At 71.0% G+C, this 115,343-nt stretch carries 97 protein-coding genes and 1 tRNA gene (1 of these 98 running past the window's edge); 41 read left to right on the top strand and 57 right to left on the bottom strand.

Annotated elements, in window-relative coordinates; translation table 11 throughout:
- Positions 1-196, bottom strand: the start of a protein-coding gene (locus VIS07_08285; GenBank protein HEY8515497.1) for a hypothetical protein. 425 nt of this gene lie to the left of the window's left edge; 196 of the gene's 621 nt are visible here — the first part of the coding sequence; its start codon is at positions 194-196; its stop codon lies off the left edge, out of view.
- A 207-nt stretch (positions 197-403) separates the two neighbouring features.
- Here VIS07_08285 and VIS07_08280 point away from each other — a divergent pair, with 207 nt between their 5' ends.
- Complete coding sequence (locus tag VIS07_08280; GenBank protein HEY8515496.1) at positions 404-1,738, top strand: DUF1254 domain-containing protein; 1,335 nt, start codon at positions 404-406, stop codon at positions 1,736-1,738.
- A 63-nt stretch (positions 1,739-1,801) separates the two neighbouring features.
- Here VIS07_08280 and VIS07_08275 read toward each other — a convergent pair whose 3' ends face one another.
- The 3 genes from VIS07_08275 to VIS07_08265 form a co-directional block, all read right to left on the bottom strand.
- Positions 1,802-2,677 (bottom strand): universal stress protein, encoded by an 876-nt coding sequence (locus VIS07_08275; GenBank protein HEY8515495.1) that lies wholly within the window; start codon positions 2,675-2,677, stop codon positions 1,802-1,804.
- 63 nt (positions 2,678-2,740) lie between these two features.
- Positions 2,741-3,061, bottom strand: a complete 321-nt coding sequence (sugE, locus tag VIS07_08270) for a quaternary ammonium compound efflux SMR transporter SugE (protein ID HEY8515494.1) — start codon at positions 3,059-3,061, stop codon at positions 2,741-2,743.
- Between the two features lie 164 nt (positions 3,062-3,225).
- Positions 3,226-3,669 (bottom strand): VOC family protein, encoded by a 444-nt coding sequence (locus VIS07_08265; protein HEY8515493.1) that lies wholly within the window; start codon positions 3,667-3,669, stop codon positions 3,226-3,228.
- 232 nt (positions 3,670-3,901) lie between these two features.
- On the opposite strand from VIS07_08265, the gene VIS07_08260 reads away from it, so the two are divergent.
- The gene (locus VIS07_08260; protein HEY8515492.1) at positions 3,902-5,512 is read left to right on the top strand and encodes a fumarate hydratase; all 1,611 of its coding nucleotides are present in this window, start codon (positions 3,902-3,904) and stop codon (positions 5,510-5,512) included.
- 66 nt (positions 5,513-5,578) lie between these two features.
- On the opposite strand, the gene mnhG is transcribed toward VIS07_08260, so the two are convergent.
- From mnhG to VIS07_08225, 7 genes are read right to left on the bottom strand one after another with little or no spacing between them, the layout of a single operon-like run.
- Positions 5,579-6,412: a monovalent cation/H(+) antiporter subunit G gene (mnhG, locus tag VIS07_08255; protein ID HEY8515491.1), complete on the bottom strand. Its 834-nt coding sequence runs from the start codon at positions 6,410-6,412 to the stop codon at positions 5,579-5,581.
- Complete coding sequence (locus VIS07_08250; GenBank protein HEY8515490.1) at positions 6,405-6,689, bottom strand: cation:proton antiporter; 285 nt, start codon at positions 6,687-6,689, stop codon at positions 6,405-6,407. The genes mnhG and VIS07_08250 overlap by 8 nt, the downstream gene beginning before the upstream one ends.
- Positions 6,686-7,153: a Na+/H+ antiporter subunit E gene (locus VIS07_08245; protein ID HEY8515489.1), complete on the bottom strand. Its 468-nt coding sequence runs from the start codon at positions 7,151-7,153 to the stop codon at positions 6,686-6,688. Before VIS07_08245 ends, VIS07_08250 begins: the two co-directional genes overlap by 4 nt.
- A gap of 3 nt (positions 7,154-7,156) precedes the next feature.
- Complete coding sequence (locus VIS07_08240) at positions 7,157-8,704, bottom strand: Na+/H+ antiporter subunit D (protein HEY8515488.1); 1,548 nt, start codon at positions 8,702-8,704, stop codon at positions 7,157-7,159.
- Positions 8,701-9,045 carry a Na+/H+ antiporter subunit C gene (locus tag VIS07_08235; protein HEY8515487.1) on the bottom strand — a complete coding sequence of 115 codons (345 nt, stop codon included), beginning with the start codon at positions 9,043-9,045 and terminating at the stop codon, positions 8,701-8,703. The genes VIS07_08240 and VIS07_08235 overlap by 4 nt, the downstream gene beginning before the upstream one ends.
- Before the next feature lie 11 nt (positions 9,046-9,056).
- Positions 9,057-9,470, bottom strand: coding sequence for a Na+/H+ antiporter subunit B (locus VIS07_08230; protein HEY8515486.1), 414 nt, complete (start codon positions 9,468-9,470; stop codon positions 9,057-9,059).
- Positions 9,467-11,713, bottom strand: coding sequence for a putative monovalent cation/H+ antiporter subunit A (locus VIS07_08225; protein ID HEY8515485.1), 2,247 nt, complete (start codon positions 11,711-11,713; stop codon positions 9,467-9,469). The genes VIS07_08230 and VIS07_08225 overlap by 4 nt, the downstream gene beginning before the upstream one ends.
- A gap of 511 nt (positions 11,714-12,224) precedes the next feature.
- Here VIS07_08225 and VIS07_08220 point away from each other — a divergent pair.
- Together VIS07_08220 and VIS07_08215 are read left to right on the top strand one after the other, a co-directional pair.
- On the top strand, positions 12,225-13,061 hold the full coding sequence (locus VIS07_08220) for a class I SAM-dependent methyltransferase (protein HEY8515484.1): 837 nt from the start codon (positions 12,225-12,227) through the stop codon (positions 13,059-13,061).
- A gap of 1 nt (position 13,062) precedes the next feature.
- Complete coding sequence (locus VIS07_08215) at positions 13,063-14,001, top strand: fatty acid desaturase (GenBank protein HEY8515483.1); 939 nt, start codon at positions 13,063-13,065, stop codon at positions 13,999-14,001.
- Positions 14,002-14,027: 26 nt separating this feature from the next.
- Here VIS07_08215 and VIS07_08210 read toward each other — a convergent pair whose 3' ends face one another.
- From VIS07_08210 to VIS07_08190, 5 genes are all read right to left on the bottom strand, one after another.
- On the bottom strand, positions 14,028-14,807 hold the full coding sequence (locus tag VIS07_08210) for a DapH/DapD/GlmU-related protein (protein HEY8515482.1): 780 nt from the start codon (positions 14,805-14,807) through the stop codon (positions 14,028-14,030).
- Entirely contained in the window at positions 14,804-15,727 is a 924-nt protein-coding gene (locus VIS07_08205) for a class I SAM-dependent methyltransferase (protein HEY8515481.1), read from the bottom strand. The genes VIS07_08210 and VIS07_08205 overlap by 4 nt, the downstream gene beginning before the upstream one ends.
- 57 nt (positions 15,728-15,784) lie before the next feature.
- Positions 15,785-17,752, bottom strand: a complete 1,968-nt coding sequence (locus tag VIS07_08200; protein HEY8515480.1) for a DEAD/DEAH box helicase — start codon at positions 17,750-17,752, stop codon at positions 15,785-15,787.
- Positions 17,753-17,861: 109 nt separating this feature from the next.
- A complete protein-coding gene (locus tag VIS07_08195) occupies positions 17,862-19,592 on the bottom strand; it encodes an amidohydrolase family protein (GenBank protein HEY8515479.1) in 1,731 nt (576 codons plus the stop codon).
- 171 nt (positions 19,593-19,763) lie between these two features.
- Positions 19,764-20,993, bottom strand: coding sequence for a site-2 protease family protein (locus tag VIS07_08190; GenBank protein ID HEY8515478.1), 1,230 nt, complete (start codon positions 20,991-20,993; stop codon positions 19,764-19,766).
- A gap of 248 nt (positions 20,994-21,241) precedes the next feature.
- Here VIS07_08190 and VIS07_08185 point away from each other — a divergent pair, with 248 nt between their 5' ends.
- Together VIS07_08185 and VIS07_08180 are read left to right on the top strand one after the other, a co-directional pair.
- The gene (locus VIS07_08185; protein ID HEY8515477.1) at positions 21,242-22,318 is read left to right on the top strand and encodes an AI-2E family transporter; all 1,077 of its coding nucleotides are present in this window, start codon (positions 21,242-21,244) and stop codon (positions 22,316-22,318) included.
- Between the two features lie 80 nt (positions 22,319-22,398).
- On the top strand, positions 22,399-23,544 hold the full coding sequence (locus VIS07_08180) for an amidohydrolase family protein (protein HEY8515476.1): 1,146 nt from the start codon (positions 22,399-22,401) through the stop codon (positions 23,542-23,544).
- A 100-nt stretch (positions 23,545-23,644) separates the two neighbouring features.
- Here the strand turns inward: VIS07_08180 and VIS07_08175 are convergent, their stop codons facing one another.
- Together VIS07_08175 and VIS07_08170 are read right to left on the bottom strand one after the other, a co-directional pair.
- Entirely contained in the window at positions 23,645-24,118 is a 474-nt protein-coding gene (locus tag VIS07_08175) for a hypothetical protein (protein ID HEY8515475.1), read from the bottom strand.
- A gap of 11 nt (positions 24,119-24,129) precedes the next feature.
- Positions 24,130-25,743 carry a GMC family oxidoreductase gene (locus VIS07_08170; GenBank protein ID HEY8515474.1) on the bottom strand — a complete coding sequence of 538 codons (1,614 nt, stop codon included), beginning with the start codon at positions 25,741-25,743 and terminating at the stop codon, positions 24,130-24,132.
- A gap of 192 nt (positions 25,744-25,935) precedes the next feature.
- On the opposite strand from VIS07_08170, the gene VIS07_08165 reads away from it, so the two are divergent.
- Entirely contained in the window at positions 25,936-27,306 is a 1,371-nt protein-coding gene (locus tag VIS07_08165; GenBank protein HEY8515473.1) for a PhoH family protein, read from the top strand.
- A 178-nt stretch (positions 27,307-27,484) separates the two neighbouring features.
- On the opposite strand, the gene VIS07_08160 is transcribed toward VIS07_08165, so the two are convergent.
- The 3 genes from VIS07_08160 to VIS07_08150 form a co-directional block, all read right to left on the bottom strand.
- Positions 27,485-28,033 (bottom strand): hypothetical protein, encoded by a 549-nt coding sequence (locus VIS07_08160; GenBank protein HEY8515472.1) that lies wholly within the window; start codon positions 28,031-28,033, stop codon positions 27,485-27,487.
- A gap of 24 nt (positions 28,034-28,057) precedes the next feature.
- Entirely contained in the window at positions 28,058-28,465 is a 408-nt protein-coding gene (locus tag VIS07_08155; GenBank protein HEY8515471.1) for a BON domain-containing protein, read from the bottom strand.
- A gap of 258 nt (positions 28,466-28,723) precedes the next feature.
- Positions 28,724-30,166 (bottom strand): NAD(P)/FAD-dependent oxidoreductase, encoded by a 1,443-nt coding sequence (locus VIS07_08150; GenBank protein ID HEY8515470.1) that lies wholly within the window; start codon positions 30,164-30,166, stop codon positions 28,724-28,726.
- A gap of 341 nt (positions 30,167-30,507) precedes the next feature.
- Between VIS07_08150 and VIS07_08145 the strand changes: the two genes are divergently transcribed.
- A complete protein-coding gene (locus tag VIS07_08145) occupies positions 30,508-30,969 on the top strand; it encodes a hypothetical protein (protein HEY8515469.1) in 462 nt (153 codons plus the stop codon).
- Between the two features lie 190 nt (positions 30,970-31,159).
- On the opposite strand, the gene VIS07_08140 is transcribed toward VIS07_08145, so the two are convergent.
- The 4 genes from VIS07_08140 to VIS07_08125 all read right to left on the bottom strand — a co-directional run bounded on the left by VIS07_08140 (position 31,160) and on the right by VIS07_08125 (position 36,870).
- The gene (locus VIS07_08140; protein HEY8515468.1) at positions 31,160-32,626 is read right to left on the bottom strand and encodes an aldehyde dehydrogenase family protein; all 1,467 of its coding nucleotides are present in this window, start codon (positions 32,624-32,626) and stop codon (positions 31,160-31,162) included.
- 169 nt (positions 32,627-32,795) lie between these two features.
- A complete protein-coding gene (locus tag VIS07_08135; GenBank protein HEY8515467.1) occupies positions 32,796-33,416 on the bottom strand; it encodes a hypothetical protein in 621 nt (206 codons plus the stop codon).
- 36 nt (positions 33,417-33,452) lie between these two features.
- Positions 33,453-34,979 carry a sigma-54 dependent transcriptional regulator gene (locus VIS07_08130; protein HEY8515466.1) on the bottom strand — a complete coding sequence of 509 codons (1,527 nt, stop codon included), beginning with the start codon at positions 34,977-34,979 and terminating at the stop codon, positions 33,453-33,455.
- Entirely contained in the window at positions 34,969-36,870 is a 1,902-nt protein-coding gene (locus VIS07_08125) for an ATP-binding protein (GenBank protein ID HEY8515465.1), read from the bottom strand. The genes VIS07_08130 and VIS07_08125 overlap by 11 nt, the downstream gene beginning before the upstream one ends.
- A gap of 284 nt (positions 36,871-37,154) precedes the next feature.
- On the opposite strand from VIS07_08125, the gene VIS07_08120 reads away from it, so the two are divergent.
- From VIS07_08120 to VIS07_08110, 3 genes are all read left to right on the top strand, one after another.
- Positions 37,155-37,688, top strand: coding sequence for a YetF domain-containing protein (locus VIS07_08120; protein HEY8515464.1), 534 nt, complete (start codon positions 37,155-37,157; stop codon positions 37,686-37,688).
- Positions 37,685-38,356: a cupin domain-containing protein gene (locus tag VIS07_08115; GenBank protein ID HEY8515463.1), complete on the top strand. Its 672-nt coding sequence runs from the start codon at positions 37,685-37,687 to the stop codon at positions 38,354-38,356. The genes VIS07_08120 and VIS07_08115 overlap by 4 nt, the downstream gene beginning before the upstream one ends.
- Before the next feature lie 61 nt (positions 38,357-38,417).
- A complete protein-coding gene (locus VIS07_08110; GenBank protein ID HEY8515462.1) occupies positions 38,418-39,518 on the top strand; it encodes a WYL domain-containing protein in 1,101 nt (366 codons plus the stop codon).
- Positions 39,519-39,593: 75 nt separating this feature from the next.
- Here VIS07_08110 and VIS07_08105 read toward each other — a convergent pair whose 3' ends face one another.
- Positions 39,594-40,127, bottom strand: coding sequence for a PRC-barrel domain-containing protein (locus VIS07_08105; protein HEY8515461.1), 534 nt, complete (start codon positions 40,125-40,127; stop codon positions 39,594-39,596).
- Between the two features lie 639 nt (positions 40,128-40,766).
- Between VIS07_08105 and VIS07_08100 the strand changes: the two genes are divergently transcribed.
- From VIS07_08100 to VIS07_08090, 3 genes are all read left to right on the top strand, one after another.
- On the top strand, positions 40,767-41,159 hold the full coding sequence (locus VIS07_08100) for an FKBP-type peptidyl-prolyl cis-trans isomerase N-terminal domain-containing protein (GenBank protein HEY8515460.1): 393 nt from the start codon (positions 40,767-40,769) through the stop codon (positions 41,157-41,159).
- Positions 41,160-41,206: 47 nt separating this feature from the next.
- Positions 41,207-41,983 carry an FKBP-type peptidyl-prolyl cis-trans isomerase N-terminal domain-containing protein gene (locus tag VIS07_08095; GenBank protein HEY8515459.1) on the top strand — a complete coding sequence of 259 codons (777 nt, stop codon included), beginning with the start codon at positions 41,207-41,209 and terminating at the stop codon, positions 41,981-41,983.
- A 71-nt stretch (positions 41,984-42,054) separates the two neighbouring features.
- Positions 42,055-44,289 (top strand): amidase family protein, encoded by a 2,235-nt coding sequence (locus tag VIS07_08090; protein ID HEY8515458.1) that lies wholly within the window; start codon positions 42,055-42,057, stop codon positions 44,287-44,289.
- Between the two features lie 402 nt (positions 44,290-44,691).
- Here the strand turns inward: VIS07_08090 and VIS07_08085 are convergent, their stop codons facing one another.
- The 4 genes from VIS07_08085 to VIS07_08070 all read right to left on the bottom strand — a co-directional run bounded on the left by VIS07_08085 (position 44,692) and on the right by VIS07_08070 (position 46,947).
- Positions 44,692-44,865: a hypothetical protein gene (locus VIS07_08085; protein HEY8515457.1), complete on the bottom strand. Its 174-nt coding sequence runs from the start codon at positions 44,863-44,865 to the stop codon at positions 44,692-44,694.
- 1 nt (position 44,866) lies between these two features.
- Complete coding sequence (locus VIS07_08080; protein ID HEY8515456.1) at positions 44,867-45,238, bottom strand: hypothetical protein; 372 nt, start codon at positions 45,236-45,238, stop codon at positions 44,867-44,869.
- A gap of 181 nt (positions 45,239-45,419) precedes the next feature.
- Positions 45,420-46,061, bottom strand: coding sequence for a flavodoxin family protein (locus VIS07_08075; protein ID HEY8515455.1), 642 nt, complete (start codon positions 46,059-46,061; stop codon positions 45,420-45,422).
- Positions 46,048-46,947 carry a sigma-70 family RNA polymerase sigma factor gene (locus VIS07_08070; protein HEY8515454.1) on the bottom strand — a complete coding sequence of 300 codons (900 nt, stop codon included), beginning with the start codon at positions 46,945-46,947 and terminating at the stop codon, positions 46,048-46,050. The genes VIS07_08075 and VIS07_08070 overlap by 14 nt, the downstream gene beginning before the upstream one ends.
- A 382-nt stretch (positions 46,948-47,329) precedes the next feature.
- Here VIS07_08070 and VIS07_08065 point away from each other — a divergent pair, with 382 nt between their 5' ends.
- From VIS07_08065 to VIS07_08040, 6 genes are all read left to right on the top strand, one after another.
- Complete coding sequence (locus VIS07_08065; protein HEY8515453.1) at positions 47,330-48,403, top strand: iron-containing redox enzyme family protein; 1,074 nt, start codon at positions 47,330-47,332, stop codon at positions 48,401-48,403.
- Entirely contained in the window at positions 48,400-49,392 is a 993-nt protein-coding gene (locus VIS07_08060) for a methyltransferase domain-containing protein (GenBank protein HEY8515452.1), read from the top strand. Before VIS07_08065 ends, VIS07_08060 begins: the two co-directional genes overlap by 4 nt.
- Before the next feature lie 52 nt (positions 49,393-49,444).
- Complete coding sequence (locus tag VIS07_08055; GenBank protein HEY8515451.1) at positions 49,445-50,104, top strand: MarR family winged helix-turn-helix transcriptional regulator; 660 nt, start codon at positions 49,445-49,447, stop codon at positions 50,102-50,104.
- Positions 50,105-50,128: 24 nt separating this feature from the next.
- Positions 50,129-50,716 carry a protoglobin domain-containing protein gene (locus tag VIS07_08050; GenBank protein ID HEY8515450.1) on the top strand — a complete coding sequence of 196 codons (588 nt, stop codon included), beginning with the start codon at positions 50,129-50,131 and terminating at the stop codon, positions 50,714-50,716.
- The gene (locus VIS07_08045) at positions 50,716-51,276 is read left to right on the top strand and encodes a TlpA family protein disulfide reductase (GenBank protein ID HEY8515449.1); all 561 of its coding nucleotides are present in this window, start codon (positions 50,716-50,718) and stop codon (positions 51,274-51,276) included. The genes VIS07_08050 and VIS07_08045 overlap by 1 nt, the downstream gene beginning before the upstream one ends.
- Before the next feature lie 84 nt (positions 51,277-51,360).
- Entirely contained in the window at positions 51,361-54,513 is a 3,153-nt protein-coding gene (locus VIS07_08040; protein ID HEY8515448.1) for a DUF3427 domain-containing protein, read from the top strand.
- A 69-nt stretch (positions 54,514-54,582) separates the two neighbouring features.
- On the opposite strand, the gene VIS07_08035 is transcribed toward VIS07_08040, so the two are convergent.
- On the bottom strand, positions 54,583-55,590 hold the full coding sequence (locus VIS07_08035) for a calcium-binding protein (protein HEY8515447.1): 1,008 nt from the start codon (positions 55,588-55,590) through the stop codon (positions 54,583-54,585).
- 199 nt (positions 55,591-55,789) lie between these two features.
- Here VIS07_08035 and VIS07_08030 point away from each other — a divergent pair, with 199 nt between their 5' ends.
- Both VIS07_08030 and VIS07_08025 read left to right on the top strand, forming a co-directional pair.
- Complete coding sequence (locus tag VIS07_08030) at positions 55,790-56,593, top strand: glutathione S-transferase (protein HEY8515446.1); 804 nt, start codon at positions 55,790-55,792, stop codon at positions 56,591-56,593.
- 99 nt (positions 56,594-56,692) lie between these two features.
- Positions 56,693-57,868 carry a glycosyltransferase gene (locus VIS07_08025; protein HEY8515445.1) on the top strand — a complete coding sequence of 392 codons (1,176 nt, stop codon included), beginning with the start codon at positions 56,693-56,695 and terminating at the stop codon, positions 57,866-57,868.
- Positions 57,869-57,901: 33 nt separating this feature from the next.
- Here VIS07_08025 and VIS07_08020 read toward each other — a convergent pair whose 3' ends face one another.
- Entirely contained in the window at positions 57,902-58,969 is a 1,068-nt protein-coding gene (locus tag VIS07_08020) for a class I SAM-dependent methyltransferase (protein ID HEY8515444.1), read from the bottom strand.
- A gap of 134 nt (positions 58,970-59,103) precedes the next feature.
- On the opposite strand from VIS07_08020, the gene VIS07_08015 reads away from it, so the two are divergent.
- Together VIS07_08015 and VIS07_08010 are read left to right on the top strand one after the other, a co-directional pair.
- A complete protein-coding gene (locus VIS07_08015) occupies positions 59,104-60,351 on the top strand; it encodes an iron-containing alcohol dehydrogenase (GenBank protein HEY8515443.1) in 1,248 nt (415 codons plus the stop codon).
- Positions 60,352-60,517: 166 nt separating this feature from the next.
- Positions 60,518-60,937, top strand: coding sequence for a universal stress protein (locus VIS07_08010; GenBank protein HEY8515442.1), 420 nt, complete (start codon positions 60,518-60,520; stop codon positions 60,935-60,937).
- Between the two features lie 45 nt (positions 60,938-60,982).
- Here VIS07_08010 and VIS07_08005 read toward each other — a convergent pair whose 3' ends face one another.
- A complete protein-coding gene (locus VIS07_08005; GenBank protein HEY8515441.1) occupies positions 60,983-61,957 on the bottom strand; it encodes an SDR family NAD(P)-dependent oxidoreductase in 975 nt (324 codons plus the stop codon).
- Positions 61,958-62,057: 100 nt separating this feature from the next.
- Positions 62,058-62,570 carry a CopD family protein gene (locus VIS07_08000; protein ID HEY8515440.1) on the bottom strand — a complete coding sequence of 171 codons (513 nt, stop codon included), beginning with the start codon at positions 62,568-62,570 and terminating at the stop codon, positions 62,058-62,060.
- Positions 62,571-62,602: 32 nt separating this feature from the next.
- Between VIS07_08000 and VIS07_07995 the strand changes: the two genes are divergently transcribed.
- Positions 62,603-64,117: an NAD(P)/FAD-dependent oxidoreductase gene (locus VIS07_07995; protein HEY8515439.1), complete on the top strand. Its 1,515-nt coding sequence runs from the start codon at positions 62,603-62,605 to the stop codon at positions 64,115-64,117.
- Positions 64,118-64,287: 170 nt separating this feature from the next.
- Positions 64,288-64,713, top strand: coding sequence for a hypothetical protein (locus VIS07_07990; protein ID HEY8515438.1), 426 nt, complete (start codon positions 64,288-64,290; stop codon positions 64,711-64,713).
- A gap of 33 nt (positions 64,714-64,746) precedes the next feature.
- Here the strand turns inward: VIS07_07990 and VIS07_07985 are convergent, their stop codons facing one another.
- From VIS07_07985 to VIS07_07960, 6 genes are all read right to left on the bottom strand, one after another.
- Positions 64,747-64,971, bottom strand: a complete 225-nt coding sequence (locus VIS07_07985; GenBank protein HEY8515437.1) for a hypothetical protein — start codon at positions 64,969-64,971, stop codon at positions 64,747-64,749.
- Positions 64,972-65,299: 328 nt separating this feature from the next.
- On the bottom strand, positions 65,300-65,737 hold the full coding sequence (locus VIS07_07980; GenBank protein HEY8515436.1) for a DMT family transporter: 438 nt from the start codon (positions 65,735-65,737) through the stop codon (positions 65,300-65,302).
- Between the two features lie 99 nt (positions 65,738-65,836).
- The gene (locus tag VIS07_07975) at positions 65,837-66,796 is read right to left on the bottom strand and encodes a hypothetical protein (GenBank protein HEY8515435.1); all 960 of its coding nucleotides are present in this window, start codon (positions 66,794-66,796) and stop codon (positions 65,837-65,839) included.
- Positions 66,797-67,135: 339 nt separating this feature from the next.
- Positions 67,136-68,569 carry a sigma-54 dependent transcriptional regulator gene (locus VIS07_07970; protein ID HEY8515434.1) on the bottom strand — a complete coding sequence of 478 codons (1,434 nt, stop codon included), beginning with the start codon at positions 68,567-68,569 and terminating at the stop codon, positions 67,136-67,138.
- A gap of 8 nt (positions 68,570-68,577) precedes the next feature.
- A complete protein-coding gene (locus VIS07_07965; GenBank protein HEY8515433.1) occupies positions 68,578-69,915 on the bottom strand; it encodes an ATP-binding protein in 1,338 nt (445 codons plus the stop codon).
- Positions 69,912-70,904, bottom strand: a complete 993-nt coding sequence (locus tag VIS07_07960) for a hypothetical protein (GenBank protein HEY8515432.1) — start codon at positions 70,902-70,904, stop codon at positions 69,912-69,914. Before VIS07_07960 ends, VIS07_07965 begins: the two co-directional genes overlap by 4 nt.
- Before the next feature lie 18 nt (positions 70,905-70,922).
- On the opposite strand from VIS07_07960, the gene lnt reads away from it, so the two are divergent.
- The gene (lnt, locus tag VIS07_07955; protein HEY8515431.1) at positions 70,923-72,470 is read left to right on the top strand and encodes an apolipoprotein N-acyltransferase; all 1,548 of its coding nucleotides are present in this window, start codon (positions 70,923-70,925) and stop codon (positions 72,468-72,470) included.
- Here the strand turns inward: lnt and VIS07_07950 are convergent.
- Both VIS07_07950 and VIS07_07945 read right to left on the bottom strand, forming a co-directional pair.
- Positions 72,402-73,451, bottom strand: coding sequence for a hypothetical protein (locus VIS07_07950; GenBank protein ID HEY8515430.1), 1,050 nt, complete (start codon positions 73,449-73,451; stop codon positions 72,402-72,404). The two genes, lnt and VIS07_07950, sit on opposite strands and share 69 nt — an antisense overlap.
- A 248-nt stretch (positions 73,452-73,699) precedes the next feature.
- Positions 73,700-74,779, bottom strand: a complete 1,080-nt coding sequence (locus VIS07_07945; GenBank protein HEY8515429.1) for a TIGR03857 family LLM class F420-dependent oxidoreductase — start codon at positions 74,777-74,779, stop codon at positions 73,700-73,702.
- Between the two features lie 178 nt (positions 74,780-74,957).
- Here VIS07_07945 and VIS07_07940 point away from each other — a divergent pair, with 178 nt between their 5' ends.
- Genes VIS07_07940 through VIS07_07925 form a run of 4 tightly spaced genes read left to right on the top strand, consistent with a single transcriptional unit; the run spans position 74,958 to position 78,534 of the window.
- Complete coding sequence (locus VIS07_07940) at positions 74,958-75,836, top strand: cyclopropane-fatty-acyl-phospholipid synthase family protein (protein HEY8515428.1); 879 nt, start codon at positions 74,958-74,960, stop codon at positions 75,834-75,836.
- Between the two features lie 23 nt (positions 75,837-75,859).
- The gene (locus VIS07_07935; GenBank protein HEY8515427.1) at positions 75,860-76,579 is read left to right on the top strand and encodes a Phenylacetic acid catabolic protein; all 720 of its coding nucleotides are present in this window, start codon (positions 75,860-75,862) and stop codon (positions 76,577-76,579) included.
- Positions 76,580-76,588: 9 nt separating this feature from the next.
- A complete protein-coding gene (locus VIS07_07930; protein HEY8515426.1) occupies positions 76,589-77,473 on the top strand; it encodes an alpha/beta fold hydrolase in 885 nt (294 codons plus the stop codon).
- Positions 77,470-78,534: an acyl-CoA desaturase gene (locus VIS07_07925; protein ID HEY8515425.1), complete on the top strand. Its 1,065-nt coding sequence runs from the start codon at positions 77,470-77,472 to the stop codon at positions 78,532-78,534. Before VIS07_07930 ends, VIS07_07925 begins: the two co-directional genes overlap by 4 nt.
- Before the next feature lie 18 nt (positions 78,535-78,552).
- Here the strand turns inward: VIS07_07925 and VIS07_07920 are convergent, their stop codons facing one another.
- Entirely contained in the window at positions 78,553-80,928 is a 2,376-nt protein-coding gene (locus tag VIS07_07920) for an MMPL family transporter (protein HEY8515424.1), read from the bottom strand.
- Between the two features lie 289 nt (positions 80,929-81,217).
- Complete coding sequence (locus VIS07_07915; protein HEY8515423.1) at positions 81,218-81,772, bottom strand: NAD(P)H-dependent oxidoreductase; 555 nt, start codon at positions 81,770-81,772, stop codon at positions 81,218-81,220.
- 144 nt (positions 81,773-81,916) lie between these two features.
- On the opposite strand from VIS07_07915, the gene VIS07_07910 reads away from it, so the two are divergent.
- Genes VIS07_07910 through VIS07_07900 form a run of 3 tightly spaced genes read left to right on the top strand, consistent with a single transcriptional unit; the run spans position 81,917 to position 84,319 of the window.
- Positions 81,917-82,954 carry a pyridoxamine 5'-phosphate oxidase family protein gene (locus VIS07_07910; protein HEY8515422.1) on the top strand — a complete coding sequence of 346 codons (1,038 nt, stop codon included), beginning with the start codon at positions 81,917-81,919 and terminating at the stop codon, positions 82,952-82,954.
- Positions 82,955-82,982: 28 nt separating this feature from the next.
- Positions 82,983-84,143, top strand: a complete 1,161-nt coding sequence (locus VIS07_07905) for a PepSY domain-containing protein (protein HEY8515421.1) — start codon at positions 82,983-82,985, stop codon at positions 84,141-84,143.
- Positions 84,140-84,319 carry a hypothetical protein gene (locus VIS07_07900; GenBank protein HEY8515420.1) on the top strand — a complete coding sequence of 60 codons (180 nt, stop codon included), beginning with the start codon at positions 84,140-84,142 and terminating at the stop codon, positions 84,317-84,319. The genes VIS07_07905 and VIS07_07900 overlap by 4 nt, the downstream gene beginning before the upstream one ends.
- Before the next feature lie 7 nt (positions 84,320-84,326).
- Here the strand turns inward: VIS07_07900 and VIS07_07895 are convergent, their stop codons facing one another.
- The 7 genes from VIS07_07895 to VIS07_07865 form a co-directional block, all read right to left on the bottom strand.
- Positions 84,327-86,426, bottom strand: a complete 2,100-nt coding sequence (locus VIS07_07895) for a TonB-dependent siderophore receptor (protein ID HEY8515419.1) — start codon at positions 86,424-86,426, stop codon at positions 84,327-84,329.
- A gap of 453 nt (positions 86,427-86,879) precedes the next feature.
- Entirely contained in the window at positions 86,880-87,371 is a 492-nt protein-coding gene (locus tag VIS07_07890; GenBank protein HEY8515418.1) for a hypothetical protein, read from the bottom strand.
- A 652-nt stretch (positions 87,372-88,023) separates the two neighbouring features.
- A complete protein-coding gene (locus VIS07_07885; protein HEY8515417.1) occupies positions 88,024-93,390 on the bottom strand; it encodes a DEAD/DEAH box helicase in 5,367 nt (1,788 codons plus the stop codon).
- The gene (locus VIS07_07880) at positions 93,359-97,297 is read right to left on the bottom strand and encodes a hypothetical protein (GenBank protein ID HEY8515416.1); all 3,939 of its coding nucleotides are present in this window, start codon (positions 97,295-97,297) and stop codon (positions 93,359-93,361) included. Before VIS07_07880 ends, VIS07_07885 begins: the two co-directional genes overlap by 32 nt.
- Before the next feature lie 417 nt (positions 97,298-97,714).
- A complete protein-coding gene (locus VIS07_07875; GenBank protein HEY8515415.1) occupies positions 97,715-98,608 on the bottom strand; it encodes a fatty acid desaturase in 894 nt (297 codons plus the stop codon).
- Positions 98,609-98,801: 193 nt separating this feature from the next.
- The gene (locus VIS07_07870) at positions 98,802-99,137 is read right to left on the bottom strand and encodes a DUF551 domain-containing protein (GenBank protein HEY8515414.1); all 336 of its coding nucleotides are present in this window, start codon (positions 99,135-99,137) and stop codon (positions 98,802-98,804) included.
- 196 nt (positions 99,138-99,333) lie between these two features.
- Positions 99,334-99,405: transfer RNA gene (locus tag VIS07_07865), tRNA-Gly, on the bottom strand.
- Between the two features lie 151 nt (positions 99,406-99,556).
- Here VIS07_07865 and VIS07_07860 point away from each other — a divergent pair.
- Positions 99,557-101,128 carry an alpha-L-fucosidase gene (locus VIS07_07860; GenBank protein HEY8515413.1) on the top strand — a complete coding sequence of 524 codons (1,572 nt, stop codon included), beginning with the start codon at positions 99,557-99,559 and terminating at the stop codon, positions 101,126-101,128.
- A gap of 149 nt (positions 101,129-101,277) precedes the next feature.
- On the opposite strand, the gene VIS07_07855 is transcribed toward VIS07_07860, so the two are convergent.
- Positions 101,278-102,768, bottom strand: a complete 1,491-nt coding sequence (locus VIS07_07855) for a sulfatase-like hydrolase/transferase (protein HEY8515412.1) — start codon at positions 102,766-102,768, stop codon at positions 101,278-101,280.
- A gap of 85 nt (positions 102,769-102,853) precedes the next feature.
- Here VIS07_07855 and VIS07_07850 point away from each other — a divergent pair, with 85 nt between their 5' ends.
- Positions 102,854-103,069, top strand: a complete 216-nt coding sequence (locus VIS07_07850; GenBank protein HEY8515411.1) for a hypothetical protein — start codon at positions 102,854-102,856, stop codon at positions 103,067-103,069.
- Positions 103,070-103,106: 37 nt separating this feature from the next.
- Here VIS07_07850 and VIS07_07845 read toward each other — a convergent pair whose 3' ends face one another.
- The 3 genes from VIS07_07845 to VIS07_07835 form a co-directional block, all read right to left on the bottom strand.
- A complete protein-coding gene (locus VIS07_07845; GenBank protein ID HEY8515410.1) occupies positions 103,107-103,949 on the bottom strand; it encodes an enoyl-CoA hydratase/isomerase family protein in 843 nt (280 codons plus the stop codon).
- An 82-nt stretch (positions 103,950-104,031) separates the two neighbouring features.
- On the bottom strand, positions 104,032-104,751 hold the full coding sequence (locus tag VIS07_07840; protein HEY8515409.1) for a hypothetical protein: 720 nt from the start codon (positions 104,749-104,751) through the stop codon (positions 104,032-104,034).
- Complete coding sequence (locus tag VIS07_07835; protein HEY8515408.1) at positions 104,748-105,674, bottom strand: hypothetical protein; 927 nt, start codon at positions 105,672-105,674, stop codon at positions 104,748-104,750. Before VIS07_07835 ends, VIS07_07840 begins: the two co-directional genes overlap by 4 nt.
- A 319-nt stretch (positions 105,675-105,993) precedes the next feature.
- Between VIS07_07835 and VIS07_07830 the strand changes: the two genes are divergently transcribed.
- From VIS07_07830 to VIS07_07810, 5 genes are all read left to right on the top strand, one after another.
- The gene (locus VIS07_07830; GenBank protein ID HEY8515407.1) at positions 105,994-106,593 is read left to right on the top strand and encodes a D-sedoheptulose 7-phosphate isomerase; all 600 of its coding nucleotides are present in this window, start codon (positions 105,994-105,996) and stop codon (positions 106,591-106,593) included.
- 257 nt (positions 106,594-106,850) lie between these two features.
- Positions 106,851-107,957 (top strand): hypothetical protein, encoded by a 1,107-nt coding sequence (locus VIS07_07825; GenBank protein HEY8515406.1) that lies wholly within the window; start codon positions 106,851-106,853, stop codon positions 107,955-107,957.
- Between the two features lie 74 nt (positions 107,958-108,031).
- A complete protein-coding gene (locus tag VIS07_07820; GenBank protein ID HEY8515405.1) occupies positions 108,032-109,135 on the top strand; it encodes a site-2 protease family protein in 1,104 nt (367 codons plus the stop codon).
- A gap of 32 nt (positions 109,136-109,167) precedes the next feature.
- On the top strand, positions 109,168-109,623 hold the full coding sequence (locus VIS07_07815; GenBank protein HEY8515404.1) for a dCMP deaminase family protein: 456 nt from the start codon (positions 109,168-109,170) through the stop codon (positions 109,621-109,623).
- Positions 109,624-109,734: 111 nt separating this feature from the next.
- Positions 109,735-111,129 carry a TIGR01777 family oxidoreductase gene (locus VIS07_07810; protein HEY8515403.1) on the top strand — a complete coding sequence of 465 codons (1,395 nt, stop codon included), beginning with the start codon at positions 109,735-109,737 and terminating at the stop codon, positions 111,127-111,129.
- Positions 111,130-111,283: 154 nt separating this feature from the next.
- On the opposite strand, the gene uvrA is transcribed toward VIS07_07810, so the two are convergent.
- Positions 111,284-114,379, bottom strand: coding sequence for an excinuclease ABC subunit UvrA (gene uvrA / locus VIS07_07805; GenBank protein HEY8515402.1), 3,096 nt, complete (start codon positions 114,377-114,379; stop codon positions 111,284-111,286).
- Positions 114,380-114,551: 172 nt separating this feature from the next.
- On the bottom strand, positions 114,552-115,292 hold the full coding sequence (locus VIS07_07800; GenBank protein HEY8515401.1) for a DUF2238 domain-containing protein: 741 nt from the start codon (positions 115,290-115,292) through the stop codon (positions 114,552-114,554).
- Positions 115,293-115,343 lie beyond the last annotated feature (51 nt).

Raw genomic sequence — 115,343 nt, 5'->3', positions numbered from 1 at the left:
CGAGCACGAGCGCCTTGCCGATGCCGCGGTCCGCGATCCGTCGGGTCACGCGGCGCATGGTCTGCTGGTCGAGCCGCTCGATGCGGTCGTCGGCCGGGATCAGGCCCATCGCGTCGGCGCGGGTCAGCGCCGAGAGCGCGCTCGCCGCGACCTCGGGCGTGTCGTACGGATGCTGTACGGATCGGATCTGGATCATCTGGATGATCCGATTTGTATCCGCATTTGCGAGCGTCGGCAAGCCGCCGCGCTCCTGGCGTCCCGCTCGCGCACGAGCCCGGCGCGGGCGACCACCGCACGGCGCTCGCGCACCGCGCGCGGCTCTCGCCATGGCGTCGTCGTCTTGACGATCCGCTCGGCGCTCGACGACAATCGGTGCTTTCTCTTTTCGGAGGGTGCCATCCGCATGTCGTCCCGCATCATCGTCGCGCTCGCCGCTGCAGCCCTGCTCGCGTCCGCGTGCAGCGATCGCGGCAGCGAGCAAACGCCCGAAGAGCTCGCGACCGAAGGCTTCCTCTTCGGCTACCCGCTGGTCGTCACCGAGCGCACGCTGCAGACCTTCGGCGGCCTGATCGGCGTCAACCAGCCGTTCACGCAGCAGGCGCGCAGCGACTCGTCGAGCCGCGTCGTGGTCGCGCCGAACACCGACACGCTGTACGCGATCGCCGTGCTCGACCTGCGGCCTGGGCCGCTGCTGCTCGAGCTGCCCGACATCCCGGACCGCTACCACACCTTCCAGTTCCTCGACGCCTACACCGAGTCGTTCGCCTACCTCGGCACGCGCACGACCGACGGACGGGGCGGCACCTGGCTGCTCACGCCGCCGGGCTGGCAGGGCGACGTGCCGGCGGGAGCGACGCGCATCGACATCCCGACGCCGCAGGCGTTCATGCTCGGCCGTGTGCTGGTCTACGACGACGCCGACGTGCCGAACGTCACGGCGCTCACCTCGCAGGTGAAGCTCACGCCGCTCGATCCTGCGGCGCCGCCTCCGCCGCCGCTCGGCACGCCGCCGGGCCCGCCCGCCGAGACCGGCACGAACGACCTCGGCTTCTGGGACGAGCTGTGCAGCGCGCTCGCGATCAACCCGCCGACCACCGACGCGCAGCGCGCGCTGGTCGAGCGGCTCGCCGCGCTCGGCGTCGGCCCCGGCCGCCGTCCGTCGACCGAGGTCACCGATCCGGCGATCCTCGCCGCGCTGCGCGCCGGCATCGCGCGCGGCTTCGCGCGCATCGAGAGCGCCGCGGCGGGAAACGACACGATCAACGGCTGGAGCATGCGCACCGACCTCGGCGTCTACGGCGACGATCTCGAGCGGCGCGCCACGGTCGCGCGCTACGGCTGGGGCGCGAACGTGCCGGAGGAGGCGATCTACCCGAACGCGTTCGAGGACTCAGCCGGCGCGCCGCTCGACGGCACGCACCGCTACCGCGTGCGCTTCGCGCCGGACGGCCTGCCGCCGGTGCACGCATTTTGGTCCTTGACGCTCTACGACGCGGACCGCTTCCTCTACGACAACCCGCAGCGGCGCTACGCGATCAGCGACCGGTCGCCGGACCTGGTCTACGGCGAGGACGGCTCGCTCGAGATCTACGTGCAGGCGGAGCCGCCGCCGGGGCTCGAGGCCAACTGGCTGCCGCCCCCGCCGGGTCCGTTCTCGCTGATGCTGCGCCTCTACCTGCCGGCGGACGAGGTCACGAGCGGCGCCTGGCAGCCGCCGACGATCGAGCGCCTCGACTGAGAGGTCTCGGCGAACGAGACGTCCCGGCGGAGTGAGCGCGTCGGCGCAGCGTGCGCCGCGCGCTCACGCGCGCGGACGCCGCACCAGCAGCACGTCGACCGGGACCTGCGTCGCCACACGCTCGGCGACGCTGCCGAGGAAGAGCTGCGCGACGCCGCGCCGCCCTTCCGTGCCGAGCACGACCAGGTCGATGTCGCGCGCCTGCGCCAGGTCGAAGAGCAGCGTCGCCGGATCGCCGTACTCGCACAGCGTGGCGATGGAGCGTCCCGACGCGGCGGGCGTCGCGGCGAGAAACGCGCGGCATTCCTCCTGCGCCTTGCGTGCGGCGTCCTCGCGCGCGGACATCTTGTCGTCGAGGAAGCCCTCGTAGATGACGCCGAACCCGTGCAGCAGCGTGATGCCGAGGTCGGGCCACAGCGCGAGCGCCGTCTCGAGCGCACGACGCGAGGCTTCCGAGAAGTCGGTCGCGACCACTGCGTCGCGGTACGGCCCGTGCGGGCGTGACTTGACGACGAGGATCGGCACGCCCGCGGCGCGCAGCAGCGTGTTCACCGTCGCGCCGAGCGACTCGCGGCCGAGCAGCTCGTCGCGGCCGACCCCGGTCAGGACGAGCCCGCAGCCGTTGCGCTCGACCACCTCGACGATGCGCTCCGCCGGGTTGCCGCGCTCGACGACGACGTCGACCTCGAGGTCGCTCGCCTGATCGAGGCGCAGGTCGCGGCGCACGCGCGCGCGCGCCGCCTCCTGCGGGTCCGACACCCGTCGCCACGACGGCAGCGAGGATTCCGCCTCCCGCTCCTCGAGCACGTGCAGCGCGACGAGCTTCGCGCGCCAGGCCGCGGCGAGCTGCACGGCCCGATCGAGCGCGCGGTCGCAGCGGCTGGTCAGATCGGTGGCGACGAGGATCGACTTCGGCGTCATGCCGGCGATGCTACCCACCCCGGGTCCGCGACACGAGCCCCGCCGCGGCCGGCCGCCCTCGGAACGGCGCGCTCATCGCGCTCAGGATGGCGTCGCGAGCTTGAGGCCGACGATCCCGGCGACGATCAGCGCGACGCTCAGCAGGCGGGCGACGCTCGCCGGCTCCCCGAGCAGCACGATGCCGAAGAACACCGTGCCGACGGCGCCGACCCCGACCCAGACGGCATAGGCCGTGCCGACCGGCAGCGTCCGCATCGCGATCCCGAGCAGCCCGAGGCTGATCGCCATCGCGACGACCGTCCACACCGTCGGCCAGAGCCGGGTGAATCCCTCCGTGTACTTGAGCCCGATGGCCCAGCCGACCTCGAAGAGGCCTGCGGTGACGAGAACGAGCCAAGCCATGCGGGACCTTCCGCGATGGGCGAGTGTCGCGCAACCGTGCACGCTTTGCCGCGATTTTGCGCAGTCCGATCACGGCTCCGAATCACGCCATCGCTCCGGCTTATTGGCGGCGTGAAGACGACCGCGCCCGAGCGCGCGTGCCTTCCGCCAGCCCGCAGCGCGCGTCAGCCCTCGGGCGGCTGGAACTGGACGTCGCCCGCGTAGCTCACCATCCACTGCACGCCGAAGCGGTCGACGCACTGGCCGTGCTTCTCCGCCCACTCGGTCCGCTGCAGGGGCATCTCGACCCGGCCGCCCTCGGCGAGCGCCGCGAAGATCCGCTCGGCCTCCCCGGCGCTCTCCGGGTGCAGCGCGATGTAGAAGCTGTTGCCGACCGTGTGCGGGTCGCCTGGCATGGCGACACTCGCCATCAGCATGTTGTTCGGACCGATCGGCAGCGCGACGTGGGCGATGCGGTCGAGCACCTCGCGGCTCGCGCCCGGCGGCCCGCCGCCCATGTCCCGGTAGCGGACCTTCACCGGAAACTCGCCGCCGAACACGGACTTGTAGAACGCGAACGCCTCGTCGGCGTTGCCGTCGAACATCAGATAGGGGTTCGCTGCCGTCACGGTCGATCCTCCTTGCGAGGCGGCCGCTCCTCGGCCGCTACGCCCCGTAGTCGATCGAGGGTGGGTGGAATCGACAGCCGAGGGAAGCGCCCTTGCCGACGACCCGAGCGCGCCCCGACGCGTCGGCCCGGGTCGTGCGCGGCGGCGCTCGCGCGGCCGGGGCTTGCGAGGAGGCCGCTCGTATGGTGCCCCGCGCTGGAGCGCGGCCAGCGCGCACGACGGAGGAGCCGAGATGCCCGAGTTCCGCTTCCAGGAGATGTTCCCGCACGGACCCGACACCACGCCCTACCGCCGCCTCGACGGCGACTGGGTCGGCGTGGACACGTTCCGCGGCGAGCGCATCCTCACCGTCGACCCCACCGGTCTGACCCGGCTCACCGCGGAGGCGATCCGCGACATCAGCCACCTCTTCCGCCCGGGGCACCTGCAGCAGCTGCGCAAGATCCTCGACGACCCCGAGGCGTCGGCGAACGACCGCTTCGTCGCCCTCAACATGCTGCGCAACGCCTGCGTCTCGGCCGGGATGATCCTGCCGTCGTGCCAGGACACCGGCACCGCGACCGTGATCGGCAAGAAGGGCCAGCGCGTGTGGACGTCGGGTAACGACGAGGAGGCGATCTCGCGCGGCGTCTACGAGACCTACACCCAGACCAACCTGCGCTACTCGCAGCTCTCGCCGCTGAACCTCTTCGACGAGGTCAACACCGGCACCAACCTGCCGGCGCAGATCGAGCTCTACGCGACCGACGGTGACGAGTACCACTTCCTGTTCATCACCAAGGGCGGCGGCTCGGCGAACAAATCGCTCCTCTTCCAGGAGACCAAGGCGCTGCTCAACCGCAAGTCGCTGCTCGAGTTCCTCGACCAGAAGATCCGCGCGCTGGGCACCGCGGCGTGCCCGCCCTACCACCTCGCGATCGTGATCGGCGGGACGTCGGCCGAGATGACGCTCAAGACCGTCAAGCTCGCGAGCACCCGCTACCTCGACGACCTGCCGACCCAGGGCGGCAACCTCGGGCACGCGATCCGCGATCCGGAGTTCGAGGAGGAGGTGCTGAAGCTCACGCAGCGCACGGGCATCGGCGCGCAGTTCGGCGGCAAGTACTTCTGCCACGACGTGCGCGTCATCCGCCTGCCGCGCCACGGCGCGAGCTGTCCGATCGGCATCGGCGTGTCGTGCTCGGCCGACCGTCAAGCAAAGGGCAAGATCACGCGCGACGGCATCTTCCTCGAGCAGCTCGAGACCAACCCGGCGCAGTACCTGCCGGACGTCGACCCGGCGAAGCTCTCGGGCGAGGTGGTGAAGATCGACCTCAACCGCCCGATGAGCGAGATCCGCGCCGAGCTCTCGAAGTACCCGATCAAGACCCGGCTCGCGCTCACCGGTCCGATGGTGGTCGCGCGCGACATCGCGCACGCCAAGCTGAAGGAGCGCATCGACCGCGGCGAGGGCCTGCCGCAGTACGTCAAGGACCATCCGATCTACTACGCCGGGCCGGCGAAGACGCCCGAGGGCTACGCGTCGGGCTCGTTCGGTCCGACCACCGCCGGCCGCATGGACTCCTACGTCGAGCTGTTCATGCAGCACGGCGGCAGCTACGTGACGCTCGCCAAGGGCAACCGCTCGCCGATCGTCGCCGAGGCCTGCAAGAAGTACGGCGGCTTCTACCTGGGCTCGATCGGCGGCCCGGCGGCGATCCTCGCGCGCGACAACATCCGCAAGGTCGAGCTGCTCGAGTACCCCGAGCTCGGCATGGAGGCGGTGTGGAAGATCGAGGTCGTCGACTTCCCGGCCTTCATCGTGGTCGACGACAAGGGCAACGACTTCTTCGGGCGGCTGTGAGCCGCGCGCGCGCCTAGGGCTCTCGCGCCCGAGCGTCGACGGGCACGCGGCGCGCCGCGCCCGCGCTCACTCCTTGCCGCGCCGCCGCTCGGCCTCGTAGCGCTCGAGCACGTGCTCGATCATCACCCGCGCGAGCTCGTGCTCGGCGAGGAAGACCTTGCCCTGGATGTCGGCCTCGAGCGCCGTCAGCTGCTCGTCGCGGTGCGTGCGCACCACGACCTCGATCTGCGGATTGACGGTGCGCGCGGTCTCGACCATCTGCCGCACGTCGACCGTGTCGGGCACGGCGATGACCAGCATCCTCGCGCGGTGCACGTGCGCCTGCAGCAGCACCGCCGGATCCGACGCGTCGCCGAACACGGCCGACACGTCGGCCTCGCGCAGGCTCTCGACGATGTCGCGATCGTCCTCGACCACGACGACCGAGATGCCCTGCGCCGCGAGCGCCGTCCCGATGCGGCGCCCGACGCGCCCGTAGCCGACGACCACGACGTGCCCGGCGAGCCGGTTCAGGTCGACCGTCATCGGCAGCACGGCGAACGGATCGTCGGGACGCGCGAGCCGGTGCGTGCGACGGTCGTAGTGGCCGCGCAGCTCGTCGATGATCGTCCCCTGCCACAGCGGCACGCCGACGAAGTACGACGCGCGGGCGATGACGTGCGCCGCGACCGGCGCCGTCAAGCATACGAAGATGATCGCCGCGAGCGCGCGCGACGCGATGCCGAGCTCGCCGAAGTGCAGCGCCACCGCGAGCAGGATGCAGCCGATGCCGAGCGTCGACGCTTTCGTCGCCGCCTGCATGCGCATGAAGAGGTCGGGCATGCGCAGCACGCCGATGCCCGCGAGCAGCGCGAACGACGCTCCGGTGAGGAGCAGCGCGGAGCCGATCGCCTCAGTCACCGCGCCCTCGCATCTCGACGTAGCGGGCGAACGCCACGGTGCCGAGGAACGCGATCAGCGCCAGCACGATCGCGACGTCGAGGAAGATCGCCTGATCGGTGCCGAACGCATAGATCGCGGTCGCGGCGGCGACCAGGATCGAGATCAGGTCGAGCGCCACGACGCGGTCCGGCAGGCTGGGTCCGAGGATCAGCCGCACGACCGCGAGCACCAGCCCCACGACCGTCATCGACAGCGCGACCTGCGCCGCGAGCGAGTCGAAGACCGGCGGCGTCATCGCAGCACCTCGAGCACCCGGCGCTCGACGGTACGCTTCACCGTGCGGCGGTAGTCCTCGACGTCGTCGATGTACATCGCGTGCAGGTAGAGGAAGCGGCGGTCGGTCGACACGTCGAGGCTGACGCTGCCGGGCGTGAGCGTCAGCAGGTTCGCGAGCATGGTGATCTCGGCGTCGGTCTTCGCGTCGAGCGGAATCGCGAGCACGCCGGGCCGGATGCGCGGCTTCGGGGTCAGCACGTCGTAGGCCACGCGCAGGTTCGAGAGGATCAGCTCGCGGATGTAGACGATCGCGAACGCGATCGCGCGGTGGATCCGCCGGAAGTAGTTCGTCGGGCCCATGATCGGCTGCGCGACGAACAGCGCGAGGTAGCCGAGGACCATCCCGACCAGCACGTTGCTCAAGGAGAAGCGGCCGGTGACGGCCGCCCACGCGAGCGCAAGCAGAAGATTCCAAAGAAACACGGCTCACGACCCCCTTTGCATCACGACCCGGATGTACTCGCCCGGATCCATCAGCTGCTCCGCGGCGCGCGCAGCGAGCACGTAGATCGGCTCGACCGCGAAGCCGATCGAGACCGTCACCAGCGCGAGCAGCACGATCGGCGCGAGCAGCAGGCGCGACGCCGGCCCGCCGGGCGCTGGCGCGTCGGGCGTCGGCGCGTCCGTCACGGCCGACGGTGACGCGTCCTCTGCCGCGTCCGTCGGCTCGGGCAGCGGCTTCCAGAACGCCTCCGCCCAGATCTTGGTCATCGACAGCAGCGTCAAGAGCCCGACCACGAGCGCCGTCGCGACGAGCACGTAGCGCTCCGCCTCGAGGCCCGCCTGCACGAGCGTCAGCTTGGCGAAGAAGCCCGACAGCGGCGGCAGCCCGGCGAGCGACAGCGCGGGCACGAGAAACGCGAGCGACAGCCCGGGGCTCTCCGCGTACAGCCCGCCGAGCCTCTTCAGCTCGTACGTGCCGCGACGGAAGTGGACGACGCCGCTCACCAGGAAGAGGTTCGTCTTCACCACGATGTGGTGGACGATGTAGAAGATCGACCCCGCGAGCCCCGCGGTCGTGAACAGACCGAGGCCGAGGATCATGTAGCCGATCTGGCTCACGATGTGGAAGGAGAGCACGCGGCGGAACTCGTTCTGCGCGACCGCGCCGAGCACCCCGGTCACCATCGTCAAACCAGAAAGAGCCAGAATGATCCCGTGCGTGTAGGCCGTGTCCTGCACGAAGACGAGCGTGAAGACGCGGATCAAGGCGTACACGCCGACCTTGGTCAAAAGCCCCGCGAAGATCGCCGACACCGCGACCGGCGGCGTGTGGTACGACGCCGGCAGCCAGAAGAAGAGCGGGAAGACCGCCGCCTTGATCCCGAAGGCGACCAGGAACAGCAGCGCGATCGTCGTCAGCAGCGGCGACTGCGGCGCGAGCCGCACGCGCTCCGCGAGATCCGCCATGTTCAGCGTGCCGACGACGCCGTAGAGCATGCCGACGGCGGCGAGAAAGAGCGCCGACGCGACCAGGTTGATCGTCACGTACTTGATGGCGCCCTCCATCTGCGCGCGCTCTCCGCCGAGAGCCATGAGCACGAAGGACGCCATCAGCATGACCTCGAACCAGACGTAGAGGTTGAACAGGTCGCCGGTGAGGAACGCGCCGCAGACGCCCATCAGCAGGACGTGCAGCAGCGGGTAGTAGCCGAAGCGCTCGCGCCCCGGGTCCATCGCGGCGAGCGAGTACACGGCGACCGCGAACCCCATGAGGCCGGCGAGCACGACCATGATCGCGCTGAACAGGTCGGCGACCAGCGTGATGCCGTACGGCGCCGGCCAGCCGCCCATCTGCGCGGCCTGGATGCCGTCGCGCCACACCGAGCGCAGCAGGAGCAGGCTCGCGAGCAGCAGCAGCCCCGTCGCCACGACCGCGAGCACGCGCTGCGGCCGACGCCACCTCCAGAGCAGCATCGACACCGCCGCCGCCGCGAGCGGGATCAGCACCGGCGCGATCAAGAGGAAATTCACGTGTCGGTCGCCTTCATCTCGTCGAGATCGTCGGTGCCGACGGTCTCGATCACGCGGTGGATGAGCACGACGGCGAACGCCTGCACGGCGAAGCCGATCACGATCGCGGTGAGGATCAGCGCCTGCGGCAGGGGATCCGCGACCGGCGCGAACACGTCGCCCGTCTCACCGACGATCGGCGGCCGCGCCCGGGTCAGCCCGGCGATCGTGAAGATCAGGAGGTTCGCCGCGTGTCCGAGCAGCCCGATGCCGATCACCAGCTTCACGGCGCTGCGGCGCAGCATCATGAAGAGCCCGGCCGAGTAGAGCGAGCCGATGACGAACGCGAGGACGGCTTCCATGCTCGGCTCCGCTACTCCTCCGCGAGCGTCAGGATCATCGTCAGCGTCACGCCGAGGACGACCAGGTAGACGCCGATGTCGAACAGCAGCGGCGTGCCGAGGAGCAGCGTCCCGACGCCCGGGATGTCGATCACCTCCCAGACGCCGGTGAGAAACGGCTCGCCGACGAGCAGCGGAACGACGCCGCTGCCGAGCGCGAGCAGCAGCCCGACCGGCACCAGCGTGCGCGGATCGACGCGCAGCGTGCGCCGCGTCGCCTCGACGCCGAAGCCGAACGCGTTCAAGGCGAACGCCGCGGCCGCGATCAGCCCGCCGATGAAGCCGCCGCCCGGCGCGTCGTGACCGCGGATCAGGATGAACACCGAGAACATCAGCAGCAGCGGCAGCAGGTAGCGCGCCGCAGCGGAGAGGATCAGCGAGGTCATCGCTTCTGCTCACCTCGCGGCCGCAGCTTCAGCAGCGCGTACACGCCGGCGCCCGCGACCGACAGCACGGTGATCTCGCCGAGCGTGTCGAAGGCGCGGAAGTCGACGAGCAGCGTGTTCACCACGTTGCGCCCGTGCGCGAGGTCCACGCTGTGCTCGACGAAGTAGCTCGAGATCTTGGGCGCGAGCTGGATCGCCGAGCCGACGAACACGATCACCGTGACCAGCACGCCGAACGCCGAGGCGACGACCGCGTCGCGCAGCAGCGCCGACCAGCTCGACAGCACCGCGAAGCGGCGCAGGTGGTAGAAGACCAGGACGAGCAGGATGACGGTCAGGGTCTCGACCATGAACTGCGTCATCGCGAGGTCGGGCGCGCCGAACAGGACGAAGATCAGGCCGACGCCGTAGCCGACGACGCCGAGCGCGGCGACGGCGGCGAGACGCGAGCGCGCCGTGATCGCGGCGACCGCGCCCGTCGGGATCAGTGCGGCAACGACCCACTCGTGAAAGGCGAGGTCGAACTTGGGGACCACGTCGGCGACGTCGCCGTCGAGCAGCAGGGCGCCGCCGGCGAGCAGCACGGTCGTCGCGACGATCACCATCAGGTAAGCGCGCAGGTAGCCGTTCTGCAGGAGCCGCGTCTGGAGCTCGGCGAGGCGCATCACGCCGGCGAAGATCCGCCCGTACCAGCGCTGCGGCCCCCACGCGGCGTCGATCCGCAGCCGCGTCGTCGCGCTGCGCACCCGGTCCCGCAGCGCGTAGAGCACGACGCCGCAGACGACCGACGCCGCGCTCAGCGCGAGCGCGAGATGCAGGCCGGGCCAGGAAGAGAGCCTCCCTGCGATCGGCTGTCGCACCACGGCGTGCGCCGCCGGCCGCACGAGCGCCTCGTCGACCAGCGCCGGCCACACGCCGAAGAGCACGCCGAGCGCCGCGAGCACGAGCGGCCCGAGCCACAGCGTCGGCGACGCCTCGTGCGCCTCGGCTGCTTCATCCGCGGGCGCGCGGCCGAAGAACGGCTGCAGCGCGACGATCCCCGCCGCAGCGACGAAGATCGTGCTCGCGAGCACGAGCGCCGCGCTGCGCAGCGTCGCGGCGCCGGGTCCGCCGAGCGAGACGTCGAGCAGCGCTTCCTTGCCGACGAAGCCGAGCGTCGGCGGCAGCGCCGCGAGCGAGGCTCCGGCGAGCAGCGCGATCGCGGTCGTGAGCGGCATCGCCGTGCGCAGCGCCCCGAGCCGCTCGACGTCGCGCGTCCCCGCCTCGTGATCGACGATGCCGACGACGAGGAAGAGCGCGCCCTTGTAGAGCGCGTGCGCGAGCAGGAAGACCAGCGCCGCGAGCAGCGCCGCGGGCGTCCCGAGGCCGACGAACAGGACGAGGATGCCGAGCGCGCTCACCGTGAGCTGCGCGAGCACGAGCTTCAGGTCGGTCTCGCGGAGCGACAGGACCGCACCCACCACCATGGTGACCGCTCCAACCGTGGTCAGGCTGACAAACCAAAGATCCGTGCCGCCGAGAATCGGCGTCAGGCGCGCCAGCAGGTAGACGCCGGCCTTCACCATGGTCGCCGAATGCAGGTAGGCGCTGACGGGAGTCGGCGCCGCCATGGCGCCCGGGAGCCAGAAGTGGAACGGCACCTGCGCCGACTTGGTGAAGGCGCCCGCGAGCACCAGCAGGACGATCGGCACGTAGAGCGCGTGCGCGCGCACCGCGTCGCCGTCCTGCAGCAGCGCGGAGAGCTCGAAGCTGCCGCCGACCTGACGGAGGAGCAGGAAGGCCGCGAGCAGCGCGAGCCCGCCCGCGCTCGTCACCAGCAGCGCCTGCAGCGCCGACGCGCGCGCCGACTCCCGATCGTGCTCGAAGCCGATCAGGAAGTACGAGCTGATGCTCGTCAGCTCCCAGCAGACGAACAGCGTGATCAGGTCGTCGGCGAGGACGAGCCCGAGCATCGAGGCCGCGAACAGCGCCAGTAGCGCGTGGAAGCGGAGCAGGTAGGGATGCCCGTCGAGGTAGCCGTTCGCGTACACGACGACGAGCGCGCCGACGCCGGTGATGAGCAGCGCGAACGGCAGGCTCAGCCCGTCGAGCGCGAACGACAGCGCGATCCCGAGCGTCGGCGCCCACGCGTACGAGCGGACGAGCGCACGCCCGTCCGCGACGTCGCCGACGAAGCCGAGCAGGTAGAGAAACGACGCGGCGAGGACGGCGGCGAGCAGCCACCCCGCCGCGCGCCCGCTCACGGCGCGAGCCCCGAGCCGCGCGACCGGCGACGACGGCGGCTCGAGGGCGGGCGGCGCGTGACGCGCGCGAGGACGACCAAGCACGACGAGACCAGCAGGCTCACCACACGCTCCAGGGGCCGTCTCCGTCCGACGTGCGTCTTCCGTGAGACGGGAAAAGTGACGCCCGGCGAGGACGCCGCAACCAACCTACCGGGTTGGCTCGGCGGTTCAACCGCCGACGCCCTCGCTCGGCGCGTGCGGCGTCGTCGCGCGCACGAGACGAGCGCGCGCCGCGGTGGCTTCGCCACCCCGGGCCGTCGCTGCGAGCGAGCCAGAGCGAGAGTGCGGCGCGCACGCGCGTGCTCGAGCGCGATCACGCACGAGCGCAAGCCCGGCTGGCGCACGACGGCTCCGAACGGCATCTTCCACGCCGATGGACCACGCGAGCTCGCAAGCGGCGCCCGCGCTCGAGGCAGCGCCCTGCCCCGCGTGCGGCGCAGCACCCGCGGGTGCGCTGCAGAGCGTCGCGGTGCCCGATCACGAGTACGGGCTCGCGCACCGCGCGACCTACGTCCGCTGCAGCGCGTGCGGCTCCGAGTACCAGCAGCCGATGCCGGGCCCGGACGAGCTCGCGAGCTTCTATCCGCCCAACTACCACAGCATGACCGGCGGCGGGCTGCTGCTGCGCATGCGTCACGACGTGCGCGCGCGACGCCTCGCGCGCCTGCTCACCGGCGACGGCGCGGTGCTCGACTACGGCTGCGGCGACGGCGGCTTCCTCGTGCACGCGGCGCGCAAGCTGCCCGGACGGCGCTGGTACGGCTACGAGATCGCGTCGCGGCCCGAGCGCATCGAGCTCGCGGCCGGCGCGGTCACCCTCGTGCGCGGCGACCTCGACGACCTGCTCGCGGTGCTACCGGAGTGCCGGCTGATCACGATGAACCACGTGATCGAGCACCTGCCGCAGCCGCTCGCGACCCTGACGCGGCTCTGCGAGCGCCTGCTCCCCGGCGGCGTCTTCGAGGGTCAGACGCCCGCCGCGGGCTCGCTCGAGCACCGGCTGTTCAAGACGCGCTGGAGCGGCTACCACGCGCCGCGCCACACGATCGTCTTCTCGCCCGACGGTCTGCGCCGCCTGCTCGAGCGCGCCGGGCTGCGCGACGTCGCCATCGAGGGAACCTTCAATCCAGCGGGCCTCGCGCTGAGCCTCGCGTCGGTGCGTCACGGCGACGCGCCGGGCGTGCTCGTGCGTCAGGGCTTCGGCTGGCTCGCGTGGCTCGGCGTGGCGGCGGCGCTGTCGCCGATCGACCTGCTGTCGGGCGCGCCGGCGGTGGTCGACTTCGCGGCGCGCAAGCCGGAGGCGTGAGGTGCAGCCCGCGCTGCGCAAGCACCTCGCGAAGCGCTCCGACGCCGTGTCGCTCGCGGTGGTGCTCGCCCACCTCGCGTTCGTCGCGACACCGCTCTACCTCGCCGCGATCGTCGGCCCGAGCTGGCTGCTCGTGCCGCTGTGGATCTGGTTCGGCGTCGGCATGCACGGGCTGCTGAACCTGATGCACGAGACCGCGCACAACCACGTCTTCCGCCGTCGCTGGGCGTGCGAGCTGCTCGGCGGCTGGCTGCTCGGGCCGCTGACGCTCGCCGACTTCGAGGTCTACCGGCAGCGGCACTGGCGTCACCACCGTCACCTCGGCGTCGAGGGCGACACCAAGGACGCGTACCTGATCGACGTCCGCGGCGCGGGGATGCTGCGCTTCCTCGGACGTTGCTTGACGCTGCGCGAGGCGGCGGCGAAGTTCCGCTCGACGCGCGGGACCGGCGATCAGGACGCAGCGCGCTCGCCGGCCGCCTGGCTGCCGCGCGTCGTCGTGGTGCAGGTCGCGCTCGCCGCGTCGCTGCTGCTCACCGCGCTCGTCGCGCGCGACGGCGAGCTTGGCGCGAGCGTGATCGCGGCGGCGTGCGCCTGGGCGATTTACGCCTACGGCATCGCGTCGCTCACGCTGTTCGTCGCCTCCCTGCGCACGATCGCCGAGCACCAGATCGGCGACGACGGCGCGACGGTCGTCGGGCGCGCGGCGCTGCGCAACTTCGCCTGCGGTCCGCTCGGGCGTCTCGTCTTCGGCTGCTACGGCTTCGCCGAGCACGCGACGCACCACCTCGAGCCGGCGATCCCGTCGTACCGCCTGCGCGCGGCGACCGAGGAGCTGATCGCGGAGGGTGACCGGTCGCTGGCGCCGCGCGCCGGGTACGTCGCGACGCTCGCGGCGCTGGCCGCGCGCACGCCGGAGCGTCGCGCGGCGCTCGGGTAGCGCCCGCGCGTCGTCAGCGATCGCCGTCAGCGCGCGGCGGGATCGCTAGCCGTCGCCGACGCGGGCGGCCGCTCGCGCCGTCCGATGACGCGCGCCGGCACCCCGGCGACGATGGTGTAGGGCTCGGTCGACTTCGTCACCACCGAGCCCGAGCCGACCACCGTGCCGGTCGCGATCGTCACCCCCGGCGTGACCACCGAGTTGGCGCCGATCCAGACGTCGTCGCCGATCACGATCGGCGCGCTGCGGTGGCCCTGCTGGATGATCGGCAGCGACGGATCCGACCAGTGGTGCTGCGAGCTGACGATCACCACGTTCGGCCCGATCAGCACGTTGTCGCCGATCGTGAGCCCGCCGCGTCCGTCGAACAGGCAGCCGGTGTTGATGTGGTAGTTGCGCCCGATCCGGATGCCGTACGAGTGAATGAAGTTGACGTTGCGGCAGATGAAGCCGAAGCCGCCCCAGTGCGCGAACAGCAGCCGGTAGAACCACGCGCGCAGCGCGAAGCCGAGCATGCTCGGGATGCCGCGCAGCAGCGAGCCGATCCACTCCTCGGCGTACAGCACGATTGCTTGACGCAGGGTGATGGTGCCGAGGAAGCGGCGGATCTGCGCGCCCGCGGTCGTCGTCGGCGCGGGCGGCAGCGCGACGTCGTGCTCCGCGGCGGGTGCGCCCGTCTGCGCGGCGTCGTGACCCGCAGCCGGCGCGCTCGCCTGCCCGGCGTCACGACCTGCGGCCTGCTTGCTTGACGTCGTGCTCTCCGGCGCCGCGTCGAGCCGCGGCGACGACGTGCCTTCCGCGCTCATCGCGCCTCCATCGCCTGGCTCGCGCGAGCATCGTCGCGCGCGGCGTGCGCGGCGGTGCGCCGTGCGACCACCTGGATCTCGCCGAGCGGCAGCGGCCACGCGCGCGCGCCGAGCCGCCCGGGCAGGATCCGCCCGACCGCGCGCGCGAGCGGCGCGAGCCCCGGGGTGAGCTGCGCGAGCTGCTCCGCCGCGTAGTCGATGGTCAGCGGCTTGTAGGCCGGCCGCAGGTCGACGGTCGTGAGGCCGCCCTGCGCCAGCAGGCGGCGCAGCGTCTCCGGCGTGAAGTAATGAATGTGGTCGGGCGGCGCGTAGTAGAACCAGTGCTTGCGCATCACGCGCGCGGCCATGCTGTGGTGGTTCGGCACCGCGGCGACCAGCACGCCGTCGGGCAGCAGCCAGTCGCCGAGCCGACGCACGAACTCCAGCGGGTCGCGCAGGTGCTCGAGGACGTCGAACGCCGTGATCACCGCGTAGCGGCGCTCGGGCGAGAAGCTCTCGACCGCGCCCTGGTGGACGCGCAGACCGCGCTGGCGCGCCTGCGCCACCGCGACGCTCGAGATCTCGAGACCCTCCGCGTCGATCCCGCTCTCGACGGCGGCGGCGACGAACGCTCCCGTCGAGCAGCCGACGTCGAGCCACGGACCCGGCGGTGCGGCCCTGCGCGCCCGCTCGAGACGGTCGCGCGCGATGCCGCGCCGGATCTCGTCGGCGGCAGCGAAGGTCGCGTAGCCGCCGTCGGTGTACGAGCGCTCGTGGTGGGCCGCGATCTCCTCGGGGCTCGGCAGCGGATCGAGCGAGACGAGCCCGCAGCTCGTGCAGCGGACGAACGCCCAGCCTCGCTTCTCGAAGAGGCGAGAGAACGCGCGCGCGCCGCAGAGCACGCAAGCGCCGTCGCCCGCCGTCGACCCGTTCCGCGTCACGTCGGGCAAACTGTAGGCAGCCCGCCCGCCCATCGGCAACCGCGCGCGTTGCGTGGCTCAGCGGCGCGGCCCGTCGCGGCGCGTCCGCTCGCGCGGCGCCCCCTCGACGCGCGTCCGCGCCCCGTACGACCGCTCACCGAGCGTCCGCTCGCCGTGCGCGCGCTCGCGGTACGGGCGCGACGCGCGACGATCGTCGCCACGCGCCGGCACGCGACCACGGGCCTGCACGTCGCCGCGTACCTGCTCCGCGCGGGCGCGCGCCTGCGCCCCGCCGCGCCCGTCGTCGTCGCGACGCTCGAGGCGCACGGGGATCTTGCGCCCCTTCACCGTGCCGCGACGCAGCGCCGCCACCACGTCGCGCGCGCGGTCCTCGGGCACCTCGGCGAGCGCGAAGCGGTCGGCGATCACGATGGCGCCGATCTCCTTGCCGGTGATCCCGGCCTCGCCGGTGATGGCGCCGACCACGTCCTGCGGCCGCAGCCCCATCGCGCGTCCGGCGCCGATGAAGATGCGCGTCATGCCGCTCGGCACGCGGTCGTCGCGCGCGCGATCTTCGTGCGCGCGCTCGGCGCGCGGCGCGCGCGCTCGCTCGCGCTCAGGACGCCGGTCACGCGGAGCATACGCTCGCTCGCGCTCGTGACGCGGCTCGCGCGGCGCGCGCCCGGCAAAGGCGGGGATGTCCTCCGCTGCGTGATCCGCTTCGCCTTCCTCGGCGAGCAGCTTGACGGCGGCCATCGCGACCTGCACCGGGTCGAACTCCTGCGCGAGCGCGTCGACCACGACGCGGTAGCGCTCGACGTCGTCCGCCGACAGCGCCTCGCGCAGCGCGCTCGTGACGCTTTCCAAGCGACGCGCGCGCAGATCGGCGACGGTCGGCACCGACGCGATCTCGATGCGCCGCTTGGTGAGCTGCTCGATGTTGCGCATCAAGCGGTGCTCGCGCGGCTCGGCGAGCGTGATCGCGACACCCTCGCGTCCCGCGCGACCGACGCGGCCGATGCGGTGCACGTAGGACTCGGGCGCCGACGGCACGTCGTAGTTGATGACGTGCGTGAGCTGCGGCACGTCGAGGCCGCGCGCCGCGACGTCGGTCGCGATCACGAGGTCCGCTTCCTCGGCGCGCAGGCGCCGCATCACGCGGTCGCGCTCGGCCTGCGACATGCCGCCGTGCAGCATCTCGGCGCGGTAGCCGTGGGCGCGCAGGCGCTCGCCGAGCTCCTCGACCTCGGTGCGCGTGCGGCAGAAGACCAGCGCCGCCGTCGGATCCTCGAGGTCGAGGATGCGCGCCAGCGCGGCGGGCTTGTGCGGCCGCGCGACGACGTACGCCGTCTGGCGCACGCGCGGCACGTCACCCGCCTTCGGACGCTCGCCGGCGATGCGGATCTGCACCGGGTCGCGCAGGTGGCGGCGCGCGATCGCGGCGATGCGCGGCGGCATGGTGGCGGAGAACAGCACCGTCTGACGCTCGGCGGGCGCGGCGCCGAGGATCGCGTCGAGGTCCTCGGCGAAGCCCATGTCGAGCATCTCGTCCGCCTCGTCGAGCACGACGATCTCGACCTCGGCGAGCGACAGCGTGCCGCGCTGCAGGTGGTCGACGGCGCGTCCCGGCGTCGCGACCACGACGTCGACGCCGCGGCGCAGCGCGCGCAGCTGCGGTGCGAACGCTTGCCCGCCGTACACCGGGACGACCTCGGCGCCGAGCGTGCGTCCGTAGCGGTGCACGGCTTCGGCGACCTGCATCGCGAGCTCGCGCGTCGGCACGAGCACCAGCGCGGCGGGGTTGCGCGAGCTGCGCCTGCGCGCGGCGATGCGCGCGAGCAGCGGCAGCGCGAACGCGGCCGTCTTGCCGGTTCCGGTCGCGGCCTGCCCGACGAGGTCTCGTCCGGCGAGCAGCGGCGGGATCGCCTCGCGCTGGATCGGCGTCGGCTCCTCGTAGCCGAGCTCCGCGACCGCCCGCACGAGACGCCGGTCGAGCCCGAGCGCGGCGAAGCCGCCGTCCTCGGCCTGGGAGCCGATCGCCGTCATGGGGCCATCGTAGAGGAATCGGGCGCCGCCGCCGAACGGGCGGGCCTTCGCGACGGCGGAAGACGACGCGGCGCTCGGACGTGCCGACTCGCGGTTCGCGACGCGACGCTCAGCCGCCGCCCGGCACCGTCACCGTCTCGGTGTCGCGTCCCGAGCGCAGCACCTTGCCCGGCAGCTCGCCGGTCTCCTTGCCGTCGACCACGATGTCGCGCCCGTTCACCAGCACGCGCGCGATGCCCTTGGCCTCGGCGAACATGCGCTCGTTGCCGCCCGGCAGATCCTTGCGCGTGTGGATCATGCCCGAGGCAACCGTCCGCGGATCGAGCAGCACGAGGTCGGCGTACGCGCCCGGCGCGATGCGGCCGCGGTCCTTCAAGCCGAACAGCGCCGCGGGCACGCCGGTCATCATGTGCACGGCCTCCTCGAGCGGCAGGAGCTGGCGCTCGCGCACCACGTCGCCGAGGAACGCCGTCGGGTAGCCCGAGCCCAGCATGCGGTCGAGGTGCGCACCCGCGTCCGAGCCGCCGATCATCGCGCGCTCGTCGCGCCACACCTCGACGCGCAGCTTCCACGAGTCGAGGTCGTCGTCGGTCGGCAGCGGCCAGAGCGCGGTGCGCAGCTCGTCGGCGACCACGATGTCGAGCAGCGTGTCGAACGGGTTCTTGCCGAGCTCGGCCGCGATGTCGGCGACCTTGCGTCCGGCGAACGCGCGGTTCTCGGGCGCGAACGTCTCGCCGATCATGAAGCGCTCGCCCTTCGCGAGCGCGCCGAACACGCCGGCCTCGGGACGGCGTCCGCCCTCGCGCATCAGCTCGCGCACCTTCGGATCTTTGAGCTTGGCGATGCGCTCGGGCACCGGCAGCGCGAGGATCGGTCCCCACTCGGGGATCGAGTTCAGCGCGCAGTGCTCGAGGAAGCTCATCTTGAGGCCGACCAGCGTCGGCATGGTGAGCGCGACGATCTTCGCGCCCGCGGCCTTCGCCTTGGTGCCCGCCGAGAGCTGGTGCTCGTGACGCGCGCGGTTCAGCGCGCTCACCTGCATGACGTTCCAGTTGAGCGGGCGGTTGGCGGCGAGCGACATCGCGATCATCAGCCCGATCTCGTGGTCCTGGAACTGGTTCAGGCAGCCGTCGATGATGAACTCGAGCGTCGTCCCGGGGTGCTCGCGCACGGCAGCGGCGAGCGCCAGCGTCTCCTCGCGCGTCGCGAAGCGCGACGGCACGGGTGCATTGTCGCCGTCGACGTGCGTGAACGCCTGCGACGACGAGAAGCCGAGCCCGCCCGCGGCGAGACACTCGTGCAGCAGCTTCACCATGTCGACGATCTGCTCGAGCGTCGCCGGACCGCCGACCGCGCCCTCGCCCATCACCCGGCGGCGCAGCGCGCAGTGCCCGACGAGAAATCCTGCATTGACGCCGATCCGGCCGTCGAGCCGGTCGAGGTACTCGGCGAAGGTCGACCAGTTCCACTCGATGCCGTTCTCGAGCGCGCCGAGCGGCATGCCCTCGACCTTGGCCATCATGCGGCGGATGTAGTCCGCGTCCTTCGCGCCGAGGGGAGCGAGCGTGAAGCCGCAGTTGCCGGCGATCACCGTGGTCACGCCGTGCAGGTTCGACGGGCTCGCGAACGGGTCCCAGAAGAGCTGCGCGTCGTAGTGCGTGTGCGGGTCGATGAAGCCGGGGGTCACGACGAGCCCGTCGGCGTCGATGGTGCGCGCCGCGCCCTCGGTGACGCGTCCGAGCGTCACGATCCGGCCGTCCTTGATCCCGATGTCGGCCCGCACGCCGGGTGCGCCGGTGCCGTCGACCACGGTGCCGTTGCGGATCAGCGTGTCGAGCATGCGCCACCCTTGGCAATGTGGGCGCGCGGGATCAAGCGTCGTTCGGGAATTCGAACGACGCGGGGCGGCGGCGTCCCGCGCGTCCGGCGACGGCCCGATGGACGACGCACGCGGCAGGCGCGGCAGGCAAGGCGGTGCGCGCGCGGCCGCCGGCGTGCACGTGCTCGCGCGTCACGCCGGCCGCGCGGCGTCGGCCGCGTGCGGCGGCACGTCGAGCTCCGAGCTCAGGCGCAGGTAGTGCATGACGCCGTTGCGCGTGATGAGGCCCGCGAGGCGGCCGTGCTCGAGGACCAGCAGCCGCCCGCTGTCGGCGGCGGCCATGCGCCGCATCGCGCCGACGACGCTCTCGTCGGGCGAGACCACGACCTCGGGTGTGGCGCGCCGCATGAGCTCCGCGACGCGGACGCGTGCACGCTCCTCGGCCGGACACGCACGCACCTGACGCAGCGACAGGATGCCCTGCACGTCGCCGTCGTCGCCGACCGGGAAGCCGCCGAAGCCGTAGCGCAGGAAGTAGTCCTCGATCGCCTGCGCGATGGTGAGGTCGGGCGGGATCTTGACGGGGTCCTTGACCATCACGTCGCGCACGCGGGTGTGCGCGAGCATCTGCTCCGTGACGAGCCCGTGATACCCCGCCTCGGCAGCGCCGCGCAGGAAGAGCCCGATCAGGATCAGCCAGAAGCCGCCGATCAGCGCGCCCTTGAAGATCTCGAGCGCGCCCAGGACCATCAGCCCGATCGCGATGCCGCTGCCCCAGGACGCGGCGCGCGCGGTCGCCTGACGCAGGTCGCCCGAGCGGTACCAGAAGAACGCGCGCAGCAGCCGTCCGCCGTCGAGCGGGAAGCCCGGCAGCAGGTTGAACACCGCGAGCGCCAGGTTGATCGTCCCGAGGTAGCCGAAGACACCGACCCACATCGGCTCCGCGCCGAGCGCGTCGAGGAGCCGCGCGCCGAGCCAGAACAGAGCGGCGAGCGCCATGCTGGTCAGCGGCCCGACGCCCGCGATCTTCATTTCGTTCGCCGGCGAGCGCGACTCCTCCGTCAAGTGCGCCATGCCGCCGAACACGAACAGCGTGATCGTGTCGACGCGGTTGCCGAGCGCGTTGGCGACGAACGCGTGCGACAGCTCGTGGATCAGGACCGACGCGAAGAAGAGCAGCGTCGCGATCAGCCCGACGACGAAGTAGGTGGCGAGCGCGTAGCCCGGGTAGGTCTGCGGGAAGTAGCCGGCGGCGAGGCTCGCCAGCACCAGCGTGAAGATCACGAGCCACGAGACGTCGATGCGCACCGCGACGCCGCCGACCGAGAACAGCGTGAGGCCGCGCAGCCCGGACGCCTGAGCGGCGCTGCGGGTCGCACTCGGCGCGGCGGGGCGGCGCGAGGGGTCGCTGTGCTGGTTCATCGCATCCTCCATGGCTTCCAGGCGCGCGCTTGCAAAGCCGTGGGCCGATCCGTGGGCTTCGCGGGCGCCGCAGGCGTCCGCAACGGCCGTGCCACCGAGCGGCTGCGCGCCCGCGGCCCCGTGCGGGGCGCGGCCCGCGCGGGCGTCGTCGCGTGCAACCGCCGCCCTGCGCCGCTGTACCGATTGCAGGGTCGCGACGTCCAGCACCGCGCGATTCGCATGGACGGGAACTTGCTCGGAGTTCGCGCATGGCCCTTCCAGCCTCGCCCGGGCGGCGCAACGACGATCCGCGCAACGATCCGCGCGCGATCGTGCTGTGGACGATCGGAATCCTGCTCCTGATCGCGCTCGTCGCCTGGGTGGTGGTGGTCGCGCGTCAGGCGGTGCTGGTCGTCTACGTGAGCTCGCTGCTCGCGATGGGCATGTCGCCGGCGATCCAATGGGTCGAGAAGCAGACGCTGATCCCGGTCGGCGGACCGCGCCTGCCGCGCTGGCTCGCGATCCTGCTCGTCTACCTCGCGGTGCTGCTCATCGTCGGCGGCATCGCGCTCGCCGTCCTGCCGACGCTCGTCGCCCAGACGCGGGCGTTCGCGCAGAGCGCGCCGGAGCTGCTGCAGCGCGCTCAGCTCTGGCTCGTCGAGCGCCGGCTCATCGACGAGCCGATGTCGATGAGCGACGTCGTGCAGCAGGCGCCCGTCGGCGGCGACATGCTGGGCAGCGTCGCGACGACGCTGTGGAGCGTCGTCGGCGGCGTGTTCGGCGTCGCGACTATCCTGATCTTGACGTTCTACCTGCTGCTCGAGGCCGAGAGCCTGCTGGCCGGACTGCTGCGTCTCGTGCCGCGGCGTCACCGCGGGCACGTCCGCACGGCGTCGGCCGAGATCCGGCGCAAGCTGAGCGCCTGGCTCAGCGGTCAGCTCATTCTGTCGGCGGTGATCGGCGCGACCACCGCGCTCGCGCTCGGGCTTCTCGGCGTGCCGTTCTTCTTCGTGCTCGCGCTGATCGCCGCGCTCGGCGAGCTCGTGCCCTACATCGGCCCGCTGCTCGCCGCGGTGCCGGCGGTCGCGCTCGCGGCGACCGAGTCGTGGCAGCTCGCGATCGCGGTCGTCGCCTTCTTCTTCGTGCAGCAGCAGCTCGAGAACTATGTGCTTGCACCGCGCGTCATGGAGCACCAGGTCGGCATCAGCCCGGTCGGGGTCATCGTCGCGCTCCTGATCGGCGGCTCGCTGCTCGGCGTGGTCGGCGCGATCCTCGCCGTGCCGAGCGCGGCGATCCTGCAGGTCGTGCTGCAGGAGCTGGTGCTGGTGGACGACGAAGACGCGTGACGCAGCGCACTGGCCCGTCCTCGCACGCCCGTCTTGACCCGCCGCCGGGTCCCGGCCCATGACGCTCCTCGGAGGACGCGATGAGCTACGAGGTGATGCGCTTTCCCTACCCGGGCACGATCGACGCCGACGGGCACGTGCTCGAGCCGGCGTGGCTGTGGGAGGAGTACCTCGAGGAGCGCTACAAGCCGCGGGCGCTGCGCATTTGCACCGATGACGAGGGGCTCGAGTACCTCGAGCTCGACGGCCGGCCTTCGGAGCGCACCAAGAAGGGCGTGCTCGGCGTGATGGGCGCGATGGGCGATCCCGACGCGAAGCCCGGCCCCGACCGGCGCTACATGGACAACATCCCCTACGGCGCCGGCGACGCGCTCGAGCGCATCGACCTGCTGAACCGCGAGAACCTCGTCAAGAGCGTGCTCTACCCGACGATCGGTCTTCTGTGGGAGTGCGAGGTCACCGATCCGGAGATCACGCTCGCCTACATGCGCGCCTACAACCGCTGGATCGCCGACTTCTGCCGCTCGAGCGGCGGACGGCTGGTCCCCATCGCGCAGCTCTCGCTGCTCGATCCCGAGGCGTCGGCGGCGGAGCTCGAGCGCGCCGTCAAGGACGGCTGCCACGGCGCCTTCGTCGCGCCCTTCACGCACACGCGCAAGCCGCACGGACACCCCGACCACGACGTGCTCTTCGCCAAGGCGTGCGAGCTCGACGTGCCGATCGGCATCCACCCGACCTACGAGCCGGCGTGGGCGGTGCCGGTGCGCTTCAAGGGGCTCGGACGCGCGCAGGAGTTCTTCTACAACGTCATGCTGCGCCAGGGCGTGCAGCAGGCGTTCCTGTCGTTCTTCGCGCTCGGCACGCTCGACCGCTTCCCGGATCTGCGCATCGGCGTGCTCGAAGCAGGCTCCGGCTGGATCGGCGCGTTCCTCGACCGCATGGACGCCGTCTTCGAGACGATCTCGGCGGCCGGCGTGACGCTGACCAAGAAGCCGTCGGAGTACTTCCGTCGCCAGTGCTTCATCTCCGCCGACCCCGACGAGACCGCGGCGCCGCTCGTCATCGAGCACGTCGGCGCGGACTGCTTCCTGTGGGCGACCGACTACCCGCACCCCGACCACCCGAGCACGTGGGTGCGCGCGCTCGAGCGCTTCGTGGCGCCGCTCGAGGAGACGACGCGCGCCAAGGTGCTCGGCGAGAACGTCGCGCGGATCTACCGATTGTGAGTGCTCGACGCGCGCTCACCACGCGCGGGCGTCAAGCACACGTCCCTCGCAGCGGCGCGCACGCGTCACCGGCAGACGCCGCGCGTGCGCGCGGCGTGCATCAAGCGTCGCGGTAGAGCTTGCCGCGGCGCCGCACCGGCTCGAGCAGCGCGAGGTCGCCGTCTTCCATCTCGAAGCCGCGCGGGTGCGGCGGACGCGCCTCGAAGCCGAGCGCGCCGAGCACGCGCGGGTCCTGGTAGTAGCTCGCGTAGGCGAGGAACGTCAGGCTCGGCAGGAAGCCCGCGTCGCGCGCGCCGACGTCGGCGACCAGCGCGCGACGCTCGTCCTTCGGCAGCGCCGCGAACGAGGCCGCACCACGCGCGCGTGCGGCCTCGTCGGCGGTCGCGACCGCCTGCAGGACGCCCAGGTCGAGCCCGGGCAGCGTCCGCAGCGTCGTCGCGAGATGCTCGCCGCCGACCAGCGTGCCGCCGCCGGGCAGCCGTCCGTCGGCGCTCGGCGGAACGATCTCGTCGAGCAGCGCGCGCAGCGTGCTCGCCTGCTCGTCCGTGAAGCCCGGGATCGATGCCTCCGCCACGTCGTTCACCCTCAGTCGAACAGGTTCGCCAGGTTCTTCTTCATCCGGTCGGCGACGTAGAGCGCCAGCGCCTGGATGGTGTTGGTCGGGTTCACCGCCGCCGCGGTGACGAAGATGCTGCCGTCGATGATGAAGAGGTTCTTGACGTCGTGGCAGCGGCCCCACTCGTTGACCACCGAGGTCTTCGGATCGCGTCCCATGCGCGCCGTGCCCATCAGGTGCCAGCCGGCGGGACGCAGCAGCGGCTCGACGATCGTGTCGCGCGCGCCCGCAGCGAGCAGCACCTCCTGCGCCCGCTCCACGCCGTGCGCCATGAGCGCGCGGCTGTTGTCGCCGAGGCGGTAGGTGATCTTCGGCGCCGGGATGCCGTGCGCGTCCTCGAGCTCGGGATCGAGCGTGACCGTGTTGTGCTCCTCGGGCAGATCCTCGCCGATCACCACCATGCCGGCGTTGCGGTCGAAGATCTCGGCGTAGGCGCGGTGGTGCTCGTCACCCCACGGCAGACGCCCCCAGTTCATGCCCATCATCGCCGTGAACACCGGACCGACGCCGCGCAGGATCTCGAACGAGTAGCCGCGCACGAAGCCGCGCGACGGATCGGTCTCGTAGAACTCCTGGCTCATGATGCAGCAGCCGATCGCGCCCTTGTGCCCCTCGAGGGGCTCGTCGAAGAGCCCGGTCACCATCGCGTACGGATGGAACATCAGGTTCTTGCCGACGAGGCCGCTGCGGTTCGCGAGACCGTCGGGGAAGTGCTTCGAGCGCGAGTTGAGCAGCAGCCGCGGCGTGCCGACCCCGTTGCACGCGAGCACGACGACCTCGGCGCGCTGCCGACGCTCGACGCCGTCGGCGTCGTAGTAGATCACGCCGTCGACCATGCCGTTTGCGCCGACGGTGATCTCGCGCACGCGGCAGCGCGTGCGCAGCTCGACGCCGGCGCGCAGCGCGAGCGGCCAGTACGTCACGTCCGTGCTCGACTTCGCACCCTGCGCGCAGCCCGCGAGGCACGTTCCGGCGTTGATGCACGGCGCACGTCCCTCGTACTCGCGGCTGATGATCGCGCTGTCCGACGGCCACCAGTGCCAGCCGAGCTCGTTGAAGCCGCGCGCGAGCGTCTCACCGAGCTTGCCGAGCGGCAGCGGCGGCAGCGGCGGGATCTTCGGCGGATCGGCCGGGTACGCCGGATCGCCGGCGAGACCCGAGACGCCCATCATGCGCTCGTTCAGGTCGTAGTACGGCGCGAGCGTGCGGTAATCGAGCGGCCAGTCGTCGGCGACGCCGTCGAGCGTGCGCACGCGGAAGTCCGACGGGTGCATGCGCGGGAAGTGGCCCGCGAACAGGATCGTGCTGCCGCCCACCGCGTTGAAGTTCGAGATCGCGATCGGCGAGTCCGCGTCGTTGACCGGGTAATCGGCAGGCCGCTTGCGGTCGTTCGGGCTGAAGCTCCAGTCGGTGAGCCGGCGCAGCTCCCAGTCGGTGCGGTTGCCGGGGTACTCGTCGGGCTTCACCCAGTCGCCCTGCTCGAGGCAGAGGATCTTCATCCTCGTCTCGGCGAGGCTCCAGGCGAACGCCGCGCCTGCGGCGCCCGCGCCGATGATCAGTACGTCGACCGGCTCCTCGGACATGGAGCCGGAGTGAAACTGGAGCGACGGCGAGCGGTCAAGTGCGCGCGCAACGTCGCGAGCCGCACAGCGCGCGTGTACTGCGCTCTCGTTCGTCCCGGTCGCGCGCGCCGCGCAGCGAAATGTGAAATCTTTCCACGGAGAGTCTTGCAGCCGTTGATCGCGATCGCAGGTGCGAGTACAAGCTGAAAGCGGATGGGCGGTGCGGACGACGGTGGAGGCCGCAAGAGCCCCGACGGTCGGGCGAAGCCGAAGCTCTTCGTCCTCGACACCAACGTCATCCTGCACGACGCGCGCTGCCTGCAGAGCTTCCGCGAGCACGACGTCGCGATCCCGATCACGGTTCTCGAAGAGCTCGATCAGTTCAAGCGCGGGAGCCGTGACATCAACGCGCAGGCGCGCGAGTTCCTGCGCCGCCTCGACGGCATCACCGGCGACGTGCTCTCACCCGAGGGTGCGCCGCTCGGCGACGGGCTCGGACGCGTGCACGTCGTGCTCGGCACGGGTCCGTCGGAGAAGCTGCGCGCCGCGTTCCTGAGCGACTCGCCGGATCACCGCATCCTGTCGACCGCGCTCGCGCTGCACGAAGCGAAACCCGAGCGCACGGTGATCCTGGTGTCGAAGGACACCAACCTGCGCATGAAGGCGCGCTCGTTCGGGCTCGTCGCGCAGGACTACACGAGCGACAAGGTCGAGCGCGTCGATCGCCTCTACACCGGCAAGCGCACGCTCGAGGGCATCCCGTCGGAGCTGATCAGCACGTTCTACGCGAACGGCGGTCGCGTGCCGGAAGACGAGGTGCCGTACGTCGAGCGGCCGCTGCCGAACGAGAACTTCGTGCTCAGGAACGGCTCGAAGTCCGTGCTCGCGACCTACCGCAGGCGCGAGCAGTGCTTCGCGCGCGTCGAGAAGATCGCTGCGTACGGCGTCGTGCCGCGCAACGCCGAGCAGTCGTTCGCGCTCGATCTCTTGACCAACGACGACGTCAAGCTGGTCACGCTCGCCGGCAAGGCGGGAACCGGCAAGACGCTGCTCGCGCTCGCCGCGGCGCTGCACTGCCGCGCGAGGTACCGTCAGATCCTGCTCGCGCGACCGGTGGTCGCGCTGTCGAACCGCGACCTCGGCTACCTGCCCGGCGACATCTCGGCGAAGCTGGATCCGTACATGCAGCCGCTGTTCGACAACTTGGCGGTGATCCGTCACCTGTTCGCCGAGAACGACCCGAACGCGCAGCGCATCCAGAGCATGCTCGAGAGCGGCAAGCTGGTGATCACGCCGCTGTCCTACATCCGCGGCCGCACGCTGCAGCACGCGTTCTTCATCATCGACGAGGCGCAGAACCTGACGCCGCACGAGATCAAGACGATCATCACGCGCGCCGGCGAGGGCACGAAGATCGTCTTCACCGGCGACATCCACCAGATCGACCAGCCCTACCTCGACGACTCGTCGAACGGCCTCAGCTACCTGATCAGCCGCATGATGGGGCAGGAGATTTACGCGCACATCACGCTGGTGAAGGGCGAGCGCTCGGAGCTCGCGGATCTCGCGAGCGATCTGCTCTGACGCGCGTTCGCGATTCGTCGGGCGCGTTCGCCGCGAGCAGGCCACGTCGCAGCAGGTGGACGTCGCACGCATGTCGTGCGCGTCCCGTGCGATCCGCCCTCCAGACACACGAGCGGGCGGACGCGCGACGATCTCCGCCGCGCGCCCGCCCGCTTCATGAGAGCGATGCGAAAGCCAGTCAGTGCGCGTGGCCGGCCGCCTTGGCCCGGCTCACTCGCTCCTCGCCCGCGGTCGCGATGTCGCTCGCGCCGTACTTCTCCAGGATCTCCTTCGCGCGCTTGCGCTCGTCGGAGTCCTCGGTGTGCACCGAGAGGAGAATGTTGCCGCCGCGGATCTTCTCCTCGTACTGCTTGGCCTCGATCTCGGGGATGCCGAGCCCGATCAGGCCGCCGGCGATGCCGCCCGCGGCGCCGCCGACGCCCGCGCCGCTCAGCGCGCCCAGGATCGGACCCGCCGCGATGAACGGGCCGATGCCCGGGATCGCGAGCGTGCCGATGCCGGCGAGCCAGCCGAGCACGCCGCCGATGGTCGCGCCGGTGAGCGCACCGGTCGCCGCACCCTCGGGCGCCTTGGTGTTCTTCTCGTGCGCGAAGTCACGCGACGTCTGCTTGTCGGGGAAGAGCACGGAGATGTCGTTGTTCGAGAAGCCCGCCGAGCGCAGATCCTCGACCACGAGCTCTGCTTGACGCTGCGACTCGATGATGCCGAATACAGCCTTGCCTGCCATTGTCTGTGTTCCTTTCCTGCGCGCTCAGCGCGCGACCTCGAGCTGATCTCGAACGTTGCCATCACCCGCGATCTTCTTCGCGACCGACGCGATCCGCTCCTTCTCCTCGTCGCTCTCGACCGGGCCACGCAGCGTCACGACACCGTTGCTGGTGACGATCTTGACGTTGTGCGCCTTGGTCGAAAGGTTGTCGTCGGAGACGACCTCGCGCCGGATCCGCTGCGTGAGCTCGAGATCCTGCGCGTTGTTGCCCTGATCCATCGGCGTGACGGCCGCGTCGTTGCGATCGCGGACGTTGCGCCCGGTGTTGTCCGGGGCGTACTGCGCGGCTTCGCCCTGGTTGCTTCGCGGCGGGGCGTCGTCGGCGAGCGCCGGTCCGACGCCGCCGAACGCGAGCGCGAGCCCGACGGCGGCTGCTGTCCATGCCTTCATGTGTTCCTCCTAAGCTGAGCTTCGTCGCGCGCTGGTGCGCAGCGCGTGCGAGACGTCGGACTTGACGGCTCGTCGCGTGCGGCGCGTGCCCCGATAAGCAACCTCGCGTCCAAGCGACCGCGCGCGGAAAAGCCTTGCTGCACGGGGGTTCGCACGGATCGCAGCCGCGCGAGCGCAGTCGAATCTACACGCTGCCGGGTACGGCTTACCGATGCGGCGCGCGTTCTTGCGCGGCGCGTGCGCGCGCCCTCGCGTCCGTCAAGCCAAGGGCGGCAAGGATGTCGGCAGACGCTCGAGGCGTCGCAGCGCGCTGCGCGCCGCGAAGTAGCCGCACATGCCGTGCACGCCGCCGCCGGGCGGCGTCGACGCGGAGCAGAGGAACAGCCGCGGGTGCGGTGTCGCGTACGGATCGAGCCGCGCCACCGGACGCGTGAAGAATTGTCCGAGGTCGGCGACACCGCCGGTGATCGCGCCGCCGACGTAGTTCGGGTTGTCGCGCTCGAAGTCGGTCGTGCGCAGGACGTGGCGTGCGAGGATCCGGTCGCGGAAGCCGGGCGCGAAGCGCTCGATCTGGCGCTCGATCGCGTCGGTCAGGTCCACGGTCGAGCCCGCCGGCACGTGGCAGTAGGCGTAGCCCGTGTGCTTGCCGGCCGGCGTGCGCGACGGATCGAGCTGGCTCTGCTGCACGACGAGGACGAACGGCCGCTCGGGGTGCTCGCCGCGCCACACCGCGGCCTCGGCGGCGGCGACCTCGTCGAGCGTGCCGCCGACGTGCACCGTCGACGCCTCCAGGCAGCGCGGGTCGCGCCACGGGATCGGCCCGTCGAGCGCCCAGTCGAGCTTGAAGACGCCCGGACCGTAGCGGTAGCGACGCAGCCGCCTCACGTAGCCGTCGGGCAGCAGCCGCCCCGCGACGTCGACGAGCTGCGCGGGGCTCGTGTCGAAGAGCACGACGCGTGCGGGCGGCAGGTCGGAGAGCGCGCGCACGCGGCGCCCGGTCTCGATGCGTCCGCCGAGCTCCGCGAGGTACGAGGCCAGCGCGTCGGCGATCGCGCGCGAGCCGCCGGCCGCGACCGGCCAGTCCTCGACGTGCCCCATCAAGGCAAAGATCATCCCGACGGCCGCGGTGAGCGGTCTCTCGAGCGGCAGGATCGAGTGCGCCGCGCAGCCGGCGAGCAGCGCGCGGGCGCGCTCGCCGCGGAACCAGCGGCGCAGAAGCGTGGTCGCCGGCAGGAGCCCCGGTAGCCCGAAGCGCGCCAGGCGCAGCGGATGGCGCGGGACGCGGAGCGGACCCAGGAGGTCTGCGAGCAACGCCCGCGGCTCGCGCAGCAGCGGTCCGAAGAGCAGCTCGTAGCGGCGTGCGTCGTCGCCGAGCTCGCGCGCGGTGTCGGCGAGCGAGCGGCGCAGCAGCACTGCGGGCTCGCCGTCGAGCGGGTGCGCGACCGACGCCGTCGGGTGCAGCCAGCGCAGCCCGTGCCGCTCGAGCGGCAGCGTCGCGAAGAACGGCGACAGCACGCCCGTCGGATGGCAGCCGGAGCAGACGTCGTGCAGGAAGCCCGGCAGCGTGAGCTCGGCGGTGCGCACGCCGCCGCCGATCTCGTGGCGCGCCTCGAGCACCAGCACGGAGGCGCCGGCGCGCGCGAGCGCGACCGCGGCCGCGAGCCCGTTCGGCCCCGAGCCGACGACGACGGCGTCGAGCATGGTGCGTCCTCTTCGCGTGAAGCGCGGCGGGTGTCCACAGTCGTGGTGCGACATCTGGCGAGGTGAGAGCGCCGCGCGCTCGCGCAGCGCGCCGAACGAACGAACGCACGCACGCGCGCACCGCGATCGCGCAGCGCTCGCTCGCGAACACCTCGTTGTCGGCAAACGACACAACCTCACGCCTCGGCGCCGCGACCTCGCGCGCCGCGCTCGATTTTTCCGCGCCCGCCGCGCGTCCAAACGCGGGCACGGGCGTTGCTCACCGCCGCCCGCAAGTTTCAGTCAGCGGCCGCGCGTCGCACGCAGCTTCGCGGCGCGCGGCCCAGGGAGGAATGAGAGGAATGAAGTCGACGCAGAAGCTTCTCGGCGCCATCGCAGCAGCGGTTCTGATCTGCACGGCTGGCGCCGCTTGGGCGGAGGAGCCGCAGGTCGTCGCCGCGCGCGACGCGCAGACCGCGGCCGCCGTCGCGCCCGACCGCGCCGCCGTGGCTCCGTCCTCGGCAGCGCTGTTCTCGAGCTCGGGGCTCGGTCGCACCGGCGAGTTCACCGGCAAGATCGTCAACCTGAGCTGCGATTCCGTCCGCATGACCCTCGCCACGGCCGAGTGCGACCAGGGCGAGCACTTCTTCGCGCTCGAGCTCGATGGCTCGAACACGCTCTACCCGCTGCTCCTGCTCGGCAACCAGCCGAGCGTCGAGCGGCTCCGCGCCGGCGAGTTCACCGGCAAGGAGGTGCGTGTCGCCGGCGTCCACTACTCGTCGAGCGGCGCCATCCTGGTGAGCGACATCTTCCCGCGCAGCTGATCGACTGCGCGCGTGCGGCGCGCGGCGGGCCGTGACTGGTTCGCCGCCGTCGCGCGCTGCCGGGTGGTCACGATCCGGCCGCATGGGGCTGCGGCCGCTTGCGACGTCCCGGCGGACGCGGGCTTCCCTCCACCCCGTCCGTCGGGACGTCGCGCTTTCTTGCCCACCCCCTCGCGGGACCGTTCGAGCGCTACGCCGCCGGCAGGGCGACGGTCTTGGTCTCGAGGTACTCCTCGAAGCCCTCGACGCCGTGCTCGCGGCCGATGCCGCTCTCCTTGTAGCCGCCGAAGGGCGCGTCGGGGCCGAACCACATGCCTCCGTTGACCGACAGCGTGCCGGTGCGCACGCGGCGGGCGACCGCCATCGCGCGCTCGAGCGACCCCGAGCTCACCGCCCCCGAGAGCCCGTAGCGCGACGCGTTCGCGATCCGCACCGCGTCGTCGTCGTCCTCGTACGCGATGACCGACAGCACCGGGCCGAAGATCTCCTCCTGCGCGATGGTCGAGCTCGGGTCGACGTCGACGAACAGCGTCGGCTGCACGTAGTAGCCCTTCGCGAACTGCGTCGCGGCGCCGCCGCCGACGAGGCAGCGCGCCCCTTCGGCCTTGCCCTGCTCGATGTAGCGCAGCACGCGGTCGCGCTGGCGCGCGTTGATCAGCGGACCCGCGAGGTTCTTGAAGTCGGTCGGATCGCCGTAGGGGACGCTCTCGAACGCGGCCTTGGCGATCTCGACGCCTTCCTCGTAGCGCTTTCTCGGCAGCAAGAGCCGCGTCGTGATCGCGCAGCCCTGCCCCGAGTGCGTGCAGACCTGGCCGATCGAGCCCAGCACCGTCGGGAAGTCCGCGTCGTCGAGGACGATGTTCGCCGACTTGCCGCCGAGCTCGAGGAAGACGCGCTTCAGCGTGTCCGCGCAGCGCGCGGCGATGCGCTTGCCGACCGCGGTCGAGCCGGTGAACGAGATCAGGTCGACGAGCGGGCTCGCCGTCAGCACTTCGCCGACCGCCGCCGGGTCGCGCGAGGTGACGATGTTCACCACGCCGGGCGGGATGTCGGTCTCCTCGACGATCAGCTTGCCGATCCAGGTCGCGGAGAAAGGCGTGTCCGGTGCGGGCTTCAGCACGACCGTGCAGCCCGCCGCGAGCGCCGGGGCGAGCTTCGCGAGGTTCAGCATGAACGGGAAGTTCCACGGCGTGATCAGCCCCGCGACGCCGACCGGCTCGCGCAGCACGAGACGGCGCGACGTGATGCCGAAGAAGTCCCGCAGTCCGATGTCGCGCTCCCACTCGTAGCGATCGATGAGATCGATCTCGTACTGCAGGTCGGCGATGCAGGTGTCCTGCTGGATCGCGTAGGTCAGCGCGATCGGCGTCCCGACCTCGGCGACGATCTGCGGCCGCAGCTCCTCTTTGTGCTTGTCGAGCGCCGCCTTGAGCTGCTCGAGGCAGCGCTTGCGAAACGCGCGGTCGGTCGCCCACGAGGTCTCGTCGAACGCGCGCCGCGCCGCCGCGATCGCGCGCTCCATGTCCTCGACCGAGCCGTCGGCGACCTGGCCGATCACCTCCTCGGTCGCGGGGTTGACGTTGTCGTAGGTGCGGCCGCCGGTCGCCTCGACCAGCTTGCCGTCGATCAGCATGCGGGGCTCGTACACGAGTGACATCGCGGGCTCCTCCGATCGATCGCGCGCTCGCTCGTCTGCGCGAACGCGATCGCGATGGCGGTGCGCTCCTTCTACGTCGAAGCGGTGGCGCTTGGCGAGAGCTCGCGCGGGCGAACCGCACCCGCACGAGGCGCTCACGAACCCGCACGGAGCGCAGCCGCGACGTCCGTCACGAGCTCGCGGCGGCCTGCGCCTCCTTCGCGCGCTCGATCGCGGTGGCGATCGGGGGGACGCAGCGCGCGACGAGCTGCTTGCGCGCGTCGAGGAGCGCAGCGCGCAGCGGGTGCTCGAGCGACGGCCACTGGAGACTCGTCGAGGTCCCCTCGCAGCGCCCGCTCCAGATCGTCCAGCCGCCGTGCACGAGCCACACGTCGGCGACGATGCCGGCGCCCTTCATGAGGTACGCGTCGCCGAAGACCTGGACGACCGAGCCCATCACGACGAAGGCCGACGGATCCGCGGGCGGCGCGTCGAGACGCTCGACCTCGTAGCCGTGCAGCGCGAGCCCGTGCGCGAGGCCGTCGGCGACCCAGAGGACGGGATCCTGCTCCGCCTCGACGGCGACGACCGGGATGCCGTACCCCTCGCGCATCTGCCCGACCTGCCGTCCGGTCGCCCACTCGCGGGTGCGCGCATCGTGGAAGCGGACGACCACGACCTTGCCCATGGTCGGCGGACCGCTGCGAGCCAGCGCCGCGGCGTCGGGATCGCTCAGGTCGATGCGGTGCGTGGCGCAAGCGCTCGCGACCAGCGCGAGCAGCGTGAGGAGCGTCGCCGCACGAGGGCGCATCACCACACGATGCACGACGACGACCCGTTCACGGGCTCAGTGCCCGGCGCCGCCGCCCGCACCACCACCGAACGCCTGCTCGCAGCGCTTGAGCTTCTTGAGCAAACCGACGCGCGTCAGCCCGAGCTTACGCGCGGCCTCGCTCTTGTTGCCGCCGCACGCGGCGATGGTCTCGCGGATGCGCTGCCACTCGTAGCGCAGCACGTCCGCGTAGAGCGAGCCGCCGGCGGGCGCGTCGCCGGATCCGGACTCCGCCGCGCCCGCGACGGCCTGCGGTGGACTCGGCGGGACCAGCGGCACGTCGTCGAACAGCACCTCGACCGTGATCGGGTCGCCCGGGTCGCACAGCAGCAGGGCGCGCTCGAGCAGGTTCTCGAGCTCGCGCACGTTGCCGCGGTACTCGTGCGCCTGCAGCGCCGCCATCGCCTCGGGATCGACCTCGGGCAGCGGCTTGCCGAGCTTGCGGCAGTGGCGCGCGAGGATCGCCTCGACCAGCAGCGGCACGTCCTCGAGGCGCTCGGAGAGCGGCGGCAGACGCAGGGGAAAGACCTTCAGGCGGTGCAGCAGGTCCTCGCGGAAGTTGCCCTTCTCGACCTCCGCCTCGAGGTTGCGGTTGGTCGCCGCGATCACGCGCACGTCGACCTTCACCGGACGCGGCGCGCCGACCGGCTGGATCTCGCCCTCCTGCAGCACGCGCAGCAGGTGCACCTGCAGCGCCGGCGTGGTCTCGCCGATCTCGTCGAGGAACAGCGTGCCGCCGTTCGCGACCTCGAAGAGTCCCTTCTGGTCGGACGTCGCGCCGGTGAACGAGCCGCGGCGGTGTCCGAAGAGCGTGCTCGAGAGCAGCGTCTCGGTCATCGTGCCGGTGTTGACCGCGACGAAGAGCTTCGAGCGCCGCGGGCTCGCCTCGTGGATCGCGCGCGCGAGCAGCTCCTTGCCGGTGCCGGACGGACCTTCGATCAGCACCGTCGCGGTCGACGGCGCGACGCGCTTCGCGCGCTCGATCACGCGCTGGAGCGCCGGGCTCTTGCCGATCAGCGCGTCGAAGCCGCCGGCGCTCGTCTGCTCCTTCAGGAAGCGGTTTTCGCGCCGCAGCTGCTCGTTCGCGCGCTCGAGCTCGGCGACGAGCCGCGCGTTCTCGGCGAGCAGGCTCGCGTTGGTGTGCACGAGGTGGAACATCTCGATCGCCTTCGCGATCGTGTCGCGCAGCTCCTCGCGGTCCCACGGCTTCGGCACGTAGCGGTAGACGCGGCGCAGGTTGACGGCGCGCACCAGCGCGTCGACGTCGGCGAAGCCCGTCAAGATGATCGGCACCAACGTCGGCTTGATCTCGAGCGCGCGCTCGATGAGCTCGGTGCCGTTCATCTCCGGCATGCGCTGGTCGGTGACCAGCACGCAGACGTCTTCCTGCTCGATCATCTCGAGCGCCTTCGCGGGGCTCGACGTCCCGAGCACGGTGAAGTCGCGCGCGTAGTTGAGGCGGAACGTGCGCAGGATCGCCTCCTCGTCGTCGACGATCAGCACCGGGTAGCGTCGCAGATCGATCTCGGTATCAGCGAGCATGGACCCTCACGTCTGCGGCCGTCTCGTCGGGCCGCGCCCGCCGCAGCGGTAGCACGACGCGCACCTCGGTGCCCCGACCGGGCGCGCTCTCGACCCGGATCTCGCCGCCGTGCCCGGTGACGATGCCGTGCGTGATCGAGAGCCCGAGCCCCGTGCCCTGGCCCTGCGGCTTGGTGGTGAAGAAGGGATCGAAGATGCGCTCGACGTCCTCGGGGGCGATGCCGACGCCGTCGTCACGCACCGAGAGGTGCAGACGATCGCCCTCGACGCGCGTCGTGATGCGGATCGTGCCCGTGCCGTCGATCGCGTCGCAGGCGTTCGCGAGCAGGTTCATCAGCACCTGGTTGAGCTGGCCCGTCGCCGCCTCGATCTTCGGCACCTCGCCGAAGTCGCGCTCGATCGTGATGCGCTCGGCCCAGCGCGGACGCAGCAGACGCAGGCAGGTCTCGATGCCCTCGTGCACGTCGACCCACTCGGTACCCTCGTGCGAGAGACGCGAGAAGTTGCGCAGGTCCTGCACGATGCCCGCCGTACGTCGCGCGCCCTCGCCGATCAGGTCGGCGATCTCGTTGAGCTCGTCGAGCTGCGCTTCGAGGCCCATCTCGGGGTGCAGCCTCGCGACGTCGCGCAGCTCCGTCAATCGCTCCTTGAGCGGCTCGACGTTGTTCGCGACGAAGGTCACCGGGTTGTTGATCTCGTGCGCGACGCCGGCGACCAGCACGCCGAGCGACGCCATCTTCTCCGACTGCACGAGCTGCACCTGCGCGGCCTTCAAGTCGCGGTAGGACGCTTCGAGCTCGGCCGTGCGCTCGCGCACGCGGTTCTCGAGCTGCGCGTTGAGCTCGGTGAGCTCGCGCTCGCGCTGCTCGATGCGCTCGCTCATGCGGTTGAACGACCCGGCGAGAAAGCCGAGCTCGTCGGTGCGCTGCTCGGGAACGCGGTAGCCGAGGTTGCCCTGCATGATCTGCCGCGTGGCGTCGACCAGGCGCTGGATCGGCGCGTTGATCCCCGCCGCCATGCCGAGCGCGACCAGCAGCGCGAGCACGAGCGCACCGAGTCCGATCAGCAGGATGCGCATGCGCAGCGCGAGCAGCGGGGCCAGCGCCGAGTCGTACGAGCGCTGCAGGAGCGCGACCACCGGCACGCTGCTCTGCGCCTCGACCGGCACGGCGAGCGAGAAGTAGCGCTCGCCGTCGAGCTCGGCGATGAAGTCCGGACCGGGCGCGACGGGCAGGATCGTCGCCAGCGCCTCGCGCGTCGGCGGTGGCGACGACGCCGCGAGCACGCGCTCCCCGGCGGTGAACGCGACGTGCGTGCCGGTGCTCTCCTGCAGCTCCTGCGCGGTCGCATCGTCGATGCGCTCACCGAGCACGAGCAGCCCGATCAGGTCGACCGCGAACACCGGCACGCCAACCAGCCGATAGAGCTCGCCGTCGAGCTCGGCGAGCGTGACCATCGCCTCGCCGCTGCGCAGCACGTCGGCGATCGGCGGCGTGCTCGCGACCGAAGCGCCGGCGACGAGCTTGCCGCGCGAGTCGGCGAACAGCTCGCCGCTCTCGTCGGCGATCCACAGCAGGTCGACGTCGATTCGCTGCTGGTGATTGACGGCGACCGAGGCGAGCGTCCCCGGATCGCGGGTCGCGATCGCGCGCTTCAGCGCGAAGTCCGAGGCGAGCAGCTCGGCGCCGGCGAGGAGCACCTCGCCGCGCTCACGCATCTGGCGCTGGAACACGCTGCCGGTGACGCGCAGCCCCTGGCGCAGCGTCGCGCGCGTCTGCTCCTCGATCTGCAGCTGCACCGCGGCGAGCGTGGTGAGAAGCAGGCCGATCAGAACGGCCGCAACGGCGAGGAAGAGCTTGCCGCGCAGCCCGAGTCGAGCCCACCATCGCATGCTGGCGAGCCTGGTTGTCGGACCGTTCGTCGGTCGCGTCAAGGGACGCACGCGAGGCTTCGAGAGCGTGCGCGGCGTCGGGAGAGAAACGCGAAGCGGGCGCCGGGGCTCGGCCCGGCGCCCGAGCTGCCGCGCCGCGACGCCACGGGCCTGCGGCCGGTCGGCGGGTCCGGTGCTCGGGCGAGGCGCACGGGCTCGCGCCGACCCACGGTCCCGGCATAGGATGAGCGTTGCTGCACGGGCGCTTCACGGATGCGCGTGCGGAGGATCGGTTCGATCCCACCATGTTCGGCAACGTCGACTGGCGCACATTGCTCGTTCCGAGCACGTCGATCGTCGAGATCGTGCTGCGCGGGACGGTGATGTACCTCGCGCTGTTCTCGCTGCTCCGCGTCGTGCTGAAGCGCGAGGCGGGCGGGCTTGCGATGACCGACCTGCTGGTGGTCGTGCTGATCGCCGACGCCGCGCAGAATGGCCTCGCCGGCGACTACCGCTCGCTGCCCGAAGGCATCGTCCTGGTCGCGACGATCATCTTCTGGAGCCACGCGCTGAACTGGCTCGGCCACCGCGTGCCGGCGATCGGGCGCTTCGTCCACCCGCCGCCGCTGCCGCTGATCAAGAACGGCGTGCTCATGCGTCGCAACATGCACCACGAGCTGATCACCGAGGAGGAGCTGATGAGCCAGCTCCGTCAGCATGGCATCGGTGAGGTGGCGGAGGTCGAGAGGGCGTGCCTCGAGGGCGACGGACGCGTGAGCGTGATCCCCAAGGAGAAGGGCGGGACGACCGAGCCCGGGCCCGACCACAGGATCGCATGAGCACGCACGCCTCGGCGCCGCAGCTTCCCCTGCTGCGCGAGTGGCTGGGACCGATCGCGCTCGACGAGTTTCTCGCCGAGCACCTGCAGCGCACGCCGATCGCGCAGCCCGGCACGACCCACGGCGCGCGCGCGTTCTGCGACTGGTCGGTGCTCGACGAGGCGCTCGCCGCGACCGACCCCACCCCCGACGTGCTCGTGGTCGCGCGCAACCGCCTCCTGCCGATAGCCGCGCCGCGCTCGTACGCCGAGCTGCGTCCGCTGTTCGCGCACGGCATCGGGCTCTGCATGCGTCGCGCCGAGCGCAGCCACCCGCAGCTCGAGCGCGTGGCCTCGGCGTTTCGCGCGCTCGGCGAGACGCATGTACAAATTTTCGCCACGCCGGGCGGCACGCACGGCTTCGGCTGGCACTACGACGACGAGGACGTGTTCCTCGTCCAGACGCTCGGCGCGAAGGAGTACTTTTTCCGGCCGAATACGGTCGCGCGCGAGCCCGCGACGGCCGCGTCGTTTCGCAAGTTTCCGCGCGAGTCGTCGCCCGTGTACTCGGCGCGCCTGGTGGCGGGCGATTTCTTGTACGTCCCCGCTCGATGGTGGCATATGGCCCTGTGCGAGCAGGACGCGCTCTCGATGTCCATCGGCGTCCTCCCGACACATCGCTGCCGCTGACAGCCGTTGACAGACAACCGCTGTCGATCTCGCATGCAAAGCTTCGGCGACCAAACGCCCCGTGAGTCAGCGACGACGAGCCACCTATCCTGCCGCCCGCCGCATCGCCCGCCTCGTCCACGAGCTGCGGTCGCATCCGCACGGCTGGAGCTTCGACGCGATCAAGAGCGAGCTCTCGATCGGTGAGCGCACGCTTCTGCGCTACGTCGACGCCTGCCGCGAGGAGCTGCGCGACGCGTACGGCGAGCCGCTGATCGAGGTCGTGCAGCGCGGCTCGCGTCGCCTGCTCCGCCTGCGCGACGACACGCACCCGCCCGACGCGCGGCTGATGTCGGCGGTGTCGCTGTGGTTCACGCTGTCGATGGTCCGCTTCCTCGAAGGAACGGTGCTCAAGGACAGCGCCGACGCCCTGTGGGACAAGCTCGTCGAGCAGATGCCGGCCGCCGTGCGCTCGCAGCTCGAGAACCTCGACCGCAAGTTCTTCTCGATCGCGTTCGTCCCGAAGGACTACGCCGCGCACAGCGACATCATCGACCAGATCGTGCAGGCGCTGGTGCGCGAGTACCGCCTGACGATCGACTACGAGGCCGTGCTCGCGCAGCCGAAGCAGCACGACGTCGCGCCGTACACCCTGCTCGCCTACCGGGGCGGCCTCTACCTCGTCGGGTACAGCGAGACGGCGGGCAACATCCTGTGGCTCGCGGTCGAGCGCATCCGCTCCGCGAAGCCCACCCCCGGCGACGGACCGCGCGGCCGAGCGCGCTTCACCTATCCGAAGGACTTCGATCCCGCGCGCTACACCGACGGTCTCTTCGGCGTCGTCGAGGGACCCGAGACCGAGGTCGAGCTGGTGATCCTGAACCAGCGCACCGAGGCGTACCTCACGAAGCGGACGGTGCACCCGTCGCAGCGGTTCTCGCGCGACGACGCCGGCCGCTTGAGGCTGACGATGAAGGTCCGTGGCGTCGAGGAGCTCGCCAACTGGATCATGAGCTTGACGCCGTGGGTGGCGGTAGTGCGTCCGGCGGAGCTGCGCGCAGTGCTCGCCGAGCGCCTGCGCGTGGCCAGCGCGCACTACGCCGAGGCCGAGCTGGACGACTTCGCGAGCGGCCCGTTGGCGCGGCCGCGCAGCGCGGAGCCTCAGGAGGAGCGAGAGAGCTAGGAGCGGCCGGACGGATCCGGCCGCTCCCGCGACGCATCGGCTTCGCCGCTGCGCCGACTGCGGTCGAGGGGACGCCTACTCGTTCGTCCTCCCCGCCGCGCGCGGATCCTGATCGTCGTCCGCGTTCGGGTTGATCGCGTCGAGCACCGAGCGCGCCATGCCCTTGTTCTCCTCGAACTGCGGCGCGTTCTGCAGCGTGTCGCGCGACGCCGTCACGACCATCTCGTCGGGATCGTCCGCCTTCGGCTTCATCTGCAGCGAGCTCCACGGGACCTTCACCTGACGCGAGCCCATGCCGAACACGCCGCCGAGCGAGATGACCGCCGAGTCGATCTTGCCGTCCTTGTCGATGAGCAGCTTGCGGACGCTGCCGAGCTCCTGGCCCTGGCTGTCGAGCACGTCGCTGCCGATGATCTCGTCGGACGGGATCGTCGCCGCGGCGCCCGCGACGCTGCCCGAGCCGCTCGCGGCGCTGCCCGAGCGCATCGTGCCCTGCTCCATCTGCGCGCCCGAAGACTTCGCGCCCTGATCGTCCGCGGCGGCGCTGCCCGCCAGGGGTGCCACGGCAAGCGCGGCCGCCGCCAACAACACCGTCGTCGTTCTACGCATGGCTTCCTCCGTTCCGGGTCCGGAGCGTCCGGACCAACCCCCTGTGCGAGGGCAACGGTCGTGCCACGCGCGTGCGTCGGAAAGCCGAGCATTGGCGAGGGAACCGGAGAGCGGCGTGCAAGATTGGGTGGAAGCTCTTCCAAGGAGTGCAGACGAGGAGCGGAGGAAGGAACGTGCTCGACGTTCTCGGCGCGTCGCGGGCGCGTGGTCGGACTCCCTTCGGTCGTGGGGCGGGCCCCTCGGCACGGCGAGGCGCGCGGGCACGCGTCGCGATCGTCCACCTGCTCGCGCTCCGCTCGTCCGTCGCCTCGCGCACCACTCGTCGACTGCACGCGCGGCGTCGCGTCGTTCACGCGCTCGCATGACCGCGATCAGCTCGCATCGAGCGATCGATCCACGCATCGAGGTGCCGCGCGGCCGCCTCAAGGCGACGCGCGTCAAGCATAGCTGCACGCTCGCAACTCACGATCGCGATCTTTCGCAACGCTGATGGCGCTCGTCGCTCGCGTCGCGTGACGTCGTCGTGATCACGACGTTGCCCACCCGACGATCACGCGCGCTCGGCGACGCGAGAAAAACGCCGAGCATTTCGAGCATCGTCCGTGGCGCACGCCTTGCTCGCGCGTGCGCGGCGTGCGGATGGCTGTGCGGGAGGGGACACGCGGCGAGCGCACGTCGCAAGCGCGACGCATCGCCGCCTTGCTGGTCGTGACGATCGGCGTGACGAGCGTCGTCTCGTTCGCCGTTCGCGCGAGCACCGAGACGAGCGCACGAGCGCCGGACGACTCGGCGCTCGCGCGCACGAGCTACGCCCTCGGCTACGCGACGGGCCGCGACTTCCGCGATGCCCTGCCGATCACGCCGGACGCGTTCGCGCAGGGACTGCGCGACGGGCTCGCCGGTCCGCCGCACGACGCGAGCGTGATGTCGCGCGTCGAGCGCTTCGAACGCATGCGTCAGGCGATGAAGGCGCTCAGCGACGCGGAGCTCGCCGCCATCGCCGCGAGCATCGACGAGAACCAGGACCGCTGATCCAGGACGTCGATCCAAACCATCGATCCAAACCGCTTTGCCGCATGATGCACCCCAAACGTACCTTCTCGTGGTTCGTCTCGTGCGCCCTCTCTCCTACGCTCGCAGCGCTCGGCTGCGCGCTCGTGATGCTCGGCTGCGCGAAGTCCGAGCAGCCTCCAGCGAAGAGCCCGCAACCCGTGAGCGAGGAGGAGCGCACGAGCTACGCCCTCGGCGTCCACGTCGGCAGCAAGCTCCGCGCGAGCGGCGTCGAGGTCGACGTCGAGCAAGTCCTCGCCGGATTCGCCGACGCGCTCGATCAAAAGACCGCCGAAAAGAGAGCGCGCCTCGATGCGATCCAGATCGCGCGCGAGCTCGAGCGCATCGGGGAGCGGACGCGCGCGGCGAACGTCGAGCGCGCGCGTGCGGCGCGGCGTGAAGTCGAGGGCTTCTTCGCGGAGAACCGCGCCCGCGAGGGCGTGATCGAGCTGCCGAGCGGCGTCCAGTACCGGATCGTCGCGGACGGCGATCAGCCGCCGCCCGCGCTCGGCGACCGCATCACCATCGAGTACGAGGGGCGGCTTCTCGACGGCGCCGTCTTCGACACGTCGCGCGACCGCTTCGCACCGACCATCGTTCGTCTCGCGCGCACGCCGCGTGCGTGGCGCGAGGTGCTGCCGCTGGTTCCCGGCGGCGCGACGGTCGAGCTCTGGGTCCCGCCGGATCCCGAGCCGACCGAGCATCCAACGGGCCTCGTGCCCCCTGGCGAGCCAGTCGTGTTCACCCTGCGCGTGACCGCGATCGACCGCCACCGAAACCCGGACCTCGCACGGGTCGCCCCGTGAGGTCGTCACAGGAGGGAGAAAAGGAGGAGAGCCACATCATGGCAGCGTCAAGCATAAGCCGAGCGCGCGGCGTGCGCCGGCGCGCAGCGCTCGTCGCGCTGGTCGCGCTGACGACGCTCGCGCTGACGCCGACGCTCGCGCGAGCGAACATCATCCACGAGGCGTCGATCGCGAGCCTGCACAAGGCGATCCAGAACGGGAAGATCACCTGCAAAGGGATCATCGAGGCGTACTTGAAGCGGATCGAGGCCTTCAACGGACCGTGCGCGGTGCCGGGTCCCGACCCGCGGACGCTCGTTCCCGGCTACACCGGTCCTTCGTTCGACGGCTACTGGGGCGCGCTGCGCTCGGATCCGACGCGCAAGACGGTCTACGGCAACTTCTCGCTGACCAACGACGGTCAGCTCGGAGCGCTGATCGCGGTCAACGTGCGCGGCCAGCGCTCGGGAACGTGCCCCGGCGCGTGCGACGTCGCCGGCACCGCGCCGCTGCCGGCGGGTTGCCCGACGGTGTGCAACAAGTCGCGCTCGATCCCCGACGCGCTCGAGGAGGCCGCGGCGCTCGACGCGCGCTACGGCCGCCGCCCGCCGCTCAAGGAGCTGCCGCTCTACTGCATCCCGTTCTCGGCGAAGGACACGATCGACTCGTCGCAGATCCGCTCGACGAGCGGCGGCGACGCCAAGTACTACCACGACCGCGCGGAGTACGACGCGACCGTCATCCAGCGCGTGCGCGAGAAGGGCGCGATCCTGCTCGCGCAGGCGAACCTCAACGAGTACAACGCCGGCCTCGGCAGCCCGAGCGGCCTCTCGAATCCCATCGTCGGGCACAACGGCTCGACCGTCGCCGGGCCGCTCTGCAACCCGTACGACACGACGCGCACGCCGGGCAGCTCGAGCGGCGGCTCCGGCTCGTCGGTCGGCGCGAACCTCGTCGTGTGCTCGTTCTGCGAGGAGACCGGCGGCTCGTGCCGCAACCCGGCGAACGTCAACGGCGCCGTGGTGCTGATGGGCTCGCAGGGCTTCTATAGTAAATTTGGCTTGAGCCCGGTGTCGCGCATCCGCGACCGCATCGCGGTCATCTGCCGCAGCGTCGACGACGTCGCACGCGTCGCGGACGCGATCGTCGGCTACGACCCGCTCAGCACCGAGAGCCCGGTCGACTACTTCAACCCGAAGCCGGAATCGTTCACCAAGCTCGTCGGCAAGACCGGCGACAAGAAGCCGCTCAAGGGGCTGCGGATCGGCATCGTGCGCGAGCACATGGTGCCGTGGACGCCGAACGACGAGGATCGCGTCATCAAGTTCAACGCCGAGCTCAAGGTGCTGCGCGACCTCGGCGCCGAGCTCGTCGAGTCGGTCGACCCGGAGTACATCGCGCGCATGGGCGACGACCCGACGATCCCGAACATGGAGACCGACTTCAACGACGCGATCGCCCAGATCCTGCCGTATTACATGGCGAGCTACATCTTCAAGACGGACTCGAACGGCAACCCGCTGTTCCCGTCGCTGTACAACTACTCGAGCGATCGCATCAAGACGAGCGTCGATCTCTTCTTCGGCGACCTCATGCTCCCCGCGTCGGTGGCGGCCGGACACCTGAACCTGCGCCGGCTGCAGAGCTTCCCCGGCACGCCCGGTGAGGGCAAGCACTCGCTCAACATCTACCTGCGTCAGCGTGGCGACCCGATCATCACCGACATCCAGGCGCTCGCCGACAACTCCAACTTCCAGACCGACAAGCTGCTCGACCCCGACGATCCGCTGAGCCACGATCCCAACTGGATCAGCTCGGAGTACGAGGACTGGCAGCTGCTCGCGCAGGAGACGACGCTCGACTCGCCGGGTCTCACCGAGCGCATCATGATCCGCGAGGTCATGCGTCAGGTGATCGCCAAGGTGATGGGCGACAACGGGATCGACGCGTTCATCAACCCGCTCAGCACGCTGCCGCCGGGCAAGATCCTCGGCCCCGGCATGCCGAGCGGCCCCGGGCTGCGGCCCTCGACGCGCTTCCCGCTGAGCGCCGATGCCGGCATCCCCGAGGTCGTCGTGCCGATGGGCTTCAGCCGCGTCGCGTACGATCCCTACTGGGTCGTCAATCCAAACAACTCGAACGCCGTCATGACGGTCATGCCGACCGAGCCCACGATCCTCCCCGAGCCCGGCCTGCCGTTCGGCATGTCCTTCTGGGGCGGCCCCGGCCAGGAAGCCCAGCTCGTCGCGATCGCCGACGCGTACGAGAACGCGACCAACCACCGCAAGCCGCCGAAGGGCTACGGCCCGCTGCCGGGCGAGCCGTGAGGCGTGTGGTCGGTGTTTGACGTGAGGAGGTGAAAGCGAGGGCCCGGCGTCGCGGGGATGCGGCGCCGGGCCCCTGCCGTTTGCGTGGCGGTAGGTGGTCCGCGTTCTGCCGTCGCGGCCAAGCCGCGAGCGGCTCGCCTCCAGGTCCGATGATCTCGACGCTGTCACCGGGCCCAAGACCGGCGCGAGAGATGGCGACGTTGGCTCTGCTGAGCCTCTTCTCACGCGCGGCGACAGAGGGGTACCGGATGCCCGCAATCGCCAAGGCTCTGGCGACAACCGCCCCGAGCCGCTGTGTCTCGATCGGACGCCTCGCGGTTCGCCAGTCCGCTCCGACGCGCAGCTCCTTCGTCGCGGCCAGAGTCATTCGTAGCTCGGCCGAGACCCGGAGCTCGGGTGCCGTCAGTCGTCGCGCTCGATCACCCGCAGCAGGTTGCCGACGTACCGGATCTCGACCCGCGCGACGCTCGGGTCCTCCTCCAGGATCTGACGCGCGACCTCCTCGGCCTCGCGCTCGGTCCAGCACATCACGGGGTCGCCCCAGCGGCCGGAGAACACCCAGAAGAAGCCGCCCACCTCACTTGTCCTTGCGCGCACCGCGGCCGAACAGCCCCTCGGGGACGATGCGCGACTCGAGCGCGCTCGGGCGACGCTTCGAGTACGACGTCACGCTGTCGCCGTGGTCGGCGTACCACGAGCCGTCGCTGCCGTAGACGTGCGAGCCGTAGCGGTGCCAGCTCTTGCCGCGGTTCGAGCGGATGTAGTTGCCGTACTGGTGGAACGTCGTGCCGTCGTCGCAGTACGTGGCGTTGCCGCGGCTCGTACAGTACGTGCCGGCCTCCGCGCGACCGACCCACCACGAGCCGGCGTCGAGCGGCAGCAGGACGGCGGCGGCGACAAGCAGCCCGAGGGCGAGCGAAGCGAAAGCCTGCGTGCGATGCGACAGCATCGGCGTGTCTCCTTTCCGCCACCGCAAACGCGGCGGCTCGAGACACGCACGGTACAGCGCCCGTGAGACAGCGGTTGACTGACGCCGCGTAGCCGCTCGGTCGCTCAGGCAACCGCGCGACGTCACCTGCCCATTCTCGAGCTCAGGCCACCGCGCGACGCTCGCCTGTCCGTTCGCGCGCTCAGGCCACGGCGCGCCGCTCGCTCTCCCGCCCGCGCGCGAGCTGCAGCGCCACCTCCGCCACCCGCCTGCCGAGCACCCGCGCGGTCTCGAGATCCGCCTCCGGCGGCGCGGCGTCCGGACCCTGGTCGATGTTCGACTGCGCCGCCGCGCCGAGCCAGAAGCCGAGCCGGTTCACCTCGTCGTCCGTCGCCGTCGACGCCCGCCCGGTCGGCGCCACGCCGAGGCTCACCCAGTGCATCCCGTGCTGCGCCGCGAAGAGCGCGATCTGCACCAGCGTCGCGAGCTTGTCGCCCGCGCTCGAGCCGGAGTTGGTGAAGCCCGCGGCGACCTTGTCGCGCCAGCGCATGCCGCGCGCGAGCACGGGACGCGACGTGGCCTCGGCGAACGCCTGGAACGCGGCCGACGGGCCGCCCATGTAGGTCGGCGCGCCGAAGACGATCGCGTCGGCGGCCTCGAGGTCGTCCCAGCGCGTGACCGCCTCCTCGACGGTCAGCAGCAGCGCCCGCGCGCCCGCGACCTGCTCGACGCCGGCCGCGACCGCCGTTGCTTGACGCGCCGTGTGTCCGAACCCGCTGTGGTAGACCACCGCGACCCGCACGCGCGCGTCGCGCGCAAGACCTGCCACCTCAGTGAACGACATGACCATCCCCTCCGAGGTGCCGCAGCTTGTCGGGATTGCGCACGACGTAGATCGCGACGATCTTGCCGTCCTCGACCTGCAACGCGGTGGTCTGCAGGACGTCGCCCTGCTCGATCGAGACGAAGCCCGGCAGACCGTTGATCAGGCCGTAGCGCACGAGCCGCGACGGCTGCGCCGCGAAGAGCGCCGCCAGCGTCTCGTGCAGCCGCAGCACCTCGTCGCGCCCGACGAAGGTGTGCGTCGAGGCAGGGATCCGGCCGCCGCCGTCCGCCTGCGCGGTGACGTCCGCCGCGAGCAGCGTCCGCAGGCGCTCCATGTCGCCCGAGCGCGACGCGGCGAAGAACGCCTGCGCGATCTCGAGCCCACGCTCGCGCGACACCGCGAAGCGCGGCCGCGCCGCGCGCACGTGCGCGCGCGCCCGGCTCGCGAGCTGGCGGCATGCGGCGGGGTCGCGGCCGATGGTCTCCGCGATCTCCTCGAAGCCGACGCCGAAGACGTCGTGCAGCAGGAACGCCGCCCGCTCGAGCGGCGACAGGCGCTCGAGCGCGAGCAGCAGCGGCAGCGTCACGTCCTCGACCTCGCCCTGCCCCGCAGGGTCGACGTCCTGCACGATCGGCTCGGGCAGCCACGGCCCGACGTACGTCTCGCGCCGGTGGCGCGCGGACTTCAGCACGTCGAGGCAGAGCCGCGTCACCACGCGGCGCAGGAACGCCTCGGGCTCGCGCACGGCGGCGCGGTCGGTGTCGAGCCAGCGCAGGAACGCCTCCTGCACGACGTCCTCCGCGTCCGCGACCGAGCCGAGCATGCGGTACGCGACGCGCACGAGCATCGGCCGCAGCGGATCGAACGTCGCGGCGGCGTCCTGCTGATCTGACGGCAGCGTCATCGTCGCCTCCTTCTCTAGTACGTCCGACGCGAAGACGAGATGCCGCGGTGCGGTGTGACATGGCGCGGCCGCGACCGCTCTTCAGCGACCGCGCCACCTCGAACGTCGCTGCCTCGAATGAGGGCACGGCGCTCGCCCGCTGTGGCCGCCGACTTGCACTGAACCCACGACGAGCCGTCGTCCGGCGAGCGGGCAGGCGTTTTCGCGACAGAGAAGAGCAAGCCTTACACGCCGCGACGAAGTTCTTTCGAACGTCGAGGGAGTCGCCCGACTCGGCGAGATCGTCAGGTCGAGCGACATACCGAGCGGACGGCGGTTGCATCCGGTTCGTCACCGCAAAGGCCAGAGCCGCGCCCAGCGCGCAGCTTGCGAAAGGATTCGAATGTCGATCGAGCACCGCAGCGCCGTCACCGAGACCGCGGAGAGGGTCCGCGCGCTGATCTCGACCCCCGACCTCGACGTGCGCGCCCGCCGCGACTCCTGCATCGCCGGCGCCCTGCAGAGCGATCTCGCGCACGAGAGCGAGCGCGCGTGGTCCGTTCCAGACGACGTTGCCGACGACCGGACCGAGCGGGCGCGCGCCTGCGTGCAGCGCGCGCTCTACGAGCTCAATCGCCTCGAGCTCTACTGGTTCGACGACCCCGGGCGCTACGTCAATGAGAATTCCGTCACGCTCGCGCGGCTGCACGAGGCGCTCGAAACGCCGTGGCAGCGCTGGCTCCTGCAGCGGGTGCCGTCGGACGCGGTCGCCGACGACGACCCGCCCGAAGCGATCCGCACGCGCGCCGAGCGCGACGCGACGCCGTCCGACACCGCGGACCAGCGCTTCTTCGCCGAGGAGATCGACCTCGGCGGCTACCGTCGGCTGCTCGAGATCGCGTCGGTGAACGGGCTCGTCGAGGCGAGCCAGCTCTCGCGTGCGCTCGGCGGCGCGCCGAGCCCCGTGCAGAGCACGCTCACGCGCATCTTTCTCGAGGAGTACGGCAACGGCCTGCCGAAGAAGAAGCACTCGACGTTCTTCGCGCGCATGCTCGAGGACCAAGGGATGGACGCAACGCCCGAGGCGTACCTCGACTCCGTCCCCTGGCAGGTGCTCGGCGCGATCAACCACGCGTTCACGCTCGCCGAGCGCAAGCAGCTCTACCTGCGCTTCTGCGGCGCCTTCACCTTCACGGAGGTGTCGACGCCGGCGAGCTTCCAGGGCTACGCGCGCGCCGCAGCGCGGCTCGGCCTCTCCGACGGGCACGACGACTACTGGGCGCTGCACATCCGCGAGGATCGGCGTCACGGCGCGTGGATGGTCGAGCAGGTCGTGCAGCCACTGTGCGAGCGTTTCCCCGAACGACGGCACGAGCTGCTGCTCGGCTACGAGCAGCAACGACTGGTGGAAGGACTCGCCGGCGCGGCGACGGCGCGCGAGTGTCGCGCGGCGACGCGCGCGGGAGCGCCGTCATGACGTTCCAGGTGGGATGGCGTGACAGGTTCGAGCCGCCGCCTCCGGAGGACGACCGCACGTCCGACGCGTTTCGCGCGACGCTCGACGACGCTCTCGAAACCAGGCTCTTCGGCGAGCTCGTCTACCGCGCGGTGCGACACCTCGGCGCACGGCACGTGCTCGACGTCGGCTGCGGCGTCGGCACGCCGACGCTCGAGGCCGCTCGCGCCGGAGCGGCGCGCGTGGTCGGCGTCGATCTGATCCGCGAGAACGTCGCCCGCGCGCACGCGAACATCCTTCGCAGCAGGCTCGACGGTCGCGTGTCCGCACACCACGCGAGCTGGCGCGACGTCGTCAGCGGACGGTTCGCGATCGGCGACGTCGATCTCGTGGTATCGAACCCGCCGTACGTTCCCGGCGGCCGCGGCTCCGCGGTCGACGGCGGACCGCGTGGCACCTCGATCCTCGATGCGATCGTCGACGGCGTGCCGGGCTCGGTGCGCGGGCTCGCGCTGCTGTTCGGCTCGCTGAGCGATCCGCTGCAGGTGATCGCGCGGCTGCAGGCGCGCGGCTTCGCGCTGCGCGAGCTGCTGCTCGAGCCGGTGCCGTTCGGCCGCTACACGAGCGAACCCGCGACGCTTGCCACGCTCTTGCGGTTGCGTCGCGAAGGGCACGCGTGGTTCAGCGACGCCGCGCCCGCGGGCGGCGGCGCGCCGCACCAGTACTTGACGATGGGCGTCGTCGCGCAGCGCGAGGCCGAGCCGTCGTCGTCGCGCGCCAGCGCCTGGCGGGCCCGCGTCGCCGCGCTGCTCGACACCTACCAGCGCACCGGCCGCGTCGCGCTCGACGCCGGCGCCGGCGTGCGCGGCTTCGAGCGCACGGGACGATCCGTGGGATTTCGGCGTTCGCGCTCCGCGAACGGGCGAACGTCGGCGTGCCAGCCGCAGCAGAGGACCGAGCATTGGCGTCGTGATCGGCGTCGCCGCCGCGGCGACCTCGAAAGCACGTGAGCGGTCGGCGCGGTCGCTTGACTAGTTCGGACTCCTAATATACTTGTCGCGCATGCCGCGACGCCCCGCCCCGCCGCCCGACGCCGCGCAGCAGCCGCTCGAGCAGCGCATCGTCACCGCGCTGCACAAGCTCGGGCTCGCGATGAAGCAGCAGACCTGGCTGCAGGCGAGCGACGAGGGCCTGTCGCCGACCCAGGGCCAGATCCTCGCCACGCTCGCGACCGACGGCCCGCAGAGCGCCACCGAGCTCTCGCGCCGCCTCGGACTCACGCTGCCGACCATCAGCGACTCCGTGCGCGTCCTCGCCGAGAAGGGCCTGATCGCGCGCAAGCCGGATCCGCGTCACCCGCGCGCGAGCCTGCTCTCGCTCACCGCACGCGGCCGCACGCGCGCGACGCGCGCGCAGGCCTGGCCCGAGTTCCTCGCCGCCGCGGTCGGCACGCTGTCCGAGGGCGAGCGCGAGGCGGTGTTCGGCGCGCTCGTCAAGATGATCCGTACGCTACAGGAGAACGGCCAGATCCCGCCGAGCCGCATGTGCGTGAGCTGCACCTACTTCCGGCCCAACGTCCACGCGGGACCGCGACCGCACCACTGCGCGCTGGTCGACGCGCCGATGCGCGGCACGGATCTACGGCTCGACTGCGCCGAGCACGAGGAGGCGTCGGCGGAGCAGCGACGCGAGTCCTGGGAAAGGCTGGTCAACGCCGGATGACGGCGAAGCACGCAAAGGAGGTCGATCGTGAGCATCCCCGGATACGCCTACGGTAGCGCGACGCTCGCACGCTCCCCCGTCACGCTCGAGGAGTTCGAGCTCATGAAGAAGAGCGTCGCGTTCGACGACGAGGACGTGCGCTGGCTGCGCGCGTCGCACGACGTGCTCGCCGACCAGGTCGAGGCCATCCTCGACGTCTGGTACGGCTTCGTCGGCTCGCACCCGCACTTGGTCGCGACGTTCGCCGACGAGCGCAGCGGCGAGCCGATCGGCGACTACCTCGCCGCGGTGCGCAAGCGCTTCGGTCAGTGGATCCTCGACACCGCACGCGCGAGCTACGATCAGGCGTGGCTCGACTGGCAGCACGAGATCGCGCTGCGCCACCACCGCGCGAAGAAGAACGCGACCGACGGCGTCGCGGCGAGCGACATCGTGCCCTTCCGCTACCTCGTTCCGCTGATCTACCCGATCACCGCGACGCTGAAGCCGTTCCTCGCGAAGAAGGGGCACTCGGCCGAGGATGTCGACAAGATGCACGCCGCGTGGCTCAAGTCGGTCCTGCTGCAGGTCACGCTGTGGAGCCAGCCGTACGTCAAGCAAGGAGATTTCTGATGCGGCCGCGGCCCGCGCCCGAGTGGCAGACGATCGCCTGGTTCAACACGCCCGAGCCGCTCACGCTCGAGAAGCTGCGCGGCCGCGTCGTCATGCTGCACGCGTTCCAGATGCTCTGCCCCGGCTGCGTCTCGCGCGGCCTGCCGCAGGCGCAGCGGGTCGCGGACCTGTTCGCCGGCGCGCCGCTCGTCGTCGTCGGGCTGCACACCGTGTTCGAGCACCACGAGGCGATGCAGCTGCCCGCGCTGCGCGCGTTCCTGCACGAGTACCAGATCCGCTTCCCGGTCGGCGTCGACGCGCCCGGCCCCGACGGCGACCCGATCCCGCGCACCATGCGCGCCTACGCCATGCAGGGCACGCCGACCACCGTTTTGATCGATGCCCAGGGCCGCCGCCGCCGCCAGGTGTTCGGCGTGCACGACGACCTGCTGCTCGGCGCGGAGCTGCAAGCGCTGCTGTCGGAGGTCGGCACGACGCGCTCGGCGGAGGAAAGCAACGCGGTGGAAAGCAGCGACGAGCGCGCGGGCGCGTGCACGCCGGAGCGCTGCGACCCGCAGTAGGTCGAGCGACGACGGGCACGGGGCCGAAGCGATGATGCGCCTCGAAGGTTGACCGCCGCTGCGGCAAACCCGACAACGCGGCGCGTGTTCCGCAAGCTCGTCCCCGGCCTCTACGAAGAGCTCGTCACCGCCGACCTCGCCCGCGCGCTCGCCGCCGTCGCTCGCGACGGTGAGCTCGATCCCGACGTCGCGCCGCTCGATCCAGCCACGAGCCATCAGGTTCTCGCGCGCCACCTGCGTCGCCTGCTCGAGTGGGCACTGCACACCTTTCCGGAGGAGACGCGTCTCGAGCGACAGGTCCGTCTCGTCGAGCGCATCCTCGCGGTGGTCGAGGAGGAGCTCGCGGACCTGCTGCCCGAGGACCGTCGCGAGCGGCCGATTCAACCCAAGCTCCTCACCGCGCTCGTCCGCCGCGCGGCGTTGTCCGACGGTGCGCCGCCGAAGCGGCCCGGCATCCCGCTCGCGGACTCGGTCCTGCTGACCAACGCGCCGCACGAGCACCGCGTCGGTCACGAGCTCGAGCGCGAGATCGCGTCGGCCGACCGGATCGATCTCCTGTGCTCGTTCGTGAAGTGGTCGGGCTTCGTGCGCCTGCGCGACGCGCTGCGGGAGCACACCACGGTGCGACGCCGTCCGCTGCGCGTTCTGACCACGACGTACCTCGGCGCGACCGATCGGCGCGCGCTCGACGAGCTCGTCGGGCTCGGCGCGCAGGTGCGCGTCTCCTACGACACGCGTGCGACGCGCCTGCACGCCAAGGCGTGGCTCTTCCATCGCGAGAGCGGCTTTTCGACCGCCTACATCGGCTCTTCGAATCTTTCCGCTGCCGCGCTCACCGATGGGCTCGAGTGGAACGTGCGGATCTCCGCCGTCGAGAGCCCACGCGTGCTCGACAAGTTCGCAAAGACGTTCGAGTCATACTGGGCCGACGAGGACTTCGAGCCCTACTCACCAGACCGCGATGCGACGCGCTTCGAGCGCGCCCTGGCACGCGAACGTGGCAGCGACGACGGCGACGCCGGCTACCTGCCGACGCTCGACCTCCATCCGTACCCCTTCCAGCAAGCGATCCTCGAGCGGCTCGACGTCGAGCGTCGTGTGCACGGTCGCCATCGCAACCTGATCGTCGCGGCAACCGGCACCGGCAAGACCGTGATCGCAGCGCTCGACTTCCGCCGCCTGTGGAGCGAGCTCGATCGGCCAAGTCTGCTCTTCGTCGCTCACCGTGCCGAGATCCTGAAGCAGAGTCGCGCAGTGTTCCGCATGGCGCTGCGCGACCCGAGCTTCGGCGCGCTCTACGTCGAAGGCCATCGACCCGAAAACGAGCGCCACGTCTTCGCCTCGATCCAGTCGCTGTCGCGCCCCGGTGTCGTCGACCGTCTCGCACCCGACGCCTTCGACGTCGTGATCGTCGACGAGTTCCACCACGCAGCGGCACCGACCTACGATCGCCTGCTCCGACGCTTGCGTCCGAAGGAGCTCCTCGGGCTGACCGCGACACCCGAGCGCGCCGACGGCGAGGACGTGACGCGCTGGTTCGACCATCGCGTCGCAGCAGAGCTTCGCCTCTGGGACGCGATCGACCGCGCGCTGCTCGTCCCCTTCCAGTACTTCGGCATCGCGGACCACGTCGATCTGTCGCGCATCACGTGGCGGCGCGGCTACGACCCCGTCCAGCTCGAGGGCGTGCTGACGGGCGACGATGCGCGCGCGCAACTGGTCCTGCGAGCGGTGCGCGACCACGTCGCGAACCCGCGTCGCATGCGGGCGCTGGGCTTCTGCGTGGGCGTCGCACACGCGCGCTTCATGGCCGAGCGCTTCACGGCGGCCGGCATCCCGGCGCTCGCCGTGACCGGCGAGCATCTGTCCGATGAGCGCGCCGACGCGATCCGCCGCCTGCGCGAGCGCGAAGTGAACGTTCTGTTCGCGGTCGACGTGTTCAACGAAGGCGTCGACATCCCGGAGGTCGACACGATCCTGATGCTGCGGCCGACCGAGAGCGCGACCGTGTTCCTGCAGCAGCTCGGCCGCGGTCTCCGCCGTCACGAGGACAAGGACTGCGTCACCGTGCTCGACTTCATCGGCAAGCCGCACGAGCGCTTCCGGTTCGATCTCCGCTTCCGCGCGCTGACCGGGGCGACGCGCCGCGCGCTCCCGCGCGAGATCGAGGAGGGCTTTCCGCTGTTGCCGTCCGGCTGCGCGATCCGGCTCGAGCGAGAGGCGCAGCAGCGCGTCCTCGAGAACGTCCGGCGCGCGCTCAGCAGCGCGCCGCGCCACCTCGCGCAGGAGCTGCGTCGCGTGCTCGGCGAGACGCGGCGCGAGGACATCGGGCTCGCCGACTTCCTCGAGCACGCGGCGCTCGAGCTCGACGACGTCTATCGCAACGGCCGTACCTGGCTCGATCTACGTCGCGCGGCGGGCCTGCCCGCACCGGACGCGACGCTGGATGACGAGGAGCTCGCGCGGCGCCTCGAGACGCTGCTCACCTTCGACGATCCCGAATGCTTGACGCAGTGGATCGGTGCTCTGCAGCACCCGGAGCCGCCTGACCCACACGCATCGGATGAGCGAGCGCGCCGGCGCTGGCTGATGCTCGCGGCGACGTTCGACCGCGAAGCCCCCGTGGATCTCGCAGGGGTGCTGCGACGCCTGTGGTCGCCGGCGCTGCGCGCGGAGATGCTGGCGCTCTTCGAAGTGCTGCTCGCGCGCATCGAGCACGAGCCGCGGCCGCTCGAGCTACCGGGCGACGGCGGCTCGGACGTACCCCTGCTGCTGCACTGCCGCTACTCGCTCGTCCAGATCATGGCCGCGTTCGACGTCGTCACCCAGCATGGCCGCGTCCTCCGACCGCAGCAGGGCGTCTTCCTCGAGCGTCGTACGCGTACCGACCTGCTCTTCGTGACGCTCCGCAAGTCCGAGCGCGACTACACGCCGACCACCATGTACAAGGACTACGCGATCTCGCCGACCGAGCTGCACTGGCAATCGCAAAATCACGCGGTTCCCGACCGCGAGCCCGGCTTGCGCCACGTCGACCCGCGCGCTGCTGGCGTCACGCCGCTGCTCTTCGTCCGGGATGCGGCGGACGACACGCGCGGCCGCACACAGCCCTACATGCTGCTCGGCTCGGCCGAGGTCGTGAGCTGGCACGGCGAGCGGCCGATCAACGTGGTGTGGCGGCTCGCGACGCCGATGCCGGCCGACTTCTTCCGCGAGGCCCGCGTCGTCGGCGGGTGAAGGATCCGGCTGGAACGTGGAGCGCGGAACGAAGCTACGACGTTCCGCGCGCCACGTTCGCCTCCTAGCTCACGGCACGTTGACGACGATCTCCCCCTCCTCCGCGACGTCGATCCCCGGGCCGCCGTCGATCGAGTCGCGGCCTTCGCCGCCGAGCAGGACGTCGTCGCCGTCGCCACCGGACAGGACGTCGTCGCCCGTTTCGCCGACCAGGTAGTCGTCGCCGCCGAGGCCGATGAGCGTGTCGTTGCCGCCGTTGCCGATCAGGTCGTCGGGACCGTTCGTGCCGGTCACGACGTCGTCGCCGTCGCCCGCGTAGACCGCGAGCGTCACGCCCTTCCCGAGGCTGGGCCAGCCGGTGATGACGTCGTTCTTGTCGCCGCCTTCGAGGTGGAAGCGCTCGACGCGCAGGTGGTCGAGGCGCAGCGAGCTCTGAGCGTCGAACAGCAGCACCGCGACGAAGCGGCCGTCGGGGCGGATGTCGATGACGTTCTCCCGCGTCCTGGCGCCGTGGATGCGCGCTTGGTCGATGCCGGCGCCGCCGTCGATGCGGTCCACTCCGTCGCCGGCGTACCAGACGATCCGGTCGTTGCCGCCGTCGCCGCGGATGCGGTCGTCACCGCCTCGGCCTTGCAGCGTGTCCCTGCCCGGACCGCCGCGCAGGTCGTCGTCGCGGACGCCGCCGAGCAGCTCGTCGTCGCCCGGCCCGCCGATCAGGACCGCGGGGGGCAGCGGGCCCTGACGCTCGTCGATCTCGAGGCGGTCGTTGCCGCTGCCGCCGCGCACCACGACGCGGCGCGTGTTGTGGATGTCCGGCGCGCCGCCGACGATCGGCACCGCGCCCTCGTTGACGAGGATCGCGCCGGAGAGCAGGCGCGACACGCGGATCTGGTCGTTCTCGCGGCTGCCGATCACGGTCAGCACGCCGCTGCCGCGCGCGAAGCGCGCGCGGACGTTCGCCTGCGCCTCCGCCGCGACCGCGACCACGCCCGCGGCGACGAGCAGCATGCCGGCGCCTCGCACGTACGTTCGCAGGACGGCGCGCCCGCGCCGTCGCTCGATGCTCCTGGTCTTCATGGCTCCCTCCCGAGTCCGTCCTGGATCGTGCGCGCAGCCGCTGCGCGCGCACCTGGCGACGGCGCCGACCTGGCGCGTCACGATGACTTCGGGGGAGGACGCGCCGACGCGACCGATCTATTGCAGACAGTCGGTCCGGCGTATGCTGGCGCCGCCGTCGACCTCGGACGCGACGAACGACAAGGAGAAACTACGCACCATGGCGAAGCGCGTACCCCGCATCGAGCTCTACTACTGGCCCATGATCCAGGGACGCGGCGAGTTCGTCCGTCTCGCGCTCGAGGAAGCGGGCGCCGACTACGTCGACGTGGCGCGCGAGAAGGGCGGCATGGCGCGCATGATGCGCTTCCTCGAAGGCGAGGAGCGCGGCGCGCTGCCGTTCGCGCCGCCGTTCGTCAAGGTGGGACGCACGATCGTCTCGCAGACCGCGAACATCCTCGCCTTCCTCGCGCCGAAGCTCGGGCTCGTGCCCGCCGACGAGGCGCTGCGCGCCGAGGCGAGCCAGATCGCGCTCACCATCGCCGACCTCGTCGCCGAGGCGCACGACACGCACCACCCGATCGCGTCGAGCCTCTACTACGAGGACCAGCGCAAGGAGGCGAAGCGGCGCGCGGAGTCGTTCGTCGACGAGCGCATCCCGAAGTACCTCGGCTGGCTCGAGCAGATCCTCGAGCGCAATCGCGCGAGCCGCGGACGCTGGCTCGTCGGCCGCGACCTCACCTACGCCGACCTGTGCGCGTTCCAGGTCGTCGAGGGGCTGCGCTACGCATTCCCGAACGCGATGACGCGCGTCGAGCGCAAGCTGCCGCTGCTCATGGCGCTGCGCGACCGCGTCGCCGAGCGACCGCGCATCGCCGCGTATCTCGCCTCCGAGCGGCGCATCCCGTTCAACGAGCAGGGGATCTTCCGCCGCTACCCCGAGCTCGACGCGAACCCGCCCGCGAGCGGCGCGCGCAAGGCCGGCAAGGCGCGCAAGGCGGGAAGCCGCAAGAAGCGCGCGTAGCGTCGCGGTTCTCCACGCCGTCACCGCAAGGCCGCGCGCGGCCCCGCCGCTCTCCGCCGTCACTCGCAACCCGCCGCGTCGTTTGCCAAGACTCGCGCCATGCTGTGGCTCGTGGCGGTGGTCGCGGTCGTGTGGTGCGCGCACGCGCTTTTTGGCTCGCACTGGCGGATCGAGCCGCGTCTCGCCACCCCGGACGAGGCCGGCGTCACGCCGGACGAGCTCGCGCGCGACGCGCGCATCGTCGCCGTCGTTCCGGCGCGCAACGAGGCGCAGGAGCTGCCGCGCACGCTGGGCTCGCTGCTCACGCAGCGCGACGACCTGCAGGTGATCCTGGTCGACGACCACTCGACCGACGGCACGGCGGAGATCGCGCGCCGGATCGCGGAAGAGCACGGTGCTTCCGAACGGCTCACCGTGCTCTCGGGCGCGCCGCTGCCCGCGGGCTGGACCGGCAAGGTGTGGGCGCAGGAGCAGGGCGTCGCGCAGGCGCTCGCGCGCGGCGCCGAGTGGATCTGGCTCACCGACGCCGACGTCGCGCACGCGCCCGGCGTGCTCGACCGCCTGCTCGCCACCGCGCGTCTCCACGGACGCGACATGGTCTCGGTGATGGCGCGCCTGCGCTGCCTCACCGCCGCCGAGAAGCTTCTCATCCCGGCCTTCACCTACTTCTTCGCGACGCTGTACTCGTTCCGCGGCACGGCGAACGATCGCTCGCGCACGGCGGGCGCGGCCGGCGGCTGCGTGCTGGTGCGCGCCGAGCTGCTGCGGCGGATCGGCGGCATGGCGGCGATCCGCGACGCGGTGATCGACGACTGCTCGCTCGCGCGCGCGTGCAAGGACGCGGGCGGACGCCTTTGGCTCGGCTACGACGCCGGCGTCAACTCGACGCGCGGCTACCCGACGCTCGCCGACGTGTGGAACATGGTGGCGCGCAGCGCCTACACGCAGCTGCGGCTGAACCCGCTGATCCTCGTCGGCTGCGTGCTCGGCCTCGCGTTCATCTTCTTCGTGCCGATCGCGGCGATCCTGTTCGGGACGCTCGGCGCGCGGCTCCTCGGCCTCGTCGCGTACGTGGCGATGGTGCGCACGTACCACCCGATGGTGCGCTGGCTCGGCTGCGCGCCGGAGTGGGCGCTCGCCCTGCCCGTCTCGGCCGCGCTCTACACCGCGATGACGATCTCGTCGGCGTGGCGTCACTACCGCGGCGTCGGCGCGGCGTGGAAGGGTCGCGCGTACGGCTCGCTCGCCGGTCAAGCGTCGAGCGAGCCGCGCTAGCGAGCTCGCGCCGAGCGCGAGCGGCCGTCGCCCTCAGCGCTCCTTCTCGGCGACGACGCGGAAGTAGGGCGCCACAGCGAGCAATGCCGCGCAAACGATCCCGTTCTGGATGACGCGATTGTAGAGCCGCGCCGCCGCGCGCTTCGCGGGGTGGAAGATCGCGATCTCCTCGGGCGGCACGTCGGGCACCAGGATCCGGCAGCCGTTCGGGAAGTGACGCGCGAACAGACGCCGCAGGTCGCGCGCCGAGAGCAGATGGATCGAGTGGTAGTCCTGACCCGTGCGCCAGCGGACGTAGCCGTTCATCCAGGCGCGCGGCAGCAAGCCCACGCCCCAGATCTTGTAGTGCGGCTCCGCCGTCAAGCTAAAGCGGTTCGGCGTCGTGCACACGAAGAGCCCGCCCCGACGCAGCACGCGGCGCGCCTCGCGCAGCACCGCGTCGCGGTCCTCGACGTGCTCGATGACGTCCGGCGAGACGACGAGAGCGAGACGCTCCGGCGCGAGCGGCAAGCGCTCGGCGCAGGCGCAGACGAGACGCGCGCGGACGCCCTCCTCCTCGAGCCGCTTGCGGCAGACGACGAGCCAGGCGAGCGACAGGTCGACGCCGATCGCGTCCGGGAAGCGGCGCGCCGCGGGCGCGAGGAAGCCGCCCGCGCCGCAGCCGAGGTCGAGCACGCGCTCGCAGCGGCGGCCCGCGACCAGCGCGCCGAGCCAGCCCGAGTCCGCGAGGTCGCGCGCGTAGCGCCGCGGCGCGGCCTGGAGCTGCAAGTTCCGCATGTCGGCCATGGCGCGCAAGCGCTTCTCGCCGGCGAGACGGCGCGGCCACAGCACCTCGACGAGCTCGAAGAGCGAGCTGCGCGCGTACATCTCGGCGAGGTCGCAGGCGTCGCGCCAGTCGGCGTCGTAGTCGACCGCCGGCATGGTGAGCGGCACGCGCAGATCCGGGATGCCGAGCACGGCGCGGAAGCGACGTCCGCAGCCGCGGCATTCCCACTGCGCGTCGTCTGCGCCGAGCGCGCCCGCGCAGTGCGGGCAGACGAACGGCGCGTCCTCGTCGCGCGCGGAGGCGGCGGCCTGTCCCGGCGTCGAGCCGAGCGTCATCGCGCACCCCGCCTGCACCGAGCCGACGCCACCATCACGCCTCCCCTGCCCCCGCTTTACCTCGCGCGCGCGGCTCGACGCGAGCGGTCCGGCCCGGGTGGCGCCGCGCGGCCGCGATCACCATAGAGGAGCGGGTGAACCTCACCGAGAGCATCGACTGGAATTCGCCCGCGCTGTTCGAGCTGCGCCTGCTCGGCTACCGGGCGCTGAAGCCGCTGCAGTGGCCGGTGTCGCGCGTGGTCGCGATCCCGCGTCCGGCGGCGTTCGTCGGCCCGGGCTCGGCGCGCCGGCTGTGCGCGACGATCGGACAGTCCGGCGTCGAGCGCGTCATGATCATCACCGACGCGGTGCTGAACAAGCTCGGCCTCATCGATCCGCTGCGCGACGCGCTCGCCGCGCACGGGATCGACGTCGCGGTGCACGACGCGATCACGCCCGATCCGACCTACCCGGTGCTCGAGGCCGGGCTCGCGGCGGTGCGCGCGCACCGCAGCGACGCGATCCTCGCGGTCGGCGGCGGCTCGGTGATCGACGCCGCCAAGGTGATCGACGCGATGGCGGTGAGCGGCAAGCCGCCGCACAAGCTCGTCGGCGTGCTGAAGGTCGGAAAGCCGTTGCTGCCGCTCTACGCGATCCCGACCACCGCAGGGACGGGCTCGGAGGTGACGGTCGCCGCGGTGGTGACCGATCCGGTGGCGCACGCGAAGGCCGCGGTGATCGACCCGCGCCTCGTGCCGCTCGCGACCGCGCTCGACCCGACGCTCATGACCGGCATGCCGAAGCCGATCACCGCCGCGACCGGGCTCGATGCGCTGACGCACGCGGTCGAGGCGTACATCAACCGCTGGCCGCACGCCGACACGGCGTCGCACAGCATCGCCGCGACCCGCATGATCTTCTCGAGCCTGCCGCGCGCCTACGAGCACGGCGAGGATCTGGAAGCGCGCGAGGCCATGGCGGTCGCCGCGTTCCACGCCGGGCTCGCCTTCACCAAGGCGTACGTCGGCTACGTGCACGCCTTCTCGCACAAGATCGGCGGCATGTACGGCGTCCCGCACGGGCTCGCGAACGCGATCATCCTGCCCTACGTGCTGGACTACGTGCTCGACGAGCCGCGCGCGCAGAAGCGCCTCGCCGAGCTGGCGGTCGCGATCGGCGCGGGCAGCGAGGGCGAGTCGCGGGCGGCGCTCGCCGAGCGTTTCGTCGAACGCGTGCGCGAGCTGAACCGCACCGTCGGCATCCCGGACAAGATCGACGCGCTGCGCCCGGGCGACGTCGGCGAGATCGCGCGCGCGGCGATGATCGAGGCGCACCGCGACTACCCGGTGCCGAGGAGCATGACGCTCGTCGAGGCCGAGGCGCTGCTGCGTCGGATGATGTGACGACGTGACGTGACTCGACGCGACGCACGGCGCGCGGCCGGTCGCGAGGGCCACGCGCGCCGCGCGCGCACGCGTGCGGCACTCTCGTGCAGCGCTCCTCGTTGCGGGCGCGTCGGCTCGACGCCATCGCCTTGCAAGGGCGCGGGCGACAGGGCAATCCGAGAGCATGTTCAAGCGCATCCTCGCCCCGATCGACCTCTCGAGCCGCAACGAGCGCGCGCTGCGCGTCGCGGCGGAGCTCGCTGCGGCGAGCTCGGGGACGGTCACGCTGCTGCACGTGATCCAGCGCATCGACGGCCTGCCGGCCGCCGAGCTCAAGAGCTTCTACACGCAGCTCGAGAAGACCGCGCGCCGCAAGCTCGCCGCGGCGGCGAAGAGCATCACCAAGAAGGGCGTCACCGTGCGCTGCGAGGTCGTGATCGGCGAGCCCATGGTGGACATCGTCAAGCACGCAGAACGCATGCGCGCCGACGTCATCGTCATGGCGTCGCACCGCGTCGAGGCGAAGAAGGGTCCGCAGGGCCTCGGCACGACGAGCTACAAGACGGCGATCCTCTGCCGCTGCCCGATCCTGCTCGTCAAGTAGCGCCGCGCGCGACGGCGCTCCGAACGAAGCGCCCGTTCGACGCGGTCAGCGCGCCGGACGCGGCATCTGCCAGCCCGCCTGCGTCACGAAGCGCTCGAAGAACGACATCTCGTAGGCCTCCTCCGGCGTCTCGCGCACCAGGCGGTCGAGCAGCTCCGCGTCGCTGCCGACCAGAATGCGCCAGCGCTCGGCGCGCACGCCGTCGAGGATCACCTTCGCCGCCTCGGCGGCGCTCATCGGCGCGTCGTCGCGGAAGGACTCGGCGCGCTGCTTGAGCAGCATGCGCAGGTCGTCGTTCGACACCCCGCCGATCTCGAAGCCGAGCCGCTCGATCGACTTGCGCGCCTCGGCGAGCTGCTCGTCGGTCATCTTCTCCGGCTCGCGGCCGAGCAGCCGCCCGCTGTTGATCACGATCGACGTGCCGATGTGTCCCGGCATCACCAGCGACACCTTCACGTGCGGCGCGTGCAGGCGGAAGTCGTTGATCAGCGCCTCGGTGAAGCCGCGCACCGCGAACTTCGCGGCGCTGTACGCGGTGTGCGCCGTGTGCGGTCCGAGCGACGCCCAGATGCCGTTCACGCTGCTCGTGTTGACCAGGTGTGCCTCGTCGGCGGCGAGTAGCAGCGGCAGGAAGACGCGCGTGCCGTAGTACACGCCGAACCAGCAGACGTTGAAGGTCTTCTCCCAGTCGTCGCGCGAGTCGCGGATCATGCTGCACGCCGCCCCGAGGCCGGCGTTGTTGAACAGCAGGTTGACGTGCTTCGTCTGGTGCTCGCGCACGACGGCGTCGCGGAACGCTTCGAGCTGCCGCTCGTCGGAGACGTCGGCGAGGGTCGTCGTCACCCGCGTGCCCGGCGGCGCCGCCGCGAGGCAGAGCTCGCGCGTCTCGGCCATGTTCTCGGCGATGACGTCGCACATCGCGACGTGACAGCCTTCGGCGGCGAGCTGACGCGCGAGCTCGCGGCCCATCCCCGTCCCGCCACCGGTGACGACGGCGATCCGACCCTGGAAGCTCTTCATCGTGTTCTCCTCGGAGCGGCCGCGGACGCGCGACGCCTTGCGTCGGCGGATCGAGCGGCGACGCACGCTACGCGGGCGGCGAAAACGGTGTCAATACCACTCAGTACCAGGGCGCGCCGCGCACCAGCATCACGGCGAGCGCCAGAACGATCAGCGCGAGCACGAGGTTCGCGCGCCCGAGCCAGCTCGCGTTGCGTCGGATGCGCGCCGCCTCGGGCGACGTCGGGTTGGCGCGCAGAACACGCGTCGCCCGCGGCCCGACGACGAAGTCGTGCACGACGCTGAGCGTCACGATCACCGCGACGACCAGGAGCTTCAGCAGCAGCACCACGCCGAAGCGGCTCTGCCAGAACGCGGCGCTGCCGAGCTGCGCGACACCGTAGCCGCGGAGCGTCAAATTGAGCACGCCGGTGACGAGCAGCGTGCCGATCGCGATCCAGCCGATGCGCCGGAAGCGGACGCCGGCCACGTGCAGCAACGCGACGCGGCTCGGCGCGAGCTCGGGGGTGCGCAGCGCCGGCACCACGACGGCGGCGAGGAACACCATCCCGCCGATCCAGACGACGGCCGCCACCAGGTGGAGCCAAACGGACACCACATACAGCGCGTGCATCGTCACCGCTGCTCGTCTAGCGTGACGGCACCATGGCGCAAGAGCATTTCGACGTCCTCATCGTAGGCGCGGGCCTCTCCGGCGTTGGCGCAGGTGTCCACCTGAAGCAGCGCTGCCCGGGCAAGAGCTACGTGATCCTCGAGGGCCGCGACTCGATGGGCGGCACCTGGGATCTCTTCCGCTATCCGGGGATCCGCTCGGACAGCGACATGCACACGCTCGGCTATCGCTTCAAGCCGTGGCGTGAGGCGAAGGCGATCGCCGACGGTCCGTCGATCCTGAAGTACGTCAAGGAGACGGCCGCGGAGTACGGCGTCGATCGTCACATCCGCTACCGCCATCTCGCGAAGCGCGCTTCGTGGTCGAGCAGCGACGCCACCTGGACCGTCGAGGCGGAGCGCAAGGACACCGGCGAGACCGTCACCTTCACCTGCAACTTCCTCTACATGTGCTCCGGCTACTACAGCTACCGCGAAGGCTACACGCCGGAGTTCAAGGGCGTCGAAGACTTCAAGGGCACGATCGTCCACCCGCAGAAGTGGCCCGAGGACCTCGACTACCGCGGCAAGCGCGTGATCGTGATCGGCTCCGGCGCGACCGCGATGACGCTCGTCCCGTCGATGGCGAAAGACGTCGAGCACATCGTCATGCTGCAACGCTCGCCGACGTACGTGATCTCGCGTCCCGACCAGGACGTGATCGCGAACGCGCTGCGCAAGGTGCTGCCGTCGAACTGGGCGTACGCCATCACGCGCTGGAAGAACGTCGCGCTGCAGCAGCTCCTCTACCGCCGCACGCGCACGCATCCGGAGAAGGTCAAGAAGAAGCTTCTCGACATGGTGCGCAAGGAGCTGCCGCCGGGCTTCGACGTCGAGAAGCACTTCACGCCGCGCTACAACCCCTGGGACCAGCGGCTGTGTCTGGTGCCGAACAGCGACCTGTTCGAGGCGATCCGCTCGGGCAAGGCGTCGGTCGTCACCGACACCATCGACCGCTTCACCGAGAAGGGCATCCGGCTCAACTCGGGAACGGAGCTCGAGGCCGACATCATCGTCACCGCGACCGGCCTCAACCTCGTCATGCTCGGCGAGATGGAGTTCGAGGTCGACGGGGCGCTCGTCGATTTCGCGCAGACCTGGTCCTACAAGGGCATGATGTACTCGGACGTGCCGAACCTGGTGTCGACGTTCGGCTACATCAACGCGTCGTGGACGCTGCGCGCCGACCTGATCGCCGAGTACGTCTGCCGGCTGCTGAACCACATGGACAAGACCGGCACGCGTCGCGTGACGCCGCGCCTGCGCCCGTCGGACGCCGACATGGCGCCGCGTCCGTGGATCGACGACTTCTCGGCCAACTACATGCAGCGCGCGATGCACTTGTTCCCCAAGCAGGGAGATCGCGAGCCCTGGATCAACGCGCAGAACTACGCGCGCGACAAGAAGATGATTCGCTACGGCGAGCTCGAGGACGGCGTGCTGTGGTTCGAGCGTCCGGCGGCGCCGGACGCGGTCGCCGAGCCGGTGCGCGCGGTCTCGGCCGCCTGAGACTCGACCGAGAGTTCATCGTCGTTTTCGCCGCGCCCGGCGGAAGCTCCTCGGCGCCGTCGGGCGCGGCGAGCTACGTCCCGGCAGCCGGTCACGATCCACGTCGAAGCCTCCGACCGGGGTGCGTCTTCCCGATCGAGATTCCGCCGCTGCGCGAGCGTCGCGGCGACGTGCGTCTGCTCGCCGAGCACTTCCTCGAGCAGCACGCCCGCCGCGTCGGCAAGGTCTTCCACGGCATCCGTCGCGAGTCGCTCGCGCTGCTCGAGAGCTACTCGTGGCCGGGAAACGTGCGCGAGCTGCAGAACGTGATCGGACGCTCGGTGATCTTGTCGGAGCCGGGCGAGCTGGCTCGACCCGTCGTGGCTCGCGCGCGACGTCGAGCGGACGCCGCGACCGCGCGGCGTCCTCGCCGAGACGCTGGTCGCGCAGGAGCGCGCGATGATCGAGCGGCGCTCGCCGAGAGCGGCGGCCGCATCTCGGGTCCGCGCGGCGCCGCGGCGCGCCTCGGCATGCCGCCCTCGACACTCGACTCGCGCATCCGCGCGCGAGGCATCGTCAAAGAGAGATTTCGGACGCCGTCGCCGCTCGGACTCTGACGGCGCCCGCAGCGCTCGGCTCCGCGCGCCCGCTCAGGAGTCGCCGAGACCGGCGGGCTGCGCGTCGGCGTCCGCGCGTGGGGTCGTCGGCCGCGCCGTGGGCCGCGGCGTCAGCGGGGAGCGCGCGCAGCGCGGACACACGGCCGGACCCGAGTCGCGCGCGACGCTCCAGTCGAGCCGCCAGCCCATGGCGCGCACCAGGTACGCGCTCGGCGCCTCGACGCCACAACCGCACACCTCGCAGGTCCACGAAGCCATCCGCCGCCTCACCCTCTCTCTGCCTCGCCGGCGCCGCGACCGACTGGCGCGTCAGGTAGCGTGTTCGGACGGCGGCTGTCCATCCGTAGAACTACCCGGATGCAGCATGCGATGGCGCCCGACGGAGCACATCGTGTGACGGAGCGCATCGCGTGCGGTCGGCGAGGGACCGCGTCGCGCGACGCTCGCCGCCGTCGAGCGAGCGTCTTGCCGGTACGCGAGTGGCGCTTGCGCGGACGCGGCTCCCGCGCGCGCGACCGCGAGCGCGCCGCGGCTCCTCCCTGCCGAGGTCGTCTGCGGGAAGACCCCAAGGGGTCGCGGACGCGTCTCAGCCGCGCAGCTTCGGCCACAGGACGAGCAGCGCGCCGACGAGCAGCAGCACGCCGCCCACGAGACGCGCGCCGGTCAGCGGGATGCGGTGCGGCACGCCGTAGTGATCGAGCGCGAGCGCCGAGACGAGCTGCGCGGTGACGACGAACGCCGTCGCCGCGCCGGCGCCGAGCCGCGGGAAGACGAACGCCGCGCAGGCGAGGATCGCGATGCCGTAGAAGCCGCCGAGGTAGAAGAACCACGGCGTCGGCTCCGAGGCGAAGAGCGGTCGCCGGTCGGTGAGCCAGAGAACGAACGTGCCGATCGCGACCACGAGCCCGTTCAGGAACACGGCGGCGAAGAGGCTCGTGCGCGCGGCGAGCGCGCCGTTGGTCACGCCCTGCAAGCAGACGCAGACGCCGGCGACGAGAGCGAGGACGATCAGGACGAGGATCATGGCGCGAGAGGATCGCAGAGCGCCGGAGGGCGCGCGAGCCGTCCTCGCCCCGTCGCGCGTGCGGCCCGACGCAGCGTCGGATCGTCCCGACCTCGTCGTCTACTTCACGTCCGGCGTCGGGCTCGGCTCCTCGTTAGGCGTCGGCGCGGGCGTCGGCGTCGGGCTCGCCGTCGGCTCCGGCGTGGGGCTCGGCGTCGGGCTCGCCGTCGGCTCCGGCGTGGGGGTCGGCGTCGGCGCGGGCGTCTCGGTGGGCACCGGCGTCGGCGACGGCGACGGCAGCGGCGGCGGCAGCTCCGCATAGTGCCCCTGCTTGCCCATGCGCACGCCGATCATCGCGAACTTGTTGCCGGCCGCGTCGAACGCGTCGACGCGCTTGATGCGGATCCGATCGCTCGGCCCGATGCCGAGCTTCATGCGCGGCCTGCCGTTGGGACGCGACTTGCCGCTGCGCACGTCGAAGGTGACGCGGAACACCTGCCACGGGCCGTCGTTCACCGACAGCTCGATCTCGGCGTAGTTGCCGTCGTTGTTCAGGCGCGCGCCGGTCGAGCGCGAGCGCAGCGCGTCGAAGCCGACGCTCCACTCGCCGTTCTTCTTGAGCAGCGTGTCGCCGCCGCGCGTGAAGCCGACGTCGCTCGCGGTGTCGACGACCCAGACGAGCGGCGCGGATAGGACGTGCGAGCTGCGCGGCTTCGTGCGCGAGCCGAGCGTCGCGACGACCTCGCCGAGATGGTCGACCACGCGAACGTCGTGCAGCTCGAGCTTGTCCTGGTCCTTGGTTTCGAAGCCGAGCGGCCAGTTCTGCTTGGCGGCCTTCAGCGGGTAGCGCATGCCGGGTCGCGGCACGCCGTTCACGCGGTAGTCGATGATCAGCGCGCCGTCGGGAGGAAACTGCGGCAGGTCGAGCGAGATCTTGCCGCCGCCCGACGGACGGATGAGCAGAAATCCGTTCGGCCGCTCGCCGTCGTGGCGGATCAGGTTCGCCTTGAGCTGCGCGCGGTGAGCGTGCGCGGCGTCCGTCAAAACGAAAATCGCGGCGAGCGTTGCGATGAGAGCCAAGGCTCGGGTCGAGCGGTGTCGGCGGCGCATACGGTGGTCCTCCCGTGCTGCGCCCGCGCGCGAGGCGGGCGCGCGCCGCCGCAGAGCAAGCCGCACGCCGAACGCGATGCGCCCGAGAAAGCAAAGAAACTCTGCGCTACGTCGACGCCGCCCGCGTCGACGCCGGCTCAGATCGACCGGCGCCGGGCGAGCCCGACCAGCAAGATTGGCTTGCGCGCCGCGTCGAGCGACGCGCACGCGTGCGACGCGTGCTCCGAGCGCGTGGCGCGGCTCGACCGCGCGGCGCCGTTCGCGCGCGCTCGGCGCGGGCCGAGCGTGCTCAAGGCAGCCGGCGCCCGCTCAGCGCAGGCCGTGCTTGCGCGCGCGGTAGCGCAGCAGCTCGCGGCTCACGCCGAGCCGACGCGCGGCGCGCGACACGTTGCCGTGCTCGTCCGCGAGCGCCTGCTGGATGAGCTGACGCTCGGCGGCCTCGAGCCCGAGCGGCGCCAGCGACGCGATGGACGCGCCGAGCGGCGCCGTCTGCCCGCCGAGCGACGCCGGCTGCGCAGCGAACGACGCCTGCGCGCCAAGCGACGCCGGCGGCTCGACCGGCGGCGCGAGCCGCAGGTGGTGCGCCTCGATCACCTCGCCGTCCGCCATCAGCGTCGCGCGCTCGATGACGTGCGCGAGCTCGCGCACGTTGCCGACCCAGCGCTCGCGCATGAGGCACGCGACCGCCTCGGGCGCGAGCGACTTCACCGGCCGCGCGTACTTGCGCGCATAGACCTCGAGGAAGTGGCGCGCGAGCAGCAGCACGTCGTCGCCGCGCGCGCGCAGCGGCGGCAGCGTCACGGTGAGCACGTTCAGCCCGTAGTAGAGGTCCGCGCGCAGCCGGCCCGCCGCGACCTCCGCGGCCGGGTCGCGGTTGGTCGCGGCGATGATGCGCACGTCGACCGCGACGTCCTGCAGGCTGCCGAGGCGACGCACCGTCTTCTCCTCGATCACCCGCAGCAGCTTCGCCTGCGCGTCGGGGCTGAGCTCGCCGATCTCGTCGAGGAAGATCGTGCCGCCGGCCGACACCTCGACCAGGCCCGGCTTCGCGGCGCGCGCGTCGGTGAACGCGCCGCGCTCGTAGCCGAAGAGCTCCGCCTCGATGAGGTCGCGCGGCAGCGCCGTGCAGTCGAGGACCATGAACGGACGCTTCGCGAGCGGGCTCGTCCGGTGCAGGACGCGCGCGAGCAGGCTCTTGCCGGTGCCGGTCTCGCCGAGCAGCAGCACCGACGGGTAGTCGCCGGCGCGCAGCCCGCCGAGCCGCGCCATGCGCGCGACGAAGTCGTGCACCGGGCGCATCGCCGGGCTGTCGCCGAGCAGCGCGTCGTCGCCCGCGCCGGACGCGGCCGTGCCTTGCAGGTGCTCGAAGCAGGCGCGCACGCGCGACTCGTCGAGCGCGCGCTCGATCAACAGCGCGAGCTCCTCGAGGTCGAGCGGCTTCTGAATGTAGTCGCGCGCGCCCGCCTTCATCGCGGCGACCGCGCTGTCGACCGAGCCGTACGCGGTCATGATGATGACCGGCAGCCGCGCGTCGCTCGCGTGCAGCTCGCGCAGGATCGCGACGCCGTCGTCCTCGCCGAGCCGCAGATCGAGCAGCACCAGGTCGGGACGCGAGCGCGCCACCGCGGCGCGCGCCTCGGCGGCGCTGGTCGCGACCACCGTCGCGTAGCTGCGACGCGCGAGGAAGCGGCCGATCGCTCGCGCGTGGGTTTCTTCGTCGTCGACGATCAGAACACTCGCCATGACGCTCCTCAGGGTGTCGGAAGACGGATCTCGACCGCCGTGCCCTTCTCCGGCCTTGCTGCGTGCAGCGAGATCGAACCGCCGTGCGCGCTGATGATCTTCTGCGAGAGCCAGAGGCCGATGCCGGTGCCCGACGGCTTGCTCGTCGAGAACGGGGTGAACAGCCGCGCGCGGCGCGTCGGCGGGATGCCGGGCCCCTCGTCGACCACGCGCACCACCACCGCGCCGGGCTCGGACGCGACGCTCATCTCGACGCGGCCCTGCGGCGGCGACGCCTCGATCGCGTTGGCGAGCACGGCGCTCACCACCTGCTCGAGCTTCGCCTCGTCGAACGGCACCGGACCCGTCGGGGCGAGCGACAGCGCGACCTCGACGCCCGTCTCGGCGAGCCGCGGGCGCGCGAGCTCGGCGCAGCGCGCGACGACCTCGTCGATCTGCCCCTCGCGACGCTCGAGCTGGACCGGGCTCGCCGAGCGCAGCAGGTCCGTCACCCACGCCGCGAGCCGGTCGCAGGCGCGCACGATGTCCTCGAAGGCGCCGCGGTGCGGGTCGTCGGGGCTCAGGTCGACGAGCTCGCCCTGCGCGGTCGCGCGAATGCTCGCCAGTGGATTGCGAATGTTGTGCGCGACGTATGCGCCGAGCTCGCCGAGCAGCGCGAAGCGCTCGCTCGCGACGAGTTCCTGCTGGATGCGCGCGAGCGAGCCCGCCATCTGGTTGATGTCGCGCGCGAGGCGCGCGAGCTCGTCCGTGCCGCCGAGCTCGATGCGGTGCGCGAGGTCGCCGGTGCGCATCACCTTCATGCCGCGCTCGAGCACTCGCACCGGCGCGACGAGCCAGGCGCGGATCGCGACCAGGAAAGCGAGGAAGGCCGCGATCACGATCACCACGATCGCGATCACGAGAGCGTGCGAGGTGCCGACCAGCCCGTCGGCATGCCGACGATGGCGCTGCAGCTCGCCGTCGTAGTACGCGCGCAGCTCGCGCGCGGCCGCGCGCAGCGCGTCCGGATCGCGCGCGCCGACCGCCGCCGCGACGCGCTCCACCACCTGCCCTTCGTCGCGGCTCTGCGCGTGGCGGCGCAGCTCGGCGAGCGCGTCGTCGAGCTCCTGCCCGACGCGCTCCGAGGCGCGGTCCGCAATGCGCTCCGCGTCGCGATCCGCGCTGCGCTCGAGCCCCGCCGCGACGTCGAGCAGCCGGTCGAGGCGCACGCCCTGCTCGGGGATGCGCGACAGGTCCTCGACCAGCACCTGCCAGCTGCCGACCGCCCAGTACGCCGCGACCGCGCACAGAAACGTCGCCTGCAGCGCGCCCAAGAAGAGCAGCGTGAGGCGCGCGCGCAGCGTCACGACGTCGCCTCCGCGACCCGCGGCCCGTCGGGTACCGCGAGAAACGCGACGCCGCTCAGGATCGGCATCAGCGCGACCGGCAGGACGATCCACGCCGGCGCGATCGGCTCCGTCATCAGCGGGTAGACGACGAGCACCAGCGCGCCGACGCTGCACGATCCGAGAACCGCCGCGAGCGCGATCGCGAGCTGCAGACGCGAGCGCCGCCCGGTGACCAGCGCGCCGATCAGCGATCCCGCGTAGAGCAGCGTCGCGTTGGCCAGCGTCAAGTACACGAGGTAGAGCAGCGCCAGGAACACGCCGGGACGCTCGCGCAGCACGATCAGCAGCACGCCGACGACCGCGAACAGCACGTACGCGCCGCGCACCGCGCGGGTCACCCACGCACGCCGCTGCCAGGGATACGCCGCCGCCAGGTGCAGCATCGCCGGCGGCACCGCGGCGAGCGACATCAGGTAGAGCGACGTGAAGCGCCAGGGGCCGTACTGGTCCGGACCCGTGATCAGGACGAGCCCGAACGAGGCGCAGGCCGCGTAGAGCGCGCGCAGCTCCGAGCGGTCGGGACGGATCGCGACCAGCACCGCGGCGGAGAGCACGAGGAAGGCGCCGACCACGAGCATCGGCGCGAACACCTCGCGGAAGTCCTGCCAGGTGAAGGTCCGCACCGGGATCGCGACGCGGAAGCTCTCGTCGTCACGCCGAAACGCGTAGGTGACGAGGTCGCCCGGCCGACGCGACGAGATCGCGCGCAGCACGTCGGAAGCGGATTGCGCAGGCACGTCGTCGACGGCCATGATCCGCGACCACTCGGTGCGCCGCAGCTGCGGATCCCGCCAGCTCGAGCTGCCGATCGACACGACGATGAGGTTGTCCGCGAACAGCAAGCCGGCGAAGGGGCGTCCGACCCAGAGCACGGCCTCGCGCACGCAGAGCACGAGCACGACCAGGATCACGCCGACCGACGCCGCGAGCCACCACGAACGCCGCACCGCGCGCGGGGAGCGAGCGTGATCCGCCACGACCTCGCGCTCCTCGGCTGCGCGCTGCTGAGCGGCGCCGTTCAAGCGCTCCTCCCGCGGCTGCCCGCGCAGGGCGCGCTCGCCTGCGTGGCGCTCGTGCCGCTGCTGGTCGCGACCTCGCGCGCGAGCGTCTCGCGGACGGTGCTCGCCGCGATCGCGTACGCGCTCGCGCTCGGCGAGATCGCGATCCTGCCGTGGCTCGGCCCGTCGCTCGGTCCGTACTTTGGATTGACCGGCGTGCGCTCGTACGCCCTCGCCGCCTCGACGGTCGTGCTGCTCGCGCTGCTGCACGGCGGCCTGCTCGGCGTCGCGCTCGCGCTGCGTCCGCGCCGCTCGCCCGTGCTGCTCGTCGTCTGGACGGCGGCGCTGTGGGCGTGCTGGGAGGCGCTGCGCTCGTACGTCCCACCGCGCTTTCCCGGCGCGGTGCTCGGCGTCTCGCTCGAGGACGCGCCGGCCCTCCTGCAGCTCGCGAGCGTGACCGGCGTCGCCGGCGTCACGGCGGTCGTGGTGGCGGCGAACGCCGGCGTCGCGGCGCTGCTTGCGCGCGACGAGCCGCGCGCCGCGCGCCTGCGCGCGTTCGCGACCGGCGTCGGGCTGGTCGTGCTCGCGACCCTCTGGGGAGCGACGCGGCTCGCCACGCCGCTCGCGACCGCCGAGCACGCGCCGCGCATCCTGGCGATCGACCTCGACGCGAGCGATGCGACGGAGAGCACGCTCGACCGCCTGCTCGCCGCGACCTCCGCGGCGATGGCGACGTCCCCCGACGTCCGCTTCGACGTCGTCCTCTGGCCCGAGTCGGCGCTCAACCTAGACCTCGCGCGCGACCGCGCCGCGTGGCGGCGGATCACGGAATTCCTCGAGCGCAGCGGCGCGACGCTCGTCACCGGCGGCGTGAGCTTCGAGCTCGACAAGCGCGGGCGCGCGCAGCGCTTCAACGCGCTGCACGTCCTCCGCCCGGGCTTCGGCATGCAGAGCTACCACAAGCGTCTCCTGGTCCCGCTCGCGGAGTCCTGGCCGGCGCTCCTCGGCGCGCCGCCCGCTTCGCTGGAGCCGGTGACCGCGGGCCGCACGCTGCGCACCTTCGACGTGGGCAGCACCCGCTTCGGCCCCGTCACCTGCTTCGAGATCGCAGACGGCGCGAGCGCGCGGCTGCTCGCCCGCGACGGCGCGGGCTTCCTCCTCAACCCGACCAACGACGCCTGGTTCCGCGGCACCGAGGCGCCGCATCTGCGCTGGGCGCGGATCCGCGCGATCGAGACCGGGCTTCCCGTCGTGCGCGTCGCGAACGCGGGCACGAGCGCCGTGTTCGATCCGCTGGGCCGCGAGATCGGGGCGAGCGCGCTCGACGCGCCGCCGGGTCGCGCGCTCAGTGCGGCCGTGCCGTCCGCGATCGCAACCCCGTACGTCGCCGTCGGCGAATGGTTCCTTCCGACCTGCGCCACGGTCGTGCTGCTCGGCGTCGCCTCGTCAGTGGTGGCCGTGCTCCGGCGGCGCCGCGCACTGGTTGCCGAAGCTGTCGTGGGTGATCGAGCCTAGCTCGTCCGCGATCATCGGCTCGGCCGAGACGTTCGCGAGCCGCAGCGGCAGCGGCGAGCCGTCGGCGACGTACGGCAGGATCTGCGAGCGCGGCCCGAGCGCCGACTCCTTGAGCGGCACCATCGCGACCAGGCTCAGCGCGTCGTTGAGGCCGCAGATGATCGCCGCGCCGCGATTGAGCTCGCGCACGTTGAACGACACGTTCGCGTCGCCGCCGTAGACGTTGATGCCGTTCAGCAGGAAGTCGCCGAAGTAGAACTTCGCCTTGCGCAGGTTGGTGTAGGACGCGTGCGGCAGGACGTCGTCGGGCTGCGCCTTGTTGGGCACCAGCGTGACGGCGAAGGCGATCTTCTGCGTCAGGTCGACCGGGCAGGTCGGCATCGGCATGCCCGGACCGAAGCGCGAGAACTCGAGCGGGATCCAGAGCCTGCGCGAGCGGTCGACGGCGGCGAGGACGGTCGCGTCCTGACCGCGCTCGAGGACCTCCAGGACGTCGTTCGCCGGCGGCAGCGCGACCGGCTGGCGCGCGCGCCACACCTTGCGCGGGCTGCGGATGATGATCTGCATCGGCCCGACGAGCATCCGGCCGACGACGTCGCGCGTGTCCGGAAACTCGAAGTAGAGCGTCGACGGGCTCACCGCGGTGACCGGGAACGGCGGCAGCACGACGCGCCGTCCGCCGCCGAGCGGGCGGAAGACGATCTGCACCGTGTTGCCGTCGGGCTCGACCGAGAAGCCGCGCCGCTGCGCCTGGCGCTCGTCGAGGAAGAAGCCGATCTCGTGCCCGGGGTGGACGAACGGGCTCGACACGAAGAGCCGGCTCGCGGCGCGCACCGGCGCCGGACGCGAGTCCGGGCAGCCGCTCGGCCACTTGATGGCGAGGCCGTCCCGCGGGCTCGCGCCGATGAGCGCTGCGGCGGCGAGCAGGACGACGGCGGCCTGTCGACGAGGCGTCGATCGTAAGCAAGGGCGGAGCGCCATGGGCGGGTTCTCCTTCGGTTCCGGACGGCGTGGTACTCGCGCGACGAGCAAGGCCGCGACCACAGCAAGAAGCAAGGAATTTTGGTGGAAGGGAAGCGGAAATGTGCGCCCTCGACCGGTCGGGCTGGTTCGGATGAACCAGGACCGGCTCGCCTCGCCCACCGTCGGTCGGTCTGCTGCGGCGCCCCGTCGGCGCCCGGCGGTTCTCGCGCGGCCGCTCCTCGCCGCGGCCGCTCAGCCGGCGCGCCTCACGCCGGGCGACCGGTGCCGTCGATCCCGCGCGTCGCCGGTCGACGCCGCGCGTACGCCTCGACCGCCGGCGCGAGCTCGTGCGGCAGGCTCGCGTGCAGGATCACGCCGTCCGCCCCGGCCGCGAACTGGTCCTCGATCCGCTGCGCGCACTCCTCCGGACCACCCACCGCGGCCGGGAGCCACTCGGCCGGGATCAGGTCGCGGATCTGCCGGAGCTGGTCGGTGGTGGCGACCGAGTCGATCGCGCCCGGCATCGACCTGACGACGTCGCTCGCGCGGAAGCGCTCGAGCACCGCCGGGTCCCAGCGGTTGAGGTTGACCAGCAGCTCGCCGTAGCCGGGCGCTTGCAGGTAGGTCGCCATGCGCGCCGTGAGCAGCTTCAGCATGCGCTCCTCGGACGCGTTGCACGCGACGGCGAGCACGGACCACACGCGCACGGAGGAAGGATCCCGCCCCGCCCGCTCGGCGCCGCGGCGCATCAGCGCGACCGCGCGTGAGAGAGCTTCGTCCGTGATGAAGGTGTGCAGGATCACGCCGTCGAACACGCTGCCCGCGAACTCGAGGCTCTTCTCGCCGAACGCCGCCATCAAGATCGGAATTCGCTCCTGGAGCCAGCTCGCCTGGTGCAGGTAGGGGAACTTGCCGAGCGTCGAGTCGTGCCCGACCACGTGCTCGCCGCTCCACAGCCGGCGCATCAGCGACGCGAAGTCGGCGAGCTTGCGGTTCGTGACCGCCGGCAGGCCGAGCATCGCCGAGCGCACCGCGATGCCGCGGCCGATGCCGAGCGCGAAGCGTCCGCCGGAGAGCCGGCTCACGGTGGTCGCGAGGCTCGCGAGCAGGAGCGGGTGGCGCGTGTCGACGTTGGTGACGCCGGTGCCGATCCAGATCCGCTCGGTCACCGCGGCCGCGGCGCCGGCGAGCGCGCCTGCTTCCTTGACGTCGAAGCGCTCGGAGATCCACGCGGAGCCGAGCCCGAGCGCTTCGGCCGCACGCACCTCGTCGAGCAGGTCGCGCGGTCGGTCGGTGTGACCGGGTAGCAGATAGATGCCGAGCTCCGGCAGCCGGACCGTGTTCATCGCGCGACCTCCTCCGTGCGCGTGCGTGTCGTGCTCGTCGTTTCGTCCTGCACGCGCGTCGGCGGATCATAGTGCGCGCCGCGCCTCGCGCGAAACTCGACGCGCGGGTGCTGCGCGCGTCGTCTTATGTATCGCCTGCCATGGTCGGCGCGCGCGCGACGCACTAGACCCGCGTCGCATGACGACGCTCGACGACACGCTCGCCGCAACCGCCGGCGCCTCCCGCGCCGCGATCGAGTTCCACTACGACGTCGGCACCGCGTTCTACCGGCTGTGGCTCGGCGACGAGCTCACGTACTCGTGCGCGATGTTCGAGGACGGCGACGACCTCGAGGCGGCGCAAGGGCGCAAGATCGACTTCCACGCGCGCGCGTCGGGAGCGATCGGCGCGGCGAGCGTGCTCGACGTCGGCTGCGGCTGGGGATCGACGATGCGGCGTCTCGTCGAGCGGCACGGCGTCGAGCGCGTCACCGGTCTCACGCTGAGCCGCGACCAGGCGGCGTACGTCGAGCGGCAGCGTCTCGCGCGCGTCACCGTGCGCCTCGAGAGCTGGGAGCAGCACGAGCCCGCTGCGCCCTACGACGCGATCGTCTCGATCGGCGCCTTCGAGCACTTCGCGCGCCGGGATCTCCCGCGTGCGCAGAAGGTCGCGACGTACCGGCGCTTCTTCGCGCGCTGCCGGGACTGGCTGCGCCCCGGCGGCGCGCTGTCTCTGCAGACCATCGCCTACGGGACGCTCCGTCCCGAGCAGATCTCGCCGTTCATCACCGGCGAGGTGTTTCCCGAGTCGGACCTGCCGGCGCTCGGCGAGATCGTCGAGGCCGCGGACGGCCTGCTCGAGATCACGCGCCTGCGCAACGACCGCATGGACTACGCGCGCACGTGCCGCGAGTGGGCGCGGCGGCTCGCGGCGCAACGTGACGCTGCGGAGGCGCTCGTCGGCCGCGCGCGGGTCGAGACCTACGACCGCTTCCTGCGCATGTCGGCGAAGGGGTTCGCGAGCGGCGGTCTCGTGCTGCTGCGCATCACGCTGCGCAGAATCGACGGCGTCGCGTGACGCCGAGGAGGAAGGGGGGAGCCATGGCGGAGAACATCGTCGTCGAGAGTCCGGACGAGCTCGCGCAGATGCCGGACGAGTACAAGCAGGTCCTGCTGCACCAGATGCTCGCGCACACCGAGGGCGAGCTCATGGGCGTCGCCGAGTACCTGCGCATCTCGGAGATCGCGCCCAACGCCCACGAGAAGATGTACTGCTACGAGGGCGCGCGCGACGAGATGCTGCACTACATCGTCAGCGCCGAGGTGCTCGACGCGATCGGCGTCGACACCTCGTACATGCTGCGTCCCGACGCGGCGCGCACCGCCTACCCGCACGACTGGCTGTCGGGCAAGACGACGTGGGCCGAGCGCGGCATCACGTCGTGGCTCGCCGAGTGGGGCGCCCTCGAGATCATCCACGAGATGGCCGAGAGCAGCTACCGCCCGTGGGCGGCGATCATGCCGCGCATCATCGCCGACGAGACGCGCCACACCGAGCACGGTCGTCGCATCACCGAGCAGGCGCTGCAGACCGCCGAGGGTCGCGAGGCCGTGCAGCGCGCGCTCGATCGCATGTGGCCCGAGGTGCTCGACATGTTCGGTCGCAGCGACTCGGAGCGCTCGCGCCTCGCCGTCAAGTGGGGAATCCGCGTGCGCAGCAACGAGGAGGCGCGCCAGCAGTTCGCGGCCCGTGCGCGCGCCGCGCTGCGCGAGCTCGACCTCCAGCCGCCCGACGACCGCCTGAACCGCAAGTTCCTCTAGGAGCCAGGCGTGGAGAAGGAGCTCTTCATCCGCTGCGGCGACGGGCGCACGCTCGCGGCCTCGCTGCACGGCGACGGCGCGCGCGCGGAGCTCGTCGCGGTGGTCGCGGGTGCGACCGGCGTGCGCCGGCGTCTCTACCGCGCGTACGCGGAGCACCTGAGCTCGCGCGGCATCGCGACGCTCACCTTCGACTACCGCGGCGTCGGCGGCTCGCGCGGCGGCAGCCTGCGGCGCGACCCCGCGCGTCTCGCCGACTGGGGTCGGCTCGACCTCACGGCGGCGCTCGACTGGGCCGGAGCGGAGCTCGGCGCGCGTCGGCTGTGCGTCGTCGCGCACAGCGTCGGCGGTCAGGTGCTGCCGCTGGTCGCGCGGCCCGAGCGCATCGACGCGGTGGTCTACGTCGCCGCGCAGGAAGGCTACTTCGGGCACTGGCCGATGCCGCTGCGGCTCGTCTTCCTGCTGCTCTGCGCGGCCGCCATGCCGGGTCTGGTTCGCGCCGCGGGCTTCCTGCCGGCGCGCCTGCTGCGGCTCGGCGAGGACCTGCCGCCCGGCGTCGGACGCGACTGGGCGCGCTGGGCGCGAAGTCGCGGCTACATGCAGCGTGCGCCGCTCTACGACCGGATTGCCGCGCCGGCGCTGGCGTACGACTTCGCGGACGATCCTCTCGCGCCACGTCGGGCGGTGGACGCGCTGCTCGCGAGCCAGCCGCGGCTCGTGGTGACGAGACGACACGTGACGCCGGGCGACCTCGGCGTCAAGCACATCGGGCACTTCGGCTTCTTCCGTCGTGAGACCGGTGGCGCGCTGTGGGCCGAGTCGGCGGACTGGCTGCTCGAGGTTTCCGCTGCGGGCGCGTGCTCGGGTGAAGGCAGCGCGGTGCGAGGTGCGTCGTGAGCGCGGCGCAGGACGTCGGCTCCGTCGCGGGCTCGGTCGGGCGCGTGCGTGGTGCGCGTGCGCTGCCGCCGGGGGCGGTCCGCATTCCTTCGCCGCGCGCGCGTGCGATCGAGCGCGCGGTGCTGCTGGTGATCACGGTCGTGCCCGCGATCGGCGCCGTCGTTGGCGTGTGGCTGCTCGTGTCGGGACGGCTCGGGGCGGCGCAGCACGCGATCTTCGCCGGCATGTACCTCTTCACGGGCTTCGGCATCACCCTCGGCTACCACCGGCTCCTCGCGCACCGCGCGTTTCGCACGGGACGCGTTCTGCGCGGCGTGCTCGCCGTCGCCGGCGCGATGGCGATCCAGGGTCCGGTGATGCGCTGGGTCGCGGACCACCGCCGGCACCACGGCTGGACGGACCGCGAGGGAGATCCGCACTCGCCGCACGTCGTGCAGCGCGCGGCTGGCGGGGGAGCCGAGTCTGCATTGCAGCCCGACGCCGGCTCGCAGCGCGACGTTTGCGTGCAGCGCGACGCCGGCGCGCCGCCCGCACGCAGCACGGCGCGCGGCCTCTGGCACGCGCACATCGGCTGGTTCTTCGCCGAGGAGAAGACGGCGGTGCGCCGCTTCGCCGCCGACCTCGTGCGCGACCTGATCATCGTCGCGATCGACCGGCTCTACCCGCTGTGGATGCTGCTCTCGCTCGCGATTCCGACGGCGCTCGGGCTCGCGATCGAGGGGCCCACCGGCGCCTGGCAGGCGCTCGCGTGGGGCGGCCTCACGCGCGTGTTCGTCGTGCAGCACGTCACGTGGAGCATCAACTCGATCGGCCACAGCTTCGGCCCGCGGCCGTTTTCCACCGACGACGCGAGCCGCAACTGCTGGCTGCTCGGCTGGCTCGCGCTCGGCGAGGGTTGGCACAACAACCACCACGCGTTTCCGCGCGCGGCCGTGCACGGCTTTCGCCGCCACGAGATCGACCCGAGCGGCGTCGTGCTGCGCGCGCTCGAGCGAGCCGGACTCGCCTGGGATCTCCGCCGTCCGCCCGCGGCGGCGGCATCGACAGGGAAGAAAGGATGAGGAACGCGAGCTCGGCGCTCAGCCCGCCGCCGACACGCGCAGCGGCGCCGCGCCCTCCCAGCGCTCGATCCGCGGCCACAGGAAGCGCGGGTTGGTGAGCGCCACCACCGCCGGCAGCAGCACGATCGTGCTCAGCGCCGACACCACCATGGCGAGCGCGACGAGGCCGCCGAGGCGCAGGTGGAAGGCGAAGCCCGTCAGCCCGAGCATGCCGTAGCCGACCGCGATCGCGGTCGCGACGAAGAGGATCGCCTTGCCCGACGTCATCAGCGCGCGCTGCAGCGCCTCGCCGAGGTACGCGGTGCGGGAGAGCTCCTCGCGCAGGCGGAACAGGAGGTAGATCGCGTAGTCGGCGCCGATCCCGACCGCCATCGCGGAGATCGCCGAGGTCGCGTCGTCGAGGTTCATGCGGAGCAGACCCATGACGCCGAAGTTGACCGCGACCGTGAACGCGAGCGGCAGCGCGACCAGCAGACCGCCGAACAGCGAGCGCAGGAAGAGCGACGCGACCCCGACGGTGATCAGCGCGATCTGCGCCATGTTCCAGAGCTTGCCCTCGACCATCACGTCGGTCGACGCGACGGCGGAGCCGAGCGTTCCGGTGAAGCGCACCGTGTAGCCCGGCGGGAAGGTGCGCGCGACCTCCTCCTCGACTTTCTGGATCAGCGCCTCGGCGAGCTGCGTCTTGTCGTCGCGCACGAAGATCCGCACCACGGCGCTGCGACGCGCGGGATCGATGATCGTGTCGAAGACGCCAGCGCTCCCGGACAGCGAGTAGAGGAAGAGGTACTGCGCGGCGAGCTCGCGCGTGTCGGGGAGCGGCGTGATGTTCTCCGCGCCGGCGCTGAGCGCGTGGTGGAAGGTGCGCAAGAAGTCGACGTAGGAGACCGCCTTGCCGACCTGCGGCTCCTGCTCGAGCGTGCGCTCGAGCTGGTCGATCGCGCGCAGGATCGCGGGCTCGGCGAGGTCGCCCTCCCCTTGCCCCTCGATCAGGAGCTCGAGCGTGTTGGTGCCGGAGAAGGCCGTGTTGAGCCGCCGGTCGGCGTGCCGGATGGGCTCGTCCTCGCCGAACAGGCGCTTGACGCTCATGTCGACCTCGACCCGCGTCGCGCTCACCAGGCACGCGATCACGACGACGAGCCCGCCGAGCAGGACGCGACCCGGCGCCACGATCGCCGCGCGCGCCGACGCGCCGAGCAGCGCCTCGAGCCAGGGGTGCGACTCCGCCTCGCGCTCGCGCTCGCGACGCCGCGGCACCGGCAGCATCGCACGCACCGCAGGGATGATGGTCAGCTCGATCACCAGCGCCGACACCACGCCGGCCGCGGTGAAGATGCCGAACGTCCGGATGGTCGCCGTGCGGAAGGTGGCAAGCGAAAGAAACGACAGCGACGCGACGAGGCCCGCCGCGATCATCACCGGCCCGACGCGCGACAGCGACTCGACGATTGCGGTCTCGACGTCGCCCGTCTGCTCGAGCTCCTCGTAGAAGCGCTTCAGGATCTGCACCGCGTGCCCCGCGCCGACGGCGAGGATCAGGATCGGCGTCGTCGTGTTGTACGGATCGAGCGGCACGCCGAAGAGACCCATCAGGCCCATCGCCCAGATCACCGCGAGCAGCGCCGTGACGAGCGGCAGGAACAAAGCCTGCAGCGTGCGGAACGCGTGGTAGTGGATCAGCCCGATCACGAGCAGCGCGAGCGGCAGGAAGTAGAGCAGCCGGCTGCCGTAGATCTCGACCTCGGCGAGGATGACGACCGGCCCCGCGAGCACGTACTCGAACGTGCCGTCGTCCATCCCGGCGAGCGTCTTGCGGACCGAGGCGACGATCTGTCCGTAGCCCGGCGCCTCGGGCGTGAGCTCGAAGTCGACGAAGATGCTCGCCGCCGAACGATCCGCGGTGACCAACGTACCGACGAAGGACGGCTCGGCGAACGCCCGTCGCTCGACCTCCTTGGCGCCCGCGAGGTCGACCGGCGGCGTCTTCATCACGGGCTCGAGCTCGACGCTCGCTTCGGTACCCGCGACATACTTGACGTTCGACGAAGCGAGGCTCTGCACCAATGCTGGCTTGACGCCCGGGAGCTGTGAGATGCGCTCCGTCGCTTCGTGCAGCCGCTCGAGGAAGTGCGGCGTGAAGACGTCGCCGTCCTTCGGAAACAGCCCGACGACGACGACGTTGTACGAGTCGAACAGGCGCTTCACCTCCTGCGCCGTCTGCATGTACGGATGCTCTTGCGGCAGCAGGCGGTCCGGGTCGACCTCGAGGTAGAGACGCGTCGAGGCGGCGGCGAGGCAGGCGGTGATCACCATGACGGCGGCGATCACGGTGCGACGCCAGCGCACGACCCATGCGGCGTAACGGGCAACCAGGTTCGCGATTCGGGTGCGCATGGCGGGCGGGATCCTACACCACGAGGCCTCGGGCGACGAAACGAAATGTGCCCGACGAGCGCGTCTTCGGAGGTCAGCGGAAGGCGCGCGCGCGAGCGGCGTGAAGGAGTCGCGACGCCCGCTCGATGCGATGCGTTGCGACCGCTTTGCGACGCGATGCGACGCGCGCTTGCGACGCGATGCGCCGATCTCGCGGCGCGATCGGCGTGCTGGACGCTCGGGCAACGCCCGTCACCGCGGGCGCGCACTCGCCGTCAGCCGCGGGCGCGCGTCCGTCAGCCGTTGCCCGTCACCCTGCGTGCTTGCGCACCCAGACGCTATAGCGATCCATCCATTTCCGCAGGAAGCGCGCGGTGTCGGCATCCGCGAGGCGTCCGTCCGGACCGAATGACGCGTTGCTCACCGTGATGAACGCCTCCGGCTGCCCGAGCACCGGCACGTCGAGGCACGCGAGGACGTTGCGCAGGTGCTGCTGCGCAAGCGCGGTGCCGATCTTGCCCATCGAGGCGCCGATCACGCCCGCGGGCTTTCCGGCCCAGGCATTCTGGCCATGCGGCCGCGACGCGTGGTCGATCGCGTTCTTCAGCACGCCGGGGATCGAGCGGTTGTACTCCGGGGTGACGAAGAGCAGGCCCTGCGCGGCGGCGATCTCCTGCTTGAGGCGCCGCACGCTGTCCGCCGGGTTGCCGTCGTCGTCCTGGTTGTAGAGCGGCAGGTCGTCGATGCGCAGCTGCTCGAAGGAGAAGTCCGGCGGTCCGATCGCGATGAGCTCCTGCGCGAGCCGCTTGTTGAAGGACTCGCGCCGCAGGCTGCCGACCACCACGGCGATGCGATACGTGCTCATGGGCTCCTCCTCCTGCTCCGGTTGTCGGCTCGACGCTACCACGGGCGCGCACGCGGCTCGTCATCGCCGGCGCGAGGGCGTCGGCGCGCGCTCGGGTCGCGCCACGATATTGAAAGTCATTTTCAACAAGGCTACGGAGCGTCGATGACCGCGATCCGCACGGTGGCCGAGCTCGAGCAGGTCGTCGGCTCGCGCCCGCTCGGCGCGCTGATGAAGTCGGTGCGCACGCTCGACGAGCACTGCGTGCGCCTGCTGGCGCTGTCGCCGTTCGCGGTGGTCGGCTTCGCCGCCGCCGACGGCCGCGCGCGCGCCACCATCGCCGGCGGCGCGCCGGGCTTCGCGCGCGTCCTCGACCCGACGCATCTGCGCATCGAGCTCGACGAGGCCGCGACCGTCGATCCGAGCGTCGGCTGCGCCCTCCTCTTCTTCATCCCGGGGCTCGGCGAGACCCTGCGCGTCAACGGACGTGCGACGATCGAGGGCGCGACGCTCACCGTCACGGTCGAGGAGGCGTTCGCGCACTGCGCGAAGGCGCTTCTGCGCTCGTCGTTCTGGTCGCTGCAGGAGCAATCGACGCAGGCGGGCGCGCTCGAGGGCGAGGCGAGCGGCGTGCTCGCCGAGCCGCACGTGCGCGAGAAGCTCGGGCGCACGCCGTTCGTCGCGCTGGTGTCCTGGGACGCGCAGGGGCGCGCGGACGCGAGCCCCAAGGGCGATCCGCCGAGCTTCCTGCGGATCTGGGACGGCAAGCTCGCGGTGCCCGACCGCCCCGGCAACCGGCGCACCGACACCTTCCACAACGTCCTCGAGCAGCCGCGCGTCGCGCTGCTCGCGCTCGCGCCGGGCGACGACTGGATCCTCGAGGTCTCGGGCGTCGCGTCGCTGACCGTCGAGCCCTCTCTGCTCGCGTCGATGGCCGTGCAGGGCAAGACGCCGAAGATCGCGCTGCTGCTCGAGGCGCAGGACGCGGACCTGCGCAGGAGCCAGGCCCTCGCCAAGGCCGTGCCGTGGGATCCCGCGCGCAGCGTGCCGCGCGAGGAGCTGCCCGACATGGCGGGCGTGTTCGTCGACCACGTCAAGCAAAACGACCGTCGCGGCGTCGCGGCGAGCGCGATCCGCGCGCTGCTCTCGAAGGGCATGATGCGGCGCGCGCTCGCGCACGACTACGAGAAGAACCGCTACTGAGCGGCTGCCCGCACGCCGCGCCGCGCCCATGACGTCGCGATCTCCGTCCCGCTGGTTCCGGTTCAACTGCTGGCTGCACCGCTGGACGAGCCTCGTCGCGACGCCGTTCTTCCTCGTGCTGTGCTTGACGGGCACGGTGCTGATCTTCCACGAGGAGATCGACGACCTGCTCGGCGTCGTGCCCGAGGTCGAGGCCGATCCGGCGACGCAGCGCCCGATCGCCGATTCGGTCGCGCGCGTGCTCGCCGCGTTTCCCGACGAGCGGGTCGGCAGCGTCAGCATCGATCCCGAGAACCACCCGGGCGTGCTGCTGGTCGCGACGCTGCCGAACGACGGCGCGGGCGATTTCAACGACGCCAGCCTGCGCTTCACGGATCTCACGAGCGGCGAGCCGATCGACGCGCGCGATCCCTCGAAGTCGCTGACCGGAGTGCTCCTCGAGCTGCACGCGCAGTGGTTCCTGGGTCCGTTCGGTGAGCTCTTCGGCGCGCTGATCGCGCTGCTCGTGCTGCTGTCGCTGCTCTCGGGGCTCGTCGTGTACGCGCCGTACGCGCGGCGCGTCGCCTTCGGCATGCTGCGTCGCGGGCGCGGCGCGCGCATCCTGCAGATCGACCTGCACAACCTGATCGGCACGGCCGTGCTCGGCTGGGCTCTGGTGGTGACCGTCACCGGGCTGCTGCTCGGCTTCTCGACGCTCGCGATCGGCATCTGGCAGGCGACCGAGCTCGCGGGTCTGCGCGCGCACGCGGACGGCCTCGAGCCCGTCGACGTGCGCAACCCGCCGGTCGACGTCGATCGCGCCTTCGCCGCGGCGCGCGCGAGCGCGCCGCCGGGCTGGAAGGTGGTCACGGCGATCTTCCCCGGGACGCAGTTCTCGACGCCGCGGCACTACACGGTGCTGCTCGAAGGCACCGAGGGCATCGAGCAGCGGCTGTTCCGCGTCGCCGCGATCGATGCGGCGACCGGCGAGGTCGCGGCGGCGGTCGCGCCGCCGGCGTATCTCAAGGCGATCGTGCTCTCGCAGCCGCTGCACTTCGGCGACTATGGCGGGCTGCCGCTCAAGCTGCTGTGGACCGCGTGCACCTGGCTCACGCTGTTCATCACCGCGAACGGCGCGTGGCTCTGGTGGGACCGCCGTCGTCGGCGCCGCCGGATGCCGGTGCGCTTCGAGGAGGAGGTCGCGGCGTGAACGGTCAGCGCGCGACGCTCACGCTCGTCGTCGTGCTCGCGGTGCTCGCCGTCGCGGGCATCGTCGGCATGCTGCTCGCCGAGAACCCGGCCGCCGACGGCGCCGCCTTCCTGGTCGCGACGCTGCCGCTCGTCGTCGCCGCCTGGGCCTGCTGGGCGCGGCGCGGGACGTCTTGAGAGCGCCTCAGAACACGTAGCGCACGCTGCCGAGGAACGTCCGCGCGGTGCCGTAGAAGCAGGTCTCGAGCGTGTAGCAGCTGGCGTAGGTGCGATCGAAGACGTTGGTCACGTTGAGCGCCACGCGCCACGGGCCCGTCTCGTAGTGCAGCACCGCGTCGACGAGGGTGAAGCCGGGCACGGCGAGCGTGTTCTCCAGATCGCCGAAGGTCGGGCCGACGTAGCGCACGCCGGCGCCGACGCCGAGCCCGGCGAGCACGCCGCTCGGCTGCGTGTAGTCGAGCCAGCCCGACGCGAGCTCCTTCGGCACCGGCACCGGACGCTTGCCGAGCGCGCCGGGGATGGTGGTCTTGGTGTTCTTGACGTCGGCGTACGAGTACGACGCGACCGCGCTGAGCCCGTCGGCCAGCGTCGCGACGACCTCGATCTCGCCGCCGCGCGACTGCACCTCGCCGATCTGGATCGAGTTCAGCGGAATCTCCGGATCTGGCGTCAGCACGTTGCTCTGCGTGATGTCGAACAGCGCCGCGGTGACGAGGACGTTCCAGCCCGGCGGCTCATACTTGACGCCGATCTCGCCGGACTCGGCGGTGCTCGGCTCGAACGGGTCGCCGAACAGGTCGACGCCCTCGATCGGCTCGAACGACGTCGCGTAGGTGCCGTACGGCGCGATCCCGAAGTCGGTCAGGTAGAGGACGCCGACGCGCCAGCTCGGCTTGCGGTCGCGCTGGCTCGTCTTCACGCCGTACAGGCGATCGTTGGTGTCGCTGTCGGCCCAGTCGTAGCGGCCTCCCGCGAGCAGCACGAGACGCTCGAAGAGCGTCACCTGGTGCTGCGTGTAGAGCCCGAGCTGGAACTGCTCGGTGACCGCGTCCACGGTCGGTAGCGGCGTGGTGATGTTCACCTGGCCGTAGACCGGCGCGTACACGTCGAGCGTCGTGAGCCCACCGAAGAAGGTGCGGCCGTCGTCCTTGAACAGGCTCAGGTCGATGCCGAAGAGGCTCGTCACCTCGACGCCGTCGACGCTCCAGCGCGCCTGCGCCTGGTTGTCGAGAAGAAAGTTCACCACCTGGTGGTCGTCCCGATACGGGAAGCGCTTGAGCGTTCTCAGATCGGGCTCGAAACCGTTGCCGAAGACGGCCTTGGTCGAGAACTCGCCGTAGCCGAAGCGCAGGTTCTGGCGCAGCGTCCAGGTGTCGTCGACGTGGTGGCTCGCCGCGTAGCCCGCGAGGACCTGGTAGCGCTCCATCGAGTTGAAGTCCGGCTCTCCGACGAAGCGGCTGCGGGGGATGCGTCCGTTCGGATTGAAGGTGACGGTCCCCTGCGGCGGCAGGTACTGGTTGAGCGAGGTGTCGTCGTAGAGGAAGCTCGTCAAGAAGACGATCTCGGTGTCGGGGGTCGGACGCCAGCCGATCGACGGCGCGACGTAGGCCCGGTCGTTGGGCACGAAGTCGACCTGCGTGTCGGCGTGGCGCAGCAGCGACACGACCCGGTACGACCAGTCGCTGTCGCCGATCGCGCTGCCCACGTCGAAGGCTCCCTCGACGTTCTCGAAGCTGCCGCCCTCGAGGACGAGCTCGTAGTGCGGCTGCGGACGCGGCCGCTTCGAGATCTGATTGACGATGCCGCCCGGCGCCGACTGCCCGTAGAGCACGGACGACGGCCCGCGCAGGACGTCGATGCGCTCGAGCCCGTAGGGCTCGATGCGGAAGCCCATGTTGCTCAGCTGCTGGCGCAGGCCGTCGAGGTAGAGGCCGTTCGCCGACTGGTCGAAGCCGCGGACGAAGAGGAAGTCGTAGCGGCTGTCCGCGCCGTACGGCTCCGCGAGGACGCTCGCCGTGTAGCGCAGCGCGCCCGCGACCGTCTGCACGTTCTGCGCCGTCATCTGATCGCGCGTCACGACCGCGATCGACTGCGGCGTCTCGATGATCGGCGTCTCGGTCTTGGTCGCGGTCGCCGAGTCGTACGCCACGTAGCCGTCGACCGGCCCGAAGGCGTCGCTCTTGTCGCCGGCGACCTCCATCGGGTCGAGCACGAAGAGCGGGGGCGCCTCGCCGGGCGTGGGCGACGGCTGCGGCTCGGGCGGCGTCTGTGCGGTCGCGCGCACGGGCGTGAGGAGCGCGGTCGCGAGGAGCAGCGCGAGGGTGAGAGCGTGGAGCGCTGGTCGCGGGCATGCGACGCGTCGCGGAGGTTGCGAGGTGGCGCGTGCGCCTCGCGTGCGGTCCGCGGGGGGAATGGAAGTGGAGTTCATGCGTGATTCGAGAGTCACGTGCGCGGGGTCCGTGCCGTGCGGCGCTCGGAGCGCGTTGCGGCGCTGCAAGCGCAGCGGCGGCGTGGGGGCCACGCGTTGGCCGCCGGCTCGATGAAATTGAATGTCATTATCATTGAGGCGGCGGCGCGCAATCGTGCGCGGCGTTGAAGCGACGTTTTTGGGCCTCGAGGCCGCGAGCGATCAGCGTCCGGGGCTCGCCGGAGTGCTTTGCCGCGCGAGGATTTTGCGCGGCGTCTAGTCGGCTGCGGCGCGAGGGGCGCGGCGCTCTTCGGGTGCGAGGTTCGGACGCTAGCGGCAGTCTTGCCCGCCGAAGACGTTCGGGCGGCAGGTCACGGTGCGGCCGTCCGGCAGGCGGTAGTCCGCCCCACCGAAGATGTTCGGTCGCGAGGTGACGACGCGACCGTCCGGGAGGCGGTAGTCGTCACCGCCGAAGACGTTCGGGCGACTGGTGATCGTACCCTGCGGCGTCGTCGTGTCGTGGCCGCCGAAGACGTTGGGACGCGAGGTCGTGCGCGTGCCGTCGCCGTGGGTGGTGTCGTAGCCGCCGAAGATGTTCGGGCGGGAGGAGGAGCGGACGCCGTCGCCGGTGCAGTCCTCGCCGCCGAAGATGTTGGGGCGGCAGGTGACGTCGGCTCTGGCGGAAGTCAGCGTGGCTGCGAGCAATGCGGGGAGGAAAAGGAGAAAGCCAAGCCGGCCACCTGCGGGTGTTCCGGAGATGCGGCTCGTCCCGCCGTCGAACACGCCATGGCGGTCCGGTTTGGTTCCCTCATTGGTACCCATTGCTGCGCGCCCATTCCCGGTGGCACTGCGACTACGGCTCAGATTCGTCGTCGAGTGGCTCGTAGTCGGGGTACGAATCGTAGCGACCATCCGTGGTCCGAATGATCGGCTCGCCACACATCTGCGGATCGCCCCTGCGACCTCGCCAACGAGACGTTGGTGTAGAACGTTGAAGCAAGCTGATCTCACGCGCATCCACTTTCGCGGCCGTACTCGAAAAACGAACGACGACGCGCTCCTCGCCGTCGCTACCGATCGAGCTCTTTAGAACTTTTCCCTGGTCCCTCGTCGGATGCGAGACTTCATCATCCTTTTGAAAGCGCGGCGCTGGTGCCACGTAGGAGACACTGTCACTTGCAGCACTCGCTGAACTCTGGACCGGTATCCGCAGGATTCGGTCGTAAGCCTCCTTCCTCAAGGGATCAGAGAGAATCTCGTAGACCGCTCGCAATTTTCTTCTTTTCCTGAATATTTCTCCGGGACTCAGACCTAAGTCTCGCATTCTATCCAGCTCGCGACAGCGCTCAATATATGCTTCCACGACATCGTCGAGCGAAGCACAATCGGGGAGCCCCAGGATTGCATAGTGTGTACGTTCCATTCACGATCTCGCGCGTCCAAGTCGATCCCCGATCGCCTGGAAATCGACGTTTTAAGCAGCTACAGATAGTGCACGGCGAATGTCGTCTAACTGCTCGCATGCAGACTTCACTGCGAACAGTGTCCAATGACCAAGTGTCTCCACTTCGTCGACTGGATCGACGTACACGCCAACACGAGCAGAGGGCCAGGCCACCTCGAGCTCTGCGACAACGCGCCCCGTCCCATCAACTACCTCGTACCCAACCTGCGGAAGTGGTGTTCCACCAGCGATAAGCTGCTGGATCGCCTCTCGAAGCTCCTCGTCATTGATGAGAGACAAGACGGCTTGTTCGGCGCCGGCAGGCTGTCGCCGCCGGCGCGCCGCCACCGCCGCTACACCCAGCACGGATTCCAAGAACGTCTTCGCCACGCCTCGCGACAGCTGCGTGTGAAACCGCTGGTTTCCGAACGAGCGAAGGCATTCGTAGCAGCTAGTCGTTTCCTCACAGGAGCACTCCGATACCCTTCGCAGTGCTTCAGCGAGCGCGTTCGGCATGTGCTCGTAGATGCGGGCCACGTGACCGGCCCCGCCCGGCACGGCGTCGTACAGGAACACGCAACCATTGTCGTCGCGTCCGCGCCGCCAGGTCGCATTCAGATCCTCTCGGCGGATTCCCAGGGCCTGCGTCACGCCCTCGAGAATTGCGTAGGCGATCGACGCCCAGTTACTCGGAAATGGCGCGAGAGCTGGATCGATGCGAAGTTCCAGAACATCGGTTAGGAAGTCGTGACCGAGGTCCACCCCCCATGTCAGCTGCCCACGGCACATCCCACCGTGTGGCCTGCGATGCTCCCGCGAGCGAGAGCGCCTCAAAGCTAGGATCACCGGCTCGGCGAAGCCGCAATCTTGGCAAAGCCGAAAACCAACTCCCCGACCTTTATTGATCGTAAGGAAGCGGCCGACGAGCGGTCGCCCGATACGCAACCCGGGCCAGCGCTCAATGAACTCAGGGGCCGCACCCCCAACGTAGCTCTCGAAGGCGATGCGGCTCGCATACTGGCGTTCCGGGCGACGGGTACCGCTGCGTCGCGGCTTCTCGTCGCTCGTGACGAAGCCGAACTCGGGACGGATGTAGCGACGCATCCCTCGTTGCACCGCCTGGCCACAGCCTGAGCACTCGGTAATTTCGTTCGTCCCGCGCGCGGTCACGACGGTGCCGCAATCGCATTCGAAGTATCTCGTCTCCTCCAGGCGGCGCTCCGGAAGGACCTTGAGACCTGCCGATCGCCAGACATGTCCCGCAGCGACGACCTCGGCTCCTGGAGCGTACTCGGCGATCGCCAAGGCGAGATCGCGCGTCAAATCCAAGCCGATCTCCTCCCCTGAATCCGAAGCCGCTTTGCGCGCCTGCGGATCGATCGCCAGGCCTACGACATCCACGGGGAAACCGTACTTCGGAAATAGCCCACGGTTTGCGAGTACACCGAGCAGCGGGCGGCGTTCGACGGTGTGGCGAAGGTACTGAAAAAGGGCAGCCTTCTTGTGCTGCCTCGCCTCCGATGCGCCGATCTCGGCCTCGCGGTAGCGTCGACAGTCGGTTTCAAACTCCGCCTGGACATCTCGCAGAGATACTCTCCGAGATTCCTCTCGAGTGCCGATCAGCTCATCGACCCAGCCCCAAGAATCCAACTGGAGCACTTCGGACAACTCGGGAGGGACAACTACTCGGAGCTCACGGGCCAATGTTGACGGACGCTCCCGCAGGTAGCGCTCGAAGCGAGCGACACCGTCCTCGCCTGGTTCGGTTCGTTGCAACAGAGCTGCCGCATCGCCCGAGCCGAACGCAGACGGATCGTGCTGAAAAAAGCTGCCGAACGCAGTGGCGAACAGGTGACGCCGAACGATCTGCAGGTTGTCGAGTCGAAAGGTTGGCGGCCGAACGCGGCCGGAGATCATTCGCAACGGGGCACGGAAGAACGAAAGATCGTGCGAGCGGCGCTGAGCGTACGTCACCACGACTGCGGCAGCGCCGAGTCGTCGCCCCGCACGCCCGGCGCGCTGCGCGTAGTTGGCCGGCGTCGGAGGCATGTTGCGCATGAGAATCGTATCGAGCTCGCCCAAATCGACACCCAGCTCGAACGTCGTCGAGCAGCTCAAGACGTCGATGTCTCCGTCACTGAACCGACTCTGCGTTTCCGCGGCAGAGAGCGAGTCGAGCTGGGCCGTGTGCTCGCGAGCAACCATCCAGATCTCGCGCATGCGGTGATAGCGATCTCGGACGTGTGCGCGCGCATCGAAGCGCTCTGCGTCCTGAACCTCTTCCAATGTCCCCTCGCAGCGGTAGGTCGGACAGACACCCGAGACCGAGTGCGCCGAAAAGATTCCGCAGTGGTTACAACGGAACTGCTTCAGCATACCGGCGGGAACAACCTCCCATTCGTGAGGTCGAAGCGAGTAGAGAATACCGCCACCGTGTCGCGACGCTGGCTGGTCCATGTACGCAAGCAGGAACGAACTCCCCGCGCGCGTCATGTAGCGATCGAACATCTCGCGCAGGAACGTGCGCAGCTGATCGTCGGAAAGAGGTATCTGGCGGCGTTCGACGAGTCGTCGCAAATAATCCAGCCTTGCATTCGAGCTCTCCCTTCTTTGCGGGCACCAGGCAAGGGAATACCTGTCATTCGGGGCACGCTGGAGAACAACGCTGCGCCCTGCGCGTGCGGGAGCGAACACCGCCGCGTCGGGCCGAACGTCCGCGACGAGCGTCATGCAGTACGCGTCGCGAAGGCTGTCGACCAGAATCTGCACCACCGACCACGCCTCCTCCGGCGACAGCAGCCATGGCGCTTTGAATAAGGGCTGTGGTGGAAGCACGTCGCAACGTCGCCGAAGGCGAAAGTCGACGAGCCCCATCGCCTCGAGGCCACGGCGATCCTTCGCGGAATGCATCAGCTCAGCGAGCAGCCATCCCCAGACCTCTCGCTCGATGTCGCCCGTGGTCGCGCTCCGACCGAGCCACTCTTGCTTCTCCACCATCGTAACCAGTCGTTGGGCGAGGTCACCGATCGGAACGGGACGGTTGCTCCTCTCAACGACCGACAGGATCATGTGAGAGCGAAGCGCACGGCGATAGAGCGTCTCGAGGTAAGGCGCGAAGTACGCCGCGTCCTGCCGGCTGTCGGAAAAAGTGAGGAGCTTCCTCTTCGGCTCTCCGTGCCGGACGACGCCTTCGTTCAGGACTTGAAAGAGCGTCGTCGCCACCTCGGCCACCGGCTCATCGGTTCCGGTGTAGAGCGTTTGAAGAACGTCGCGCTGCAGCGACCGCGAGCCGCACGACGGACATTGCTGAAGCTCACGGCCCCGACTCGGTAACCGGGTGACCTCAATCGCTGCCTCCTCGGGGCAGCCGCAGAGGAGAGGTCGATCAGGGACCTCCACGGCACCGCAGGCACGGCACAGGCGGACGCGGGGAAACTCGGGCGTGCCGGCGCTTGAGCTCCTTGCCGCTGCAGCTCTCTCCGCAGGCGACTCCGCGCATTCTAGAGGCGACGCAGGACGAGCACTTGTGTCGTCACCGAGCCCGGCCGGATTCGCTTCGTCCAAGGCGAGCTCGTCCTCGTTTTCCGCGGGCGCGGTCCAGACGCGCAAAGAGAAGAACGCACGTTTTCCGCGTTCCTCTTCAAGAAGCGCCGCCTGTGTCGGATCTTCGCTGCTGAGGCGGACAACACCGCTCTCGTCGCTCAACGTTCCGACAAGAATTTCCTCGCCGCACCGCCTGCACGCGCCGATCTCGAACACTCCGAGACCCTCACAAGAGGCGCAGGTCTTTCGCCGCTCCAAATGCAAACGCGGACCACGTCCGTCGTGATCACCGAGGCACACGAAGCCGCCTTCGAGAGCCCTGACGAAGAAGTGGTAGCGCGCAGTGAGGAGCGGAGCGCGTGTGGCGCCACCAGAGGCACGCGTGGCCAACGAGATCAGCGCCAGCAACGCGTTGAGCCGAGCTGGCCTTTCCAGAGGTTCCTCTTCAAATACTTTCTCGGCGACCTCTCCCACCTCTCGCGGACCGTGTGCGCACGCCTCGCGCAGGAGCCGTATCCGAGCGTCCGCGCGGAGAATCTCGTAGAGACCAGCGCTGATGTCGACGTCAGCAAGCGAAGTATGGCCAGTGGAGCCGCTCGGCTCGTTCACGCCCCAATCCCACTCGTCACCTTGTCGGGCATCGGGCGTCGAAGCCGCCGTAGGTGGCGCACCTACTGCTCGAAGGGCTTCGAGAGCGCGCTCGGCGACATCCGGCGGGAGATTCGCCTCCCCGTCGTAGAGAACAGCCGAGAGCGCGTCGAAAGAGATCGCGTCGCCTTCGACCAGAGAGGCAAGGCGGGAGTAGAAGCCTGCGGCGCTCCCGGGTCGTTCGTCAGCCTCTCGCGGTGGTGCGATGCGCACCGCTTCGATCACATCGATGGCACCGGACTCTGGGTCGCGACCAAAAGGTTCACCGAACAGCGCGGACGCGAAGCTAGCGACATCGGTTCGGTCGCGGTTGCTTCCGCCGAGCGTCGCGCTGCTTCCCACGCACCGGAGCTGACCGGTCGTCGCGATTCCTGCACGGGCTTTTAGCCGCCGCAGCAGCATGGCGATCTCGGTGCCCTTCGCGCCGTCGTACGAATGCACCTCGTCCAAGACCAGGAAACGCCACAGCGATGCCGCCTCCGGAGCGAAAAAGGGGCTGTCTTGCGGACGCACGAGCAGGTACTCGAGCATCGCGAAGTTGGTCACGAGAATGTGCGGAGGACGCTCCCACATCTCCTCGCGGCTCTTGAGCTCGTTCCTCAGCATCGGCTCGTTGAGCCAGAGCTTGCGAAAGAGCCGTCGCGCATCTTCCGAGCGGCGTGGCGTTTCACCGATGTAACGCCCAAAGGTGATGTCCGGACAGAAGGTGAGCAACGTTCGTATCCGCCGTAGCTGGTCGTTCGCTAAGGCGTTCATTGGGTAGAGCAGGAGCGTCCTGACGCCGGTTTGCGAAAGGGTCCCCGCGCGGCGCTCCTCGAGCAGGTGGCTCAGGATCGGGAGAAGATACGTTTCCGTTTTGCCACTTCCCGTACCTGTCGCGACGAGGACGTTGCGCCCCACCGCCATGCGCTCGATCGCGCGCTCCTGATGGAGGTACAGCGGACGGTCCGGCGGCAGGGCTTCGGGATTCAGGTCGACGAGGCTCGACGACAACGCGCCTTCGGCGGCAAGCTGGCGAACCGTTTTGCCGGTCGCGAAGGGGGGATTGAGCTCGAGATACGGCCCCGAGAACAGTCGGTCGTCGGCCGCGATCTGCTCGCTAAACTGAGCTCGCAACGACTCCGACTTGAAGAAAAATCGACTCTCTAAATAGCTCCTGTAGTCACGCTTCAGATTACGCGTCAGCTTGGACGGATCGATCGGCATTCGGCCACCTTCGGGCGGATGACGTTGCCTCCGCGAGGCACACCATCATGAGGTCGTGGGCAACAAGCTCCGGCACGCACTCGATCAAGGTCGGCAGGATGCGGTCGAGCATCTCCTCGCTGATCGGGAACAGCGCGCTGCGGCCGAGACCACGCCACAGCATGGTCGCGACGGCCGCACCACAGACGAGCGGTACCGCGTAGAGAGGCTCCGGGTGTGCGTTGGGAATCCAGCGTTTCCGCAGAGCTTGAACGGTCCACCTCGACAGACCGCCGTTCACGCTGGACTCCATGAAGACCGCGAGATCGGGCACGAGCTCGGCACACAAATCCGAGAGGCGCTTCACGACGGTCTCATTGGCACGCAAGCACCACGCGAGATTCGCAGCCACGAACGCGGCCGGACCGACGGCCTCTACCGGAAGCCGAGAGTGGTCCTCGATCTGCCGCAGAACCGCACGTTGCTGGCGGCGAACGAGTTGGAGAATCTGGTACTCGGGCGGACCGCCAAACAAAGGGCAATCGCGACCATAAGAGACCACCAGCACCGCATCGGCAAGCACATTTGCCGGGAGTGAGGCGATCACGTCCGGTAGGCCTTCACCATCGCTTTCCTCGAACGTCCATGCGCCATCGGGCTGCCGCTGAACGAGCGCCTTGCCACCGTCTTCGAGGACAATCTCCACGGAGACGCCCGGCGAAAAGGACTCGACGGCGAAGGGCCCGAGTTCCTCGCCACTCACAATACGACCCACACGTGCGCGAAAGAGCTCGTCCCCGGCTCGTGTCTTGAAGCCGAGGAGGGCGCCCGGCGCGACGGCACAGACGCGCTTCACCGTTTCGGCACCAAGATTCGCCTCGATCCGTCGAGCCGCGTCGAGCGGAGCGACCTCGAGCAGGATCGTATCCGCCCAAAGTCCAAGCGGCGGCCACAGCCGCCACAGGCTCTCCATCGTATCCGGCCCCATTCGACGACGGGCCTCCTCGTTGGCCCCGAGCTCCGCGCGCAGTGCTGCGCCGCGCGCGAACACTCCGCTCTCAAGCAGCGCACGACCTTCGAACTGCCCCTCGAACCCGGTCAGCGCGGCAAGCGTGCAACTCGGAGGAAGCCGCTGCAGGAGCCGGTCGAGCCCATGCAGCACGCTCGAAGGCGAGTCGGCCCGCCCCAAGGTCGTGCGCGCCGCGAGAATCCTGTGCGCAAATTCCGTGGACGCCGGAACGTCGATCGAGAAGATGTCGGATGCCGAAGTCGCTCCGGAGGTGAGATCGATCAGCGCCGTCGCCAGGACCGCCGTGGCTTCGGCTTCCGTGTCCCCGGCTCGCAAGCCGTCGCTGAGCTCAGGTTGCTCGCACGAGCCTCGATCGATCTCGGATTCGCCGCGAGCTTCCGGCCAACGAGCCTTGCGACGCCACTCCTCGGGATCGCCGACGTCGACGGTCAACGCGGAAACTGCGGCGCGTTGGAATTCCTGCGTCCAACCGTCCAGGACCCCGAGGCTCGCGAGGTACCTTCCAGGCTCGACTCCCAGGACTTCGTGTCGGTCTCGCGCCGTGTCAGGGATCGGCAAATGCCGAGGGCCGTTCCACGGCGTGAGCAATGACACGATCTCGATGCAGCGCTCGGCAACAGGAAACTGGTCGTGCCAATGGAAGCACAACCGATCACCGTCCACGTCGCACGAGAACCCCGACGGTGCCCAGGTCTGGGTTAGCTCTCCGCATCGCAGAAGTACCGTTCGGTCGCCGAGGTCGAGCTCGCAGCGCACCTCGAGCCGCGAAGCTCCACTCGCCGACGCAGCGGTCACGGCGGGGAGCAAGTCGAAGCGGCAAAAGCCGCCCTCATCGTAGCTCAACGACGAACGGAAGAGATCGGAATCCGCCCCGGCGACCACCAATTCGGCTCGACACGGCAATCCCTGCGGGGTGACGAGCCGCAGCAGGAGCGTCGGCGAGGTCGCGACCGCATCGCGCATGGGCAAAGCGAACGGCTCTCGACCCCACCGGATGAGATGACGCCCGCCCGCAGGATCGTAGAGCGCCCAGGTTGGCGTTCGGCCTCCGATCTCGACCGGAATCTGCTGCGGTCGGCCTCCCAGACCTCGAAGCTCGAGAACGAGCCTTTCGCCGGTTGCCGGTGCACGTGTCGTCCAGCGATTGCGGCCGGCGGGCGCGACAGCCCCGCGCAACGTGCCTCCGGTCGGCGTCGTTATGGTGTACTCAACCTCATCACGAATGCCCTGCCCGTCCAGCCAGGAGCACTCGATCTGGAGCTCGGGAATGATACGCAGGTGGAAGCGCGCGTCCTGACCGAGCGGCCCGCGCACGCGAAGCGACATCTCGCCCCACGGTGCGGCCCCCATTGCAAAGAGGTCATCGAGGCGAATCGCCGCCCCGCGCGCCGAGTTTTGTGATTGAACAAGATGCTCCTTTCCGGCAAGGGGAACGATCTCGGCCTCGCGCGGTCCGTCGACCTCGGCAAGCGAACGCATCTCGACCGACCACGCCTCGAGCTCGGCGGCCAGCGACTGCGCAGACACGCGAGGAAGTCGCAAGATCGGAGCCGCGCCCACGAACACCCGGCAGTCGTCACGAGCGATGGCTTCGTCGCCTTCGACCGCCTCAAGGGTCGGTGAGTCCACCGCGTCCTGAAGCTCGACCTCGAGCTGCACTTGGCCAGCGTCGTCGACGACGAGCAGAGTCTCCTTTTCGGCCAGGTCGTAGACGAATGCGTGCAAATCCGACCACGACAGAGGTAACGGCCGTGCGATCTCTTCGACGATCCGCGCGGGCGCTTCGCCATCCTCGCCTCGCACACGGATCTGCAGCCGTTGCGGATGGGCGATCCCGACGAGTTGCGCGCCAAGAGAGCGCCTGGGCACTGTCCTGAGCGAATCCGGATCGAAAAAGAGAAGCGGCGCTTGTCGCGTAACGCCTTCGATGGTCCACGATGCGACGTGCGAACCTTTGACCGTCGCGTGAACGCGAAGGGAGCTGAACGGTTCGCCCAAGATGACCGACTCGGGCCGCGTATGCTCTTCTCCCGGAAGTGCGCGAGCGTCGATGCGCACAGGCCCTCGAGAGTCCTGCTCGATGATCCACTGAAGTGCCGGTTCGTCGGGCTCGAGCTTCTGCGAGGGGAGATCGAGGACGACGCCTTCGTGAGGATCGAGCCCGAGCTGGGGCCGGCGCAGCGATCGAGCCGCGCGCGTCGTACGCGTGCGGCGATCGATTCCGGCTTTCTCTGCCCACTCGCGATACGCTTCGACCACGCGAGCAGGGAGGCCGAGCTCGTCGGCCACCGGCAGGTAGCCTTGCAAGCGCCACAGCCGGTCCATGTCGAGCGCACGCTCGACGAAGCCTTCGGCGATGCGATCGCCGAACACGATGAATCGCTCGGTCGCACGGCGCAGGTAAAGGCGCGTAGCCTCGAGGCGGAGCTCGTCGAAGGATCCTCCGTCACCGATCCCAAGCTCGGCCGCGCGCGGCAGGACCTTCTCGAAGAACTCCGGCAAGCACGAGCGCGGGATCCCGCAATGGCCGAGGATCGGCCCGAGGTAGTGCCAACGCGTCTTCAGACGATGGAATCGAGGTAGGCCCCTGTCGCGGAGGAGCTTGAGGAACGCCTGACCGAACCTCGTCGAACAGTTGCCGATGTCGACGATACCGATCTTCCGCAGCGTCGGCGGCCAGTACTCTCCCGACTCGAAGTTGTAGAACGCCTCGTTCACCAGCCATGTTCCGGTCACGAGCTGCCATGTCTCGGTGACGAACGAAGTGCCAGCAATCTGCCCAGCCTCCTCGATGAGGGCGCGCAGGTGGCTGGCGATTAAGTCGCAGGAATCCAGCGAGAGGACGATCTCTCCCAGCAGCGTCTTTCCCCGCAGCAGGGACGAGAACTCCACTTCCATGCGGTCGAGGAAGTGCTCGGTGGACGGAGGGGGTGTGAACCGGCGCATCTGGGGGCCGAAGCAAAAAGAAGCTCGGATGCCCGCGTCTAGCTCGATCTTTGTACGACGGGCAAGACCCACTGACGCATCTGGTATCACCCGCGGTGGACAGCGGTTGGGTGCGCGTCTCCACAGCGGCAGTTGACCGCCGCTGCCCAATCCTCGAGTGGTGGCCGCCGAGCGTCCCCTGGCTCCAGGCTCCCCGTGGATGTTTCTCCCAGCAGCGCCACTGCCCGTCTCAGCCCACGAGAACGCCACCTCCTGGAACGCCTTGCTGCCGCCGTAGACCCCGTCGACGTCGTACAGCTCACACGGCGCGTGACGGCGCACGTCGCCGCCGCCACGGCGATACTAAGGTCGGAATCAGCCGCCCTCTACCTACCGCCGCCGCGCGCGAATCGCCTCCGGGTTCGGCACGTGCACGTCGTACACCAACCCCAGCCTCTCGAGCCCGCGCACGAGCAAGTACCCGAAGTCCGGCTCGCGCCACCCGAACCCATCACGCGCCGACCCCGGGAACGCGTGATGCGCGTTGTGCCATCCCGCCCCGAACGAGAGCAGCGCGATCCACCAGACGTTCGTGCTGCGGTCGCCGCTCTCGAACGGCCGAGCGCCGAACGTGTGGCACACCGAGTTCGTGCCCCAGACGACTTGATTGACGGCGAAGATGCGGATCGGGCCGCCCCAGAGGAAGCCGAGCACGGCGCCCTGCACGGTGCCGTAGGCGAGCGCCCCGATGATCGTGGGCAGGACGAAGCCGGCGGCAACGATCAGGGGGTAGAGCGCCTCGACGCGCTGGATCACGGGGTCGCGCGCGAGGTCGCGCGCGTAGCGGAGGAAGTCGAGCCCGTGGATCATCACGGCGTCGCGATCGAAGTGCCAGCCGACGTGCAGGTGCCAGAAGCGGCGCAGCGGGGACATGGGCTCGCTCGGGGCATGTGGATCCTTCGCTTCGTCGGCGAAGCGATGATGACGACGGTGCGTCGTGATCCAGAACGACGGCGGTCCCTGCATCGCCATCGCGCCGAGCACCGCGAACGCAGCGCGCGCCGCAGGGCGCGCCGAGAACGCGCCGTGCGAGAGCAGGCGGTGGTAGCCGACCTCGATGCCGACGATCGTGGGAACGAAGAACAGGACGAGGATCGCGACGCCCTTGGCATCGACGTGGCCGGTCGCGATCAGCGCGACGAGCGCGACGAGCCCGAACGCGGTGATCGCCATCGTGCGCGCGATGCGGCGGCGCACCTGAAGCCAGCCCGGCTGCTGACTCACCGCGCCGCGGGACGCCTCTGCCCGTGCTCCGGGCCCGCTTGCAGTTCTGGCCTCGCGCACGGTCCCTCGTCCTAGCAGCTTCGGCCGCGCGCGGGCGAGAGAAAATCACGGCCGCGGCGAACCGCGCACGCGCCGCCGAGCGCACGTCGCGCTCCGCCGCGCTCCGCCGCGCTGCAGCAGACGCGCCCCGCGCTCAGACGCGCGGCGGGTCGGGGAGCGGCCGCCAGTGCGTGACGCCGCGCACCGCGACGGAGCGCTGGTCGAGCCACACGCGCCCTGCCCCGCCCTCCGCGCTCGTAGCCGTGCTCGGCCGCGCGATGGTCAGCCTGGCCTCGACGGGCGACCAGACCAGCACGTCGGTGCCCGGCGGCGGCAACCCCTCCGTCTCGACCTCGCGCCAGCGCGCCTCGCCAGCAGCCACCTCCGCTCGAGCTGGCTGCGCGACGCCGAGCGTCCAGTACGGGGGATCGCTCGCGGGGAACGACTCGGCGATCGCCTGGTCGATCTTCTCCTCGAGCGCGAGGTCCATGGCTTCACGGTACCGAGGTTGGAGGCTCGGTCAACGGCCTGCGGGAGCCAAGGCGCGCGTCAAGCCAATAAAACGCTCTGCAGCGCGCTCGGCTCGTGTGCACACGGCACGGGGTGCAGCGCCGCCTGCAACCGCCAACCGCGGCGCAACTCGCCCAGACGACGAAAGCCCCGGGGGTGCCGGGGCTTTCGCTCAGAGCGGGCGACCGGGATCGAACCGGCGACGTCCAGCTTGGGAAGCTGGCATTCTACCGCTGAATTACGCCCGCGTTGCCGGAAAAGGTACCGAGCGCCCTCGGCTCGGTCAACGCATCGCCGCGGCACCGCCCCGCGTCACGGCGCCAATGCGGCTCGCGCGCCGCACCGTTCCCGGTCTACCCTGGGCGGCCTATGTTCGGCTCCCGCCCACGCGCCCTCCCCGTGCGACCCGCGCTCGCCGCGGCCGCGCTGAATCCCTTCATCCTGGCCGCGCTCCTGACCGCCTGCAGCGACGCGCCGTCCGCGGGCGTCGACGTCGACGCGCCGACGCTCTGCACGGCGGCGACCGCAACCGCCGACCAACCCGCGCGCGCCGCAAGCGCCGCATCCGCGACAACCTCGGACGCCCTCGCCAGCACGCGCCCCCTCCCCGCCTGGTACGACGACGCCAAGCTCGGGATCATGATCCACTGGGGCGTCTGGACCATCCCGGGCTTCGCCGAGACCACGCTCGACCCGGAGCGCGTCGCGGACCCGAACGACCCGGACTACCTGCTCGCGCCGGGCGGCATCGAGCGCTTCCTGCGCCACAACCCGTACACCGAGTGGTACGAGAACTCGCTCGCCATCGACGGCACGGCGACGCAGGCGTTCCACCACGCGACCTACGGCGCGGACTTCCCGTACACGGGCTTCGCGCCGCTCTTCGAGGAAGCGTCCGCGCCCTGGCAGGCGGACGACTGGGCCGATCTCTTCGCGCGCGCACGCGCGCGCTACGTCGTCTTCGTCAGCAAGCACCACGACGGCTACGCGCTGTGGCCGACCTCCGTCGCCAACCCGCGCCGACCGGGCTGGAGCTCGAGCCGCGACTACGCGGGTGAGCTCGCCGACGCGGTCCGCGAGCGCTGCCAGCGCTTCGGCGTCTACTACTCGGGCGGCATCGACTGGAGCTTCTCGCCGCCGCCGATCCAGAACGCGGTCGAGTTCCTGCTCTCCACGCCGACCGACGCGGACTACGCGCGCTACGTCGAGGACCAGTACCGCGACCTGATCGCGCGCTACCAGCCGGCCGTCCTGTGGAACGACATCGGCTCGCCGGTGCTCACCGACGAAGCTCGCCTTTTCGCCGACTACTACGCGGCGGTGCCCGACGGCGTGGTGAACGACCGCTGGGGGCTCGACCCGAGCCTGCCGCCCGCCGACTTCCGCAGCGTCGAGTACGACGTGCGCGACGAGATCTCGCCCGACAAGTGGGAAGCCGTGCGCGGCATCGGCCGCGCGTTCGGCTGGAACGCGAACCAGCGCGAAGAGGACTACGGCACTCCCGAGAAGTACGTGCACCTGCTGATCGACACCGTCAGCAAGAACGGCAACCTGCTGCTCAACGTCGGGCCGATGGCCGACGGCACGATCCCCGCGCCGCAGGTCCGCATCCTGCGCGCGCTCGGCGCCTGGCTCGAGCGCTACGGCGAGGCGATCTTCGCGACGCGGCCGTGGACGCGCTTCCGCGGCGAGACCGAGCAGGGCATCGACGCGCGCTTCACGCAGAGCCGCGACGGCTCCGTCGTCTACGCGACGCTCCTCGGCACGCCGGCCGGGACCAGCGTCACGCTGCGCGACTTCGCGCCGACGCCTGCCGCAGTGCGCTTCGCGCGCGGCGACGGCGCCGACGCTGGCACGCGCGACGACGGCGAGCCGCTCACCTGGCGGCGCGACGGCGCGGACCTGGTGATCGAGCTGCCCGCTGTGCTTGACGCGCAGCCGGCGCACGCGCTCGCGATCGAGCTCGGCTGACGCGCGTCGGTCGGCGGCGCAGCGAGCTGTTCAGCAACGCCGTCAGCGGCGTCAGCGGAGCAGCGCGTGACCGAGCCGTCGCGGCGCAGCGCGTGACCGAGCCGTCCGCGGCGCAGCGAGCAGCCGTCAGCGGCACGCCACGCCGCCGATCAATGCCGCAGCGGCGCCGCAGCGGGCGCGACGTCGACCTCCGCCGCGAGCTCCATCATCCGCGCGCGCAGCTCCTCCACCTTCTCCGGCATCGCCGCGGCGAGGTCGTGCTGCTCGCCGGGATCCGCCTCGAGGTCGAACAGCAGGTCGCCGTGGTCGTAGCGCGCGTACGGCGCCTCACCGCCCTCGACCGCGAGCTTGAGCTTGAAGCGCCCTTCGCGATAGCCGGCGAGCCCGCTCGAATCCTGCTTCCAGTAGAGGAAGCGGAAGGGACCGTCGGGGTCGCGCTCGCCGCTGCCGTCGAGCAGCGCGCCGATGTCCTTGCCGTCGAGCTCGACGCCGGCGGGCAGCGGCGCGCCGGCGAGGCGCGCGAGCGTCGGCAGCCAGTCGAGCATCGTCGCGGGCTCGTCGATCACGCGCGCGGCCGGGATCCGTCCTGGCCAGCGCGCGATCATCGGCACGCGCAGGCCGCCCTCGAACGTCGTGCCCTTGCCCTCGCGCAGATGTCCCGCGCTGCCGGAGTCGCGCCCGCCCTGCGGCTGCGGCGCGTCGGTCTGCCAGAGCAGCCATGGACCGTTGTCGCTGGTGAAGACCACGAGCGTCCGGTCGTCGATGCCGAGCGCCTGGATCTCGCGCAGCAGCTCGCCGACGCTCGCGTCGAGCTCGGCGAGGACGTCGGTGTAGAGCCCGCCGCGCGTCGTGCCGCGGAACTCGTCCGCGGCGTAGAGCGGCACGTGCGGCGCATGGTGCGCGTAGTAGACGAAGAACGGCCTGCCCTCGTCGACCGCGCGCCGCATCACCGCGACGGCTTCGTCGGTGTAGCGACGCGTGAGCGTCTCCTGGATCGCCGGCATCTCGAGCACGTCGCCGTCGCGCATGAGCGGCACGCCGGGACGGCAGTCCGCGAACAGGCTGCTGCACGGACGCTCCGGTGCCGGCTCGCCGGGGTACTGCGGCTCGTCCATGTCGTTCGAGTACGGCAAGCCGAAGAAGACCTCGAAGCCGTGCCGGTTCGGCAGGTACTCGGGCAGGTGGCCGAGGTGCCACTTGCCGATCAGCGCCGTCAAGTATCCGCGCTCGCGCAGGAGCTCGGCGATCGTGACCTCCTCGGGATCGAGCCCGCCCGTGCTGTCGGGGAAGTAGACGCCGCGCGGATCCCGGTTGCTCATGCGCACCGAGTAGCGACCGGTGAGCAGCGCCGCGCGCGACGGCGTGCAGACCGACGACGCGGCGTAGAACTGCGTCGCGCGCACGCCCTCCTGCGCCATGCGGTCGAGGTGCGGCGTCGAGGCGTCGGGGTTGCCGTAGCTGCCGAGGTCGCCCCAGCCGAGGTCGTCGGCGAAGACGAAGAGCACGTTGGGCGGCGACGCGGAGCCGGTCGCGCTGCTGCGGTCGCTGCACGAGACGCTCACGAGCGCTGCGAGCAGGAGCCAGACGATGCTCGCCGCGCGTCGCCAGAGCGCGCCATCCGATCGAGTGCGATCCGCCACCTCGCTCGCTCTACGGTGCCGCGCTCGGAGGACGCAAGCGCCGCACGCCCTCGACAAGACCCCGGCGCTCGTCTAGCGACCACGCATGACCCGCTCACGCGCGATCTTCGCAGCCGCCGCGACGCTGCTGGCGCTCGTCGCCGTCTCCTGCGGCAGCGGCGACGACTGCGCCGGCTTCATCAGCATCAACGCGTCGCCCGACACCTGCGCGAAGCTCGCCGAGGAGTTCGGCTGCGCGAGCTTCGACGCCTCCGGACCGCGCTGCGGCCTGGTCTCCTGCGCGCGCTGCGAGGGGCTCTAGCCGCGACCTCGTTCGACGCGTCCGCGACGGCCGCGCGCTACGCGCCGCCCTTGCCGAGGTCGCGCAGCAGCCCGCCGAGCTCGCGCTCGACCTCGCGCGTCTGCCCGCCGAGCGCGAGGAAGTCGCGCATGCGCTGGCGCGCTTCGGGGAGCGCGACCGACTCGTTGAACAGATCGCCCTCGACCAGCAGACCCGGCTCCTGCGACGGCAACGCGGCGTCGACCGCTTCCTTCGCGAGCCGGATCGCCTCCGCCGGCATGCCGGCGATGCGCTCGGCGAGCGCGCGCACGAACGGCATCAGCTCCTCGGCGTCGAGCGCGCGGTTGACGTAGCCCATCGCCGCGGCCTCGTCCGCGTCGACGTCGCCGCAGCCGAGGACGATCTCGAGCGCCCGCGCCCGCCCGACGAGGTGCGCGAGCCGCTGCGTGCCGCCGCCGCCCGGGATGATGCCGAGCGCGACCTCCGGCTGCGCGAGACGCGTCTTGCCGCGCGCCGCGAACCGCATGTCGAGCGACAGCAGGAACTCCGAGCCGCCGCCGCGCGCGATGCCCGCGATCGCGCCGATCGACACCTTCGGCATCCGCCGCAGACGCTCGAGCAGCGCGACGAACGGTCCGATCTGCGTCAGCTTCGGCGGCTTCGCCTCGGGCAGCGTCAAGATCCAATTCACGTCGGCGTGCGCGATGAAGAAGTCCGGATCCGCGCTCTGGAAGACGATGACGCGGACCTCGGGGTCCTGCTCGAGCAGCGGCACGAGCTGCGACAGCTCGAGAAACAGCGGCAGGTCGAAGAGGTTGATCGGTGGGTGGTCGATCGTCACCCATGCGACACCGCGCTCGACCTTCACGCGGAGCGAGTTCAAGCTCTCGTAGCTCACCATCGCGCGCCTCCTCGTGCGGGGTCTTCCCTACGCCGCGCGCGGCGGTCAGACAACGCCGGTCAGGCGACGACGCCGCGCGTGGTCACGGCAGCGCGCGCACCCACGCGTCGGCCATCGCGAGAATCGACACGTCGCGGAAGTGCAGCTGATCGAAGCCGACGTGGAAGCGGTTCGCCCAGTCGGGGCCGTTGACGATGCCGCGCGCGAGCATCTCCGCGCGCACGCGGTCGAAGAGCGCCGTGTTGATCGGCTCTCCGTCGAGGCTCCTCGCGAGCGGCGGCGTCGACAGCAGGACGCCGTGCCCGGCATCGATCTCGTCGAGCTCCGCGACCAGCTCCTCGATGCGGTCGACCGTGCCCTCGGCCGTCACGCCGGGGAGCGCCAGCTCGCTGCCGTCGCCCATCACCAGGAAGATGTCGCACACGCCGACCGGGATGTGGTCGACCATCCCGGCGCCACTCGCGCACGCCGCGCGCGCGTGCGGGTAGTACCTCGCCTGCACCCTGCAGCGCTCGGGCTCGATGGGACCGAGCCAGTCCGACGGACCGGTGCCCGGGACCGACAGATCGATCACGCGCGCGCGGTGCCACGGGTGGTGCGGCGAGGTCGCGCGGAGCAGCATCTCTATCGCGTGCGCGGTGCGAAAGGGCGACAGACCGAGCGTGCTCCAGTTGGTCGTGCTCGCGAGGTTCAGCGAGTCGCCGATCGTGCAGATCGTCCTGCGCTCGACGGACGTCCTGCCGTGCGCCGACGTCGCGCACAGCAGCATGACGCAAGCAAGGACGCTCAGAACCGCTCTCATAGCGCCGGCGTGAAGGGGGCGGTGCACGACAGGCCGCCGTCGTCGCTGCCCTTCGCGAGCTGCGCCGAGAGCGCCCAGCGGCTCAGGGGCTCCGATGCGTGATCGACGCCCGCCATCGCGCACGACGTGTCCGCGGTGCCGATCGTGCACGAGGAGGCGAGCGACGTGTCGCGGTAGAGCCGGATCGTGAGCGGGCTCGGCGGGCTCGTCGCCAGCGTGCACCTCACCTGTCCGACGGCGCCCGCGCCGAGCACCAAACTCGCGACATCGCGGCTCAGGGTGGCGACCGTCGTGACGCCCGAGAGCGGGAAGAAGCGCTCGCTCTCGGAGAGCGCTGCGGCATAGGACGACGCGAGGATCGTCGTCGGCCGGTAGACCTTGCTGCCGAAGAGCCAGAAGAGGCCCGGCGAGGGCCCGCCGTCGAGCCGGACGCCGAGGACGGGGTTGCTCGCGGTCGCCCTTGCGACCTTCGGGTCGAGGGACTTCAGCGTGCCGGCGCCGTCCGCGTCGCTCGACATCACGGCGAGGTCGCCCGGACCGCCGAGCTCGTTGTCGCACAGCGCCTCGCCGGCGATCACCACGAAGACCGGGTCGCCCTCGGAGATGGTCGACGAGCTCTGCGCGCAGCCCAGGACGTGCGCCTCGCCGGGCGGCGCCTCGACCACCTGCTCCGGCACGCCGTCCTTCAGCTTGACGACGCTGTACGGCGGGATCGCTCCGCCGGCGATGAACGTCCCGCCGAGGAACGCCTGCGGACCGTTCGGCTGCCGGCAGGAGACCAGCCCGCCGGCGCCGGTCTGGACGTACTCGCAGTTCTCCACGCCGAGCCGCGAGACGGCGAGGTCCGCATCCGATTGCGGGACCTCCGCGTTGGCCGACGTCGCTGCGATGACCAAGAGGGAGATGACGAAAAGAAGGCGCACCGAGGAAATGCTCCCGTACATTTTTGGCTGACGGACGTAAAGAAGTATAGACAAAAATCTTGGACAACGGCTGTCCAGGGAGCGGACGCACGACAACCGCTGTCAGCAAACCCTCCAGATGCGTCGCGACGTCGGCGGCCAGCCATGCACGGCGCCGTCGCCGCGGATCAGCGACGCCGATCCGACCGCGCGCCGTCGCCGCCCCGCCGCCGCGCTCGAGCGAACGCCACGAAGCGCGGCGGCCCCGCGAGCGCGCCCGCTCGACCCGCCATGGCACGCTCTGTGGCGCGCGGCGAAGCCGGAGCGTATCATCGCCCGGATGCAGGACGTGATCCGGCGGGCTTTTGCCGCCTCGATCAACGCGAAGGAGCGCTTCGTCGTCGAGCACGGCGAGACGCTCGAGCGCGTCGCGAGGCTGATGGCCGAGGCCTTGCAGCAAGGTCACAAGATCCTGCTGTTCGGCAACGGCGGCAGCGCCGCCGACGCGCAGCACGTCGCCGCCGAGTTCGTGAACCGCTTCATGGTCGAGCGCCGCCCGCTGCCCGCGATCGCGCTGACCACCGACACCTCGGCCCTGACCTCGATCGGCAACGACTACGGCTTCGAGCACGTCTTCGCGAAGCAGATCGAGGCGCTGGGCTCCGCGGGCGACGTCGCGATCGCGATCTCGACCAGCGGCAACTCGCCGAACGTCCTGCGCGCGATCGAGGCCTGCGGCCGCGTCGGGCTGTTCGTCGTCGGCCTGACGGGCGGCGACGGCGGCAAGATGCGCGACCAGGTCGACTTCCTGCTCAACGTCTCGGCGACGCGCGAGACCGCGCGCGTCCAGGAGACGCACATCGTGGCGTTGCACGTCCTGTGCGACCTCGTCGACCGGCAGCTCTTTCCCGAGGGCTACCGCAAGGGCGGCGAGATTTGAGCCGGACGCGCAGGCCGGCGCTCGAGCGTGACGGCTCGCCGGCGGAGCTCATGGTGGTGGGGGTTCCGGGGCAGCGGCGCAGGCAGCGGCGTTCGGTGCGGACGGCGTCCGGAGCCGGCAACGGCGCGGACGAGGCACGCGGCCGCGACGCGCGCGGCGTCGCAGCGCGACGCCGGACCGCGAGCGCGACGAACGACGCGAGCAGCGCGGGCACCACGAGCGCCGGGAGCGCCGGGAGCGCCGCAAGGACGAGCACCATGAAGGCTGCACGGATCCCGACCAGCTCGAGCGCCACGCGGCCCACGTCCACCACGCGAGCCACGACCGGCGCGACGCCGACGCTACCCGCACCACCGCGTCCCAAGCTCGACGTCCGCCGCGCGCGCACCTACCCGCTCGCGCGCCGCGCGAGCAAGGTCGCGGCGCACGAGATCGGCGGCCCGCTCGAGCCCGGGCTGACCTTCGCGCAGTGGCTCGAGCGCCTGCCGAACATCCTCGCCGCGGCCGATCTGCGCTTCGCCGCCGAGACCATCGCGCGCGCGCGCCTCGCCGGGCGCGGCGTCGCGCTCGGCATGGGCGCGCACCCGATCAAGGTCGGGCTGTCGCCGCTGATCGTCGACCTGATGGAGCGCGGCGTCCTCACCTCGGTCGCGCTGAACGGCGCGGGGATCATTCACGACTTCGAGCTCGCGGTCGCGGGTCGGACGTCGGAGGACGTCGGGCCGGGGCTCGAGCGCGGCCGCTTCGGCATGGCGCGCGAGACCGGCGCCATCCTGAACCGCGTCATCAAGGAAGGCGCCGCCAAAGGTCTCGGCATCGGCGAGGCGGTCGGGCGGCACATCGCGCGCAGCCGCTACCAGCACCGTCACCTGAGCATCACGGCGGCCGGCGCGCGGCTCGGCATCCCGGTCACCGTGCACGTCGCGATCGGCACCGACATCATCCACATGCACCCGAGCGCCGACGGCGGCGCGATCGGCGCTGCCAGCATGCGCGACTTCCATCGCCTGGCGGAGGTCGTCGCGGGGCTGTCGCGCGGCGTCTACGTCAACCTCGGCTCCGCGGTGCTCCTGCCCGAGGTGTTCGTCAAGGCGCTCAACCTGGCGCGCAACCTCGGCCACAAGGTGCGCCCGCTGGTGACGATCGACCTCGACTTCCTGCGCCACTATCGCCCGGGCGTGAACGTCGTGTCGCGACCCACGGCGAGCGGCGGACGCGGCCTCCACATCACCGGGCACCACGAGCTGCTCTTCCCGCTCCTCGCGGGTGCCGTGCTCGAGCGCATCGCGGCGCTCGGCGCGAGCGTCAAGCAAAGCTCAAGCGGCTCGAGCGCCGACCGCGCGCGGAGCCCGCGCCGGCGCTGAGCGTCGCCGGCGTACGCGACGAGCGCGCGGTTTCGTGAGCACCCGCTTGCCGGTAAGGTGATCCCGTGGCCGAGATGGACGAGCGCCGCTTCGAGCTCCCCCGTAGCTACCCGACCTACCCGCCCTACCCGACCTACGGCGTGCCGACGGCGCCGCAGCCGATCGTGCAGCGACGCTTCGGTAGCTCGACCACGGTGCACGTCGTCCTGTTCGTCCTGACGTTCCTGACGACCACCATGGCGGGCGCGCTCAACGCGGGCGTCGATCCGTTCAGCAGCCCGCTCGGGCTCATCGAGGGGCTGCCCTTCTCGACGACGCTGATGCTGATCCTGCTGTGCCACGAGCTCGGGCACTACAGCTTCGCCGCCTTCCACCGCGTGCCGGCGACGCTGCCGTACTTCATCCCGGGACCGCCCTTCCTCGTCGGCACGTTCGGCGCGTTCATCCGCATGCACGGGATGCCGCGCAATCGCCGCGCGCTGTTCGACGTCGGCGCCGCCGGACCGTGGGCCGGGATGTTCGTCGCGGTGCCGGCGGTCGTGCTGGGCCTGCGCTGGTCGGAGGTGTACCCGCTCCAGGCGCCGGTCACGGGCGACCTGGTGCTCGGCAACTCGCTGCTGTTCTCGACGCTGACCAAGTGGGTGCTCGGCATCCACCCGGACGACGCGACCATTCTGCTGCACCCGGTCGCGCTCGCCGGCTGGTTCGGCATCTTCGTCACCTTCCTGAACCTGCTCCCCGTCGGACAGCTCGACGGCGGGCACGTGGTGTACGCGCTGTTCGGCCGCGGGCACCGGACGATCGCGCGGCTGTTCTTCATCGTCGTGCTCGCGATGGGCTTCTTCGGCTGGCAGGGCTGGTTCGTGTGGGCGCTGCTGCTCGGCTTCGTGCTGCGCGTCGACCACCCCGACACCGCCGACCGCGACACGCCGCTCGACCCGTTCCGCAAGCTCGCCGCCTGGGCGACGATCGGCATCTTCATCTTGACGTTCATGCCGGTGCCGCTGTCGGTGGAGACGCCGCCGGAGCCCGTTCAGTTCCGCCGCGAGGCGCCGCGCGTCCCGTTCTTCGACGACGACCGTCCGCGCCGCCGCCGCTTCGAGGACGACGGTACTCTGATGGACATCCGCGCGGGCGAGGCGCCGTCGCGCGCCGCGATCCTCGCGCACCCGGCTTGACGCCGAAGGAGCCGGTCCATATCTCGCCTCCCGTGTCGGACCGTCTCAGCTGGGACCAGTACTTCCTGACCATCACGCGCACGGTGGCGGAGCGCTCGACCTGCCTGCGCGCCAAGGTCGGCGCGGTGATCGTGCGCGACAAGAGCATCCTCGCGACCGGCTACAACGGAGCGCCGTCGGGGCTGCCGCACTGCCTCGACGTCGGCTGCCTGATCTACCGGTCACAGACGCCGAGCGGCGAGTTCGAGGAGAACTGCTGGCGCACGATCCACGCCGAGATCAACGCGATCGCGCAGGCGGCGCGCAACGGCGCCGCGATCCAGGACGCGTCGATCTACATCACGCACTCGCCGTGCTTCCACTGCCTGAAGACGCTGGTGAACACCGGCATCAAGACGATCTTCTACGAGAAGCCCTACAAGCTCGAGACGCTCGACGAGATCCTGCGCTACACCGACGTCCGCCTCGAGCAGGTCTACGTTCCGTAGCGCCCGCCCTCTCCGGCGGGCGTGTGACGGCCCTCCCGCCGGCGTAGTGTGAGGGAAACGTGCGCGTCCTGCCGGTCGCGAACCGGCCGGGCCGTCACGCGGGGGTGACGGATGAAGATCGTCGTGACCGGGGCCACCGGCTTCATCGGACGCGAGCTCGTCTCGCGGCTGCTCGCGAGCGGGCACGAGGTGACGGCGTGGAGCCGTAGCGCCACACGCGCGAAGGGCCGTTTGCCGGCGCTGTGCGAGGTCGCCGAGGTCGATCCGCGCAAGCCCATCGACCCCGCCCGGCTGCGCGGCGTCGACGCCATCGTGCACCTCGCCGGCGAGAGCGTCGCGAGCGGACGCTGGACCGAGGCGCGCAAGCGCGAGATCCGCGAGTCGCGCGTCGCGAGCTCGCGCGCGATCGTCGACGCGATCGCCGCCCTGCCCGAGGGCGAGCGACCGCAGGCGCTGGTTGCCGCGTCGGCGATCGGCTTCTACGGCGACCGCGGCGACGAGGTGCTGGACGAGTCGTCGCCGCCGGGCACGGGCTTTCTCGCCGAGGTCTGCGTCGCGTGGGAGGCGGAGGTGCGGCGCGCCGAGCCGCTCGGTGTGCGCGTCGTCTCGGTGCGGATCGGCGTCGTGCTCGGCCGCAACGGCGGCGCGCTGCAGGCGATGCTGCCGCCGTTCCGCGCCGGACTCGGCGGCCGCCTCGGCAGCGGCAAGCAGTGGATGAGCTGGATCCACCTCGACGACATGGTCGGGCTGCTGCAGTTCGCGCTCGAGAACCCGAACGTCTCGGGCGTCCTGAACGCCGTCGCGCCCAACCCGGTGACCAACGCGGAGCTGACGCGCGAGCTCGGCCGCGCGCTCGGGCGTCCGACGCTGCTGCCCGCGCCGAAGCTCGCGCTCGAGCTCGCGCTCGGCGAGATGGCGAGCGTGCTGTTCGAGAGCCAGCGCGTCGTGCCGCGGCGCGCGCAGGAGCTCGGCTACGCGTTCTGCTGGCCGACGCTCGCTCCGGCGCTCGCCGAGCTGCTTCGCGACTCGGCGCAGGAGCTCGTCCTGGAGCAGTGGGTGCCGCGGACGCCCGACGAGGTGTTCCCGTTCTTCTGCGACGCGCGCAACCTCGAGAAGATCACGCCGGACTTCGTCAAGCTCGAAATCCTCGAGATCGGCCCCGAGCCGGTGCAGCGTGGCACGCGCATCCGCTACCGGATGTCGCTGCACGGGCTCGGCGTGAGCTGGGAGAGCGTGATCGAGGACTGGGATCCGCCGCGCCGCTTCTCCGACCGCCAGGTGCGCGGCCCGTACCGGAGCTGGCTCCACGTGCACGAGCTCGAGCCCGTGCGCGGCGGCACGCTGCTGCGCGACCGCATCCGCTACGAGCTGCCGCTCGGCGTGCTCGGCGAGGCGATCGGCGGACGCTTCGTGCGCCGCGACCTCGAGCGGATCTTCGCGTACCGGCAGAAGAAGATCGCCGAGCTGTTCGGCAGCGAGGAGCGCGGCACGCGCGGCGTTGCTTGACGACGGCGGCGCGGCATTGCTTGACGCCGGTGGCGCGGCGTTGCTTGACGTCGGTGGCGCGGCGCGCGGACGTCGCCGTGCGCTGCGCTCCGCGAGGCCGTCGTTGCGGGTGATGAAGCCGCTTCTGCCGGCCGCAGCGGCGCCGCGCGAAGCGCTACGCCGTCCCCCGCGCGCGGGCGCGCAGCTCGCGCGGCTCCCGCGGCGCCCCGCCCGCGAGCAGCGCGCGCAGCGCGTCCGCGGTCGGCGTGCCGCCGCGGCGTGCGAGCTCCGCCGGCGTGCCGAGGGCGACCACCTCGCCGCCGCGCTCGCCGCCCTCGGGGCCGAGGTCGACGACCAGGTCGGCCGCGGCGATGAAGTCGAGGTTGTGCTCGACGACGATGATCGTCGCGCCGCGCCGCACCATGCCGCGCATCACCTCGATCAGGCGCGCGACGTCGGCGAGGTGCAGGCCCGTCGTCGGCTCGTCGAAGAGCAGCAGGCGCCGCCCGTCGCTCGTCCCGCCGTCGCCGGTGTAGCTCGCGAGCTTCAAGCGCTGCGCCTCGCCGCCGGACAGCGTCGAGGTCGGCTGGCCGAGCGTCAAGTATCCGAGCCCGACCGCGCGCAGCGCCGCGAGCCGCGCCTGAATCCGCGGCTGATCCGCGAAGAAGTCGTGCGCCTCGTCGATGGTCATCGCGAGCACGTCGCCGATCGTCTTGCCGCGGTAGCGGATCGCGAGCACGTGCGGCCTGAAGCGCGCGCCGCCGCAGGCGTCGCACGGCACGGTGACGTCGGCCATGAAGTGCATCTCGATCGTGACCGTGCCCATGCCGCAGCACTCCTCGCAGCGGCCGCCCGGGGCGTTGAACGAGAAGTGTCCGGCCGGCACGCCGGCCGCGCGCGCGTCCGGCGTCGCGGCGAAGACGCGGCGGATCTCGTCGTACGCCTTCAAGTACGTCGCGGCGTTCGAGCGCGTCGAGCGTCCGACCGGCGCCTGCGTCATCAGCACGACCTCGTCGAAGGCGTCGAAGCCCGTGAGCCCGTCGCAGGCGCCCGCCTCGACGCCCTGCCCCTGCATGCGGCACCAGTTGCCGTACAGCACCTGCTCGACGAGCGTCGACTTGCCCGAGCCCGACACGCCGGTGACGCAGGTGAGCCGCCCGTAGGGGAAGGTCACGGTGATGTTCTTGAGGTTGTTCTCGCGCGCGCCGTGCACCGTGCAGCCGTCGATGCGCTCGCGCGCGGCGGCCTTCGTGCTGCGCAGCTTCGGCAGCGGCAGGCGCACGTTTTCCGCGCGCTCGATGCTGTCCGCGCGCGCGGCGAGCAGACGCGCGGTCGCCGACTCGTCCTGCGGCATGCCGCCCGGCGGACCCGCGTAGACGACGCGGCCGCCGCGCGAGCCGCCGCCGGGTCCCAGGTCGATGACGTGGTCCGCGCCCTGGATCACCACCGGATCGTGCTCGACCAGCACGACCGTGTTGCCCGCGGCCGTGAGCTGGCGCAGCACGCCGAGCAGGCGCTCGGAGTCGCGCGCGTGCAGGCCGACGGTGGGCTCGTCGAGGCAGTACAGCGTGTCGGTGAGCTTCGCGCCGAGCGCGCTCGCCAGGTGGATGCGCTGCGCCTCGCCGCCGGACAGCGTCCGTGCTTGACGCGCGAGCGTCAAGTAATCGAGACCGACCGCGACCAGGTAGCCGAGGCGCGAGCGGATCTCGGAGAGCAGCGTCGCGACCCGCGCCTGCTTCGGCACGTCGAGCGACAGCTTCTCGATCCAGGCGAGCGCCTCGCCGATCGGCAGCTCGGTGAGCTCCGCGATGTCGAGCCCGCCGACCCGCACCGCGAGCGCCTCGGGGCGTAGCCGCTTTCCGCCGCACGCCTCGCACGGCGTGAAGCCGCGGAAGCGCGCGATCAGGATGCGGACGTGCGCCTTGTAGCGCTTGCGCTCGAGCCACCGGAAGAAGCCGCGCACGCCGGGAAAACGCTCCGTGCCGCGCCTGCCGCCCGCCGCGTCGCGCGGCTCGCCGTCGAGCACGAACTCGCGCTCGGTGTCGCTCAGCTCGCCGTACGGCACGTCGGTGCGCACGCCGTGCCGCTTCGCGGCGCGCAGCATCCACTCCTGCATCTCGATGCTCGCCGGCATGGTGAACGGCAGCACGGCCCCGTCCGCGAGCGAGAGACGCGGGTCGGGGATGACCTTGTCGAGGTCGAGGCCGGTGACGCGGCCGAAGCCCTCGCAGGACGGGCACGCGCCGAGCGGGCTGTTGAAGGAGAAGAGCTGTGGCGTCGGCTCGGGTAGCTCGCGACCGCAGCCGCGACACGAGAAGCGGCGGTCGAGCTCGAGGACGCGCTCGCGCCCTGCCGAACCCCCGTCGTCACGCCCGGTCGCGGACGCGTCGTCGCGTCCGGCCCCGCGTGCGTCGTCGCGCGGCGGCTGCACGACCAGACGCACGCGTCCACGCGACAGCGAGAAGGCGCGCTCGAGGCAGTCGCGCTGCCGCGCGCTATTGGCCGTGCCGACGACCAGACGGTCGACCACCACCGGCAGCACGGCGCCCGCGGGGGCGTAGATCAGGCCGCCCTCGGCAACGAGCGCGGCGCCGTCGGCACGGGTCGCTGCGTCGGTGTCGTCGGAGGAGCGCTTGCTGCGGGCGGAGCGCGCGGCGTCCTTCGCGCGCGCGGCGTCGCGACGTGGGATCCGTGCGCGGGCCTTGGGCGTGGGGTCCGCGGCGCGCGTGGCGGCTGCGACACGCGCTGCGGGCACGGCGCCGAGGCGGCGCGCCAGCTCCTCGGTCTCGACCTCGTCGAGCCGCAGCATCGCGCCTTCGAGCCACAGCCGCCGGTAGCCGTCGCGCACGAGCCCCGTGACGACGTCGCCGAGCGGCAGCCCGCTCACGTCGATCGGCGCGATCACGAGCACGGTCGCGCCCTCGGGGAGTGCGGCGATCTCGCGCATCGCGCTGTCCGGGTCGTCGCGCCGCACGCGGTCGCCGCAGGTCGGACAGGTCGCCTCGCCGACGTGCGTCCACAGGAGCCGCAGGTGGTCGTTGATCTCGGTGATCGTGCCGACGGTCGAGCGCGCGTTGCGGATCGTGTTCTTCTGCACGAGCGCGACCGCGGGCGGGATGTTGCTGATGAAGTCGACGTCGGGGCGCTCCATGCGCTCGAGGAAGAGCCGCGTGTAGGTCGACATCGACTGCACGAAGCGGCGCTGCCCCTCGGCGTAGAGCGTGTCGAACAGCAGGCTCGACTTGCCCGAGCCGGACACGCCGGTGATCACGGTCAACGCGCACGGCGGCACCTCGCACGTCACGTTCTTCAGGTTGTGCGTGCGGGCGCCCTGAATGCGGATGGGCTCCTTCAGCTTCGTTCCTCGGCGATGGATTGGCCGGCGGACGCCGGCTTGCTGCGATAAGTGGCACGCACGCCGCGTCGTCGCCAGCCGGGCCGGGTCACGATCGTGGAGCGCGTCTCCGCGTCGCGTCGAACGCCTGCTCCGCCGAGGCCGCCGCCGCGCTGCCGCTCGCCGCCGCCTCGTGGATCAGCCGCAGCAGCTCGTCCTCGCCGAGCGGCCGGCTGTGCTTGACGCGCAGGCTGTCCGCCCACTCGCGTGCGAAGTCGCGCTGGTAGCGCCAGTTGAGCGCCGCGGTGACGAGCATCGCGATGATCGCGCCGAGCGTCGCGAGCGCCATGTCCTTCTGCGCGTCCCACGGATCGCCCTGCGTGCCGAGGTAGGCGGTGCCGAGCTCGCCGCCCAGCACCTCGGCCGCGCCCCACTCGATCAGCTCGTAGAGCATCGACGTCGCCATCGTCACGTCGAGCGGCAGGTAGTAGCCCCAGAAGCCGCGCACGTCGGCGACGCGCAGGAAGATCTCGCGGATCGGATACGCGAGCAGCAGCCCGTACGCGAAGTGCACCAGCCGGTCGTAGTGATTGCGCGTCGCGCCGGTGAGGCTCGACAGCGTGCGCCCCGTGAGCGCCTCGAACCAGGCGTCGTACGGCACCAGCGAGTACGTGTAGTGCGCGCCGATCGAGTGCAGGCACATGAAGAGGAAGATCAGCGTGTAGGAGACGCGCGACAGCGGCAGCTTGCGCCGGGTCGCGATCAGGAAGGCGACGCCGAGGAAGAGCAGCGCATTCTCGAGCAGCCAGTCGGCGCGGTCGTGGGGGGAGATGCCGAGGAGGACGGTGATCGCGACGAGGAGCCAGAAGAGGAGGACGGGGTAACGCTCGTGGGAGAGCCA

This window comes from Candidatus Binatia bacterium (assembly GCA_036563615.1).
Taxonomy (GTDB): domain Bacteria; phylum Desulfobacterota; class Binatia; order UBA12015; family UBA12015; genus DATCMB01.
The sequence above is the reverse complement of the archived record's forward strand: the minus strand, read 5'-3'. Positions and strand labels throughout refer to the sequence as shown.

Bases quoted from the DNA above. Each gene is read 5' to 3' on its own strand.
- VIS07_08280 (HEY8515496.1), top strand. From the start codon at position 404: ATGTCGTCCCGCATCATCGTCGCGCTCGCCGCTGCAGCCCTGCTCGCG.
- sugE (HEY8515494.1), bottom strand. From the start codon at position 3,061: ATGGCTTGGCTCGTTCTCGTCACCGCAGGCCTCTTCGAGGTCGGCTGG.
- VIS07_08260 (HEY8515492.1), top strand. From the start codon at position 3,902: ATGCCCGAGTTCCGCTTCCAGGAGATGTTCCCGCACGGACCCGACACC.
- VIS07_08250 (HEY8515490.1), bottom strand. From the start codon at position 6,689: ATGACGCCGCCGGTCTTCGACTCGCTCGCGGCGCAGGTCGCGCTGTCG.
- VIS07_08235 (HEY8515487.1), bottom strand. From the start codon at position 9,045: ATGGAAGCCGTCCTCGCGTTCGTCATCGGCTCGCTCTACTCGGCCGGG.
- VIS07_08230 (HEY8515486.1), bottom strand. From the start codon at position 9,470: ATGACCTCGCTGATCCTCTCCGCTGCGGCGCGCTACCTGCTGCCGCTG.
- VIS07_08210 (HEY8515482.1), bottom strand. From the start codon at position 14,807: ATGAGCGCGGAAGGCACGTCGTCGCCGCGGCTCGACGCGGCGCCGGAG.
- VIS07_08200 (HEY8515480.1), bottom strand. From the start codon at position 17,752: ATGACGGCGATCGGCTCCCAGGCCGAGGACGGCGGCTTCGCCGCGCTC.
- VIS07_08195 (HEY8515479.1), bottom strand. From the start codon at position 19,592: ATGCTCGACACGCTGATCCGCAACGGCACCGTGGTCGACGGCACCGGC.
- VIS07_08190 (HEY8515478.1), bottom strand. From the start codon at position 20,993: ATGAACCAGCACAGCGACCCCTCGCGCCGCCCCGCCGCGCCGAGTGCG.
- VIS07_08185 (HEY8515477.1), top strand. From the start codon at position 21,242: ATGGCCCTTCCAGCCTCGCCCGGGCGGCGCAACGACGATCCGCGCAAC.
- VIS07_08180 (HEY8515476.1), top strand. From the start codon at position 22,399: ATGAGCTACGAGGTGATGCGCTTTCCCTACCCGGGCACGATCGACGCC.
- VIS07_08170 (HEY8515474.1), bottom strand. From the start codon at position 25,743: ATGTCCGAGGAGCCGGTCGACGTACTGATCATCGGCGCGGGCGCCGCA.
- VIS07_08165 (HEY8515473.1), top strand. From the start codon at position 25,936: ATGGGCGGTGCGGACGACGGTGGAGGCCGCAAGAGCCCCGACGGTCGG.
- VIS07_08160 (HEY8515472.1), bottom strand. From the start codon at position 28,033: ATGGCAGGCAAGGCTGTATTCGGCATCATCGAGTCGCAGCGTCAAGCA.
- VIS07_08155 (HEY8515471.1), bottom strand. From the start codon at position 28,465: ATGAAGGCATGGACAGCAGCCGCCGTCGGGCTCGCGCTCGCGTTCGGC.
- VIS07_08150 (HEY8515470.1), bottom strand. From the start codon at position 30,166: ATGCTCGACGCCGTCGTCGTCGGCTCGGGGCCGAACGGGCTCGCGGCC.
- VIS07_08145 (HEY8515469.1), top strand. From the start codon at position 30,508: ATGAAGTCGACGCAGAAGCTTCTCGGCGCCATCGCAGCAGCGGTTCTG.
- VIS07_08140 (HEY8515468.1), bottom strand. From the start codon at position 32,626: ATGTCACTCGTGTACGAGCCCCGCATGCTGATCGACGGCAAGCTGGTC.
- VIS07_08135 (HEY8515467.1), bottom strand. From the start codon at position 33,416: ATGCGCCCTCGTGCGGCGACGCTCCTCACGCTGCTCGCGCTGGTCGCG.
- VIS07_08130 (HEY8515466.1), bottom strand. From the start codon at position 34,979: ATGCTCGCTGATACCGAGATCGATCTGCGACGCTACCCGGTGCTGATC.
- VIS07_08125 (HEY8515465.1), bottom strand. From the start codon at position 36,870: ATGCGATGGTGGGCTCGACTCGGGCTGCGCGGCAAGCTCTTCCTCGCC.
- VIS07_08120 (HEY8515464.1), top strand. From the start codon at position 37,155: ATGTTCGGCAACGTCGACTGGCGCACATTGCTCGTTCCGAGCACGTCG.
- VIS07_08115 (HEY8515463.1), top strand. From the start codon at position 37,685: ATGAGCACGCACGCCTCGGCGCCGCAGCTTCCCCTGCTGCGCGAGTGG.
- VIS07_08105 (HEY8515461.1), bottom strand. From the start codon at position 40,127: ATGCGTAGAACGACGACGGTGTTGTTGGCGGCGGCCGCGCTTGCCGTG.
- VIS07_08100 (HEY8515460.1), top strand. From the start codon at position 40,767: ATGGCTGTGCGGGAGGGGACACGCGGCGAGCGCACGTCGCAAGCGCGA.
- VIS07_08095 (HEY8515459.1), top strand. From the start codon at position 41,207: ATGCACCCCAAACGTACCTTCTCGTGGTTCGTCTCGTGCGCCCTCTCT.
- VIS07_08080 (HEY8515456.1), bottom strand. From the start codon at position 45,238: ATGCTGTCGCATCGCACGCAGGCTTTCGCTTCGCTCGCCCTCGGGCTG.
- VIS07_08075 (HEY8515455.1), bottom strand. From the start codon at position 46,061: ATGTCGTTCACTGAGGTGGCAGGTCTTGCGCGCGACGCGCGCGTGCGG.
- VIS07_08070 (HEY8515454.1), bottom strand. From the start codon at position 46,947: ATGACGCTGCCGTCAGATCAGCAGGACGCCGCCGCGACGTTCGATCCG.
- VIS07_08065 (HEY8515453.1), top strand. From the start codon at position 47,330: ATGTCGATCGAGCACCGCAGCGCCGTCACCGAGACCGCGGAGAGGGTC.
- VIS07_08060 (HEY8515452.1), top strand. From the start codon at position 48,400: ATGACGTTCCAGGTGGGATGGCGTGACAGGTTCGAGCCGCCGCCTCCG.
- VIS07_08055 (HEY8515451.1), top strand. From the start codon at position 49,445: ATGCCGCGACGCCCCGCCCCGCCGCCCGACGCCGCGCAGCAGCCGCTC.
- VIS07_08045 (HEY8515449.1), top strand. From the start codon at position 50,716: ATGCGGCCGCGGCCCGCGCCCGAGTGGCAGACGATCGCCTGGTTCAAC.
- VIS07_08035 (HEY8515447.1), bottom strand. From the start codon at position 55,590: ATGAAGACCAGGAGCATCGAGCGACGGCGCGGGCGCGCCGTCCTGCGA.
- VIS07_08030 (HEY8515446.1), top strand. From the start codon at position 55,790: ATGGCGAAGCGCGTACCCCGCATCGAGCTCTACTACTGGCCCATGATC.
- VIS07_08025 (HEY8515445.1), top strand. From the start codon at position 56,693: ATGCTGTGGCTCGTGGCGGTGGTCGCGGTCGTGTGGTGCGCGCACGCG.
- VIS07_08020 (HEY8515444.1), bottom strand. From the start codon at position 58,969: ATGACGCTCGGCTCGACGCCGGGACAGGCCGCCGCCTCCGCGCGCGAC.
- VIS07_08010 (HEY8515442.1), top strand. From the start codon at position 60,518: ATGTTCAAGCGCATCCTCGCCCCGATCGACCTCTCGAGCCGCAACGAG.
- VIS07_08005 (HEY8515441.1), bottom strand. From the start codon at position 61,957: ATGAAGAGCTTCCAGGGTCGGATCGCCGTCGTCACCGGTGGCGGGACG.
- VIS07_08000 (HEY8515440.1), bottom strand. From the start codon at position 62,570: ATGCACGCGCTGTATGTGGTGTCCGTTTGGCTCCACCTGGTGGCGGCC.
- VIS07_07995 (HEY8515439.1), top strand. From the start codon at position 62,603: ATGGCGCAAGAGCATTTCGACGTCCTCATCGTAGGCGCGGGCCTCTCC.
- VIS07_07985 (HEY8515437.1), bottom strand. From the start codon at position 64,971: ATGGCTTCGTGGACCTGCGAGGTGTGCGGTTGTGGCGTCGAGGCGCCG.
- VIS07_07980 (HEY8515436.1), bottom strand. From the start codon at position 65,737: ATGATCCTCGTCCTGATCGTCCTCGCTCTCGTCGCCGGCGTCTGCGTC.
- VIS07_07970 (HEY8515434.1), bottom strand. From the start codon at position 68,569: ATGGCGAGTGTTCTGATCGTCGACGACGAAGAAACCCACGCGCGAGCG.
- VIS07_07950 (HEY8515430.1), bottom strand. From the start codon at position 73,451: ATGGCGCTCCGCCCTTGCTTACGATCGACGCCTCGTCGACAGGCCGCC.
- VIS07_07945 (HEY8515429.1), bottom strand. From the start codon at position 74,779: ATGAACACGGTCCGGCTGCCGGAGCTCGGCATCTATCTGCTACCCGGT.
- VIS07_07940 (HEY8515428.1), top strand. From the start codon at position 74,958: ATGACGACGCTCGACGACACGCTCGCCGCAACCGCCGGCGCCTCCCGC.
- VIS07_07935 (HEY8515427.1), top strand. From the start codon at position 75,860: ATGGCGGAGAACATCGTCGTCGAGAGTCCGGACGAGCTCGCGCAGATG.
- VIS07_07920 (HEY8515424.1), bottom strand. From the start codon at position 80,928: ATGCGCACCCGAATCGCGAACCTGGTTGCCCGTTACGCCGCATGGGTC.
- VIS07_07915 (HEY8515423.1), bottom strand. From the start codon at position 81,772: ATGAGCACGTATCGCATCGCCGTGGTGGTCGGCAGCCTGCGGCGCGAG.
- VIS07_07910 (HEY8515422.1), top strand. From the start codon at position 81,917: ATGACCGCGATCCGCACGGTGGCCGAGCTCGAGCAGGTCGTCGGCTCG.
- VIS07_07905 (HEY8515421.1), top strand. From the start codon at position 82,983: ATGACGTCGCGATCTCCGTCCCGCTGGTTCCGGTTCAACTGCTGGCTG.
- VIS07_07890 (HEY8515418.1), bottom strand. From the start codon at position 87,371: ATGGGTACCAATGAGGGAACCAAACCGGACCGCCATGGCGTGTTCGAC.
- VIS07_07885 (HEY8515417.1), bottom strand. From the start codon at position 93,390: ATGCCGATCGATCCGTCCAAGCTGACGCGTAATCTGAAGCGTGACTAC.
- VIS07_07880 (HEY8515416.1), bottom strand. From the start codon at position 97,297: ATGGAAGTGGAGTTCTCGTCCCTGCTGCGGGGAAAGACGCTGCTGGGA.
- VIS07_07870 (HEY8515414.1), bottom strand. From the start codon at position 99,137: ATGGACCTCGCGCTCGAGGAGAAGATCGACCAGGCGATCGCCGAGTCG.
- VIS07_07850 (HEY8515411.1), top strand. From the start codon at position 102,854: ATGACCCGCTCACGCGCGATCTTCGCAGCCGCCGCGACGCTGCTGGCG.
- VIS07_07845 (HEY8515410.1), bottom strand. From the start codon at position 103,949: ATGGTGAGCTACGAGAGCTTGAACTCGCTCCGCGTGAAGGTCGAGCGC.
- VIS07_07840 (HEY8515409.1), bottom strand. From the start codon at position 104,751: ATGAGAGCGGTTCTGAGCGTCCTTGCTTGCGTCATGCTGCTGTGCGCG.
- VIS07_07830 (HEY8515407.1), top strand. From the start codon at position 105,994: ATGCAGGACGTGATCCGGCGGGCTTTTGCCGCCTCGATCAACGCGAAG.
- VIS07_07825 (HEY8515406.1), top strand. From the start codon at position 106,851: ATGAAGGCTGCACGGATCCCGACCAGCTCGAGCGCCACGCGGCCCACG.
- VIS07_07820 (HEY8515405.1), top strand. From the start codon at position 108,032: ATGGACGAGCGCCGCTTCGAGCTCCCCCGTAGCTACCCGACCTACCCG.
- VIS07_07810 (HEY8515403.1), top strand. From the start codon at position 109,735: ATGAAGATCGTCGTGACCGGGGCCACCGGCTTCATCGGACGCGAGCTC.